Genomic DNA, 115,343 nt, shown 5'->3' on the forward strand with positions numbered 1-115,343 from the left:
CCTCTAAAGCGGACATAACCCTCAGAGATTCGCGGACAAGGGCTGGTAAATCCCGCGCCCTACCGCACTCCGAAGCGCGCCGCGATGCGCGTCCGGTAGGTCTCCCCGGCGCCGAGCACCACGCTCGGGAATTGCGGCTTGTTCGGGGAATCCGGGAAGTGCTGCGGTTCGAGGCAAATCCCGCCGTGCTGCACATAGGCCTTGCCGTTCTTGCCGACGAGCTTCCCGGTCAGGAAATTGCTCGTGTAGAGCTGCACGCCCGGCTGGTCGCTGTAGATCCCGAGGACGCGGCCGCTCTTGGGCTCGTAAACTTCGCCGTTGAGCTGGAAGCCCACGTCGTCCGGCAGCACGTAGTTGTGGTCGTAGCCGACCGGTTCGCCGCCGACTTCGTTGATCCGGGAGCGGATCGAGTGCGGCTTGCGGAAGTCGAGCGGGGTGCCCTCCACTTTCTTGAATTCGCCCGTGGGGATGAGCGTTGCATCCACCGGGGTGTAGTGAACGGCGGGGATCGTCAATTCGTGATCCAGGATGGTGCCGTTACCGGCTCCGGCGAGGTTGTAGTAGGTGTGGTTGGTGAAGTTGACGATGGTTTTCTTGTCCGAAACGGCTTCGAAATCCATCGTCAGCTCGTTTTCGTCGCTCAGGGCGTAGGTCACGCTCACATCCATGGCCCCGGGGAAGCCCTGGTCGCCGTCCGGGCTGTGGAGCGAGAACCGCACGGAGGGTGTCTTGCCTTCGAGGATCTCTGATTTCCAGACCCGCGTATCAAAGCCCTCGGTGCCGCCGTGCAGGCTGTGGAGACCGTCGTTTTTCGGGAGTTCGTAGGTGACGCCGTCGAGCTTGAACTTTCCCCCGGCGATCCGGTTGGCGAAGCGGCCGATGCTGGCGCCAAAGTGGGGGTTCTCCGAGTGGTATTCCGGGGTGAAATAGGCCTCGATGGAGTCGAACCCGAGCGCGATGTTCTCGAAGTGGCCCTCGCGGTCCGGCGTCAGGATGCTAACGATGAGGGCCCCGTAATCGGTGATCGCAACGGTAATGCCGTGGGCATTGGCGAGGGTGTAGAGCGTGGCTTTTTCGCCTTTGGGCGTGGTGCCGAAGGGGGAGGTGTGGACGGAGGGTGCGGATGGCATGATGGGTAAAGGAATGGGGGAGGGTATTGGAAAGGCGTAAAAATAGCCCCGTGCCGTGGGCTGCGATCAATCTAAAAGTGCACAAAAAAAGGGCTCTCCGTTTCCAGAGAGCCCTCTTAATTTTAAAAACGCTCTAGCGGGCGTCGCGAACGTCGCTGGTCTTGGCCCCGCTGATGACGAGGCGGCGGCCCATGAACTCCTTGTCGTTGAGTTCCTCGACGGCGCGCTTGGCTTCCTCGATGCTGGCCATGGTCACGAAGGCGAAGCCCTTGGACTTCTGCGTTTCGCGGTGGCTGACGATTTCCGCGTTCTGCACGGAGCCGACTCCGGCGAAAAGCTCGAAAAGGTCGCTTTCCAGGGCGTCGAAGGAGAGGTTGCCGACGTAAACCTTGGGCGAGGTGACTTCCAGAAGCTCCGGTTTGCGGGCGGGCTTGGCGGTTTCGGCCGTTTTGGATTCCACGGCCACGCGAGCGCGGTCGGAGGAAGCGGCGCGGGCGGCCGGTTTGACTTGGGCGGGTTTCCCAGTGAAGAAGGCGACGAGCCGGGCAAAGAAGCCGAGCTTCTTGGCGGGGGCCTTGGTCGTGAATGTGGCGTTATCGCGGGGACCGCGGGAGGTGTGACGGCGTCCACCACGGCGGCGGCGGCCAGTCTGCTGACTTTCTGATCTCATGTTTAGGTCTGACTTTCCATTATCCCCGCACTCTTGAAAGGCGTGCGGGGGGCTTTCTATTAGGGGAAGCGCAGATCTGATGCCGATAAACCGGGTTTCCAGAGGGCGCGAGCGTTCTTCCCGGGGGTGTCTTGCGACAATCCCAAGGCTTCCTGCGGTGCCATCTTCATTCCCATCTTTATAAACTAAAAAAATCGGCGCTTCCTCGTGTCGGCGGAGCGCATTTGGAGATGCACGGGTCAGCCAATCGGGCGTCCACTGGTGTTTTTACAGGACGAAAACCGAAGTCTGACGGACTCCGCCGTATCATGCGAGGGTCATTAAACCGGTGCCCGGCAGCAGCATGAGTGCGGGCCAACCTTTGACTTGTGGCGAGCGAACCGGCTCACAAGCAAGGGCGGGAAACGCGGGCTTCGATTCGTTCCGGCTATCCGGGGGGCGAATCGGTGTCGATTTCCGCGAGCGCACAAAGCCGCAGGGCTGGGCACTTGGCTGACCCCACAACACCGAACCTTTAGCCCGGAATTTCCTCGGGTGCAAGGTGTTTTATTTTGTCCCGCAGGGGTTAACGGGCCGCGCAAGCGGGGGAAACGAGGCCTGGAGCAGAGTTTGCGCCCGGAGACGGGGCCGAAAATATTCCCGCGTGGATTGCCGATTGCGGAATCGGGCCGGGGCTGTTAGGCTACTTGTTCTTTTTCGATCCGATGAGCACGAACTATAAAGATACGCTGAACCTGCCTAAAACGGACTTCCCTATGAAGGCCGACTTGATTACCCGCGAACCGGCCCGGTTGGCGAAGTGGGAGGAAACGGCGCTCTACTCCCGCATTCAGGCGGCTCACAAGGACGACCCGCTCTTCGTGCTTCACGACGGCCCGCCGTTTGCCAATGGCGATGTCCACATGGGCACCGCTCTCAATAAGACGCTGAAGGATTTCATCGTCAAATCCAAGACGATGCTCGGGCACCGCGCCCCGTACATCCCCGGCTGGGATTGCCATGGCCTGCCCATCGAATTCAAGGTGGTCAAGGAATCGCGCGGCCTTTCGCCCCTGGAGATCCGCCGCAAATCCGAGGCCTATGCCCGCAAGTTCATCGACATCCAGCGCGGGCAGTTCCGCCGCCTGGGCGTTTTTGGCGACTGGGCGCACCCCTACCTGACGCTCGAACCGCAGTATGAATGTGAAATCCTGCGTGGATTTGCCACTTTTGTTGAAAAAGGGTACGTCTACCAGAGCAAAAAGCCGGTCTACTGGAGCACCGGGGCGCAGACGGCCTTGGCCGAGGCCGAAGTCGAGTACGCCGACCGGACCGACCCCGCCATCTTTGTTAAATTCGGCATCATGTCCGGCCCGCTTTCCGGCCAGGCCAGCATGGTCATCTGGACCACCACGCCCTGGACGCTCCCGGCCAACGTCGCCATCGCCGTCCACCCGCGCCACAAGTACGTGGCCCGCACCTTTAAGCATGAGGAGACCGGGGCGCGCGAAGTGCTCGTTGTCGCCGAGGCGCTCGTCGCCCAGTTCGGAGAGCTGACCGGCTGGAAACCCGTTGCGGGCGAGACCCACGAATTCACCGGCACTGAGCTGGAAGGCACGCAGACCCGCCACCCGTTCCTCGACCGCACCTCGCCCATCATCCTGGCCGATTTCGTCACGCTGGAGACCGGCACGGGCGGGGTCCACATCGCCCCCGGCCACGGCGCCGACGACTACATCGCCGGGGTCAAGTACGGCCTGCCTATTCTCTCCCCCGTGGACGAGAACGGCTGCTTTACCGAGGAAGCCGGGATGCCCCTCTGGACCGGCAAGTACGTCTTCGACACCAACGACGACGTGGTCAAAATGCTCGCCTCCATCGGCGCGCTCCTGGGTGTGCAGAAGTACACCCACTCCTACCCCCATTGCTGGCGCTCCAAGACGCCCGTGGTCTTCCGCGCCGTCGAGCAGTTCTTTATCCGCATCGACGCCCTGCGCCAGGCCGCCCTCACCGAAATCGACAAAGTGAAGTGGATCCCGCACTGGGGCCGCAACCGCATCTACGGCACCGTCGAGAGCCGTCCCGACTGGTGCATCTCGCGCCAGCGTTCCTGGGGCGTGCCGCTGCCGGTTTTCTATACCGCAGACGGCGAGCCGATCCTCGACGCCGCAGTCGTGCGCAAAGTAGCCGACCAGGTCGAGGCCCATGGCACGAACCTCTGGTTTGAAAAAGACGACGCCTGGTGGGCTGCAACCGTCGGCCTCCCCGCTGGAACCACTCGCCGCAACGACACCATCGACGTCTGGATCGACTCCGGCGTTTCGCACACGGCCGTCCTCAAGAAGCGCCCCGAGTTGCGCTTCCCGGCTGACGTCTACATCGAAGCCACCGACCAGCACCGGGGGTGGTTCCAGTCGTCGCTCATGACCAGCGTGGCCATGCACGAAGCGGCCCCGTACAAGACCGTCATCACCCACGGCTTCGTCGTCGATAAGGACGGCAAGAAAATCTCCAAATCGAGCAGCTACCAGAAGCCGATGGACGCCGGGCATTTCGTCGGCAAGTACGGCGCGGACGTCCTGCGCCTCTGGGTTTCCAGCGTGCAGTTCACCGACGAGGTGCCCTTCTCCGAGGAGGCCTTCACGCGGCTCGGCGAGGCCTACCGCCTCTTCCGTAATACCCTGCGCATTTTGCTCGCCAACCTCAACGGCTTCGACCCGGCCAAGGACGCCGCACCGCGCGAGTCGTGGACGCTCGTGGACCGCTGGGTGGCCTCCCGCCTCCAGGGCGTGATCGCCACCTGCCGCGAGGCCTACGACGCTTACGAATTCCGCCGCGTTTTCCAGACGCTCAACCAATTCTGCGCCGTCGATCTGAGCGCGCTCTACGTCGACATCACCAAGGACCGCATGTATTGCGACAAGGTCGATTCGCCGCGCCGCCGCGCCACGCAGACCGTCATGTACGCTGTGTTCGACGCCCTCACGCGCCTGCTGGCTCCGATCCTCGCCTTCACCGCCGACGAAGCCTGGGAATATGCGGGCCACGCCGCGGGCGATGTGCATTTGCAGACCTTCCCGGTCGCCGATGCCACGCTCGCCGACGCGAAGCTCGAAGCACTCTTCGATAAACTCCTCGCCCTGCGCGGCACCATCGCCCAGGCCGTTGAACCGGCCCGCAAAGAGAAGCTGATCGGCAATGCGCTGGAAGCCAGCGTCACGCTGACTATCGGCGACTGCGACCTGCTCGCCTCATTGAAGGGCCTGGAAAGCGAGCTGGAGGAATTCTTCATCTTGAGCCAGCTCACCTTGCAGGCAGGGGAGGAGACGAAAGCCGCTCTCGTCCGCACGAGCGACGCCAAGTGTGGCCGTTGCTGGCGGCATCGTCCCGAAGTCGGCTCCAACCCGGCTCACGTGGAACTGTGCGAACGTTGCGCGCAGGTCGTCGGGTAGGCCTCCGGTTACGGTGCTAAATCGCATGAAATTCCGCATTGCGCGACTGCTGCTCCTCCTGACCCTTCCGGCGTACCTGCTGGACCAGGCCACGAAATGGGCGGTGCTGCTCAACCTCGAATACGGGGCTGAAATTCCGGTCATCCCCGGCTTCTTCAGCCTCGTTCACTGGCGCAACACCGGCGCGGCCTTCAGCTTCATGAGCAACTCTAACGGGTTTTTCATTGGGCTTTCCGTCGTCGCGGTCGTCGTCATGGTGGTGCTGGCCGTGCTGGGGAAATTCAGCGGGCGGCTGAGCGGAATCGCCTGGGGCCTGCTCCTGGGCGGCATCCTCGGCAACCTGACCGACCGGATCTTGCACGGCTCCGTGGTCGATTTCCTGCTCTTCGACCTCCATGTCCGTTTCGCCGATCCGTGGCCCGCCTTCAACGTCGCCGACTCGTGCATCTTCATCGCCGCAGCGTTGTTTGTCTGGGAATCCTTTCGCGAACCGGAAGTGATCCGGTAATACCGCGTTTAGGAGTCAATGAGTTTCTAGAGAACACAGGCTCGGCAGTTTTAGACAGGATTGACAGGATTCCCTCGTTCCCAATCTCCAGATTGGGAACGTCTTTTGTCTGCGAATCTCTGATTCGTTCCGTACGGTTATGGAATCTGGAGATTCCCAGACACCGACGTTAACGAGGGCTTTTGAATACCCGGTCCGTTCCGGCTACGCCCGGCCGCTGGCGTGGATGAGCGCTTGGATGCGGGCCATTTTGGCCGCGCGCTCGGGGTCTTTACGCCACTCCTCGGGTGTGCCGCTGACGCGATTGCTCCAGTTGGAGTCGGCCACGGCACCGGGAACGTTGAAGCGTGTGGTCTCGCCGAAGACGTCGGTGATCATCACCACTGCCAGCCACGAGTTGCTTTGGAAAAGCCCGGCCAGGAGCGCTTCGTGGATCTGGTCTGTGAAGGGCTTGAGCCCGTCGAGGCCGAATCCCGCGAAACCGCAGAGCTGCTCCATTTCCCAGCGCTGGTGGCCGTCGCCTGCCTCGGCGGCACGGCGCATCTGCTCCCAAAAGGCCGCGAGCGGAAAGTGGTCGTGCGTGGCGTAGGTCGTTACCGAAAGGCGAGGGTAGTCGCGGCCCGCGACGAGGTGCCAGTCCTGGCGGCGTTCCCATTGCGGAATCTTAAACCCCGCGATGCCGAGCGCAGTCAGGTTGGGGCGAACGTAGTCGGGCACCACGCCCAGGTCCTCGGCGATGAGCCGGTTCTCGCCTACCTCCGAGAGCAGCGCGCGCAGGTACTCGTCGCCCTCGCGGCGGTTGGCCTCGCGGTTTTCCCAAGTCGAGTCGTCCCGCGGAATGAAGTGTGGCAGGTCGCCGCCGGTGCGGGCGCGCGCTTCATCGTGGGTGAGGGGAGCAAACTCGGCGTTAAGCTGCGGCCGCCAGGGGAAGCCATACATGCGGTAAAAACCGAGCACGTGGTCGATGCGGAACAGGTGGAAAATCTCCCGGACCCGCTGGACGCGTTGCCGCCACCAGGCGAAATTTTCCGCCCGGAGCGCTTCCCAGTTGTAGATCGGCACGCCCCAGTTCTGGCCCCATTTTTCGATGAACGGGTCGTCCTTGTAAGCCGGTTCGGGGGGCGCGCCGCCGCTCCATTTCAAATTGAAAATCCCCGGGTAACAGAAAACGTCGCTGCTGTAGTAGCTGACCCCGATGGGTACGTCGCCCATCAGCGCCACGCCGAGGGCATCGCATTCCGCCTTCAGCTCGCCCCATTGCGTAAAGGCGATCCACTGAACGTATTGGAAAAAGCGCGTCTTGCGCTCAAAGGTCTTGCGGAACGCTGCCTTCTGCTCCTCCAGCCAAGCCAGGGCCGTGGTGAGCGTCTGGTGCGCCTCGGGCCAGCGGTCCCACTGCTCCGTGCCGTGCTCGTCCATCAGCGCGCGGAAGAGGGCGTACCCCTCGATCCAGCCCGCCTGCTCCTTTAGCCAGGCGCGGAACTTCCGGGCGCGCGCTGTATTGTGCCGCCACTCTGCCTGCATGAACCCCTCGAACGCGTTTTCCAGGATGCGGCGCTTGAGTGCCTTTACCGCGCTGTACTTTACAGGACCCTCGCGCAGCGATGCGGGCGAAACCCCTTCCAGTGCCTGCGAAAAAGCGCGGGGCGTCAGGTCCGGCACCGTTCCCGGCGAAAGGTCGAGCGTGCACGGGTCGATCGCCACGGATGAAATCGCATTGTAGGGAGAGTTATCCGACCCCGTTTCGTTGACCGGCAAAAGCTGCACCAGCCGGAAGCCGTTCTCCGCCGCCCAGAGCACAAATTGCCGCAGGGACTGGGTGTCTCCGATGCCGAGGTCTTTTTCTGATCGAAGGGCGAAGAGAGGGGCGAGGATACCGGCGAGCGGCTTTTCTGGCGTCAGGTGCATGTCTAAAAAAAGAAAGGTTTGTGACGAAGCCGCCAAACATCGCCATATCCGGGCCGTTCGGCAAGCTCGTAGGAAACGATTCTACTCCCGAGGCTGGAGCTTAAGTTTATTTTCATGACCCCTCTTTTGCGAAAATTTTTTGGGATGAACTGGGTCCTCATCGTCACGATGCTCGGCCTGGCTGTTTTCGGCGTCGTCGCCATCTATAGCTGTACCTACATGCGCGATAACCTGGCCTACTCCCTGATGTGGAAAAAGCAGGCCGCCTGGGTGGGGATCAGCTTTGCCGTATTTCTGGTCATCAGCCTCATCCCGTACCGCTGGGTTCGCTGGGGAGCCCTGCCGCTTTATTGCATCTCCATGGTCTTCCTGGTCATGACGCTCGCCATGGGCGTCTCCAAGGACGGCGCCCGCTGCTGGCTGCGCCTCGGGCCGCTCCTCTTCCAGCCCGCACAACTGGCCGTCCTCTCGGGCATCTTCATCATGGCCATCTTCCTGACCCAGTACGCCCGGCTCAAGCCGCTCTGGCAACTGGCGGCCTGCGGCCTTCTGGCGGGGGCCCCGGCGCTCCTCATCTTGATCCAGCCGGACATGGGGGAGTGCCTGATCTGGATTCCCGTCCTCTTTTTCATGCTTTTTCTGGCCAAGATCCCCGTCCGCTACCTCATTGTCCTGGTCCTCCTCGCCGCCACGGCCATGCCGGTGGCCTATTACTTTAAGCTCAAGCCCTACCAGCAGAAGCGCATCGTCGCCTTCATTGACCCCGAGATCGACTCCCAGGGCTCGGCCTGGGCCGTCAACCAGTGCCTCATCGCCATCGGCTCCGGCGGCTGGACCGGCAAGGGCTTCCTGGCCCGGGAGACACAGGTCGAAATGGGCTACGTCCCCGCCACCACCGTCCCGAACGACTACATTTTCTCGGCCATCGGCGAGCAATGGGGATTCGTCGGCGGCGTCGCACTCGTGGGGGCCTTCGGCATCCTCCTGGGGACCTGCCTTTGGGTGGCCGCCCATGCCCGGGACCGCCTGGGCGTCCTCCTTGCCGGGGGAATGACCGGCCTGCTTTTTGCCCATACCTACCAGAATATCGGCATGAATGTCTCCCTCATGCCCGTCACCGGCGTCCCCTTGCCGCTGATTAGCTACAGCGGCTCCTTTGTCTTCGTCATCGTTTTCGGGCTGGGCATCGTCAACAGCGTCTGGGTCCACCGCCGGAGCGATCGCGGCCCCGTGGCCCTGGATATCCCCGCGCGGCAAGGGGAATAGGCCCCCTTAGCCCGGTTTTGCGCCCCGGCCGCCCGTACTCCCGGAAGGTCCTGCTTCGGCGAAACCCGGATTTGTTCTTGGCAAGGCCGTTAGGCGTTGGCTAGGTTCTTCACTCTCCAAATGAAGAAATCTCTCCTGCTGCCAGCCTCTATCCTTCTGGGCATCCTCCTGGGCGCAGGCACCGCCCGGGCGCAGTTTGGGAGCTTCAACGACATCCCCATCGAGATCACCGCCGACGGCGAGTTTCGCTTCGTGGGCGGCGTCGCCATTGCGGAAAACAACGTCGTCATCCACTACGGAACCACCTCCATTTACGCCGATTACGTCCAGTACAACCCCGAGACCCGGGACGTCATGGCCATCGGCAATATCCGCGTCTACCGCGACGGCAGGCTCATCGAGGGCGACCGGGGCCTCTATAACCTCGAGACCAAGCTGCTTCGCACCAACGACTTTCGCACCGGCTCCTACCCCTTCCTGATCAAGGGCGAGACCGTCAACTCCCTGCTCAGCGGCAACGGCTACGTAGCCACCAACTCCACGCTGACCACCAGCGACTCCAGCAAGCCGGATTACCACGTCACCGCGAGCAAAGCCTACGTCCACCCCGGCGACTACGTCACCATGACCAACGTCACCGCCTACGTGGGCGAGACGCCGGTCTTCTGGTTCCCCGTCCTCTACCAGTCCCTTAAAGAGGACAGCGGCCTGGCCTTCATCCCCGGCTACGGCAATGACTACGGCGCCTACCTGCTCACCCGCTACGGCTTCCCGATCAGCGAAAGCACCCACGGCGCGCTGGAGTTCGACGTACGCAGCAAACGCGGCGTGGCCCTGGGGCTCGAAACCGTCAGCCACTACGGCGCAGAAAATAAGAGCTGGTCCAAATTCCGCGGCTACTACGCCCACGACACCGACACCGAAGTCAACAACACCGCGGAGGCCATCCTCCCCGTTTCCTCCGACCGCTACCGCGTCAGCTACGACACCCGTACCTACCTGACCGACGACCTCTACACCACGGCCACCTTCACCAAGCTCAGCGACTACCGCTTCCTGAAGGACTTCTACCCCAGCGAGTACCATAACAACCCGCAGCCCGACAACGTCTTCTCGCTGACCAAGTGGGACGAACGCTACACCATCGGCGGCGTCTGGCGCGCCCACGTCAACGAATTCTTCGACACCACCGAGCGCCTCGAAGCCGTCGTCAACATCACCCGGCAGCCGATCCTGCCCCTCCCCGGCGATACCTCCCTCTTTTACGAGAGCGACACCAGCGGCGGCCGCTACGCCCGGCGCTACGGCTCCCTCTCGAACACCGACGCCGTCAACCCCGTGCCCACCAGCACGCTTTTGCAGGACTACACCGCCGAACGCTTCACCTCGGGCCACCTGCTTTCCCTGCCGCAGACCTACTTCGGCTGGCTCTCCGTCGTCCCTCGCGTGGGCGTCCGCGCCTCCTACTACTCTCAGGGAGCCTCCAGCACCCTCATCAATTACGACCAGGTCTCCGGCCTCGATCTCCGGGACAGCGCTCAGACCCTCCTCCAGAAAGAAAGCGACGGCTCCGTCTTCCAGCCCGTCTTCCATGCCGGTGTGGAGACCTCCTTCAAGTTCTCCCGCGAATGGGAGGACCTCCAGAGCCGCACACTCGGCCTCGACGGCCTGCGTCACGTCGTTCAGCCTTATAGCAACTTTTCCTTCGTCCGGACCGGCCAGGATTCGAACAAAATTCTCCAGTTCGACCGCCTGAACCCCTCCACCGAGCTGGCCTCGCTGGATTTCACCCAGTTCACCGCCACCGACGCCCTGACCAACTGGACCATCTGGCGCTGGGGCGTGCGCAACTTCATCCAGACCCGCCGCGACGACCAGACCATCAACCTGCTTGAGCTGGATTCCTTCTTCAACATCAACCTGGAGAGCGCCGACTACCCCGGCCTCATCGAACAGGGCACCTTTTCGAACTTCTGTAACCGCCTGACCTACAACCCCGTCAACTGGGTCTCCCTGACGATGGACACCCAGGTCCCCATGGTCGCCAGCGGCTTCACCCAGGTCAACACCGACGCCCATTTCCTGGCCAGCCAGGACCTAAGCTTCACCGTCGGGCATCGCTACCTGGAGAACAACCCCTACTTCGACAACAGCAGCAACCTCCGGTTTGGCTCCTACTATCGCATCAACGATAACTGGGCGGTGAGCTTCGTCGATCAATACGAATTTTCCGACAGCACCTTGCAGCGGCAGGATTACGAAATCCATCGCGACCTATCGAGCTGGATCGTAACGCTCGCCGTCACCATCAAAGAGAGCCGCAACAGCACCACCAACGAAACCGTTCGCGACACCATCGTCTCCCTCGCCTTCACGCTGAAAGACCTGCCCTCTCTGCGGCTGCCCATATCCGCCCATCCCTCAGGGGAATAATTTCCTTCAAACAACCAACGACAAACCAAAAACAACACATGGATCTCTGCATCATCGGTTCCGGTTACGTCGGCCTCGTCAGCGGAGCCTGCTTCGCCGAAGTGGGCCACAGCGTAGTCTGCGTAGACAACGACCAGCGTAAAGTCGACTCCCTTCAGGCTGGGAAGATTCCCATTTACGAGCCCGGCCTCGAAGAACTCGTTCACCGCAACGTCGCTGCCAAGCGCCTCCGGTTTACCAACAGCATTGAAGACGGAGTGGATCACTCCCAGATCGTTTTCATCGCCGTTCCGACGCCTCCCCAGGCCGATGGCAGCGTGGACCTGACTTACATCGAGCGCGTTGCCCGCGAAATCGCCGGCGTCCTCAAGCCCGGTGAATACCGCGTGGTCGTCGACAAGAGCACCGTTCCGGTCAAGACCGGCGAGAAGGTCACCGACACCATCAAGCGCTACAACGGCGGGGCCGATTTCGACGTCGTCAGCAACCCCGAATTCCTCCGTGAAGGCTGCGCCGTGCCCGATCTGCTCAAGCCTGACCGCATCGTTATCGGCGGCAACAGCGACCGCGCCCTGGCCCTCATGAAGAAAGTTTATGAGCCCTTCAACGCCCCGATCCTCGTCACCGACGTCGCCTCGGCTGAGCTCATCAAGCACGCCGCCAACTCGTTTTTGGCGCTCAAAATTTCCTACATCAACGCCGTTTCCGCGATTTGCGAAGCCAGCGGCGCCGACGTGGAGAAAGTCGCCGCCGGCATCGGAATGGATCGCCGCATCGGCCGCAACTTCCTGAACGCGGGCATCGGTTATGGTGGCTCATGTTTCCCCAAAGACATTGCCGCGTTCATCGCCATCAGCGATGACCTGGGCGTGCCCTTCACCCTGCTTAAGGAAGTTCAGCGCATCAACCGCGAACAGAAAGAGCGCTTCATCAAGGGCATCCGCGACGCCCTCTGGGTGCTGCGCGACAAGCGGATCGCCGTCTGGGGCCTGACCTTCAAGCCCGACACCGACGACGTTCGCAACTCCGTGCCGATCGAGCTCGTTAACGAACTCGTCGCCGAGGGAGCCATCGTCACCGCCTACGATCCGAAGGGGGCCGAAAAGGCCGAGGAATACAAACTCTGCCCCGGCGTCAAGCTGGTCTCGAGCCCGCTCGAAGCCGCCAAGGGAGCCGAAGCGCTCATCCTGGCCACCGAGTGGAAAGAGTTCGCCTCCGTGCCGCTCGAAGAAGTGAAGAAAGTCATGCACACCGCGCTGGTGTTCGACGGCCGCAACTTCTTTGACCCCGTCACCATGGCAGAGCTCGGCTTCACCTACCGCGCCATTGGCCGCCCCGTTCTCGAACCGAAGAAATAACCGGCGTTTAACCGAAATTTAAAAAGCCGCATGGGTTTCCGTGCGGCTTTTTTGTGCCCCGGCGTGCTGGCCGGGGCTCGGATATAATCTGATTTACACAAACAGAAGCCATTAAGCTCACGCAAAGACGCAAAGGCGCAAAGAAGGCAGGTGCGTCTCTTTCTTTGCGCCTTTGCGCCTTTGCGTCTTTGCGTGAGATATTTTTTGGGAGAGGCCCTTTAGTGGCGTTTGAGTACAAAAAAAGCGCGGCCAGGGAATTCCCAAGCCGCGCTTTGTTGAATGGAATGGCCTTTTGAGCCCTCTAGGGCCTACTCGCTGGCCTTGGCCGTGTTCTGCGTGTTTTGCAGGCGACGCAGGTCGATCAGGTCGGAGATAATGTTGAGCGTCTCCATCCGGGTGGCGTCCACCACCGGCGCATTCGAGTCGGTATCAGGCGTATCGTCCTCTGGATCTTCGGCAACATCTTCCGAGGCCGCTGGCGTCTTGGTCTTGGATCCCTTGCTCGCCTTCTTATCGGCCTTGGCGGGCGATTTCGCAGGCGTCGGGCTCGGAGTCGGCGTGGCGCTGGCTTCGGCTTTGGCTTCCGCCTTGGCCTTTTGCTTCGCTTCCGGCGTCGGCTCTACCCACTGATCCATTGAGTTGCGCTTCTTGCCGTCGTTGACCGCGGGCTGGAGCGGCTGGTTCACGTTGTCGAGCGTCAGCGCGTAGACCGTCAGCGGTTCGGATTTGCGCTTTTCGCGCTCCTGCTTGCGCTTCTCGATCTCCGTCTTGCGCTTGGCCATCTCGCTGCGGCGCGTCTGCTCGTTGAGCGAAATCTTGTTGCCGTCAAACGTCTCCTTCTGGCGGGCGATGTCCTCGTCGATGTACTTGAACTCCGGGTTGCCCGCCACACGGGCCGCCGAACGGGTCCTTAGCTCGTCCAGGAAGAGCGGCTGGCTGAAGGCGGCGGTTTTCCGGTAGTCGGCGGGCGGAACTTCGTCGTAAGGGAGCGGGTTCTTCAGCGCGGATTCGCCGATGATGTCGTCCCGGTCGAAGAGCGAGGGGAGCGCCACGTCCGAGGTCACGCCCCGGAACTGGGTGGAGCCACCGGCCACGCGGTAGAACTTTTGGATGGTCAGCTTGAGCGCGCCGCCTTCGCCGCCGCCGCCGCTCAGGAATTGCAGGAAGCGGTCCACGGGGATCAACTGCTGCACGGTTCCCTTGCCGAAAGTGTGGTGGTCGCCTACGATCACCGCCCGGCCGTAGTCCTGGAGCGCACCGGCGAAAATCTCGCTGGCTGAGGCGCTCAGCGTGCTGGTGAGGATCACTAGCGGGCCGTCGTAGGTCGCGTCATTTTCGTCAGCCGAGAGGACGTCGATTTTCCCGTTGGCGTCTTTTACCTGGACCACCGGGCCTTTTTTAATAAAGAGCCCCGTCAGGCGCGTGGCCTCCGTCAGATAGCCGCCGCCGTTGCGCCGGATGTCGATGACCAGGCCCGAGATGCCTTCTTTTTTCAGGCGCTTTAGGAGAATCCGGACGTCGTCGGTCGTGCTCTTCGCGCCGCTATCGACGTCGCCGTAAAAGCTCGGAATCGTAATCCAGCCGATCTTCTCTGGCTTGCCGTTCGCGTCGGGGCGTTCGATGAGGTAGGCCTTGGCTTCCTGGTCCTTCATCTCCACCTTGTCGCGGGTAATCTCGACGATCTTGCGCGTGCTTGGGTCGGCATGGGTGGGGATCACCAGCAGCCGCACTTTGGTGCCTTTTTTGCCGCGGATCAGCGAAACCACCTTGTCGATCTTCATATCGACGACCTCTACCCATTCGCCGTCGCCCTGGGCCACGGCTACGATGCGGTCGCCCACTTTGAGGTGGCCTTCCTTATCCGCCGGGCCGCCGACCACGAGTTCCATGATCTTGGTGTAGCCGTCGTCGTTCTTTTTCAGCACGGCACCGATGCCCACCAGCGAGAGCTTCATCATGACCAGGAAGTTCTGGTACTCCTCCTTGCTCATGTACTCGGAGTGCGGGTCGTAGGTCTGGGCGAGGGCCGAGAGGAATTGGTTGACCGCGTCGCGGTTGGTCTGTTCGTGCAGATTGCGCAGGAGGTTGTCGTAGCGGCGGTTGAGGACCTTGAGGGGGGGCTCGGTGGCTTTTTCCGCGAGCTTGAGCGTCAGGTACTCGCCCTCCACCTGGTCGTGCCAGAGTTGCTCCGCCTCGGCTTCGTCTTTGGGCCAGGGGGCCTTCTGGCGGTTGATGAGCAGGGTGTGGTCGCTCTTAAAGGTGAATTTCTCATCCGCCAGCCATTGCTTGACCTTGGCAATGCGGCTTTCCATCCGCTTGCGATAGAGGTCGAAGATCTCGTAGGCCGGGGTCGGGTTGCCGAGCAGGATGTCGTCGTCGAGCGCGTCGCCGTATTTGGCCACGAACGCGTCAATGTCCTGCTGGGTAAAGACCATGTGGGCGTAATCGAGCGTGTCGATATAACGCAGGAGCGTCTTTTTGGAGAACTCCTGGTCCAGCTTGTGGCGGCTGTAGTGGAATTGCTCCATCACCCGGCCAATAGAACTGGTGATCTGGCCGGGATCGGCATCCGCTCCAGCCCTCGTGACGGTGGCGGCGAGCAAGGCAAAGGTCGAGGCGAGGGCGAGTAGGGTGCGCAGTCGTTTCATGAAAGATTAGTCAGTGTAAATCAATGCCTTAATGGATGGGTTCGCAATCCTTTTTGCCACCAAAACCCAACTTCGCCGCAAATCTGGCTTGCGTCGAGAATCAAATTGCCGTCACCTCCACCTCAGCAATGCAAATAGACACCTACACCGGCGGGGCGTTCGAAACCAATAGCTATTTTATTCCGACCCAGGAGGGGGGAGTGCTGATTGATGCCGCTGAAGGCGTGTGCGATTGGCTCCAGTCGCGGGGCCAGCGCGTCAGCACGCTGCTGATTACGCACGGGCACTTTGACCACGTGCCGGACGCGGCTCTGGTGAAGAAGACCTTCAACTGCCAGGTCGGCTACCACCGGGATGGCATCGCGATGCTCACCGAGCGCCATTTCTTCCGCCGCCTCGGCATCCCTTACGATACCGAGCCGATTGCCGCCGATTTCTACGTGGACGAAACGCCCTCTGTAAGCCTCGGCGGCCTGGACTTCGCCGTCCAGCACGTTCCCGGCCACTGCCCCGGCTCGCTTTGCTTCCTTTTGAAAGGCGAGCGGCTTCTGTTCTGTGGCGACGTGCTTTTCGCGGGTGGCATCGGGCGCTGGGACCTCCCCGGCGGCGACCGCCACCTCTTAATTGACGGCATTACCGGCAAGCTCCTGACTCTGGGCGACGACGTCCGGGTCCTCCCTGGCCACGGCCCGGGCTCCACCATCGGCCGCGAGCGGGCGAGTAACCCCTTTTTGACCAGGCCTTGATGAAGAAGACCCTGGAGAGGGGGAGCAACCGCTACGGGCTTGCCATCCCCCTGGTCTCCGTGTCTTCCCCATTTCTTCTTAAGCACAACGGTGCGTTGCCATTTTTCCCAACACTCACTACACTCCCTCCCCTCTAAAACTCATGAATAACCTGTCTGAACGCATTCAGGCCGCCGTGGCGGGCGGTCAACTTCCCGAATCCAGCGCCCGGAACATTCTTCAACTGCTTTCCCGCAGCAGCTCGCCGGTGGACGAAAAGAGCATCACCGAACTGGTCGATGCCGGAGCTTGGGGCGAACTCAATGACCGCTTTTTCCGCACCCTGGCCTTTGGCACCGGCGGTCTCCGTGGCCGCACCATTGGGAAAATCGTGACCCAGGCAGAGCGGGGGACCCCGCAGACGCTCGACCGCCCGGAATACCCGTGCGTGGGCACCAACGCCATGAACTACTTCAACATCTCCCGGGCCACGCAGGGCCTCGTGGCTTACTTGAAGGAGTGGTTCGCCAAAAATCACCTCCCGGGCCGCCCGAAAATCGCCATCGCCCACGACACCCGGCACTTCTCCCGCGACTTCGCCGAGCTGACCGCCAAAGTGGCCGCCGAAAACGGGGCCGACGTCTTCCTCTTCACCCTCCCGCGTTCCACGCCCGAGCTTTCCTTCGCCGTTCGCTACACCCATTCCACGGCGGGCATCGTCATTACCGCGAGCCATAACCCGCCCCACGACAACGGCTACAAAGCCTATTTCTGCGACGGCGGCCAGGTCATCGCCCCGCACGACACCGGCATCATCAACAAAGTCAACGCCATCGAGAGCGACACCTACACCCCGCTGCCCAAAGACCAGCAGGGGACCATTACCGATGTTGCCGAGGAAATCGACAACGCCTACATGGCCCGGCTCGAAACCCTCGTCCTCGACCGCTCGCTCATCGACAAAGCGCGCGATCTCAAGATCGTCTTCACCCCCATCCATGGCACCGGCGGCGAGATCAGCTGCCCCATGCTCGCCCGGCTCGGCTTCCAGTTCAGCGTCGTCCCGCAGCAGGCAGGCTTCGATGGCCGTTTCCCGACCGTCAAGAGCCCCAACCCGGAGAACTCCGAGGCCCTCACGCTCGCCATCGAACTGGCCAACGCCCAGGGCGCGGACCTCGTCTTGGCCACCGACCCCGACTGCGACCGCATGGGCGTGGCCCTGCGCAACGCCAAGGGGGAAATGGAGCTTATCACCGGCAACCAGATTGGCTCGCTGCTCGCCTGGTACCGCACCACGACGCTGCTCCGCCAGGGCGTCATCAACGAGAAGAACCTCAAAAACTGCGTCATCATCAAGACCTTCGTCACGACCGATCTCCAGAAGGTCATCGCAGAGAAATACGGCGTGCGCTGCGTCGAGACCCTCACCGGCTTCAAGTACATCGGCGCGAAGCTGACCAAGTACGAGCGCGCTCTGCCGAAAGAAGTGCAGGAAAACTACGTCAACCTCTCCGAACTCGAAACGCGCGCCCTGCGGCTTGATAAATCGAGCTACTACGTCTTCGGTGGCGAGGAGAGCTACGGCTACAGCGGGTCGGATTTCGTCCGCGACAAAGACGCCAACAGCGCCACCGTCATGTTCTGCGAAGTCGCCGCCTACGCCAAGACCCGCGGCATCACCCTCGACGTCCTGCTCGACGAAATCTACGCCGAGTTCGGCTACTTCCTGGAAAAAGGCACCAACCTCGTCTTCGAAGGCGCGGAAGGCGCGGCCAAGATCAAAGCCCTGGCCAAATCCTACGCCGAGAACCCGCCCAAGACCATCGACGGTTCCGCTGTCACCTGCGTTACCAACTTTGGCACTCAGGACATCCGCGACGTGGAAGGCGACCTCATCCCGAAGGAAGCCATGCTGATCCTCACCCTGGCCGATGGCCGCCGCGTGGCCATCCGCCCCTCGGGCACCGAGCCGAAGATCAAGTACTACCTCTTCGGTCGCCGCAACCCGAGCCCCGAGCGCCCCTTCACCCGCGAAGAGCTCGCCGCCATCAAAGTCGAGGTGAAAGCCTCCCTGGAGCGCCTCTGGACGGAGCTTAAAGCCGACGCCGAGAAGCGCGCCGCGTAAAGAGGCTTTACCCGAGGCCCCGCGTGGCCTCAAAAAGCCCCCTCGGGCTTGTCCGCGAAACCCATTCTGGCCCGAATCCGCCTGCCCAAAGGTGGATTCGGGCCTGTTTTTTGCTGATTCCCTCCCGCAACAAAGGGTGCGGGGCTGCCAAATGTCGTGTGGAGAAATGATCCACCTCGTTCTATTAATTAGACAGCGGTTTCATGGAGACGGGGTGTATACCCGCGCGTAATCCGATTTCCGCCTCGAACACCATTCCGATAACCATTTTAAACAGAACGGATTGAAATGCCCACGTCAACCCTAGGTGCAGCTTACCGCAACCGGCCCCGCGAATTTCTCGGTAACCGTTTCGTCTACGCGGTGATCAGTTCCCGCGCCCGGGGGCTCACCATTGGTGTTAACATGAACCCCAACCAGGCGTGTAACTACGGCTGTCCGTACTGCGAAGTTGTGCGCACCGGGGAAATGGCTGACGCCAAGATCGACCTGAAGGTCCTCACGCGGGAGCTCATCCACGTCGTCGCCCTTGCCCAGTGCGGGCGCATCAAAGAGCTGAAGCAATTCGCCGCCTGTCCCGACGAACTCCTGACCCTCAAAAACGTCGCCCTGAGCGGCGACGGCGAGCCGAGCCTCGTCTCCAATTTCGACGAAATCGTCAAAGAAGTCCTCGTCATCCGCCACCTGCTTTCGCATTTCAAAGTCGTCGTCATCACCAACGGCTCCGGCTTGCACCGCCCCAGCGTCCAGCGGGGGATCGACCGCCTCGGGCCCGAGGACGAAGTCTGGATCAAGCTCGACGCCGGGACCCAGGCCGCCACCACCCGCATCAACGGCCCCCAGGCGAACCTCGAAACGACGCTGAAAAACATCCTCGCCATCGCTCAGAAGCGCCCCGTCGTCATCCAGAGCCTCTTCTTCATCCATCAGGACATCGCCCCGTCTGAGGAGGAGATCACCGCCTATATCGCCCGGCTCAACGAGCTGAAAGCCGCGGGCGCGCAGATTTCCTCCGTCCAGGTCTACTCGGCCTGCCGTCCCTCCGCCAAGCCGGGCTGCAAACACCTCCCCCTGGCCCAGATCTCCGGTATCGCCCGGCGCGTCCGGGAGGAAACCGGCATCAACGCCGAGGTCTTCTAGGCCGCCCCCGCAGAAAAAGCCTCTAGCTTTCCAGAAACGCGAGCAGATCGGCGTTGAACTGCTCCCGGTGCGTGGTGCTCAGCCCATGCGGCGCTCCGGGGTAGATTTTCAGCTTCGCATCGCGGACCAGTTGCGCCGTTTTCCGGGCCGAAGCGTCGATGGGCACGATCTGGTCATCATCGCCGTGCAGGATCAGCGTCGGCACGTCAATGCGCTTGAGATCCTCCGTGAAGTCCGTCTCGGAAAACGCCTTGATGCAATCCAGCGCCCCCTTCAAGCCCACCTGCATCGACCAAAGCCAGAACGCATCCCGCACCCCCTCCGAGACCTTCGCCCCCGGCCGGTTGTATCCGTAAAAAGGCAGACTCAGGTCTTTGTAAAACTGCGAGCGGTCGGCGGCCACCCCCGCGCGGATCGCGTCAAACACCGCGAGCGGCAGCCCGCCGGGATTCGCCTCCGTCTGGAGCATCAGCGGAGGCACCGCCCCCAGCAGCACCACCTTGGCCACGCGCCCCGTGCCATGGCGGCCGAGATAGCGGGCCACCTCGCCCCCGCCCGTCGAATGCCCCACCAGCGTCACGTCCTTCAAGTCCAGCGTTTCGATCAGCGTCCCGAGATCATCCGCATAAGTATCCATATCATTGCCGCTCCACGGCTGGCTGGAGCGCCCATGGCCCCGGCGGTCGTGCGCGATGCCCCGGTACCCCCGCGAGGCCAGGAAAACGAGCTGATCATCCCAGACATCCGCATTCAGCGGCCAGCCGTGGGAGAAAACCACCGGGTGGCCCGAGCCCCAGTCCTTGTAAAAAAGCTCAATGGGACGGGAATTCTCCTCGCCGACCGTGATGAAAGACGTAGTGGGTTTCATAAAGTTTCTGCTCCTCGGGGAGAAATCGATTTTGGAGCGCGGCCCGTCCCCAGCAAAAAAAGCGGCTCCGTCTTTCAACGGAGCCGCTCTCCTTCTTCTTAACCGCCCGGAATTGTTACTTAACCGCCGCCGCGTAGAGCCCCTCCACGACCGGCCAGTTCACCACATTCCACCAAGCCTTGAGGTAATCAGGGCGGCGGTTTTGGTATTTGAGATAGTAAGCGTGCTCCCAGACGTCCACCCCGAGAATCGGAGTGCCCGTCTCCTCAGCCACCCCCTTCATCAGCGGATTATCCTGATTCGGAGTCGAGGAGATAAAAAGTGACTTGTCCGGCTTTACCGCGAGCCAGGCCCAGCCGCTGCCAAAGCGAGTCGTCGCCGCGGCTTGGAACTTCTCCTGGAACGCCTCAAAGCTCCCAAACGTGGCATCAATCGCCGCCGCCAGCGCCCCCGAGGGCTTGCCCCCCGCGTTGGGCCCCATAATGGTCCAAAAAAACGAGTGATTCCAATGTCCCCCGCCATTATTGCGAACCGCCGTGCGGATTCCCTCAGGAACCGCCGCGAGATCCGTGATCAGCTCCTCCACGGACTTCGCCTGCTCCGGCTTGTCCTTCACGGCATTGTTGAGATTCGCCACATAAGCCGCGTGATGCTTATCGTGGTGAATTTCCATTGTCAGCGCATCCACATAAGGTTCGAGTGCGTCGTTGGAATACGGAAGTGCGGGTAATTGATAAGCCATAACAGGTATTGGATAAACTTTACATTAGCGATGCTGTGGGAAGAGGCGAGGGAAGTCAACTACAAAAATGCGAATGAGTCTCATTTTCATAATCGAAGAACGGGGCTGGTTTGGCGGTGAAGAAAGAGCCGAAAGGGGGAGCTTGCAAAGTGAGCGAAGGGAGGTAGATTAAGGGGACTTCGCAAAAATGGGGGCGTACTGGTTTCGACTCCAAGTTTGAGACGTATGTTGCATGTCGAGGATGGTTCGTTGGCCTCGTAAATAACCGAACCAAACAAATAAATGCTGAGACTGAAGAACTCGCTCTCGCGGCTTAATTAGACCGTGACGCTTTCACCGGACGCCTGCTGCGGATGGAAGCGACGACAGCAGGCTGGCTCTAGGGTGGGGTGACCGCGCCCGAGAGTGAGATTCATTTCGTGGCCGCTCGAAAGCCGGACGCGCGTTGGTTCGCAGCCGTCGTTCTAAATTAAAAGCCAAATACACATGTAGTGACAGACGGCTTTGATTTGAAGGACAGGGGTTCAACTCCCCTCGCCTCCACTTTTCAAAATGATCGCGAAACGATCTTAAGTGGGTGTCTTACAAGGGGTTGTAGCGCGGTCGGCAAAACCCATTAAGTCGGGTGCAGGGGTGTTTCGGGTGGCCTATTTGTGCATAAAGTGCATATTGGAACCATGGCAGCCAAGCGCCCTGGAGTCCCCCTCCAATTTCCAATCACCGTCGAAAAGAACGGACGGATCGGCCACGTCTCGCTTTGGAAGTCGGGGGTGTATGGGACCTATTTCCGCTTTGGGGGAAAAGCCCGGCGCAACAGTTTCGCCACCCTTGAGGGGGCAACGGCATTCCTCGAATCCGAGTTCACGAGGCTAGACAACAACCAGGCCAACAGCACCACGCTCCACCCCGCGCGGCACGAGCTAAGGGTATACCACGAACTGGAGGAGCTTTTGCGAGAACGCTCCAACGGGGCAACCCTCCATGACGCGGTCGACTACTACCTGATGAACCATGAGCAGAACAGGCTCAAGCCCCGCTCGGTTGATGAATGCGTTCAGAAGCTCATCGAGGCCCAGGAGGCACGCAATCTAAGCCCTGGGTACATTGAGACGCTCAAGAAGCATCTCAGAAAATTCCGCTCCCACTTCAAGGGGGACATCCACCGGATTTCGCCAGAGGAACTCGAGAAGTGGCTCGCCACGACATACCCGGGGCCGAAGACGCGCAAAAATGTTAGGGGCTCCCTAGTCACGTTGTTCAAATATGCCCGAGATACCCTCAACGCCATCCCTCCGGGAAATACGGCGCCCGAGAAATTCAAAGCGCCCGTGACCGACAAGCAGAAAGAGGAGGATGTCGAGATCTATCTGGTCGAGGAATACCAAAGGCTGCTTTGTGGGGCCATCGAACACGACGTCCTCCTTATTCCCGCCCTGGCGACCGGCGGCTTCGGGGGGCTCCGGCCCGCCGAGATCCATGGGGAGAAGGCCCGCTACGAGCCGATCCACTGGGATGCGTTCAAGTGGAACACCCCAACGCCCACGCCCACCCGAAAAAAGGGGTTTAAGACCCAGGGGACCCTGGACGTCAAAAACCAAAAGGTGCGGAATATCAAGACCCGCCATTTGCCCATATATGCGGTGTTGTCTGCCTGGCTGGAACCCTTCAAGTGCATGGAGGGGAGAGTCTGGCCGCTGGGGGCTTCCTACAACCACAGGCTCCGGCGACTGGTCGACAAGCTCAACAAGGAGGCTAGCGATACACAGAGGCCGCTGAAGGTCGTGGCTGACGGCCTCAGGCACAGTTACGCTAGCTACAGGATCCGGCACCTGAAAAACGATCTCAATTTGCTGGCCGCAGAAATGGGGAACAGCCCCGAGGAGATCATAGGGCACTACAAAAAAGACGTGACCGACCAGGATGCGGATCGATGGTTTTCGCTGATGCCGCCGCCGGATTACGCGGAAAAAATTGCGGCGGCCCTGAAGCTACGGCTGCTCGCGTGATTTCGTCTCGTAAAGACGGACCCATAAATCGAGTTCCGACCTTTTGAAGAGGAGCTTCGGCATGTAAGGAAGCTCTATGCCAAACCGGATGTCTTTCCCCTTGGTAATAAGTTGCGACGCGGGAAAATACGGGTTAACGACAGCCCCGGCAGATGTTTCCGCCGTCACCCGCATAATTCCAGAAGCGGTGCAGCCAATCACATAGTCCGTGTCCGCCTGCGCAATTGGCGAATAGGAACCCAATTCGAATTCCCGGAGGATCATCGAACCCTTCCTCTTTCAGCTTCGGAATGACGATCTTGTCGACAAAATAGCGAATCATCGAAGCGCAATTCAGAGCATCAATTACTCCGTTTTCGGGTGGACGGTCCACTCCTCCAAAATAGGCCATTACCGAATCCCCCTGCAGACGATGGACGTGGCCGTCGAAAGCCTGCGCGATTTCGATATCCAAGCGATGGCTTTCCGCAGATTGGAAAACTTACCGTTAAGCCCAACCGCCAGTGCGTGGGCTTGGTGAGCCAGGTCTTCCGTCCGGGATTCGGCGTTGGACTGGTTCAAACATGTAATGAAGTTTTCTGGGGAGTCGTGTTCCGCGACGTGACCAAAAAAGACGGTCGAATGATAGATTCCGGGGTGCTTCGGAGAACTGAGAAACGGGTTGACCACCCGGAATGTCAGCCACGTCGAAACAATGCATCCGGCGGCAAGCAATACGAGGGCGAAGCCTGCAATCCATGCAGGCCAGGAATTCTGGTCCAGTGGGCTTGTAATATCTCTCCACTTCAGAAGTCCTCCTCCAAGCAGCGCCGAATTAAAAGCGATGAGGAATGCGGCTTTCGCATTGGTTGAGCCAATGTAGAAGTCAAACCTCTGAATCGTTCTCCACAGATGGTCGGAAAGCCCGGCCTCTCGGTCACCAAGCTCTTGACCATGATTCTGCCGTTCGGTTTCTTCAAGTGCGGATTGCTTTGGTACGGGCAATTTGCTCACGGCTGGTTAATTAGGCGATAATCTGGCAGGAGCCGTTGCATTCAGCCAACGAGAGAAGGTTATTGTTCCACTTTCCATCCGCGTGCGTACGGAGGAATGGGACCTTTCCGGCTTCCCGAACTACTGCGACATAAGCCCTTTTCCCGGTGACTCGATCCATCGTGAAAAACCGCTCCTCCTTCGAGTCGATTCGGGCAATTACGCTCTCCCGAGTCAGCATCCATTTACCGGCGATGTTGCCGAGATGGGTGATATGTTCGTGGGGGCTGAAACGGTCGGGCTTCACAACGCAGGTAATCTCAAATTCTTTCATGGCTGGTCTTCTGTTTGGGTTCGGGTGCGATAATCCCAAAAGAACTGAGTTGTTGCTATGGCGAAGACTGCAGGATACTGTACTAACCAGTCATGTTTGAAGACCTCTTTTCCAAGGCAGGATTGTCTCTTGATCGGCTGCGGATGCTGTGCGAGGTGGCCGAGGCTGGCGGTATTTCGCGAGCGGCGCCTGGCGACCCCACTCGACAGAGCCAGATCAGTCGCCAATTGAAGGAACTGGAAGACTTCTTCGAAACTGAATTAACCCGACGACGGGGTAAGGGGATGGAACTTACGGAAGCTGGCGAGGATCTCGCACGGCATGCAAGAGAGACACTCCTTGGCCTGCAAGATTTTCGACTCCGATGGACTGACCGGCCCCAGATGTTTTCAATTGGGGCGGGGGATAGCCTCCTGGAGTGGCTGGTCGTCCCGAATATTGCTGGAGTTGGTCTCAACGCGACCTTCAGGCTCCGAAACCTCCGAACGCGCGCGATTGTTTCGAGCTTGCAGGATTTGAGCCTTGATTTTGGGCTTATCCGAAAAAACTCGGAGAGGTCCCCGTTGAAATACCATCCGCTTGGGACCCTTGAATACGCCCTCTACTGCCCAAAGGCGATTTATAATAAGTGCGGCAAGACCGACCTGCTGCAAGTCCTTCAAACGGCGCCACTGGCATTACTGGACAGCGATGGAGATTTCATGCGTGACTTTAACGCTTGGATACAGAAGAACCGGGCTCTGCTTTCGGTCAAACTGGCGTGTGACTCCTTGCCAAAAGCCCTATGCGCTCTCAAGACGGGACGCTATGCCGCCGTTTTGCCGACGATTGCCGCCCACGAGCTTCCTTCCAGTGAGTATGCAAAGGTTGCGCTGCCATCAAAGATAGGGTCTCGAGTGATTTGTTTGGCTTGGAATCCACGTACTTTGCGGCTCCGCAGCCTGGCGCCCAAGGTTGCCGATTTTCTTACTGAGAAGCTCAGATTCTAGGGGCGATATCAGTGTTTTCTATGATCTGGGCGCGTCTTCCCGCGACAGAGCCTGAATTTCGGAAGCCCGGTTTCGGCCCTCAAACCGCCCCGTCTCAGATTCCGGCAGATCCAAGCATCGAGGCGTTGTTACATGTTCGACAAAGGACCCGCCACAAATTGTCAGGTCCGAAATTCGGAGAGGAACTCGGTCTCGGTGATGTCGCGGCGCAGGGCAGACTTGAAACTCCAATCACAACCGGTAAGGCAGGTTCTAACCCCCTGCGCCTGGATGAAAGAGGAGATTCTTGACGTATCGTTTCGGCCAGCAGACTTGCTTGGCATGTTGTTTTTTTCATATTCGTATGCTCGGATGTGCGCGGGCCGACCGCTTAGCGAGTCGTTTCGCGGAGCGCGGCGAGCACGGATTCCACGCTGAGAGCCTTTCGCAATTCCAGGAGGCGGACTCCCAGCCCCAGGAAATGGCTGGCATTCCTTGCGCGCACGGCGAGGATGATCTCCCTGTCGGCGAACAGTTCCAAGGTCTTGCGCTTCTGCTTGAAATAGGCTTGCGTCCAGAAACCGGCGATTTCTAGGAATACGCGCCGTCCGCTTTGGTGAAGGAGCACAAAATCAGGAAAGAAGCAGTGCTGCCCGGAGTGAAGCACCTCCGACTCCCAGACGAAGCGGCTTGCGTCTGCCCCGGATTTGCTGCCAAACCGATGGTAAGCGCGAAGCCATTTCTTCTTGTGGGGCGCTTGTCCTGCGACAGGATGGCCAGCTATCTTGCGCTCTATGGAAACTCGGCGGCTTTGATTCCACTGGTCCAGTTATCCGAGGCAACGTTACTGCTCGCAACATCGTTCTCGTGGCTGCAAGTTATTTTGGCGCAAACTCTTGCCGCTATACCATACCTTTACGCCTGCATCTTTTCATACCATCTCATTAACACGTTTCCATACCATCATTGTTTGTGCGGGAGGAAATGGAGGTTGATTGGAAGAACCCGCAGGGCGGCAAAGGGAACTTGTCCTGATCTCTTCCCCCTGTTGAGCAAACGAAGAACGATCCTTGCTTATGCACTATTCTCCCCTTGCCCTAAAAATCGGCTAAATTATGATGACCGCCATGGCAGCGGCGCGAAATTCCTGTTCCTGGCCAAGTGGCCCGCCGGATTTGCCTGCCCTCGATGTAAGAACGGCGAATATCATGGCAAGAGCCGAGGACGTTTTGCGTGCAAGGTGTGCAAGCACGAAACCACCATTCAATGTGGCACCTTGTTTGAGGGCACTAACAAGCCGCTCAGGTGGTGGTTGCACACACTTTGGTGCCTTACGGGGCAGAAGAATGGAGTAAGCGCCTTCGGCCTATACAGGATTATGGGCTTTGGCCGACTGCTAGAATTATGCCTGCTAGAGTCCGGTCTTTCCTACAAGACGATCAGGGACAGGAAGCGAAATACTAAGCAATCCACAGCCACAGAACCAAAATTGGACGGCAAAATCCGCTCACTCATCCCATTCATAAATATCCGTCGTGCCCTTCTTGACGGCGAGGCCAGACTTGAATGATCCGTCATCCAGTTTGGCCCAATTGAGTCTGGATATCATAAACCACCCTTCATACTCCGTGCATGCCCGAGGACCGTGACCGGCAATGGATATGTTCTGCCAAATAAGCCGTTGCGCATCCTCCATTGTCTGAACAGGGTTTCCCCCGGTGACAGTTTTGGCAATCTTCATTTTCTTGATCGCCTGACTGCAAGTGTCCTTGATGTCATCAGTTATCTTGGCAGTCCGAAAGTTGCCGCCGATATTTGCAACCCACTTCTGAGGCGGGGTGTCCGACGGACTCGATATTTCGACGACCGGCTTCCCCTTGCCAATCCAAGGGGCAAGGCAACAGAGAAAGACAATGCCGGTGAGAAGTAAATGGTGCATTTTCATCATTTGGAAAAGATTATCGAGGACCTTGGGGCACAGAGGACGCCGTTGCTACGCGGCTACCAAGCCTGGATGTTTGGGGCTGTAGGTGTCAAGCATCGCGCATCCGATTTCTCCCTCATAAATGTGGTTGGGGAGAATAGTGCATAAGCAAGGAACGATCATGATCAGAGGAAACAGCGACAAGCTTCTTGAGGCCGCGGTGAAATTGGGTGAAAAACAATCTCTATCGGTGGGAACGTAATCGGCGACTTCTCAATCGTATTGCGTCGCCAAAGCTCCTGCGCATCAGTAAGGGAATGCGTCTTGGGGAGCGAATCTGGTTCTTCGGGCGAATTCCGTGGAATCACATCACCGTGACACCTGCCAGCCAGTTCGAGTCCGGTTTTCTGAAAACGATATGGCACTCGGACCATTGTGACCGGGCCGCGACACAACCGAAGTGGCCTTTCATAAAGTCCAATTAGGCGCTGAATTGGACGTTTCTAAAGTCCTCGATCCTTTTCACCTCATCTTCTCCACGGATTCCTTCCGTGGTTGGCAGGGGAGAGTAGCGTCAATGGAAGGTTATTTCCCGGCATCTTTCTCGTGCCATACCACGATTTTTCCGGCGCGGTTTATGTATCCCCAGCTATTCTGGAGCCAGACTTGTTCCCCGTAGGGCTGATAGCCCTCAGCGAGCGCCACCGGAGCGAGATCCCCGTAAAACGTAGGGCATCGGTTGTCTGTGTATTTTTCTCCCGAGCCCCAGACCCAACCAGCGCTGACGTATTTGAGTTCGGATATTTCGCGGGCGCTCGGGTCGATCAGCCCCCATCCTTCGTGCTGATATGGCCCGCGATGGTCGGTCCAACGGTGGGTTGCCCATCCGACGCCCCCATGGAAGTCGCTGATCGTGGTGTAGGTGTCGTATGCGAGAATCTTGCCTTCCTCCGCAATAAGAGCCGTGGCGAATGTCACATTCCCTTTGTCGTCCCTCCCTCTGCTATCCACTGCAACTGCCACCCCATCGTGGAATTCGTTGATCCGGTTAAACATCGGCTCGACGAGGATTTTACCATCGATATCCGCAAGGCCGTTGAGAAAATCTCCCTTGCAGATAACCGCAAGATTCCCGCGCCAGCGCGCTTTCTGCAAAAACTCGGCATCACTGTATTTCCGGGGGGGAGATGCGTCCCAATCATACTCGGAGATAGTGTGTCTTTTCTCAGGCGGAACGTAGGCATAATCCGTCAGCACCTTTCCGGTCCGGTCTATCATCGCCCAGTAATGGTCTTGGGGATTGCACCCGGCCTTTAAGACCCATGCGCGATCCCGGCAAAATGGCGTGGTCCAGCCAAACTGCGGTGGAATGACCAGGGTTCCAGTTTTGTCTACGTAGCCCCATTGGTAATCATAATAATAGCCCGAGGTGCGCCCTTTGATCTTTTCACTGACCGCTCCCAATCCATCAGAGAAGGGTTCCGTTCGAGAAAACTGCTCAGGTATTACGAGCGTGCCGGTGTGATCGATGTAACCGGCACAGCGGTCAGAGGTTGAGGTGCGGGTCCCTTCCGGAGAGTTATTCCAGACCGGCGCAAGCCCATCCGAAAAGGGAGCAAGCTGGACTTGACCGCCGCCCGACACGCCTGGGCCAGCATATATGCCTGGTTCAACAATGACTTTGGCGTGTTCGTCGATGTATCCGTAAATCCACCAAGTATCAGTTTCGCCGTTTGGCTTTTTCCGATTCTTTTGTTCCACGATCACGGCCAATCCCTCACTTGGCCGCGTGATTTCGGTGAAACGAGCAGCGAGCGCGATCTCGCCGTCTTTGGAGATCAGACCTTGTTTGCCCTCGTTGCTTATAAAGATATAGAAATCCTCCGTCCATGGACGCACCCCTTGGAAGGGCTGTCGAACGAGCACCTTGCCCTCGGCCGTAATGAGCCTGTATTCCTTGCCGACGGTTACCCACGCCCGACCATTTTTGAAATCCAGCCCTTCTGGATGGTTCCAGTCTTCGGACTCCTTTCTTCCCATGACGTGCTCCGCGAACTGTGGCTCAAAGAGCACTTTGCCGTCTCGGGAGAAAAGCCCCCACTTGTTGCCAAGTTTGAACCACGAAACGCCATCCTCGGTTGGAATTGGCATCTCTCGACCTTGGGGCCATTTAATCGAGGGCTTTAGAATCCACCGACCGTTGAACCCGAAGAGGCCAAGCTTTTCACCATCGCGCACCCATGCCCTATCCCCCAGAAGTTCCACAGCGTCGTATTTCGGCGGGAGAAGCACGGTGCCGGAGTGCTCCAAAATGCCCTGCTTTTTTCCCAAGCTGACAACCTCAAACGGTTGATTGAAACCCAGAATAGGGGAGGTGAATTGGGGTTTGACGATCCACTGGCCAGAGCGGTCGATATAACCCCATCGTTCACCCTCGCTGACACTGACGCGGTCCCCCTCGAAGAGTTGACGGCAATGTTGAAAACGGGGTTCGATGACCCATGCCCCGGTCCCGTCAATGTATCCCCATTTGCCGTCACGGACGAAGGGGTAAAGGATGGGGAGTTTCGCTGGTTCTTCGGCGGGCAATGCCGGAGCGAAGACCGAGAGCATCAAAGAAAGCCAGACGCACTTGATTCCATCAAGATTCATCAGAACCTCATACCAAGGCAAATCTCCCGGGGGAAGATAAATGCGAGCCCGTAGCCCCGTGTTGAATTACGACAAATTGGCGGTACCCTTATGTGAAGGGGAGGGGATGTGGATCAGTATAAGGAGACACCCCAAAGGTATGGTGTGAGGCGGCTCAAATATGCATACGGCGTGCATAATTTGCGCGAAAAGGCCGCCATTCAGAGCAAACAGGGCGTGTGGGTGCGGGTTCAACTCCCCTCGCCTACATCGGTGTGTATCCTTACGAGGTATTTATATAAAATTACCGATTCCGTTCGCTTGTGTTTTCGGCTCCCGATTTCTAACATGGAACTATGATGCGGGCGATTCTCGTTAGCGGATTCACTTGGGCATTGTGGCTGTTTTTATTGATGGTGCTGACAATGGCCCTCCCGATGGCTTCGATTGCTCAGGAACCGGCAGATTGGAAAGAAAAGCAGACTGTGTCAGCGGCGGATCAATCGGAGCAGGTAACCACGGCCAAAGAGCTGCTGCGTAAAACTCTTGCGACTGTGGTTCCTCCGAAAGGGGAAAATGAACGAAGCTTAATGGCAGATGGGCGTTATGTTCTTTGTGTAGATTTGTGTGGAAAACGCATCGCTTTGGTTGACTTGGCTCAATCTGCTTCTGGCGAAACTGAAGATGGTGATCAGATAGGCCTAGGGTTCTCTGTATGGAATGGAAAAACGTGGGACCCCAAGGGGTTTTGGAGAATCGGCCCTGTATGGAGGCCGGGAGGTTGGAGAGAATCCGAAACCGATAGACTTCCTGCAACGCCATCTGTCCGGCCTTTCTGGATCGAAAAAGTTCACGGTTCGCCTATAATCATCGTTGCGGGAGCGTTGGATCGCTGGGGACAGGCATTTTATGTCTTGGATTTTGATCGGCGGGTGGGGGAGCTAAGAGTTTTGGCTCGAAGTGACAGAAAACCTGAAACGGTAGACGGCTACTTAAGGCTGCTTCGGGCTTCTGGCCGCAAAGCAGATTGGGCGGAATGGGCGTATTGGGGGGCAAAAGGGAAGTCTCTCGGGCCCTTCGGAACTTGGAAAACAGACGTGAGTGATTGTGAAAATCCGAAATGGACAGCAACCGCTTACGACGAACAAAATAGACCGACCGTATACCTAATCGAGACGAATCAGCCGGATTGCAGGTTTAAAATCAGCCGGGACGATGAACCATACGCTAAAGTAAAGATCCATAGGCCGAATGCCCCGAATATCGGCGTCGAATCCGAGGAGGCCTATTTGTTTGAAAAACTTACAAACATGCCACGCAGGTTCTACCCACCGGATTATTCAGGGGCAAAACCAAAGCGTCTCGAAGCCATTGCATCGATCACTGTGATTGGCAGCTCTGAAGCGATTAAGGTACTCTCTCCCGGAAAGGCCCAATAGCGGCCTGATCACAAGAACAACGAGATAGGATGAACCATAGCCCGCAACTGAAATTCGGTCTGGAGAAAATTTCGAGTATTGTGTGGTATGGCAAGCGGCTTTTGGCTCTTGGGTTTGCATGGTCTGTTGTGAACGGAAATGTTTCTGCCGTTGAATTCACTAAAGAGGAGATTGCAGGTAAAAGCGTAACGGTTTGTCGTGTGGATGTTCGGAAGGAGCGGCTCCAGTTGTTTTACCGGGATGAAGCGGGGCAGCCGTTTCGGCGTTTTGACCGGCTTGCCAGTTGGCTCCAGTCGCACGGCAAGAAGCTAGTGTTTGCAATGAATGCGGGGATGTACCACGGGGATTTGTCTGCTGTGGGACTCGCTGTTGTTGATGGGCAACAACGGTCACCGCTCAATACGGCCAACGGACAGGGGAACTTTTTCCTAAAACCGAATGGTGTTTTTTCAATTACGGAGAGCGGAGCGCAGATTGTCGAATCGTCTGAGTATCCCAAGCTGCGGGAAAGAAGCGTTCTCGCAACGCAGTCTGGCCCTATTCTTGTTTGGAACGGGCGGATTCACCCGGCCTTTAGTCCCAATTCGGAGTCCCGGCTATTTCGGAATGGGGTAGGGGTGCCCTCGCCCGGGATTGCGATTTTTGTAATCAGCGATGTTCCGGTGAATTTTTATGAGTTTGCCGAGCTGTTCCGGGACAAGCTTCATTGCCGCAATGCGCTTTTTTTGGACGGTACTGTTTCGAGCCTTTATGCCGAGGAGTTGAAGCGGAATGATTTTCGGATGGATTTGGGGCCGATAATTGGATTGGCTAATTGAGAAGCTTCTGTGAATGAAAAAGCCCTTTTGGATCTTGATTGTTTTTCTGCTTGTTTTTGCAGGAGTGGCAGAGCTGTTTTTTTAAGTCTCCGCTTGCTGGGCGATTCGCCGAATCAGGCCGCTGAAGATCAGGCTGTGCATCGGATACAGGGCATACCAATAAAGCAGGCCAAGTAAACCCTTTGGCTCAAAGAACGCCGTCTGCAAGAGGAGCGTCTGCCCATTGGCCTCGGGGCGCGCCTCAAACTCCAGCCAGGCCCGGCCAGGAACTTTCATTTCAGCCCGCAAGCGGATGAGCTGGCCCGGCTCCACCCTTTCCACACGCCAAAAATCAAGAGCGTCGCCCACATGTAAATCCTCAGGATCGCGTCGCCCACGGCGCATCCCGACCCCGCCGAAAATACGATCCAGTATTCCGCGCGCCTTCCATGCCCAATCCATATAAAGCCATCCCCGCGCGCCGCCCAGCCGCGCAAAACTCCGGTAGACCGCATGGGGCGAGGCGGGGACCGTCCGCTGCCGCCGCTCAATGATCATCCCCTCCCGCGTGGTCAATTCCCGGGGCGTCCGGTGGCCCTGGCTGGAGGTCAGCGCGTCACTCCACGCCGTTTCCACCCCATGCCTTTGCACCCGGTCCAGCGCGAGACGCACGGCGGTCTCGTAGTCCATCGGATCAATGTCGGGGAAGAGCATGCGGGCGGTGTGGTCGCGCACAATCACTTCGTTGCCCAGGCCTTTGATCAAGGGTTGGGCGATGTTGGCGGGAATGGGCGTGACCAGGTGGACCCAGTAGGAGGAGAGCCGAGGGGTCAACACGGGCACGGCGATCAACCGCCGTTTAAGCCCCCTGGCCCGCGAGTAACCCGTCATCATGTCGGCATAGGGCAGGACATCCTTGCCTCCGATTTCAAGGATCTGGGCCGCGCTTTCCGGGCACGCGAGCGCGGCGACCAGGTAGTCGAGCACATTGCGGATCGCGATTGGCTGGACCCGGGTGAAGACCCACTTGGGGCAGATCATCACCGGCAGACGCTCGGTCAGGTAGCGGATTAACTCAAACGACAGACTGCCCGAGCCGACGATGACCGCGGCGCGGAACTCCGTTACCGGCACGCCCGCTTCGCGCAAGGCGTCGCCGGTTCGCTGCCGGGAGCGCAAGTGGGGCGAAAGGTCCGATGCCGGGTCGCCCAAACCGCCGAGGTAAATGATGCGCTCCACGCCCGCCGTCCGGGCCGCTTGGGCACAGTTGCGCGCGGCCGCCACATCCCGTTCTGCAAAATCGCTCCCGCCGCCCAGGCTGTGTACTAAGTAATACAAAACCTTAACATTGCGCATCGCCGCGATCAGCGAATCGGGCTGCATCATGTCGCCTTGGGCCAGGTCCACTTGGTCGCTCCAGGGCCGTCCCTTCAGCCGCGCCCGGTCGCGCGACAGGCAACGCACTCGGTAACCCGAAGAAAGCAGGCGGGGCACCAGCCGTCCGCCCACATAGCCCGTCGCTCCAGTTACCAAAATGAGGTCCGCGCTCATAGGATGGCATTCAGGTATCTTGTGAGCGGGGGGCAAGAGACGCGGAGGAAATCCCGAGGTCCTCCAAGACCAGCCGCGAGGTGATGCGGGAGGATTCGAAAATCACCGGCAACCCGCTCCCGGGATGGGTGCCGCCGCCGACTAGGTACGTTCCGGGGATGTCTTCAAAGCGGTTTCGCGGGCGCAAATGCAGCATCTGGCCGAGATTGTGGGCGAGGTTAAAGGTGGCCCCGCGGTAGATGGGCCCCTGCGATTCCCAGTCGGCAGGCGTGGTGATTTTTTCAAAGCGGATGCGGCTTTCGAGGTTCGTGATCCCGAGTTGGGCCAGCTTGGAGATTGCCAGGGCGCGAAAGCGATCCCGTTCGCAGCTCCAGTCGATATTCGGGTGCATGTGGCTGACGGGCACAAGAACGTACAGCGTGCTGTGCCCCGGAGGTGCCAGGGACGGGTCGGTGACGCAGGCGTTCTGGACGTAGAACGACGGATCTGCGGAGAGTACGTGCCGTTTCTCGATCTCTTCCAGGTTCCGGGGATAGTCCCGGGAAATGTAGATGCTGTGGTGGGGCAGATCGCAGCATCCCTCGATGCCGAGGTAGAGCATGAAGGTGGAGCAGGAGTATTTGCTGCGGGCGATTTTGGCATCGGTCCAGCGATGGCGCGCGCTGGCAGGGACGTGGCGCGTCATGAAATCGGCGAAGTCAGCGTTGACGATGACGGCGTCCGCGCGGGTTTCCCCCGAGGCGGTGCGAATCCCCACAGCGCGCCCCCCTTCGAGCCGTAATTCCTCAACCGGTTCGTTGAGCCGGAACTCGACACCGAGACGCCGCGCAACCCGGGCCATTGCGGCGGTGATGGCATTGCAGCCGCCGATCGGATGATAGACGCCGTATTCGTATTCGATGAACGAGAGGATGGAAAACAGACTCGGGCAGCGGTAGGGCGACATGCCGAGGTATTTGGACTGGAAAGAGAAAGCAAGCCGGACGCGCGGATCGCTGAAATAGCGGCCCAGTTCGTCGTTGAGCGAGCGCCAGGGAGCCAGGAACGGGAGGAGCCGCAGGATGCGCGGGGTGACGACGTCGCGCCAGCTCAAGAACGGGTTCTCCATGCAGGGGCGAAAGCGGGCGAGTTTTTCCCGGTTGTCGGTCATGAACCGGCGCAGCGCTCCCGCGTCCGCCGGAGCCAGAGCGGCCACGGCGCGTTCCATTTGTTCGAGGTCGGGGGTGCAAAGAAGATCGCCGCCCGCGCCAAAGGTGATGCGGTATTGAGGATCGAGCTTCACCATCTCGACTTCCCGGTGCAGATCGTGCCCCGTGGCGGCAAAGATCTCCTCCAGGACGCGCGGATACATAAAGAAGGTCGGGCCGACATCAAACCGATAGCCGCCCCCTTCAATCGCCGAGGTGCGCCCGCCAATGCGTTCCCTTTGCTCGACGACCGTGACGCGCACCCCTGCCTTGGCCAGCAGCATTGCGGCTCCCAGCCCGCCCGGTCCCGCACCGACAATCAATACGGTTCGCGCCATACGGTGATCCCTTCCTGATTGTAAACGCAGGGTGCCGCCGGATGAGGGGTAGCGAACTTCAAGCCCGCCGCAGCCCTACCGCCCCAGCATCCATTGGTAAACCCGCTTGAAGCTTCCAAAAGCGCGCCGGAAAGGCGGGTAACGCCATCCGGGATCGCCCCACAGGGAGCGCTCTACCACAGGTTTGGAATGCGTAAAACACGCGAAACTCGCCCGCCCGTGGTAGGCGCCCATGCCGCTTTCGCCCACACCCCCGAAAGGGAGGTCTTTGCCGAGCAGGTGCACCACGGTGTCGTTCACGCAGATTCCGCCGGAGCGCGTTTCGGCTGCCAGGCGTTGCCGCGTCCGCTGGTCTTTGGTGAAAAGGTAGAGCGCGAGAGGCGAGGGGCGGTCGCGCAGAAAGGCCAGGGTTTCCTCGAAATCCGTGAAGTCGATCACCGGCAGAATGGGGCCGAAAATTTCCTCCTCCATTACCGGGGCCGTCAACGGAACGTCGGTAAGGATCGTCGGCTCAATATAAAGCTCGCTGGCGGAAGTGCGCCCGCCGTGGGCGATGTGGCCCTGGGGCAGATACGCCGCCAGCCGGTCGAAATGCCACCGGTTGACGATGCGCCCGTAATCGGGGCTGGAGAGCGGATCGGGGCCGTAAAACGCGCCGATAGCCCGCGCCATTGCGGCAACTAGCGGGGCGCGGATACTGCGATCCACGAGCAGATAATCCGGCGCGACGCACGTCTGCCCCGCGTTCATAGTCTTGCCCCAGACGATGCGGCGCGCGGTGATTTCCAGGGGGCTATCGTCGCAAACGATGCACGGAGATTTGCCCCCCAGCTCCAGCGTCACCGGCGTCAGATGCTTGGCCGCCGCCGCCATGACCGAACGCCCGACGCCAGGGCTGCCGGTGAAAAAGAGCGTATCGAAGCGTTGTTCCAGCAGCGCTTCCGCTGCCTCCCGGCCCCCTTCCACCACGGCAATATATTCCTCGGAAAACGTTGCGCGGATGAGCTTGGCCGCGACTGCCGAAGTGTGCGGGGCGAGTTCCGACGGCTTCAGGCAAGCGCAGTTCCCCGCGGCGATGCAGCCCACCAGGGGCGTGAAAAGCAACTGGAATGGGTAATTCCACGGACCCACAATCAGGGCCACGCCGTAGGGGTCGGGCTGAACGGAGGCGCGCCCCGGCAAGGTGAGCAGGGGCAGGTGGCCGCGTCGAGGCTTCATCCAGTTTGGCAGGCACCGCACCGTATGGCGGATTTCTCCCAAAACCATGCCAAGCTCGCTGGCATAAGCCTCCTGGGGCGGCTTGTGGAGATCGGCCTGCAATGCCTCCAGCAGCTCCCTCTCGCGGGTTTCAATGGCCGCCTGGAGTTCACGCAACCGCGCGCGCCGGAATTCCAGGGGCCGGGTTGCATGAGACCGAAAATAGGCCCGCTGACGTTCCACAAGGGCGGCGCAATTCATAGAGGCGTTGAGGGTTTCCTCCGAATCGCAGCTCACCGCCGGAACGAGGGGAGTGTCGATGGACCAGCAACCAAAAAAAGTGATCGTCATCGGAGCCGGGCTCGGCGGGATCTCGGCGGCGATTTCGTTGGCCCAAGAGGGGTACGCGGTTTCCGTGTACGAGAAGAATGACAAGATCGGGGGCAAGCTCAACGTCTTAAAACAGGACGGCTATACCTTTGACCTCGGGCCTTCCATTCTCACGCTGCCGCATCTGTTCGAGCGGTTGTTCGAGCGCTCGCACCGCAAGCTTGCCGACTATATTTCGATCCGCCCGTTGCGTCCGCATTGGCGTAATTTTTTTGAAGACGGCACGACCATCGACTTATTTCCCGAGCCCGACCGGATGGCGGCGGAGGCCCGGAAAGTGGGCGAGTCTCCCGAAGCTGTCCGGCGTTACCTCGAATACTCCGCCCGCCTTTACGACCTCGTCGACCGGGGGTACTTTCAGCAGGGCTTGGACAACGCCCGGGACTTCGCGCGTTTCTACAGCCTTGGGGACTGCCTGCGGTTTGATGTCTTCCGCACGATGCACGGCGGCGTTGCCCGCTATTTGCGTACCCGGTATTACCGAGACATCTTCGACTACTTCATCAAATACGTTGGCTCCTCGGCCTACCGCGCCCCGGCCTTCATGAACTGCCTGCCGACGATCCAGTTTCGCTACGATCTCTGGTACGTGGACGGCGGGCTTTATGGGATCGCGCTCGGGCTCGGGCGCTTGATGCAGGAGCTGGGCATCGCGGTTCATCTCCAGAGCGAGGTGGTGGAGATCCTCACCGAGGGCGAGCGCGTCACGGGCATCGCGTGCAAAGGGGGCAGGGTTGAACCGGCAGACATCGTGGTGTCGAACATGGAGGTGATCCCGGCCTACCGGGACTTGCTCAAAGAGGATGCGAAGTTCATGCGCACTTTGGAGAAATTCGCGCCCGCCTGTTCCGGCTTGATCCTGGATCTCGGCCTGGACATCCAGTACCCGCAGCTCGCGCATCACAATTTTTTCTTTTCGAGCGACCAGCGCCGCCACTTCCGCACCGTCTTTGAAAAAGGCCAATTACCGGACGACCCGACGATCTACCTCGTCGCGGCCTCCAAGACCGATCCGACAGTGGCCCCCGCCGGTTGCGACTGCCTCAAAATCCTGCCGCACATCCCGTGCATCGACCCGCGGCATCCCTTCAGTCGCGCCGACTACCTCGCGCTCAAAGACCGGATCATCGACCGGCTGGAAGCCATGGGCCTGGCGGATCTGCGCAAGCACATTGTCTTCGAACACGTTTGGACGCCGCTGGATATCCAGGCTCAATATTACTCCAACCAAGGCTCCATCTACGGCGTGGTATCCGACCGGTTCAAGAATTTCGCCTTCAAAGCCCCCAAGCAGAGCAGCCGTTACGCGAATCTGTTTTTCGTCGGAGGTTCGGTGAACCCGGGCGGTGGGATGCCGATGGTGGTGCTCTGCGGACAGAACGTCTGCCGGAAAATCGTGGAATGGGATCGGGGATGATTTTCTTTGCGATAACGCTGGGGCTCTGGCTCGTCGGGTTCGGGGTGTTTTGGCGGCTGCCGGTTCCACAGGGCGCACCCCGCCCGGCACCGTACCCATCGCTTTCCATCATAATCCCCGCGCGCAACGAGGAAGCGAATCTCCCCACGCTGTTGCGCTCGATGGCTTTGCAAACCGCGCAACCCCGCGAAGTGATAGTGGTCAACGATGGCTCGACGGATCGCACCGCTGCCGTGGCGCGCGAACTGGGGGCCACGGTGCTGGAGGCTCCGCCGCTCCCCGACGGCTGGCGCGGCAAACCGTGGGCCTGTCATCAAGGCGCGGCGCTCGCAAGCGGCGATCTCTTGCTGTTTTTGGATGCCGATACCTGGTTCGAGCCCGGGGGCTTGCGCAAAATCCTCGATGCTTACCTTGCCGGTGGAGGCGTGCTCTCGGTCGGCCCCTATCATGCCGTCCAGCGGCCTTACGAAGAGCTTTCCGCATTCTTCAACCTTGCCATGACGGCGGGCATGGGCGCTTTCACCCTGCGCGGCTCCGCCCTCTTTCCGCGCGGTTTGTTTGGGCAGATGCTGATGGTCAACCGCGCGGCCTACTTCCGCGTGAAAGGCCACGAAGCGGTCAAAGATCGGATCTTGGAAAACTTCGCCCTCGCCCGGCATTTTCAAGCCGCCGGGGTGCCTCTGCACTGTTACGGGGGCAAGGGCGTGCTCGCCTTTCGCATGTATCCGCATGGGCTAAAGGAACTCGTGGAAGGCTGGACGAAAGCCTTTGCCTCCGGGGCTGGCGGCACGGCGCGCCCCTTGCTGGCCTTGATCGTCGCCTGGATGTGCGGAATGTTTTTTGCGTTGAATCTCCTGGTCTGGCAGCCCTCGACGGCCTCGCTGGGCCTCTACCTGCTGTTTGCGCTCCAGCTTTATGCCATGCTCCGGCGCATCGGGGCGTTCCGCTGGGTCACGGCATTGCTTTACCCCGTGCCGCTGATTTTTTTCTGTGCGGTGTTTGCCTGGTCCGCAACCCGCTCCCAAGGGCCAGTCAAATGGAAAGGGCGTATCGTTAATGCTGATTGAACTTCCCGTTGCCTGGTTAGTTGCAATCAATGTCCTTGGCTGGCCCGTGATCCACCTCGCCGTGTCTTGGGGCGTCACTCAACTTCCTCCCAATACATTCAACCCGCAAAGCTGGCTTTTCCGACCGCGAAGCTGGGAGCATGGCGGAGAGATTTACAAGCGTCTCTTTGCCATCCAACAATGGAAAGCGTTCCTGCCTGACGCCGCATCTTGGTTTCGCAAGGGCTTCCCCAAACGGAAGCTGACTGCGTTCGCCCCGGACTATTTGGAGCGTTTTATTCAGGAAACTTGCCGGGGCGAGGCGGCGCATTGGGTGACGATGGCCGCGGCGCCGGTCTTTTTTCTGTGGAATCCCTGGTGGGTGGATTTGATCATGGTCGCCTACGCGATCCTGGCGAATCTTCCGTGCATTTTAACCCAACGATACAACCGCCTCCGGCTCACCCGGCTGCGAGGGGACCGCAAGCGCCGCCCGCGATGAATGGCGCGCGCCAGCCTAGAAAACGCAGGCTGATAGCAGGACCATCGCGACGCCCGCGAGGATCATGACGATGCTGGAGACGACGCCTTCGTCGGTGTGCCGATGCTGCGCTTTGACGGTGCCGAAGGCGTGGGCGGCGGCTCCCCACATGGCTCCGCGCGCGAGCCGCGAACGGGATGAGACGCACCCGAGCACGGTTTCGCCGATGATGATGCCGCAAAGGCCCGTCAGGATGACGACCAGCGAGGTGACCCCCTGCGAGGCACCCGCCAGCCCGGCGGCTTCGAGGGCAAAGGGGGTGGAGACGGACCGCAGGACCATGCAGCGCTCCACGTCCGGCGACAGGCTGAAGAGGCGCGAGATCGCCCACGAACCGCCCGCCCCGAGGACGATGCACGAGAGGACGCCGACGCAGATCGAGATAGGGTAGCGGCGCAGGATGGCGCGTTGCTGGTAGATGGGCAGGGCGAAGGCTACCGTGGCCGGGCCCAGCAGCCAGACCAGCCAGTGGCTGTATTGGTTATAAACGGCAAAGGGAATCCGCAGCCAGACGAGCAATAGAACCAGGATCGTCGGGACCATCAACGCGGGCATGGTCCAGATGGCGGGCCGCCAGAGGTGAAGGCGTTTGGCGAGGGCGTAAATTCCGAGGGTGATCAGCAAACATAAAAGCGCCATGGCCTTTAGCTCTCGCTTTCCGGCGCGGGCGCGGCATTGGCGGCTTGGCTCTCCCAGCGGAACACTTTGTCCACGGTCCAGACGGTTCCGGCCATGACGACAGCCGTTCCGAGCCCGATGGCGCCCAGCAGCCGCAGCCCTTGGGCGGCGAGCAGGTGGGAGTAGTTCATGATGGCCACCACGGCGGGGATGAAAAACAGGAGCATCTCGCCGTGGAGCCGGTGCGCGCCGTCGTGCAGGAACTTGGGCTTGAGAATGCCCGAAAAGAGCAGGGCCAGGACGGCGATCATGCCCAGGACGCTGGCCGGCATGCGGCATCCGAATTTATGACCGAGAAAATTGGCCGCGATCCACACGAGGGTGAAAAAAGCGATTTGAAGCGACGCGGCGAGAGCAGGCCGAAGGTGTTGACGTGCTTGGAATTTCATTGGGCGAACAGGAATACCAAATCGCCGGTCATTTGAAAAATAGATTGTAAGTATGGCTACCATTTGAAATACGTATGGTGCAAATGGAACTCCGATCTCTGCAAGTCTTCGTCGAAGTGATCCGCCAGGGTGGGTTCACCGCGGCGGGTAAACACGTTCTGCTCACCCAGCCCTCGGTGAGCCGCCAGATCAAGCTCCTGGAGGATGAGCTGGGCCAGGTGCTGATTGTGCGGGATCGGAACGCGATTTCCCTGACCGATGCGGGGAAGATCGTCTACCAGCGCGCGCTCTCGCTGCTGGGCGAGACGGCCCGGCTGCGTGCGGAGCTTGATGAGCTGGCCGGGTTGCGCCGGGGCGAGCTGAGCCTCGGGGTGCCGCCGCTGGCGGGGATGCTTTTTGTGCCGCTCATCCGGGCATTTAAGGAGCTGTATCCGGCGGTGGAGTTGCGGCTTTTTGAGAGCGGTTCGGATACGATCGAGGGGGCGCTGACGTCCGGGGAGGTGGAGATCGGCATGCTCTTGCAGCCGGTGACGGAGGAGCGTTTTGAATCCGCGCCGATTTTCCAGGACAGCCTCGCGCTGGTGGTGCCGCCGGATTCCCCCTGGGCCTTTAAGCGCTCGGTGCCGCTGGCCGCGTTGAAGGATGTGCCGCTGATTCTCTTTCCCGAGGGGTTTACGCTCAACGACCGGATCGCGGGGGTGTGCCGCCGGGCGGGGTTCGCGCCGCAGATCACGGGCCGCAGCGGCCAGCCGCAGTTTATCGCCGCGCTGGTGGGCAGCGGGGCGGGCGTGGCGCTGCTGCCGCATTTCGTCATCCGGGATACGCCGGGGGTGGCGGTGGTGGAGATCGAGGATGCGGTGATCGACTGGAGCCCCGCGCTGGCGTGGCCGCGGGGGCAGTATCTCTCGTGCGCGGGCCGCGCGCTGGTCGAGCTGGCGAAAAAGGAGGAGACGTGGCGAGACGCGCGGACGGCTCTCGGGCAATAGCGTTTTTTTCGCTGCCGGTTAGCCGAGGGCGTTTTCCAGCCGGTCCAGGAACGGAATCAAAGCCGGGTTGAGCTTTTCCCGGGCGGTGGCCAGGGTGGCAAAGGCGGCCCGGTCGATTTCCGGGAACTCCCGGATCTGCCCGGACCTCGGCGGCCATTCCAGAGAAAAGGTGTTGCTGTGGAGTTGCTCCGGGTCGATCTCGTCTCCGGAGCGGTCAAGAGCCCAGGCGTGAACGGTTTTGCCGCTTTTCATCCGGACCTCGCCGAGCGGGATGAGCGGGCCGAGGGCTTCGATGCCCAGTTCCTCCTGGAATTCGCGCCGCGCCGTCGCCTCCAGGTCCTCGCCAGGCTCCGTCTCTCCCTTGGGGATCGACCAGGCTCCGGCGTCTTTTTTTGCAAAGAACGGGCCCCCGGGATGGACGATCAGGACCTCGATTCCCCCGGTCGTCTGCCGGAAAAGCACGATGCCCGCACTGATTTTGTTCATGGCTGTTTTTCCTGTTTTCGGCTCCGGGGCGGGTCGCACGGGTTGGCCAGCGGGAGCGTGAACCAGAAGGTGCTGCCGTGGCCGGGGTCGCTCTCCAGGCCGATTTTGCCGCCTTGCGCCTCCACGGCGAGCTTGCAGAACGTCAGCCCGAGCCCGCTGGAATGCAGCTGGCGCATGCCCGCCACTTGGCCGAATTTTTCGAAGATCATCGCGTGCGCCTCCTTGGCGATGCCGGGGCCGGAGTCGGTGACGGAGACGAGGGCCTGCCCTCTTTTCAGCGTGACGCGCACTTTCACGGCGGTTTTCTCGGGCGAAAACTTGAGCGCGTTTCCCACCAGGTTGGTGACGACCCGCGCGGTGACGCCGGTATCGCAGCGGATGGGGATGGGGATTTCCCCAAACTCCAGGATTAGCCGGGATGCGCCGACCAGGGCGACTTGCTTTTTCAGCGCGTCATGGATGACGCGGTTCAAGTCCGCTTTGGCGAGGGTGATCGGCATTTTGCCCGATTCCAGGCGGCTGATGTCCAGCAGCGAGGTCACCATTTCGTTGAGCTGCCGGGTGCCGTCGTGGGCGTTCTGGAGGGCCTCCATTTCCATTTCGTTGAGCCGTTCAACGGCGGTTTGCTCGACGATTTCCAGAAACCCCATGATAAACGAGAGCGGCGCGCGCAGATCGTGGATGATCATGTGGGTGAGGTTGTCGCGCAGGGTCTCCATTTCCTTGAGCTGCTCGTAGTTGGCGCTCAGTTCGTCGATGGATTTCTTGCGCTCGGTGACGTCGTACCCGATGCCCACGTAGGTTTGCACTTGGCCCTTTTCGTCAAAGACCGGGGTGATGTGGATGTCGTTCCAGAAGGGCTCGCCTGTTTTCCGGTAATGCAGCAGGGTGGTCTTGTAGGGTTGTTGCTTGGCCATGGCCGCCGTCATTTCGTGGTAGGCGGCGGGGTCGGTTTTTTCGCCCTGCAGGATGCCGATGGGCTGCCCGATGACTTCCTCCTGCGGGTAGCCGGTAATTTCCGAGAATGCGGGGTTGCAGAAGACAATGGGGTGATGCGGCTGGTGGCAGTCGATGACCACGATCTGCGTGGCGATGTGCGCGATGGCGGTGGCCAGGCGGTTTTTTTCCAGGGTTTCCCGGCGCAGGCGAAGTTCCGAGGTGGTAATATGCGCCAGTTCTTTCAGGAGTTCCTTCTGCTTGGCGGTGAATTTCCGGGGGGCCCGGTCGATGGCGCAGAGTACGCCGATATTGCTGCCGTCGTGGGCCTTCAGCGGCATCCCGGCGTAGAAACGGACGCCGAGCGGACCGGTGACGAGGGGGTTATCGGCAAAGCGCGGGTCCTGGGTAGCATCAGGGACGATCATCATCTCATCCGAAAGGATGGCGTGTGCGCAAAAGGCAATGTTGCGCGGGGTCTCCCGGGTTTCGAGGCCGCAGGAGGCTTTGAACCACTGACGGTTTTTGTCTACGAGGGTGACGGTTGCTATGGGGACCTTCAGGATGCGGCTGACGAGCCGGGTGATTCGGTCAAAATTCTCCTCGCGGGGTGTGTCCAGGATAGCGTAGCTATCCAGTGTTTTCAGCCGCTGACTCTCGTTCGCGGGAAGAGGTGCTTCGATAGGCATCGTGGCTTGTTGAGCCCCCTAAATAATACAAAAGAGCCTTGCGTCAAAGCAAATAAACAGGCTGCCACCTCGCGGCAGGGTGCGCTACAGTACCCCTATGCCGGGCTCTTCCAGGGCCACGACGTCCACGGCTACGGAGAGGGTGGGGCATTCGCCGCCGCTGACGACGCCGCGCACGGGGCAGACGTCGCCGTAGTCGCGTCCCCAGGCGAGCGTGACATGGCTCATGGAGGGGACGAGGTTGTTGGTGGGGTCCATGTCGATCCAGCCGATGCCGGGGCAGTAGACGGAGATCCAGGCGTGCGAGGCATCGGCGCCGGTCAGCTTGGGGCAGCCGGGCGGCGGCACGGTCTCCAGGTAGCCGCTGACGTAGCGGGCGGGCAGGCCCAGGGAGCGCAGGCAGGCGATCTGGAAATGGGCGAAGTCCTGGCAAACGCCCCGGCGGTTGGCGAGTACCTCCTCCAGCGGCGTGGCGACGGTGGTGGCCGTGGGGTCGAAGGTGAAGTCGTGAAAGATGCGTTCAGTAAGATCGAGTACCGCCTCCAGGATCGGCCGCCGCGGGGTGAATGACGGCGTGGCGTAGTTGGCGAACCCGGGCCCGATGGGGACTTGCGGGGAGGCGAAGAGGAACTCGGCGGCTTCCAGCGCGGGACGGCTCCGGTCGCTGATGCAGTAGGCGCCCACGGTTTCCCACGCCGGGGTTTCGGACGAATCGGGCATGTAGGGCGGGCTGACGGTGACTTTGCTGCGGGAGGTGATGCAAAGCTCCTGGTGGGGCAGGGCGAGGCTGGCGAAGGTGACTTCGTTGCCGAAGTAATCCGTATGGACGCTTTGCGCGCCGGGCGTGGGGGTGATCTCGATGGTGTGGGCGAGGCACTTCTGGCGCTCGTCGCGCCGGGGCGTCAGGCGCATCAGGTTATAGGAGGAGAGCACCGGTGAGTGGTACCGGTAGAGCGTGGTGTGGGTGATCTCGAAAAGCTGCGCTTTCATCCTGGTTTACGGCGGGGGGAGAGTGGCTAGTTGACCCTGGGGATGCTGTGGCTGAAGTAGGTCTGTGTGAGCAATTCGGAGACCTTCCGCAGCTGGCCTGTAAAGCCCAGGAGCGTCTCTCGCAGCGGTTTGCCATCGACGACGGGGCCGCCTGCTCCGGTTTCCAGGCGGGTCGTGTGGACCTTGGCGGCCAGGGCGGTGATCTGCCAGCGGATCTGCTCCACGCCGGTCTGGTTGGTTTCCTCGGGCAGCATTCCGGCCGAGCGCTCCAGGGCTTCGATCTGGAAGGCGAGGGAGCGCGGGTTGTCGCGGTGGAAGAGGAGGAGATCGAGCGCGTCGACGAGCCGGATGGCCGTGAAGTAGCGGCGGCGGAAGGTGATCACGCTGTCGCAGATTTCCAGCATCGGCTCGTAGAGCAGGTCGGTGCCCGCCGGGGCGTCGGTGACGGACTGGACGAGGGAAAGCAGGTTGGCCGAGCGCTCCATGCGCCGTCCGATGTCCAGGAAGAGCCAGCCGTGGCCGCGCGTCATGTTCTCCATTTCCATGCCGCTGAAGGCCGCCAGGTCGAGGACCAGGGTGTTGAGCAGCTCCAGGGCGTCGAGGGGGGCGGAGGGGATGCACTCGGCGCGGGTGGGCAGGCGGTTGAGGAGCCGCCAGGTGTCGGCCGAAAGGCGGTCGCGCACGGCAAAGGCGGCGAGGTGAATCCGGCCAATCAGATCCCGCAGGGCGGTGTGGCCGGGCAGCTCGATCCCCATGCGCCAGGACATGGCGTTGAGGGCGTCGAGCCGTGGGGCGCCCCCGGCTTCGAGGCTCCAGCCGAGCAGGCAGCGGTGGATACGGGCGGTGGCTTCGAGGCGCTCGGCGTAGCGGCCCAGCCAGAAGAAGTTATCGGCCACGCGGCTGGGCAGGTCGATGGGGGTGCGGGTGCTAGCCGTTTCCACGACGATCTGGGGCACGGCGGGGGCCTCGGCGTTTTCCGAGGGGACCCAGACGTCCTTGCTCCGTTGGGCCAGCGGAAAGAGGCCGGAGGTGAGCGATTCGCGCCCGGGCAAGCGCACCAGGCCGCCCGGGAGGAGCTGGTAATTGGTGCCGTCGCCCGTCAAGAAGACGCGCATGAAGAAGGGCTCCATGCTCCGCGTGCCGTCGGGCCGGAAGGCCGGGATGCGCGATAGGAGGACCTCCTCCTGGCCGACGTACTCGTGCGGAGCGGCCAAGAGACGCATTTCGAGCGGTCCGCCGCCGCGTTCGGAGACGCCCGAGAGGGACCACGCCGAGCGCACGGCCAGGCGCTGAAGCTGCGAGCGCACTTCGCGCAGCTCCCTGCCGCCGCCGCACCACCAGGTGGCCACCGAGGGAAGGGCGAGGTCTTCGTCGAGCAGTAGTCGGCAGAGGCCGGGCAGAAAGGCCAGGAAGGCGGGGGATTCGACAAGCCCGCTTCCGAGGGCATTGGCCAGGGCGACGTTCCCGGCCCGGACGGCTTCGAGCAGCCCGGGAACGCCCAGGAGCGAGTCGCCCCGGAACTCCAGCGGATCGCAGTAGGCGTCGTTAACGCGGCGCAGGATGACGTCCACGGGGCGCAGGCCGTCCAGGGTTTTCAGGTAAACGCGGCGGTCGCGCACCGTGAGGTCGGCCCCCTCGGCCAGCGTGCAACAGAGCTTGCGGGCGAGAAAGGTGTGTTCGAAGTAGGCTTCGTTGCGCGGCCCGGGGGTGAGGACGACGACGGTGCTGCCGCCGTTGGTGGAGGGCGAGAGCCGCTGGAGCCGCTCGCGCAGGAGCGGCAGCGCGCCGTCGAGCGAACGGGGGCGGGCGGCCTGCAACGCCTCCGGCAGCACCCGAGAGACGAGCGCCCGGTTCTCCAGCATGAAGCCGAGCCCGGCCGGGTTCTGCGTGCGGTCGGCCAGGACCCACCAGCGGCCGTCCTGTGAACGGGCGAGATCGACGGCGTAGAAGGGGAGGTAGTTCCCGTCCGGCACCCGCACGGCCTGGCAGGCGCGGAGGTAGTTCGGGTTGGCGTAGATGAGCGGCGCGGGCAGCCAACCGTCGCGCAGGGTGTGCTGGGTGCCGTGGAGATCGGCCAGCAGGCGGTTCAGGAGGCGGGCGCGCTGGAGCAAGCCGACTTCGAGCGTTTTCCACTCCGCCGGGGCGATGACCAGCGGCAGGACGTCGAGCTCCCAGGGGCGGTCGATCCCCTGTTCCGGTGCGCTGCCCGAGACATGGCAGGCCACGCCCTGCTCGCGCAAGGCCCGGCGCGCCGTGGCCATGCGGGAGGTCATTTCGTAGGGCCCGAGGCCGTCGATGCACCGGATGAGCGGTGCCCACTCGGCGCTCATCGGCTCTTCAGAAAACCCCGCGAAGGTTAGCTGGGGATTGGTTGGCTCAAACATTCGGTTGGGTTAGGGGGTTAGCGTAGAAGCCCCCCTGGGCTCACGGCAATCTTTTCCGGGAACTTAAGGCCCCAAATTACTGCATGGTGGCGTTCTGGAAACCGTTGGTCGTGCTCTGCGGAGCCCGGCGAACAAAGAAAGTTTCGTGGATGCCGCTACCCACCTGGTTGAGTTTGGTCTGAAGCTGGTCGATGAATTCGTGGAGGCCGTTATTAACCACCTCGTCTACGGACTGGTAGGCCAGCTCGGAGCAGAGCTGCCCCAGGAGCCGCTCCGGGTTGGTCCGGAACTGCCCCAGCGGAGTGCCGGAGACTGCGTGGAGCGACTGCCGGGCGGCGCCCAGCGAGTAGCGGACGGCGCGCGGAAATTCGAGGTTGAAGAGCAGGAAATCGACGATGCCGTTGGGCGAAATGCGCGCATTCTGCTTGCGGTACATCTCGAACGCGCTGGCCGAGCGGAGCACCGCCGCCCACTGGATTTCGTCCACGGGGGTGCCGATCTGCTGCGAGGAAGGGAGCAGGATGAAGTACTTCACGTCGAGAATACGCGAGGTCTTGTCTGCCCGCTCGATCATGCGGCCCATGTTCAGGAAGTGCCAGGCTTCGCCGTGCGTCATCGTGGCGTCGGTGATGCCGTTGAAGGTGTGGCTGCCCTCTTTGATCTTGGTGAAAAATTCGTGCAGGCTGTCGATGCGCGCACCGTGCCGGGCGGCGTCGGCGACGAATAGATAAAACGTGTTGAGCTGCTCCCACATCTCGGAGGAGGTCACCTCGCGGGTGGACCGGGCGTTTTCGCGCGCGGCCCGCAGGCACGAGATGATGGAGTTCGGGTTCTCTTCCTCGAAGGTGAGGAACTGGATGACGTTCTCCTGGGTGGCCTTGCCGTAGCGTTTGGTAAAGAGCTTTTCATCGCCCGTGGTTGCGACGATCGGCATCCACTGCTGCTGGCTGAAGGGCGTTTCCAGCATCAGGTTCAAGTTCACGTCCACGAAGCGCGCCACGTTCTCGGCGCGTTCCACGTAACGGCTCATCCAGAAGATATCCTCGGCGGTGCGGCTTAACATGCGGCTTCCTCCTCTTGAGAGTCTTCGGAGAGGACCCAGGTGTCCTTGGTGCCTCCACCTTGGGATGAATTGACGACCAGCGAGCCTTTGCGCAGGGCCACGCGGGTCAGCCCGCCCGGCTGCACGAAGATTTCCTTGCCGTAGAGAATGTAGGGTCGCAGATCGACGTGGCGGCCTTCGATGGAGCCGTCGCAGAGCGTGGGGACCCGAGACAACGAGAGCGTGGGCTGGGCGATGTAGTTGCGCGGATTGGCCTTGATGCGGTCGGCGAAATCCGCCTGCTCGGCCTTGGTGGAGGCCGGGCCGACGAGCATGCCGTAGCCGCCGGATTCATTGGCGGCCTTGACTACCAGCTCCCCGATGTGTTCGAGCACGTAGGCGAGCTCCTTTTCCTCGGAGCAGAGGTAGGTGGGGACGTTCGGGATGATCGGCTCTTCATCCAGGTAATATTTAATGACCTTCGGTACATAGACGTAGACGGCCTTGTCATCGGCCACGCCGGTTCCGGGGGCGTTGACCAGGGCGACGTTGCCCGCGCGGTAGGCCCGCATCAGGCCGGGGACGCCGAGGAGCGAATCGGGCCGGAAGGCCTCCGGGTCGAGGAAATCGTCGTCGAGGCGGCGGTAGATGACATCCACGCGCTCGAATCCGGCGGTGGTGCGCATCCAGACGCGGTTGTCGTCGGAGACCACCAGGTCACTCCCTTCCACAAGCTCAACGCCCATCTGGCGGGCCAGGAACGAGTGCTCGAAGTAGGCCGAGTTATAGCGGCCCGGCGTGAGCACGACCGCGCGCGGCTTGGTGGTGCCGTCCGGGGCGAGGTATTCCAGCAAATCGCGCAGGCGGCTCGGGTAGTTCGTCACGGGCCGGATGGGCGAGACGTTGAAGATTTCCGGGAAAAGGCTCTTCATCAGCCGCCGGTTCTCCAGCACGTAGGAGACGCCTGAGGGGCATCGGAGGTTGTCCTCCAGGACGTAGATCTCGCCGTCGCCGTGGCGCACGAGGTCGGTTCCCGAGATGTGGCACCAGATGCCGCGCGGAGGATTGAGCCCCACGCACTTGGGCTGGAAGCCCTGGGAGGAGGCGATGACCTCGCGCGGAATCACGCCGTCCTTGAGGATTTTCTGGTCGTGGTAAAGGTCGTCGATGAAGAGGTTGAGCGCCGTGATGCGCTGCTTCAAGCCCTTTTCCAGCCGGGACCACTCAGTGGCCGGGACGATCCGGGGGATTAGGTCAAAAGGAAGCGTTTTTTCCACCCCTCGGTTGTCGCTGTAGACGTTGAACGTGATACCGGATTGGATGAGGGCTCGGTCGGCAGCCTGCTGGCGTTGTTCCAGCTCGCCCTGAGGCAAGCAGGCCAGGCTTTTTACCAAATGCAACGCGCCGGGACGCGGGGACCCGTCGGATTGCAACATTTCATCGAAAAATCCGTCGACATTATAGTTGGCCAGGTTCATGACGTGGTTTGAATCCAGTTCGAGCCATTAGCATAGCACATGCCAGCTATTGAAGCACTTCTGGATTCAGGAGAAATACGCAGACGGGGCCGGAACCGGGTGGCAAAAAAACTGGTGATTGCTGACCAGGGTGTAAAATCCGCGACACCACGGCTTTAGCTGCGGGCTGGTGGGCCCACTCCTCACGTTCCTGATGAATCCTCAAGGAAGATAAGCGCCCCGGGCCCGCAGGCGCTCGCGCAGAGCGGCCACGTTGACGGCGCGCACATCCCCCTCATGCTCCGAGGCCGCGCGCTGGGCAGCGATCCCGGCAGCCTCGCCCATGGCCAGGCAGACCGGCATCACCCGCACACTCCCCTGGACGATCCGCTCGCAGGAGATCGACCGCCCGACCACCAGGACGTTGCGCAGCCCCCGGGGGAGCAGGCAGCGATAGGGGAGCCCGTGAGATTCCCCGGGGCCGTAGCGGAAGGTGCGCGTCTCGTGGCTCGCCGAGCCCTGGGTGTCGCGGGCGGCCTGCGCCTTGGCAGAGTGGACGTCGATGTAGTAGGCGTTACGGCAGATCTCGTCCTCGAACGAGCGGCGCTCCAGGTAGTCGTCGAAGGAAAGCACGTAGTCGCCCACCACGCGGCGGGATTCCCTGATGCCCATCATCCCCGCCGTCTCCACCAGGAAGGCATTGGCAAAGGCGCGGGGGCAGAACTCGGCGAGCGCGTCGCGAATCTGCGCCGCCATCGCCCTCCCGAGCACCAGCGCCCGGCTGACGCTCTCCGGATCGGTGTTATCGACCTCCCAGAGATGCCCGGCATTGAAGCCGACCAGCCCGGGGCCCACCAGCGTGGTGCAGAAATGGGCGTCGGTGATGAGTGGGTATTTGCCGGAGGCGAGGATTTGGTAAATGGGGCTGCCGGGGTTATTGGGGTGGAGTACCCAGCCACCGCCATAGAGCGTCCGGTAGGCGTACTCATCCACGTTACCGAGGAGGAAGCAGTGGGTGGCGGGCATCAGCTCGCCGTCGTCGTCGCCTTTATGGAACTCCGCTCCGGCCCAGGCGCATAAATCGGCGTCGCCCGTGCCGTCGATGTAGACCTTGGCGTGCAGGGCCGTGAGCCCGGCCTTGTTATTGACCACGAGCGCGAGGCTGCCGTCGGCCTCCCGCGTCACGGCAGCCAGCGAGGTCTGGAAAAGCAGGTGCACCCCGGCCTCGGTGGCCAGGTCATCGTAAATGCGCTTGAGCAGCTCGGCGTCGATGGGCACCCAGTCGAGCGTTTTCGGATCGACATGCGGCTCCCCGGCCTTACAGCGGTTGAGCACCTCCTCGGCCAACCCCCGGTAGATGATCTTCTCCTTATCCGAGAACGGGCACCAGGTCGGGACGAGCCCGCCCGTGCCATTGCCGCCGAGCGCGCCGGTGGATTCCAGCAGCAGCGTCCTGGCCCCCTCTCGGGCCGCCGCAATGGCCGCGGCGCATCCGGCTGGGCCGCCGCCCACGACAATCACATCCCAGAGTTCGCCGCCATCGTTGCAGGGGAGGGCGCGTGTTTTCATTGGACCGGTTTGCAGAGCGCCAGCAGATCATCCACGTGGGCCGTGGCCAGGCATTCGACGGTATCGGCCGCGCCGTAGTAGATTTTCACTTCGCCCGAGTCTTCCAGGATCATGCCGCCGGGGAAAATCACGTCATTGCGGAAGCCGTTGCGCTCGTAGGGCGCTTCCGTGTCGATCAGCGGCTGGTCGCTGATGGCGACGACCTTGGAGGGGTTTTCGAGATCGAGCAGCATCAGGCCCGCCATGTACTTCTTGCTCCACTTCGGCTCCCAGCCGCCGTAGTTGGCCTCCGGGTCGCGCCAGACGGCATGGAAGGTCGTCAGCCAGCCCCGGGCCGTTTTGATGGGCGGGGCCGCCGGGCCGATTTTGTCATTGGCGAAGGGGACATTCTCCACGGCCAAGACCAGCTCGTTATCGCCCCAGTAGCGGAGATCCGGCGAGCGGGACGACCAGAGATCAAAACGGTCGCAGCCCCGGCTGTAGACCGTGAAGGGCCGCTCCAGGCGGAAATACTTGCCGCCGACGCGCTCGGGGAAGAGGACCATGTTGCGGTTATCGGGCGAGCTGACCGTGAGGATTTCGAACGCAGAGAAGTCTTCCGTTTTGGCCACGCCGCCGCGAATGCCGTGGCGCGTATCCATGGCAAAGCAGACGTAGGCCACGCCGTCGATGACCGTCAGGCGCGGATCGTAGACGCGCAGAATCTCGTCGGTCTTAAGTTTCCAGCACGGCTTGGGAGCCACGTCCCAAGAAATGCCGTCGCGGCTGGTGGCGATGCCGATGGAGGTCTCGAAGCCGGGGCTCGTCGTGCGCCGCCCCGCGCGGAGATCGGCCCAGGCGGCCTCGCCCTCCGCGCAGTAGTCGTTGCGGAAAATCATGACGTATTGCCCCTGGTACTTAGCCACGCCCGCGTTGAAAATGAGCGAGCCGGGGTAGGGGATCTTTGAAGCGTCGAGGATCGGGTTGGATGGGTGACGGGTGAGAATCATAGATGTTTATTTTGAGCCGAGGTGAGGCAGTTCGATGGGCTTGCGGGACCAGTAAAGCAGGACCGATCCGGCGAACACGACGCCGAGCCCCACGAGGGTCATCAGGCCGGGCACGAACCAGGTGCTAAAGAGCGTTGGGAACGAGACCAGCTCCGGCCGCGCCGGGTGGTAGTGAACGGGGAGCGTGGTAGGCAGGCCGTCCTCGTCGATGAGCGGGGCGAGCGGCTTGAGCTGGCTGCCGACAGTCGAGCGGACGTTGACCTCGCGCCCCTGGGCGTCGGTGAAGCGGAACTCATTCCAGAATGTGCTGTCGCGGTCGCGCGTTTCCAGGTGCGCGTGGATTTCCAGGTCGGTGCGGAACACCTGGTCGCGCATCCCGGGCGTGGTTTTGACGACCTGCGTGGCCTCCGCCGTGGCCCGCCCGCCGATGGCGAGGAGCTGGAGCGGAATCCACATTTGCGAGACCCCGGCGGCAGCGATCAGCGCGCCGAGGACGATGGCGAGCAGCTTCATCCGCGCATAGCCTGGCGTGTAAGTCGCCGCGATTTGTTCCCCGGCGTGCCCGGGCGTAATGGGTGCGTTCATGATACTTGCGCCTCCTCCATGCCGCGTTTGCGAATGAGCCCTTTGCGTTCGAGTTTCTGGAACTGGAACGTCAGCCCCAGGCCGATGAAGCCGAGGACGAACATGCAGATGTAGCCCGCCATGTAGTCGTACTTCATCGGCGCGTAAGCCGTGCGCACAAAGGGCCGGGCGACGGTGATCTGCTTGGCTGCTCCGGCAGTGACCACGCGGTCGTAGAAGGCCCTCACCTGCGGCGCCAGCGCCGGGGCTTCACCTGCAAGGAGGTCTCGCAAGCGGTTGGCGATGGGATCATCCAGGTTTTGCGCACTCGGGGCTTGGGCCGCATTGGGCTTCATGAGTGCGATGACGGAAATGGTCTTGGAGCCGTCCGGGCCGGGGTAGACCCGCACGTGATCGGTCTCCTCGGGGAGCCGCAGAACGCGCGCGATGGCCGAGAGCCGCCGCTCGGGACGCGGCGCGGCGTCGAACCACCGCAGAACGCCGTTGGCCACCTTCATGATGGGCGAAACACGGCGGTCGAGCGGTTCCTCGATTACCATCAAATCCATGGCGAGCGCCCGTTCGTGGCGCAGCGCGGTGGGCGCGGCGTCAGCGGGAAAAAGGGCGCGTTTCGCGGCGAGCCGCCGGAGCGTGGCCAGGACGTCTCGGGCGAGCTGCGGATCGTCGGAACCCGCGTTGACGAGCAAGCTGACGGCGAGGCCGTAGCCTTCCTCACGCTTGATCGGGCGCAGGTCGATGACGTCGCCCCGCTCCTCACGCAGTTCGGTGAGGAGTTTTTCGAGATACGCCCCCTGGGGCCGCTCGGTGACGGGGAATTCGGCCACCAGTGCATCGGTAAATTTCGCCCCGAGGATCTGGCCGCCGTCGGAGAGGATGCGCTCGCCGAAGAGTTGGGCCGCCTGGGCTTGTAGCCCCTGGGCACGGGTGGCCAGCTCTTCATTGACGCGCTGGATTTCCCCCGCGAGCGACTCGATGCGGGTCTTGTGTCCGTCGGCTTCCTGGCGCTTAGCCTCGGCGACGGCGGAGTCGGCGGAAGGCGCACTGGCCAGCGAATTGCGCAGCACGTTTTCCTTCACGCCGATCGCGGCGATTTCCTTGTTGATCCGCTCCTTGCTGGCCGCCAGCTCCTCGCTGCTCTTATCGCGCAGGCGGATTTCCCAGCAATGCCCGGCGGGAAGATCGACGCCGTTGGCCATCCAGGATTTAACGTGCAGATTGTCGGCGGAAATGGCCGCCCCGGTTTGCGGATCGGTCCACGCGTGGGAGGCCACCAGCGAGCGCACCTCGGCTTGCGCCGCTTCGTCTTTCAGTACCACGCAGGCCATCTCACCCGCCGGGGGCTGAAACATCAGCGCGTAGCCCCAGACGAATAGGCCGATACCATTGAGGGTGATCAGATAGGTGATCTTGCCAAGCATCCCCGCGCCCGCCGCGTAGGTGCCCATTTTGTTGCGCGTCACGTAGTCGTAGACCAGCGGCGTGTAGATCATGCCGGTGAGGATGCCGACGATGGAAAGCGTTTCGCCAAAAACCACCAGCTCCACCAGCGAGGGCCGGTGATCGGGCAGGATGTAGTTGATATAGCCGAAGTAGGCCGCCTTGATAAAGAGCGCGATGCAGATGAGCACTTGGTAGGCGCGCATCCGGTTGAGCTTGTCGGCGATCATCGCGAGGAACACGATCACGAACATGTTGATGAGCCCGCCGATGACCACGTTGACGCCCATCTCCTGCTTGGTGTAGTTCCACTGGTCGGTGTAGAGCAGATTGCCGAGCGAGCCGAGGCTGGAGTTGAGCATCGTCACGCTGAAGACAAGCAGAAACACGGGCCACAAATCGCGGTCGAAAATGCCGGAGAAAAAGTTGCGGATATTCAGGCGCTCGCCCCGGAGGCGGCTCTTCTGGTCCATTTCCTTAATGCCCAGCGAGACGCAGATAAACAGCGCCGCGACAATGAGCGCCGCGCTCCAGTAGATCGCCTTTTCGCCGGAAATCGGCAGGCCCGCCATGTAGCGCACATCATCAAAGCGCCCGAGCGCGAAGAAGAAAAAGACCATCGTCGTCAGGTTGCCCAGCCACTGGTTCATGCCCGTGCCCCGGCCCCGCTGCGAGGGCGGCACGACCTCCTGGCAAAGCGGGTCCATCGGGCCCGTGGGGCCGCAGATGTCGTTGAAAAGATGGTAGAGGAAATAGACCGCCAGCAGGCCCCAGAAATTCGGCATCAGCGGCATGAGCGCCAGCGCCGTGGCCGTGCCGACCCACGCCCCGAGCACGAAGGGCTTTCGCCGCCCGAAGCGCGTCCAAATGCGGTCGGAGGTGAAGTTGACCACCGGCACGACGAGGATCGAGATGAACCCCGGCAGGCTGATGATGAACGTCAACCCCGCCGGGTTCTCCACAAACTTCTTGAGCGAAAACAAGAACGCCACGCTCATCGTCTGGTTGTTGAAAGCGTAGGAGATCCACGGCAAGACGGTGAAGAAGATCCAGCGGAACGGGACCTCTTTCTTACAAGTGATGATCATGACGAGCGGAGGCGGGTCACGCGGAGGCGAGTAGGGTAAGGATCTGGCGCGGCTGAACGGTGGCGGTGGGTTCGCTGACGGGTTCCGGGTTTTCGCCACGGAAATTCACGACGCTCCAGGCCCTTGCTCCCGAGAGCTGGACAGTCTGCGGCTCGTCCGAGGGATTGAAGACGCGCAACGTCCATTGATCCGGCGCGGAAAGCTGGCAGGCCGTGAGCACCACGGGGCCTTCGGCGCGCGGACGCAAGGCGCTCTTGGTGGTGATGGGCGCGAGGTGGCGCAGGTCGGGCAGCTCGGTCGTGACGGTGCGAACCGGAGCCGCGATGGCCTGGGCGAGCTGGAAAAGATCGGTCGCGGGAACCTCCCCCGAGAAGGGTTTCAGCGCGAGGCGGAAGCGGTGCGTCCCCTGGATCTGGCCGCCGTCGTTGCCATCGGTGAAAACAGCGCGGCGGAAGGAGCGCAGCAGCGTGACGCAGAGCGGGCGGTCCGGCTGGTCGAGCACAGCGCTTTCGTATTGCCCGGGAGCCAGAAGAGCCAAACCTTGGGTATGATCCGATAGGGCGACCCAGTTTTGCTGCGGCGTCATTTCGACCTGGATTTCCCGCTGCGTGTGCGTATCGCCAAGCGCGATGGGGCGCTCCACGGCGTCAAAAGGCGTATCGGCCCAGAACGTGTCAGCGGCAGCGAGGCCGGTTGGGCAGAGGAGGCGCAAGCGGTGATCCCGCACGGTGTTGGCAACGGTCGTCTCCACCTCGGCGTGGTCCGCCCCCTTGCGCAGCGTCACGACGTGCTCGACGACTAGCGGCGCGTAACTGCTGCCGCGAACGTTGGCGTGAAAATCGAACTCTGCCGGGACCTGCCATTCCACGCGGATCTGCAAGCGTGCCAGCAGCGGTCCGTTCTCGATGACGCCAAAGCTGACGTTGCCGCCGGTCGAGAGGCAGGGCCGATCCTGGAGAGCGATACCGTGGAACCAGCCGTCGCCGATATCCGCCGTGTCCTCCATGGCGAGCAGGCCCGGGTAGGCGCGGCCCGTGGCGAGGTCGGTGATCGTCAGCGTGCCGTCGGGTTGCGCGCTGACTACCAGGCGTTTGTTGCGCAGCGTGGCGCGGCCGATCCCGATGCGGCTTTGGCTGGCGTTGCGCGTGGGACCCTCTGCGCGCTTGAGGATGAAGTGGCGGACTTCGCCGGGCGTGACGATGGTCTCCAGCGCGAGGCGGATGCCCTGGCGGTCCTCGGCGCACGGGAAGTGCATCGGTGGCATGCGGAGATGCGCGCTGGAGGGCGTCACTTGCAGCAGCTGGTAGGCGACGTCGCGGCCCTCGGTGTCGACGATGCGCAGGGAAGGCTTGGTTTCGAAGCCGAAGAATTCGCTGAATTGCGGCCAGTCTTTTGGCAGCCGGACTTGCGCCTCCGGGGCGCTCTGCGGCAGGCCTGCGGCGGGCGCGAAGAGGCTCAGGCCGATCTCTCCCGGCGAGAGCTGGTCGTGCAGCGCGGCGGCGGCGACAGCGTTGAGCGCGGCGTCGAGATGGAATTCGGCGATCTGGCGGCTTTGCTCGAAGCGGTAGGGCATCGCATCATGAGTCGCGTCCGGGCTGCACCCGCAGATGCTGTCGTGCGGATGATTTTTAAGCAAATACTCCCAGGCCAGCTCTAGCGCGCGGAACGGGTACTCGGCCCCGAGGGTTTGCCGGGCTGTGGCGCACCACGGTTCAGCCCAAAGCGTGAGGAGCGTCTCGCTCGCATGGTTGGCCTGCTTGAGCGGGATGCGGCTGCTGCCGACGCCGGGGATGAGCCAGCCGAAGGTCTCCATCGTAGCCGTGCGGCGCTGTTCGCCCCGGATGACGGGCGTTTCCAGCTTCTCCAGGCGCAGCGCGGCGAGGTAAGCGTCCAGCGTGGAGACCTTGAAAACTTCGCGCCCCGCTTGTTGGTTGAGCCGCTCCAGCAGTTCGACGATCACCGGGTTAAACTCCATGTGATCCGCGCCGTCGAACATCAGCAAATCGTTCGCGGTGCTGCTCCCGGCGAGCTTTTCAAAATGCTTGAGCGCGTTGCAGACCATCTCTTCCATGGTCGGGATCTCGTCGGCTTTGTTGGCCTTGCGAACGTCGAAGGCGAAATCGGTGTAGCCGTTTTCCGGGAAGCGGTGGGCCAGGATTTGCGTGCCGTCGGCCCCTTCCCAGCGCAGCGGGCTCTTGATGGACGGGTCCACGCCGCGCCAGAGGATGGCATTGTCGATGCCGAGCTGCGCTAGGATCTGCGGCATCTGGCTGTTGTGGCCGAAAATGTCGCACAGCCAGCCGACTTTGGCGGTTTGGCCAAAGGCTTCCGCGCGCTGCATCCCGAGCTGGAAGTTGCGAATGATCGACTCCCCGCTCACCAGAAAAACGTCTGGCAGATCGTACCACGGGCCCACTTTGAAGCGGCCCTCCGCGATGAGGCGGCGGATGAGCGCTTCCTTTTCAGGGCGGATTTGCAGGTAATCCTCCACCGGGATGAACTGGCCATCCATCTGGTAGGCAGCGAGGCGGCCGCTTTCGAGCTCGTCGAAAATCCGGTCGAGCATGGCGACGAGTTTTCCCCGGAATTTCTGGAACGGCAAATACCATTCGCGGTCCCAGTGAGAACTAAAGACGACGTGAACGGTTCCAGAGAAGGTGGCTAGGTTTGGCATGGGCGCAAAAAAGGTTTTTGCCGGGGTAAGCAGGATGTTGACTACGGGTTGAGGGCAGGGGAAAAGGTTACGGAGCCGAGAGGTGGGGGGTGGTTTTCTCGATGTGATTGAGCATCGCTTTGCCTGCGGCGGCGAATTCGGCGGGCATCGTCAGCGTGGCCGGGGGCGCGGGCGAAATGGTGTAGCGGCGGATCTCGTTGAGGAACCGATAGCCCACCGGGAGCCGTTTCTCGGCGTCGATGAACGCCACGGCCATTCCGAGGGAACCGTGGAACTCGGTGAAGCGTTCTTCCTGGAAGACCAGGCACTTCCGGTCGCCCTCGGTGCGGACGCCGACGAAGTTTTTGGCCGAGACCCAGTCGAGTTCCGGGAAGTCGGGCACGGCGTCTCCGGCCACGACGCGGGTGAGCAGCCGGGGCTGGTTGGAGCGGCTTTCCACTTCCATGTAGCCGGTTCTCCAGACGTCGCCTTTGAGGCCGCTTTCGTAGACTTTTTCCACATGCCGGAGGACGGCGGATTTGGTGATGACGACGCGCTTGGGGCGGAGCGGTTCGTTGGGAGCCGCTGGGGAGGTGTAGCTAAAGTCGATGCTCCACTGGGCGAGCTCGGGCAGGGCGCGAACGCACGCGGGGCCCTCCGCGAGGAGTTGCTGATCTTCGGGGCTAACCGCCTGTGCTGGCGCGGCGAGCGCGGTCAGCGTCCATGCGGCGAGGATGAGCCAGAGCTTCATTTTCATTTCACGACTTCCAATTGACTGTCCAGGACGGTTCCGGTGAAGCGGTCGATGGCGACGTGCAGCCAGTAGCGTTTTTCGCCGTCGACCACGAAATTGGAAAGGTTCGAGCTGTTCGCCGGGAAGCGGCCGCTCTGCGCCACGACGTCCACCAGCAGGTTCCACGTGCGCGTGTTTCCGGCGTCGGCCAGGGCGCGGATGACCGCTTCGCGCTGCCTCGGGATGAGCGAGATGGGGAGGTTGGCGGATTGACCAGTCACACTGGATACCGTCCCGATGTCGTAGGAGAAGCCGGTATGGTAGTTATCGGGATTTGGGCCGCCGGTGGTCGCGGTCGGGTCGGTGCCGGTGAGGGCGGTCTTGGCTGCGGCCGGGCTGGCGCCGGAGTAGACCCAGCGGCCAACGAGATCCGCGCGGTTGATTAGCGGGGTGCTGTTGGTGGTGCGGTTGACGAGCTTGGCCGCCAGCTCTGCGGCGACGGGGCCGCTCAGGAGCGGATTGGAGGCGTCGTCTTTGTCCCGCAGGGCGTTGGCGATGAGCGCCTGAAGCACGGGGGCCTGGCGCGTATTGAGGTTGACCCGGCCCGCCACGAGGGCGCTGGACTCGGTGTTTTCGTTGATGCAGAAAACGTCGAGCAGCGCGGAGTCGCCGCTTTCGGGGAAGGAGAAATTCAGGTTCGCCCACGGCGTGTCGCGGAAGACGTAGCCAAGCTCCGCCACGGAGCGGAAGGGCCTGTGCAGCAGCGTGGGGCGGCTGGTGTAGTTGCCCGCCTCCATGGGCAGGCCCGTGCCGGTGAGCTGTGCGGTGGCGGCGGTGCCCCCGTTGGTGGTATCGGTAACGTATCCGCTCATACCGCGCCGGACCACGCCGTCGGGGTCCCGCACGTAGCGGTAGGAGCTGCCGTCGAGCTGGTAGGTTTGGCGGACGCTGTTCTCCTGCACGTAGGGGAGCTGCATGCCGCGGCCTTGTTTCCCGTAGGAACCGTATAGGTACCAGCCAATGTCGCGTGCGCGGCCGAGGTGGGCTCCTGTTAGCGTGACGGAGCTGGAGGTGGTGCTGTTATAGCGCATGGGCGACCAGGTATTATTGGCGCTGTCCACCACCGCCCGCGAATAGGCGTACTGATAATACTGGGCGACCCAGCGCGATGTCCGGGGATCAGTCCGGGTGGCGCTAAAATATTCGGCGTTGCTCCCGGTCACCTTGGACTGGTAGTCGGTATAGCTGGCGATCCATTTAACGCTCGTGCCAGCCGCGCCTTGTTGGTATTCGAATACCTGATCATCATAAGTAATCCAGCTGTTGCTGGCATCTTTGTAGTCGAGGTAAATGTGGATGGACGAAGCGTAGTTGGACGAATCCGTGGAGATGCAGATCTTCTCAAGGACATCCGTGCGCGGCAGCGTGCCCGTGTTGTTCCCCGATGCGACGGTGGCATAGTAAGTCCAAGGTGTGGTGGCCAGGAGAATGCCGGTGTCTGCCGTTTTGGTGTTGATGTCGTTAAAGACGGTATTGGCGAAGTCCGACGAGTCCAGGCGGGCGGCGGCTGGCTTGGAGGTGACGCCAAGCAGCGTCGGTTCCCTGAAATCCCAGTACCCGGCGGCGCTGCCGGAGTTGAAAACGAGCGGTCGCGGGTTCGCGCCGCCCGAGGAAGCCGAGAGGAAATTGCTCCCGTTTAACGAGACCGTCCCCGAGATGTCGAGGGTATCGTAGTTGGTCTTTTTGTCCGTGCCCGTGTAGGCGTAGAAGGCGGAAAGCGTGATGATCGGAGATGTGGTCGCCGTGGAGGAGGGGTCCGGCTCAACGCGAACGCGGAAGGTGGTGGGAGAGGATTCGGTGACGCCGCGCGGTGCGTGCGGGTTCCACAGTTCGGGCTGCATCCAAATGGCCGCCATGGTGCCGCTGGTGCCGAGGTATTGCGTTACCCAGTTGCGGAAGCCGTAGAAGTAGGGGAGGTCCTGGACGCCGCGGACTTCGTTCTTGGGGACGGTCGTGTCCCCGGAGTACTGAATGCGCGTTGGGTAATTATCGCTCTTGGCCTGGTCGATAATGTTCGCGCCGATTTGCAGAAGCTGGAGCTGGGTCAGCGTGTCCTTGGCTTGTTGCAGGTAGCCGGAGGTGCCGGGCGTGAGAAAGCTGGAGGCGTTGACGTTGCTGTAGTCGTAGGCCGAGCCTTTCCCGAGGCTGCCGACGTTGATCGCGGCCTTGAGCAGTTCGAAGAAATCGGGCTCGCGGCCGGGGCTCAGCGCTGCCACGTCGGAGAGGCGCAGGATGCCGGTGCTGTTGCCGTGGTCGTACATCCAGGGCTTGGTGGCGTCGGAGCGGTAGAGGCCGAAGTTGCGGTAGATCGCGTCGCTCTGGCTCTTGGAGGCCGTGGCGGACGAGGTCAAGAGCGAGAGGCGCGAGAGCGGGAAGCGTTTGGCAAGGAGCGGATCGCCCACCTTGGCTGTCGTTCCATCGGGCCGGGTGAAGCTGGTTCCCACGCGCACGTTGAGCAACGGCGGGTTGATGTCCATGGCGGAATCGCTGTTGCGGTCGGCTCCGTAGGCGTCGTTGCCGGTGCCGAAGACGTTGATGTTGTTGTTGGCCGAGGCTTGGACTTGGGGCCGGTTGGGGTTGGGGTAATAGGAGGGCGCTTCGAGATCGCGCGAGAAGGTGCCCAGGTACTGGTAGACGTTCTGGCTCAGGCCGATGCCCCGGCCCAGCGCGATGAGCTGCTGGCGGGTCAGCATGGCTTGGTCGGAGCGGTTGTTGTAGGTGCTCCCGGAGATGGTGATGAAGCCGTTGGTGTTGCCGGTGACGTAGCTCAGGTAGCGGCTGGCCGCGTTGGCGTCGATGGTGAAGCTGGGGTAGACGCCGGTGGGCTGGACGGTGGCGTAGTTGCGCCAGCCGACGAGCTGATCGACGACGCTCTGCGCGAGGGTGCCGGCTTCCGTGGGGAGCTGGGTCAGGTCGGCCAGGGCTGCGGAGCCTTTCCGCCCGAGGTCCGCTGCGCTTCCCGTCGCGGGGCAACCAGCGACGTTGATATCCAGGAGCCCGCCTTCGTCGTAAATGGCGTAGGCGTAGCGGCCCACGACGAAGTCCGAGTTGGTGGCCTCGGGGTTGGAAATCGTGGTGCCGGGGGTGGTGAGGACGACGCGCCCGTTGCGGTTTACAAAGACCCAGTCCGGCGCGGTGTAGGCGTCAATGGGGGTGGTGTCGATGGCGGTGCTGGTGCCGTTGAGCCGGGGAATGAGGTAGTGCGCATTCCAGCGGGCGGGGCTCACAGAGCGGCCGTTGGCGGAAACGTCACTCGCGGAGTTCACCGCCGAGGCGCTGCTGGAAACGCTCAGCCCATCGGAGCGCAGGCTTTGCCGGATGAGGTTCGCAATGCCGGTGCTCGTTCCCGTGCGGGCGGGCATCATGGCGGAGGCGCTCTTGGGGGTGTAGAGGGTGACGGTGTTAGTGCCGGAGCCGACGGTCGTGGCGCTGGAGGTGAGGATGATTTCCTGTTTGAGATCGGAGACGACGAGCCCCAGGGCGGAACGCGCCAGGAGATCGGCCTTGAGCGTCCCTGCGTCGCTGTTGGCCACGGTGCGTTCGTTGCTAACGCGCGAGAAGAACGCCATCACCATCCCCGCCAGCAGGACGATGACCGCCAGGACGATGACGATGGCCACGCCCCGCTTCGATGCTGTTGGAATGCGCGCGTTCATGGGGTGCTTAGAAATAAAAATACCGCTGGTAAATCCGGACGGCGGAGGCTGTGGAGGCGGGCAGCCCGGCCTTTTTGGCGAACGTGGTCTGGCTGACGACGCTTTGCCACGCGGCGCTCATGAGGACGGGGTTAGCGGGGTCGAAATCCGGCAGGAGCGTGGTGAGCTTGGCCAGGGCGGTTTTGTCGGCGACGATGCGGCTGCCGCCGTCGATCACGGCCAGGCCGACGATCACCGCGCTGATGTCCTGGATGCCCAGCGGGCCCCAGACGGCGCTCCCGGAGGTGGCCGCTTTGCAGATGTAGCCGACTTTGTTGGTCTCGTCGTACCAACGCGAGCCGATGCTATAGCCGCTGCCGGAGTCGTCCGTGGCCAGGGGAGCGGTGGTGGCGGTGTGGTAGGGGGCGATGACCGGGATGACCGAGAAGGTCCCGTCTTTCAAGAGCAGGCAGTACTCCATCCGGGCCACCTGGTCGCCCACGACGTCCCATTGCGGCACGGTGGCGGTGGCGGTGGAGGTGGGGTAGAGGTTGGACGAGTTGTTGTAGGTGTCGGCCAGCGGGGTGGCGAAGTTGACGGCGATGGTCGCGGGAAGGTAGCAGACGGCGGTGGAATCGCCCGAGCCGGGAGCGTAGTCAAACCAGTGGAGCCCCCGGCCCAGCCGCTCCAGCTCGACGCGAGCGCCGCCGCTGATCTTGTCGTTCATTCGGTAGCCGATGAGCGAAAGGGTGTTGCGGGCCGTGGAGCCGACGCCGTAGGGATCGCTTTCCGCGAAGTGCCCCGTGGCTTCGCTGAAGAAGTAGAAGGCGTCGTTGCCGCTCTGGCTTTGGAGCAGGAAGTTGATGTCGCCGCGGTGGGCCATGCCCTCGAAGTCGCGGGCCATGCGGTTAAAGACCAGCCGCGCCTGCGCGTCGGCATCCATGCGGCGCTCGGCTTGTTTGATGGTGCTGGTGGTGCTGCGGACCATTTGCGAAACAATGAGGGCCATCATCCCCAGGATCGTCATGACGATCAGCGTTTCCAGCAGGCTGAATGCGCCGTGCTTCGATACGGCTCGCCCGGAGCCACCCCGGAAGGCGGCCGTGATGGAAGGCGGGGGAATCATGGGTCAGTTGAGATCCAAAGCGAGAATACTTTCAGCCATGCCCACGTTATTGCCAGAGGCGCGCGCGGGCCATGTCACCACGACTTTTTGCATGGTAGGGCTTCCCGTCGAGCCGGAGACAGCCGAGACCGTTTTGACTTCCACGCGGTAGCGGGCATTGGGCAGCTTCTGCAAATCAGTGGTGTACTGGCCGCCGTCATCCACGTAGAGCGTCTTTCCAGTGGTGTCGGGGATGGTGATCTTAAAATAAGGGGAGGCGGTGCCGGTGGTGGAGACTTCGCGCAGATCGGCGGCGATGGCGCTGATGAGGCTGACGGCTCCGGTTTGCGAGGAGGCGTTTTGGGCGACGTTCAGGCCGACGGGGATGAGCCCCAAAATCGAGATCAGGCAGAACCCGGCGATGCCGATGGCCAGGGCCACTTCGACGAGCGAGAACCCGGAGGATTGGGAGGGAAAGCGTTTCATGGGCGATAGAGGGTTGCCAAGCCGGTGAGACCGTTGATGCCGATAGCCGCCACGTTGGTCCCCTGGTCGGGCTTGGTGCCGTGGGTGGCCTGGATGGCGATTTCTTTACAAGGGGCGACGCCCGGCTGCGGTCCGGCGTCGGAGGTGGCCTCGCCCTGTGGGTTGAACATCACGATGCCGCTGGGGACGGGTTGGCCGCCGGTGGCGGTGGGGGCGGGCCGGATGCCGAAGGTGTACTGTGCGGTGCCGCCCAGTGGGTATTGGAATTGAAAAAGGAGCGGGCTGCTCGCGGGGCTCAGGCCGACGCGGTCTTTGGCGGCGATGGCCGCTCCGGGCCGCTTGGCGAAGGTGGGGGTGACCGCCGTGGGGGTGCAGACGTGCACGTTTTCAATTTTGACCAGCTTGCCGATTTGCACAAGCCGCGAGGCCGTCAGCGTCTGGACCGCCGGGGTGGCGGTGCCGGTGGTCTCTGCCGCGGCTTCGCTAAAGATGGAGGTGCCGTCGCGCGAGGCCACCACCGAGATGATCAGCCGCCCGACGCCGGAGGTTGCGGGCGAGGTGCTGGTCTTCGAGCTGTCTTCCTCGAAGATCCCGACCCAGGTGTAGGTGTGGTTGGCCACCGCGTAGCCCCGGGCCAGCTCCAGTACGTTGGCGATTTGATACCCGGCGTTGGTGATGTTGGCCGTCCGGTTGCGCGTGAGCGCGGAGATCGAGAGGCCCATGAGCACGACGAAGATGGCAATCACGGCCATCAGTTCCAACAGGCTGAAGCCACGCACGTTGTGGCGGGAGGAGTCCTGATGCGCTCTCGATGAAATGGGGGGGAGGATGGGCATCTTGGTTAATTCAACTTAACTTGATACCTGGATAATGCAATGGAGGTGCGTGCTATGCAAGCACTTTATTTTTTTGTAAAGCATATTGCCGATTTGCCCTGATAAATGCGCTGGCGCGGTGCTATAGCAATTCTATTCTGATGGCCAATTCGAGAGAATTGGAGGGGGGTTCCGGTGCCAGAATGAGCCGGAATGCTTGATCGTCTTTCCGTCGTGATTGCGAAAGCGCAGCGTCCCGACGCGAACGGCCCGGAGGCCCGGGGCGGGGAGGATGGCCAGCGTGAGGCCGCCCGCCGCGACGGTGGCCTGGCCCTCGGCGATGGAAAAGGGGTGGGGGCTGATCAGCGCGGTCTCAAAGGCGTCGGCGCGGCTTAGGTTAAAAGTGTCTGCAATTACCAGACACCCTGCCGATTTATCGAACTCGAAGCGGGCCAACGAGCCCAACGGCGGGAGGAGCGGACTCCCGGGGTGCCCGGCCAGGATGGCTGTGGTTTGATCGGTCTCCAGGCCGCTGTTCAGAAAGGGGATAAGGACGGGGTTCATGGAACGCAGGCACGGAAACCGGGCGATCCGGTTTCCGTACTAGACTAAAATGGGGAGGCGCTTAGCTCGCCAGGATCGCCTGAGGAAACTCGGGGGTGTGGCCGTTTTCGTCAACCGTAATGTCGATATCCGGAAGCTGGCTGCGCAGTTCGTCGTTGATCTTTTCGCGGCCGCCGCACGTGGAGCGCACGAGCATGATGGGGCGCGGATTTTCCGGCGACTGGCAGGTCTCCCCCTGCGCCAGAGAGAGCGCGCTTTTGAGGAGCCAGGTGCCGATGTGGTCGAAATTCTGGTGGATCGTGCTCAGGGGCGGGTCGCTGTAGCGGCTGCCTTCCGTGTCGTTGTAGCCGATGATCGTGTAATCTTCCGGCGCGCTCAGGCCCAGCTTATGCATGGCCGTCATGAAGCGCAGCGCATGCTCGTCGTCGTAGCTGATGATGGCGAGATCGCCCTGGTAGCCCTTCCAGCGCTCCGCGAGCTGATCCATCGCCTGCGCCCCGGGGGCGACGAGCCCGCAAAGGCTGACGAGGTTCTCCCGCGAAGTGAAGCAGGCATAGGCGCTCAGGCGCTTTTGCAGCAGGACGTCGCTGGCGGAATCGGGCCCGATGAGGGCGATCCGCTGGTGCCCCAGCAGGCTGAAATAGTTGCAGAGGCTCTCAATGGCCTCGCTCGTGCTCGTGCCGAAGGTGTCCGGGCGGGTAAAGCAATTGCGCTCCAGGCCCGGGATGAGCATGGCGATGCTCACCGGAAGCGGGCAGCGCTGGACGAAATCGCGCACTTCCTCGGTCTTTTCATGCGGGAACCATGGCAGCGTGAGGGCCACGCAGCCGTCTTTTTGAAATTGCTGCGCCTGGGCGAGCGCTTCGTCGGAGAAATCGCGAACCCATCCCGACTTGAGGTCCACGCCCTGTTCCTGGCCCGCCTGGGCCACGGCCTGGATGACGCGGAAGGCGTAGGCGTTGCTTTCATTGCCCACCAGCATTCCGACCGCCTTGCCGCCCCTGCCTGCCGGGAGCGCCTCGGCGGTCCTGGCGACAAACGTGCCGCTGCCCACGCGGCGAACGATGCTGCCGTCGTCGACCATCTGCTTGAGCGCCTTCCGCACCGTGAGGAAATTACAGTTATAGCTTTCCGCCATATCCCGTTCGGCAGGAAGCTTGGCTCCCACGGGGAGGGTTTGCACCAATCGCCGGATCTCGGCTTCGACTCGCTGGTGTTTCAATTGGGTGCGAGCAATTTTCATTGGATGTGGAGGGTTCAAAACAGGTAATAGCAGTCCGCTTGAGAGGACAATATAGCAATCGCGTCACTTTTGTCAGCATAAAACTATAAAAAATGTTCAACAATGTGAAAAAATTGCCGACATTTCTCTTCAGTTACCTCTGTTGATGCTGGATTTTGCTGCTTCCCTGGTCGCGGCCCAGAAGGGAGCGGTTGCTTTGTTGTGCTAAAGCAATCTGGCTAAGATCAAGGGAATCAGGAGCTTTTGGAGGCGAAATAGGGCAAAATCATGGATTGATGCGCTCTGGAAAGGCATTGATCGAAATAAAAAATAAAGTCCTTGCATAGCTATATGGCTTGCGGTAGATAGGGGGCAGCTCACAGAGCGCCTGGTCGTTCTGCTCACCCTGTTGCAAACCCCGATTAATAGAGCACTTTCCTCTTAACCCCATTATGAAAACCTCCTCCCCTCTTCAGCACAAATCCACCGCCTCTGTGCGCGGCCATATTCTGGTTCTGTCTTCGCTGCTATTTGCCTGTCAGGCCGTTCATGCGGCCTCGGTTACATGGAATAGCACGGTAACGAGCGGCAGTTGGGATTCGACGGCTAACTGGTTTACAACCACAGTCCCGACCGTTTCTTCCACGGCGTATTTTCTCAATACCGCAAGCGCCGCGACGATCACTCTGAGCGGATCTTCCGCAGCGCAGGGGGTAGTGGTGAACAACACCTCCGCGACTGCGTTTTCTTCCGGGACGTTGACCTTGGGGAGCGGAGGGCTGACGGTTAGCAGCGGTGCGGGAGCCGTGACGCTGGGGTCGACGATTGCGCTTGCTTCGTCCCAAACGTGGACCAGCGGCACCTCCGTGGTATACAATGCCGTGACGACGGGATCGAACCTGGGGGCCGTTACATTGACCTTCTCGGGCGGCGCTTATTCCGCCCAGTACAACACCACCTCTTATTTCTCCGAGGGAAGCGGCTCCTCCCTCTCTATTTTAGTGGACGGAGGGTCTTCCATAACCAGCACCAAGACGGGCGTGAATGTATTCAGTGGAGGGCTGTGGGTTAAGAATGGTTCGATCTCCTTCTATAACGGCAGTTTTGGCTCGGGCACGATTACCCTGGGCGACACCTCGACTTCCTCGGGAACGGCGTCAATCGCCGTTAACAACACCACCACCATTGCCAACAACATCGTGGTGCAGGGTGGGGGAACTTCAATCATCCGGGAGGGGGATTCGAGCGGTACCCACGTTCAGACCTACACTGGCACGATCACTTTGAATAACACCGCCGCACTTCAGCTTCAGGGGCCATCAACCAGCTCCGGGAGTATTGTCTTCAGCGGCCCGATCGTTGGCTCCGGTGGCCTTGCCGTCAATGTCCGGTTGAATGCCACGCTTTCTGGCATCAACACCTTTTCTGGCGGAGTAAGCGTTACCTCCGGTTTGCTGAACATCGGCAGCGCCTGGGCCTTGGGTTCGGGGACGTTGACCCTGAACAGCGGCTCCATCGACAACAAGACCGGCTCCTCCTTGACGCTAGCCACCGACAACGTCCAGGCATGGAATGGCGGCTTCACGTTTGTGGGTACCAACGATTTGAATCTGGGCACCGGGGCGGTCTCCCTCGGTTCCGCATCAAGGACGGTTACCGTTACTGCCAATACGCTGGCCGTGGGCGGGGCGATCTCCGGTGGGGCTGCTAGCGCGGGCTTGACGAAGTCCGGCGCGGGCACGCTGCTCCTGGCCGGGGCCAATACCTACACCGGTGTCACCACCATCAACACCGGCACCTTGCAATTAGGCAATGGCTCCACCGGTTCGCTGACCAGCGGCACGGTTTCAGTGGCCTCGGGAGCGGCCTTTGTGCTCAACCAAGGAGACGGCGGAAGCTATGCCGGTACGGTTTCCAATAACGGCACGGTTTATGCCGCTTCAGCCAAGAGGAACACCTTTGCGGGAGTGGTTGCGGGTGCTGGCGCTTTCAATCAAGTCGGCTCGGGAACGACCATCCTTACCGCCGCCAACACCTACACCGGGGCGACCACCATTTCCGCCGGTGAACTCGACGTCAACGGCTCCACCCACGCATCGAGCGCGGTCAGCATTCTCTCGGGCGGCGCTCTGGGCGGCACGGGCACGGTCAACGGCACCGTGACCGGCGTTGACGCCACCGTCAAGGGCTCCGGCCTGAAGATCGCGGGAGCGGCCTCCTTCAGCGGCAACAGCACGCTGAGCGGCACCAACACCTTTTCCGCTGGCGTGACGGCCTCCTCCGGCATCCTTTCGGTTACAGGCCTGACCACCACCAACAATTCAGCCTTGTCAGTATCCGCCGCGGCCACCTTGGTCAACAGCGGCACCGTCAAGGGCGATGTGGACGTGCTGGGAACCTACCGGGGGTCCGGCACGGTCAACGGCGCGTTGACGATTGAAAGCGGGGCCACCTTCACGGTAGGCGCTAGCACCGTCAGCAGCCTGAGCGTGAAATCCGGAGCGCTGGTCTCCCTCACGCTGGATTCCCTCGCATCCTATAATCACATCACCGCTACCAACTCCGTGACCCTCAGCGGCGGAACCCTCGACTTGACGCTGGGAACCACGCTCGGCACCTACGTTCTGATTGATAACGAGGGAGCTTCCTTGATTTCCGGGACCTTCGGAACGGTAACGCTGGGCGGTTCGACAGTGACCATCGCCGACAGCACCAGCACCTCCACCACCTTTACCTACGGCAGCCTGATCTACGAACTCAACTACACGGGCGGCACCGGGAACGACCTTACGTTGACCGTCGTGCCCGAGCCGGGAACCTGGGCTATGGTCCTCTCCGGGTTCGGCTGCCTGGTCGGCCTGCAACACCTGCGCCGTAAGAACGCATAGAGCTATATTCACGCTACTTCCATTGAGAGCAAGGCGGGCCCGGGAGCCGGCTTCCGGGTCCGCCAATCCATTTCCTTATTTATGAAACTCCCCCAGATTCCTTCGATCCTTGCCGCGTTGGCCTGTTTATCCCTCGTTGCCGGTCCGGCGAAGGCGCAGACCGTCGGCTCCGCCTTGATCCCCAATAGCGACTTCTCCGCCGACTCCAAGGGCGCGGGCTGGCCCGATGGCTGGGGCAGGGGAGAGGGCATCACCTGGGAGACCGAAAGCGGCACCCAGTTCCTGCGGCTCGCCTCCCAGCGGCCCGGGCAGATGCTCATGCTCTACCGCGAGATCCCCGTCACTGCCGACGTCAAGGCCGCCGAGCTGACCGTTCGTTATCGCTCCGCCGGGATCAAGAAAGGCGAGAAGCCGTGGTTCGACGCCCGCGTCATCGTCAACTTCATGGACGCCGAACGCAAGGCGGTGAAGCCCGACGCCAGCCCGCTGGTATTAAAGCCCGAAGTCGCCGACTGGACCACCGTGACCAAGCGCTTCCTCCTGCCCGAGGGGACGCGTAAGATCAAGTTCATGCCCTCGCTCTTCCAGGTGGCGGAAGGCCGCGTCGATTTTGCCGAAATCAAGCTGGTCGTCATCGATCCCTCGTCCGTTCAGTAAGCTTGCCCTGTGCCCCATCCCGCTTTTGCTCCACTTGCTATGATAATCCCCCATATCCCTTCCTCTCGCCGCGTTCTGGCCGCGCTGGCCTGCATTTCGCTCTTGGCGAGCCCGGCGCTCCTGCGCGCGCAGAACTCCACCGACACCGCCCCCGGCGGCGTAGGGGCCACGCTCTCGGGCGCGACGCCCACGCCACCCCCCGCTCCGGTGGTCCTCGCCGAAGGGCGCGCGCTCATCGCCAATAGCGACTTCTCCAAAGACTCCAAGAACGTCGGCTGGCCCGACGGCTGGGGCAAAGCCTCCGGAATCACCTGGAAGGAGGAAAACGGCCAGCACTTCCTGCGCCTGGTCTCCCAGAAGCCCGGACAGATGCTCATGGCCTACCGCGAAGTCCCCATCCCCGCTGGAGTCCGGGCTGTGGAACTGGCCATCCGCTACCGCACCGCCGGGATCAAGAAGGGCGAAAAACCGTGGTTCGACGCCCGCACCATCATCCACGCCCTCGACTCCCAGCGCAAATCCATCCAGCCCGACCCGGGAACGCTCGGCTTCAACCCCAAAGCGACCGAATGGACCACCGCCGTAAAGCGCTTCCTCATCCCCCCGGGAACGGATAAAATCCAGCTCATGCCCGCCCTCTTCCAAGTGGCCGAGGGGAGCATCGACTTTGCCGAGATCCGCATGGTAGCGCTCGACTCGCAGGACGCCAGTTCCCTGGCCGCCGACGTCGCCGCCGCCGCGAAAAAGAAGGCCGACCAGCAAGCCGTCGTCGAGCGCGAACTGCCCAAACCGGCCAAAGCCGTCGAGCTGAAAGTCTCCGGCAACCAGATCCTCGACCCGGACGGCAAACCGGTCTGGCTCCAGGGCGTTAACATCGACAGCCTTGAATGGAACGCCGCGGGCGATGCCAATATCCTCTATTCCTCCTGGGTGGCGCTGACCGACTGGAACGCCAACGTCCTGCGCGTCCCCGTCAACGACGACATCTGGTTCGGACGCGGCAAGAACGGCATCCCGAACAAAGCCGAGGATTACCAGCTCCTGGTGGATAAAATCATCAAGCTCGCCGCGGGCCGTGGCGCCCACGTCATCCTCGATCTGCACCGCTTCCTGGCCCCCACCGACGCGAACCTCGCCTTCTGGGCCGACGCCGCCAACCGTTATAAGAACAACCCTGCGGTCATCTTCGAGCTGTTCAACGAACCGCACGACATCTCCTGGGAACTCTGGAAAAACGGCGGCATGGTCGAGGAAAAAAACAAAGCCCCGTGGCACACCCCCGGCATGCAGGCGCTCCTGGATACCATTCGCCAGACAGGAGCCCGGAACATCGTGCTCGTCGGCGGCCTGGCCTACTCCTTCGACCTCACCGGCATCGCCAACGGCTACGAACTCGACGACCGAGGCGGCAACGGCCTCATCTACGGCGCGCATTTCTACAACTGGCATAAGGACTGGCAGAAACACTTCCTCTTCCTTGCCGAGAAGCACCCGATCCTCGTGGGCGAATGCGGCGCTGACATTAAGAAGATGAACTTCATCCCGCTCGACCTCCAGGAAGACCCGTACACCTGGGTGCCCGATGCCCTCGGCATGATCCAGAAATACAAGCTCCACTGGACGGCCTTCTCCTTCCACACCCGCTCCACGCCGGTCCTCCTGGCCGACTGGGACTACACGCCCTCGCCCTTCTGGGGTGCGTTCGCCAAGGACGCCCTCAACGGCAAGCAGTTCGGCATCAAGCGCATGCGCTAGCCCCTGTTCCCATGAACCACTTCCTCCCTTCCTTGCCGGGCCGTTGGTTAACGGCGGCCCTCTCCCTTGCCCTGGCGTTTGCAGCCCTCCCGCTGCGGGCGCAGACCCCGGCGAACCTAGTCATCAATGGCGACTTCGCCCAGGTCTCCCCGCAGGACCCCGTGTGGGCCGCCGGTTGGGACAAAGATAACCCGGGCCTCGTCACCCGGGAGCAGGAGGAGGGCAAGCCCTTCGCCCGCCTGGTTTCCCAGCAGCCCGATGAACTCGTGCGCATCATCCAGTCCATCCCCGTGGGGCCCGAGCTCAAGGGCCTCGACTTCACCGCACAGTTCCGCGCCAACGGCGTGAAATTTGGCAAGTCCTTCCAAAACGACGCCCGGGCTCGTTTCAGCTTCCTCAACGAACAAGGCCAGCCGGTAAAGCCCTCGCCCAGCGACGCCATCTTCGATTCCCACGCCAAGACCTGGACCGGCATCGACCGGCACTTCCTCGTCCCGGAAGGAGCCTCCCGCCTCCTCGTAACCCTCTGCCTTAACCGGGCCGCCTCCGGCACCCTCGACGTCACCCAAGTCCAGCTCACGCCCATGAGCGAGGCCGACGTCACCGCGCTCGTCATGGCCCCCGTCCTTGCCGCGCAAAAGAAAGCCGAGGACGAGGCCGAGGTGCAGCGGATGCTCGGCCTGCCGCCCAAAACCGAAGAACTCAAGGTCTCCGGCAACCGGCTCGTCACCGCCAAAGGGACGCGCGTCTGGCTCCAAGGCGTCAACGTCCCCAGCCTGGAATGGTCCGCCAAGGGCGAGAACATCCTGCAATCCATGAAAGTCTCCCTTGTCGACTGGAAGGCCAACGCCGTGCGCCTGCCGGTGCACCCCGGCTTCTGGTTCGGGCAGGGCAAGCCGCCGCAATCCACCGCCAACGACGCCGAAGCCTACCGCAAAATCGTCGACGACGCCGTGGCCATGGCCGCCGGGCAGGGAGCCTACCTCATCCTCGATCTGCACCGCTTTGGCGCGCCGCAGGACCTCGACGCCGAGTTCTGGAAAGACGCGGCGCTCCGGTACAAGAACAACCCGGCCGTCCTCTTCGATATTTTCAACGAACCGGGCGGCCTCGCCTGGGACATCTGGCGCAACGGCGGCGAAATCAAGAACAAGCCGAAGAAAGGCGAGGAACAGCGCCTCCTCTTTGTCTCCTGCGGCATGCAGGGCCTCGTCAACCTCGTGCGCGAAGCCGGAGCCCACAACATCATCATCGCAGGCGGCGTCGGCAGCGCCTACTCCCTTGAAGGCATCCTCCAGGGCTTCGCCCTCGACGACAAAGGCGGCAACGGCATCATGTACGCCACGCATTTCTACAACTGGCACGGCAACTGGCAGAAACACTTCCTCGCCCTCGTCGACAAATACCCGATCTTCGTCGGCGAAACCGGCGCGGACATCAAAAAAATGCCCTTCGTCGCCGCCAACAAACAAGAAGACCCGTACACCTGGGTCCCCGACGCCCTCGGCATGATCCAGAAGTATCAGCTCAACTGGACCGCCTTCTGCCTCCACCCCAAGAGCACCCCCATTCTCATCAAGAACTGGAACTACGAGCCGACCCCATTTTGGGGCGACTTCGTCAAGCGCGCCCTCGCCGGGGAGCACTTCGAGTCCAAAAAGCTCCGGTAAAGCACGTACTAAAGACCATTTATTGGCACGAGCTGTACGAAAAATAGGTGAATCTCGCCTCGGAGTGGGATAAACCCTTGTCAAATCGCGGTTCTCCCGCAAAATTGGCGGGCCCAATGCGAAAAGGATGTTCGAATAGCTTACTCAGAGGAGGGTAGGGTATCTCGACTCCTGCTAAGGGTCCTGAATGATCGACCTAACCCATACCCGGTTCCAGACCGCCTCCAAACCAAGGCTGCTGCTCATCGAAGATGAGCACTCCGTTGTGGAGTCGCTGTCTCTTTTGCTGAAGGCGGATTACGACGTCTCCTCCGAGTCCACCGTGGCCGGGGGGATCAGCCAGTTCCAGCAAATGAACCCGGCCCTGGTCATCCTCGATCTGCGACTGCCCGACGGCAACGGCCTCGAAGTCCTGCGGGAAATCCGCCGCGGCGACCTGCAAACCCCCGTCATCGTCCTTACCGGCTACTCCTCCATGCGCACCGCCGAAGAAGCCCTCCGGCTCGGCGCCTCCGACTACCTTCACAAACCCTTCGACGGCTTCTCCCTGAAAGGCCGCATCGAGGAACTCCTCCAGGCCCACGGCGCAGGCAAATCCAGAGAGCGCCAAGTCCAGCGCAAGCTCGACAAAGCCCAGCGCCAGATCGCCGCCTTGAAGCTCAAGGCCGACGCCGCCGACATCTTTTTGCACGACGCCGCCAGCCCCGTCATCACCGTCCTCACCGCCGTCCACTACCTTTGTGACCTCGTCGAGACCCGGCATGGCTCCGACAAAGACGCCAAGGCCATGGCCGACCTCCTCATGAACTCCGTCGGGTTCATCTCCTCCCTTTTCGAGCAGAACAGCTACATCGAAAGCCTTGGCCGCCTGCCCTCCTCCGAGATCGAGCTCCACAAAGTGGCCCACCTCGCCCTCTCCCTGGCCAAGCAAAAAGCCGAGACACACGAAATCGCCGTCGGCCTGCACCTCCAGAACCCCGAGGCCACCATCGCCGTCAACCGGTTTGCGCTCGCCCGGGTGCTCCTGAACCTCCTTCACAACGCCATCGAGGCAGTTCCAGCCGAAACAGGCCGGGTCACACTAAAGGTCGCCGCCGTAGATGGTTTTGCAGAATTTTCCGTCATCGACAATGGCCCCGGCATCCCCGAAACCCTCCGCGAACGGATCTTCGACTGCCGCTTTTCCACCAAGACCGACGGGTCCGGTTTAGGATTATATATCTCGAAACACTTGATGTCCGGCATGGGGGGCGATATCACACTCCATAGTGAGCTCGGGCATGGCAGCCGCTTTTCCATTAAAATACCCCTTCTTCTATGACTGATTCGATCCAGACGACGACTGAGAACGATAGTATTATTGTTTGTGAAAATAGTCAGGGTACCCCTGTCCGGGGCACGCTGTTGCGGATGACCCGCTACAGCGTCAGCTTCGAGGTGTACAACCCTTACAGCATCCTCCAGCTATCAGAGGTGCTGAGCGACTTCCGCATCCTGGTCAGCGGCAAGATCCTGTATTCAGGCCGCGCGATCGTTAGCAACATGGTCAACACGGGCATCGTGCTCGTTTGCGAGGCCATCCTGGATGAGGAAAACTGGCTTGAAATCGACTTCCTCTCCCCCTCGGGGCAGGTAGAGCGCCTGGCCGACGACTTCCAGCGCCTCCTGGGCGAATGGGAAAAAGTCGAGCAGATCACGCCCAAGCTCAAAGTCATCGTATCCGACATGCAGACCCTGCTCTCGGATATGCGCCGCTGGCTTGAGCAGGTCGAGCTCGCCGTCCGCTCCTCGCCGCCGCCCGACCGGACCAAGATCGAGCTGAGCATCATCGAGAAGCTCAACGCACTCATCATGCCCGTCACCCAGGATCTTTTCGAGCGCTTCGAATCCATCGCCGACGGCGTCAAAGAGGAAGTCGTAGCCGTTCACCGCGCCTACGCCCGCCGCCAGCTCCACCCGCTCATCCAGTGCTCCCCGATCCTTCACCGGACCTACCACAAGCCGCTGGGCTACGCCGGAGACTACGAAATGGTGAACATGATCCTGCGCAACCCGATCGAGGGAGCCTCGCTCTTTGCCAAAATGCTCAACTGCCACTTCGCCGGACTGCCCACCGCCGAAGCGCACCGCAACCGCGTCAAATACCTCACCTCGCTGCTCAGCCAGGAGACCCGGCGGCGGGCCAAGCAGGGCCTGGGCACCCGCATCTTTAACCTCGGCTGCGGCCCCGCCATGGAAGTCCAGCGCTTCCTCGCCTACGACGACATCAGCGACCGCGCCGACCTGGCGCTGCTCGACTTCAACGACGAGACCCTCCAGCAAACCGAGCGCATCCTCACCGACATCAAGATGAAACACAGCCGCACCACCCGGCTCCACCTCATCAAGCGTTCCGTCCACCAAATCCTCAAAGAAGGAGCGCGCATCGGCGAGACCGACACCGGCACCCAGTACGACCTGGTCTACTGCGCGGGCCTCTTTGACTACCTCTCCGACCGGATCTGCGCGCGCCTGCTGGAAATCTTCTACGACATGCTCGCCCCCGGCGGGACGCTCGTAGCCACCAACGTCGAAGCCTCCAACCCGAACCGGATGATCATGGAGTACCTCATGGACTGGCACCTCATCTACCGCGATGCCGCGCAGTTTGAAACACTGATCCCGCAATCGGCCGCCGGAGCAGAGTCCCACGTTCGGGCCGACGAAACCGGGTTCAATATCTTCTTGGAAATCAAGAAGCCCCTCTAGGCGGAAGCCCGATTCGCTCCGCATGGATATTGCTCAAGAGCAGGAAATCAGAGCCGCGTTCCTCGAATACAACCGCGATTTGCGCATCGCGTGTTCGAAGATCGCCTACCTGCTCGTCGTGATTTTCATGCCCGTGGGAGCGTCGCTGGACTACTTCATCTACCCGGAGGAGTTCGGCTTCTTTCTCACCCTGCGGCTCGCCTGCTCCGCCCTGGCCCTGGTGCTCTGGGGCGTCAACACCTCGCCCTTCGGTCGGCGGCACTACCAGATCATCGGCATGGGGTGGTTCATGCTCCCCATCCTCTTCATGTGCCTGATGATCTACTATACGGAGGGAGCGCGCTCTCCGTATTACGCCGGGCTCAACCTGGTCTTGATCGCGGGTACCTTCGTGGCGCTGGCGGATTTCTGGGAATGCCTCGTGGCCGTCGGCCTCACCGTCCTGAGCTACCTCGCCGCCTGCGTCGCCCACGGCGGGGGGACCGCCGCCGAGTATTTCAATAACTTCTACTTCATCGCGCTCACCGGCGTCGTGGCCGTCAGCGGCAGCTTCCTGATCTACCGCCTGCGCTACCGGGAGTATTCAGTGCGGGCCGAGCTCGACATCAACCGCCGCCAGCTTCAGGAAAACAACGCCAAACTGGTAGAGCTCGACCGCGCAAAATCGACCTTCTTTGCCAACGTCAGCCACGAACTGCGCACCCCGCTCACCCTCTTACTCGGCCCGCTGGAGCGGCTTCGCAACACCCCCAGCGACTCCCATGAATCCGTCGAGATGCTCGACATCATGTACAACAACTCGATGCGGCTCCTGCGCCTCATCAACGACCTGCTCGACTTAGTCCGGCTCGATTCCGGGACCATCCGGGTGAAGCGCAAAGAGACCGACTTAGTCCCGTTCATGGAAGGGATCGTCAATTCCGTCGCCCCGATGGCCAAGCAGCGCAACCTCAATTTCCAGGGCCACCTGGACGCGGAGCCCGGCACCAATGTCTACATCGACCGGGACAAAGTGGAGAAAATCATCCTCAATCTTCTCTTCAACTCCTTCAAATTCACCGCCGAAAACGGCAGCGTCTCCCTGCGCATCTCCATGCAGGGTAAAATGCTCAAAGCCGTCGTCACCGACACCGGCAAGGGCATTGCCTGCGATGAACTGTCCCGTATTTTCGACCGTTTCTGGCAAGCCGAAGCCGCCGCCACCCGCCGCTACCAGGGCGTGGGCATCGGCCTCGCGCTCGTGAAAGAAATGACCGAAGCCCACGGCGGCCGGGTCGACGTAGAGAGCGAACTAGGCAAAGGGACCGCCTTTACCGTCCTCGTCGACGCCGAGGGGAAACCGGAACCCGAAGTGGACAGCGTGCCCGATATTCCCAGAGCCTCCGAACCGGCCGGAGAGGAGCCGGAATGGATGGATGAGCTCTACCGGCGGGCCGAGCTTTTCCCCTCGCACATCGCAGGCATCAACGAGCCCGCCGCCTTGGTGGACAACCCAGACTCAAGCAAACCGCGCATCCTGATCGCCGACGACGAGCCCGAGATGCGCCGCTTCCTCCACTCCCAGCTCAGAGAGATCTACTCCGTCCACGAAGCCCGCAACGGCAGCGAGGCCCTGGAAATGGCTCGGGCCTTGGATTTTTCGCTCATCCTGCTCGACCTAATGATGCCCGGCATCGACGGCATCACCCTAACCCGCCAACTGCGCGAAGAGCCCCGGACCGCGTCTGTGCCAATTATCATCCTGACTGCGCGCGCCGACGAAGGCTCAAAAATGCAGGCCCTCGAAGCAGGCGTCACCGATTTCCTCACCAAGCCCTTCGTCTCAAGCGAACTCATGGTGCGCTGCCACAACCTCTATCAGCAACGCCAATTACAGGAGAACCTGCTGCGCAAATCCGCCGAACTCGAAGAAACCCTCATCCAGCTCAAAGCCACCGAATCCCAGATGGTACACCAGGCGAAAATGGCCTCCATGGGGCAGCTGAGCAGCGGGCTCATGCACGAGATCAACAACCCGCTCAACTTCGCCAACACCGCCTCATTCCTCCTCCAGAAGCGCCTACTGAACATCCCCGAGGAATACACCGAACCACTCAAAGCCCCCCTTGCCGACTTACAGGCAGGCATCCGCCGCGTAGCCGACATCATCTCCAGCCTGCGCTCCTTCCTGCACCCCGACACCAGCAACTTCAGCCAAGTCTCCCTGCTGGAAATCGTGCAAACCTCCATCCGCTTCGTCCAGATCCCCGCGGGCGAAATCTCCCTTGAGGTGAATATTCCGCAAGACCTGACCGTATGGGGCAACCGCAACCAGCTTATCCACTTAATGATCAACCTGCTTCAAAACGCCGCCGACAGCCTGCGCGATAAAGGAGCCCCGGAAAAGAAAATCAAAATTGAAGCAGGCTTGCAAAACGGCCGGATTCTGATGACATGTGAAGACAATGGCAAAGGAATCAATGCATCGGACAAAGAAAAAATCTTCGATGCCTTCTTCACGACGAAACCAGTGGGCTCTGGCATGGGGCTGGGCCTGAACATCAGCTACCGGATCGTCCAGAACCATAAGGGCGAGCTAAACGTAGAGAGCCAGGAAAATGAATTTTGCAGATTTCTCGTAACCCTCAATCCAAAGAAACCATGAATTCCAACTTCGAATACCGCAAATTCGCCATCATGTACGTGGACGATGAAGCGCAAACCATCTCGAACTTCAAGGCGTACTTCTCAGACACATTCGACGTGGTAGTCGCGAGCAGCGGCGAAGAGGCATGGCAGCTCTTTTCCGCGAACCAAGACCGCTTCGCCGTCGTCATGACTGACCAGCGGATGCCCAGCAGCTCCGGCGTGGAACTGCTCGAAAAAGTCCGTGCCGCTCGTCCCCGCGTCATCCGCATCCTGGCCACCGCCTACTCGGACCTCGATGCCGCCATCGCCGCCGTCAACGAAGGAGCCATCTACAAATACGTCCCGAAACCGTGGGACCCGCCCATTCTGGAAATGCTCCTCAAGCGCGCCATGGAGTTCTTCCTCGTGCAGCGCGAGCTCGATTCCCTGATGCGCGAGAAAATGGCCGCCATGCAGCGCCTAATGATGACCGACCGGCTCCTGAGCCTCGGCATTTTCGCCGCCGGCCTCAACCACCACATCCGCAACTCGCTGACCGCGATCAAGACCTTCCTCGACCTGGCCCCCTTCCAGCTCCAGCAAGAGAACGTCAACATCGAGCAACTGCGTAACCCGAACTACTGGCGCGACTTCTACGAGACCGTCCAGTCCCAGATGGGCAAAATCGTCACCCTGCTGGGCGACATCAACGAAATCCCCGAGCCCGCCGGAGTCTCACTTGGTGACACCGTCGTCGTGGACGATGTGATCGTCAACGCCAGCGAGACCAACCGCGGCGCATTCATCGCCAAGGGCATCAAGCTCGACTTTGTTTCCGGGAAAGTCCCCGCCATCTGCGGCAACCGCGCCCTGCTCGACAAAGGCCTCAACCTCCTGCTCGCCGACGAACTGGCCAACGTCCCCGAAGGCGGCAAGATCACCGTCAAAACCAGCCTGGCCAAGGACGCCACCGGGGAAGACGGCATCAAAATCGAAGTCGTCGACAACGGCCCGGGCCTTTCCGCCGACAACGTCAACTGCATCTTCGATCCCTTCTTCGTCCGGCGCGACAACCCGGCCGAATACGGGCTCAACCTCCTCACCTGCTTCTTCATCGTCTACCATCACAGCGGCTCGATGTCCGTGAGCCAGAGCGCGGAAGGAGGAGCGCACTTCGAAATCTTCCTGCCCTTCCAGCCCAACCGGCAGAACCCGAAGCAAGCCCAGGCCTACCTGGACCGTATCTTCGAACTAGAGAAAGCCTGGGAGAAGATGCTTGTCGGGTACTGATCGGCCGCAAATGATCCGCTCGCACGGCGTGGGCGGGCACCTCATGCAACGCCCGGAGATCACGAATATGTCGGATGAGCGCCTCCAAGAGTGGCTCGGGAGCCTCCCGGCCGCCGCATATACCTGCGACTGCGAAGGGCGGATCACCGCCTTCAACAGTCGCGCCTTGGAGCTGTGGGGAAGCACCCCGCAGCTCAAGAGCGAGGCCCACCGCTATTTCGGCCCCTGCGAAGTGCTCTTCGAGAACGGCGCGGTGCTCACCCCGGAGGAGGGCTTCATGGCCCGCGTCCTCCGGTCCGGCAACGACTGCGCCGAGTGCGAGATCACCTTCCGGAAAGCCGGAGGCGAGATGGTGCATGCACTTGTCAACGCCAGCCCGCTGCGGGACGGCATGGGCCAGGTCGAGGGCGGCATCGGCATCGTTTTCGACATGGGCAAGCAGCATGCGACCCGCGTCCGGCTGGAGGAAGAGATCGACGTTTGCCGGAAGACGGAAAGCTTGATCCACGAATCCAACGACAAGCACGATCACCTCCTCATGCACTTCCTCCACGAGGACATCGCGCAGCAGCTTACCGGCATCGCACTCCTGGGCGGCATCTTGCAGAAAAACCTGACCCTGGAGGCCCACCCACTTTCCGTCAAGGCGGCGGAACTCTCCAGGCTCACCTCAGAGTGCATGATCACGGCCTCAAGCCTGGCAAAAGGCGTTTACCCGCTGGATATCGAAGTCGGCGGGCTCATCACAGCCCTCGAAGCGCTAGCCTTGCGGACCGAGTCGCACCTAAAAATTTCTTGCCGGGTAGAGAGCGACAGCGGCTTCCATTTCGTGGAGCAGGACGCCATCCACATCTACCGGATCGTCGAAATCGGCATCCTGCGGGCCGTCCAGAACTTTGGCTCCAAGCGGGTCGTCGTGGCCTGCCTCGGCTCCGGGGACGGTTCCCGGATCGAGATCTCCCATTGCTTAACGGGCCAGAAGCGCATCCCGTGGTCCAACTCCTGGGTGGGGATCAACCTCCTCAATTCGCGCGCCCGGCTCATCGGCGCCTCCATCGAACTGCTGGAAGAGCCCGGCAAATGCAGTTCGCTGGTCTGCCGCCTGCGGGAAAACTGCTGAAGCGCTTTCCCGCGCTCAAATCCGATCCCCACGGCGGTCGGCATCGCCCCCGCCACCCTGGTCCGGCGGGTCGTTGTCCTGATGTTCCTGGTTTCCCTCGTGGCCGGGCTGCTCCTGCGCGGGCGCGGTACCGAGGCGGAGTCCAAATAACCCTGCTTAAAAAAACAGCCGCCCCATGGCAAGAAACGGCTTGCCACGGGGACGGCGATGCATGCTGCCTGTCTGTCTACTAACTAAAAGGTCACGCCGATCTGGGCTCCGAGCACCACGGCATTCTGGATGCGGTGGGCTCCCGCCGGGTTCATGACGAGCTGAACGTCCGGCTGGATATAGGCGAACTTCGTCAGCGCGATTCGGTGGCCCGTTTCGAGGATCGCCTCGTATTGAGGCCACCCGCCGCCCGTTGCCGCGACGCTCTCGGCATAGACGCTGCTATAGCGCCCGTAGGAAGCGTGCAGCATCGTGTGGTCGTCATCGCGGCCGGGGATGAGGCCCTTATAGTTGAACCCCAGCGTGGCCTGCCACGGCATGATGGAAATTTCCTTTTGCGGATAAAGGCACCCTGCGGTAAAGACCGTCAGGCCTTGATCGCTGCCGGGGCCCTCCTGGTAGACCATCTGGTCGGCGTGGGCGTAGACGCCGTAGGAGTTGGTGCCTTTTTCCGTCGCGGAGTTGAACTTCGGGTACTCATAGGAGGAGTACGATGCGCCTACCCAGTAGTGGCCGGGGAGGCCTTTCATCTCGGCCGGTTTCCCCTCGCCGGTGCCGGTGCCGGGGACGGCCTGTTTGTTGAACTCCGGGGTCCAGCCGACCTGGCCGATCACAAACGCGCTGTCGCTGCTGGTGATGTCCCAGTTCACGCCGTTCAAGCGCGGGTTAAAGAGGCGGTCGCCGCCCTGGAATACGCCGAGTTGCGCGTAGGTTTCGTCGGTCGGCTTTACTTTGATGCTGGTCGCCCAGGTCGAGTAGGGGTAGGCGGAGAACTGCGTATCAAATAACACCGCACGGATGTCGCCGTTGAGCGCGTTGTTGAGCGAATAGCCGTAGAGCGGCGAGCAGTTGAAGTCGTCGCTGGCGCTGAAACGGCCCAGCTTGAAGGTTACTTTGCCGTCGGCGATTTTCTGCTCCAGGAAAACACCGTAGAGGAATACATTCTGGCCGCCGTAGCACTGTTGGGCGTCGAAGCGGCTCCCGATGTAGTTGTTGGTCAGGCTCAGGCCGTCGCGGTTGATGCCGCTCACGGTGAATTTGCCGCCACTCCAGCCGACGAGTTTTTCGAGGTCCAGGTTGACGCCGAAATACCAGTCGTCAACGTAGGTTGCGCCCCGGCGCATCCCGCCGCTGACAACCCCCGCAGGGATGCTCGTGTAGTAGCCGAAGAACTGGACGCCGTCGGCTTCGAGGCGGTCGCGCAGACCGCCCCAGTTTCCAGTGGCGTACTTGCCATTGAGCCATTCATCCCAGCCGTTGGGAGTGGTGCTTGCCGTTGCGGTGGCAGGATCGGCACAGGCCATGACGCCCGAAAGGGCGAGGGCGCCGGCAATCGTGGATGCAATGCGTGATTTCATGGGGGAGTGTTGTGATGATGGGGGTTGTTGATCGATGGGTTGTGATTGTTGGGAAGGTGCGGGCTTAGGAAAGTCTGATTTGCCGCCGGGTGTTGGCGACGGCGGCGGAAAAATCGGCGCAGGGCTTGAGCTGGCGGGTGAGGGCCTGGACGGAAAATGCCGTGCCAAGCTCGGCGCAGGCGTCCAGCGGAAGGCCCTGAAGCTGCGCGGAAATGATGCCCGCCACCATGGCGTCTCCCGCGCCGACGGTGCTGCGGACTTCGATGTCTGGCGGCCGGGCGACGACGGCGTCGTCTTTCGTCACAAAGCAGGCGCCTTTTTTGCCCATGGAGACGACGACCATTTCGATGCCGCTCTCCACGAGCGTCCGTCCGGCCTTGATGACTGCGGCTTCGTCGGGCAGCGAAATGCCGAGCAGCGCTTCCAGTTCGTGGATGTTCGGCTTGATGATCGTGGGCGCGGCCTCCAGGGCCAGCCGCAGCGGTTCGTCACTGGTGTCCACGAGGACCTTGCGCCCGAGTTCCTTCAGGAAGCTGATGATGTCCCGGTAAATGGAGGGCCTCACTTCTGGGGGAACGCTGCCGCCCAGGACGAACCAGGGGGCTTTGAGCGCTTCCATTTTGATGCAAAGCGTCTGGATGTCGCCGGGCTCGGGGGCGATGCCGGGGAAGTTGATGTCGGTAGTGGAGGAGTCCTCCGGGTCGGTGATCTTGATGCCGATGCGGGTCTCGCCTTCGATGCGTACGAAGCGGTCGGTGATTTTCTTGGAGGCGAAGAGGCGCTCGAAAATCGTGGCATTCTCGCGGCCCAGGAAGCCGGTCACGGCCACGTTGCTGCCAGCGTCGGCCAGGGACGCCGCGACGTTGACTCCTTTGCCGCCCGCTGTGTTGCAGACGGACTCAACGCGGTTGACGGCCCCGGGTTTGAACCCGGAGATGGAGACGGTGCGGTCGATCGCGGGGTTGAGCGTGACGGTGACGGCGTCGAAGGAGAGAGGTGCGGTGGTGGACATATTCGATAAGACTAAGGGATAATAAGATCGCGAACTTCCGCTGCGGATTGGCAACTGAGCGCCTTGGCGGCAATCGTCCGGGCCTGGGCCAGGGAGATCTTGCGCAGCCGGGCTTTGATGGCGGCGACACTCGGCAGGCTCATGCTTAGCTCGGTGACGCCGAGGCCCGCCAGGATGATCGCGCCGCGCGGATCGCCCGCGATGCCGCCGCATACGCCGACCCATTTCCCGGCGGCGGCCGCGGCGCGCGTGGTCATTTCGATCATCCTCAGTACCGCCGGGTGGAGCGCATCGACCTGCTTGGTCAGCACGGGGTGCATGCGGTCCATGGCGTAGACGTACTGCGCCAGGTCGTTGGTGCCGATGGAGAAAAAGTCGGCTTCGCGGGCCAGCTCCGGGGCCATTAGCGCCGCCGAGGGGACCTCAACCATGATGCCGATCTCCACCGGAGCGACGCCCAGCTCCTTGCGAACCCGCTCCGCGGTGGCCTTTGCCTCGCGCAGCTCCTCCAGCGTGGCGACCATCGGGAACATGATCTTGATGGGGCCGGTCGCCGAGGCGCGGTAGATGGCGCGCAGCTGAGGGATGAAAAGCTCCGGCTGGCGCAGGCAGAGGCGGATGCCGCGCGTGCCGAGGAACGGGTTGTCCTCGTGCGGCAGCGAGAGGTAGGGGACGGCTTTGTCACCGCCGATATCCAGGGTGCGGATGATGAGCGGCAGGCCGTTGAGCGCGGAGGTCATGGCGCTGTAGGACTCGAACTGCTCCTCCTCGGTCGGCGGGGTGTCGCGCGAGAGGAAGAGGAACTCCGTTCGCATGAGCCCCACGCCTTCCGCTCCGGCTTCCACGGCCAGGGCGGCCTCGGAGGGCTTGCTGATGTTGGCGACGACTTCGATGCGGTGATCGTCGGTCAGGATAGCCGGTTGGTAGCGGGTCTGGTACTCGACGTCGCGGCGGTGTTGCAGGTCGATCTGGAAATTCTCCGCCGAACGCAGGTCGGCTTCGCTGGGCGCTACGTAGAGGCTGCCCGCGCTGCCGTCCAGGATGCAGAGGACGCCGTCGGTCTGCTCCAGCAAGGCCGGACCGGCGCCGACCATTGCGGGCAGATCGAGCGAGCGGGCGATGATGGCCGTGTGCGAGGTCGCCCCGCCCAGGGCCGTGCAGAGGCCCAGGATGCGCTTGGGGTCGAGCCGGGCGGTGTGCGAGGGCGTTAGGTCCTCGGCGACCAGGATGACGGGGTGATCCGGCAGGGTGATGGCGCCCTGCTCGGAGGGAGCCAGGATGCGCAGCACGCGTTGGCCCACGTCGTGAAGATCGACGGCGCGACCAGAGAGGCGCTCGTTGCTAACCTGGGCGACCTCGGCCACCCGCTGGTTGATGACTTGCTGCCAGCTCCAGGCGGCCCCATGGCCTACTTCAATCAGCTCCAGGACGGCGTTGAGGAGATCGGGGTCTGTGAGAAATGCCTGGTGGGCGCGGAAAATCGCGGCCTCTTGTTTGCCGCAACGGTCTTTGACCGCGTCGTAAATATCGGAGAGCTGATCGTGGGCGGTTTGTAGCGCGCTGCGGATATCGGTCTCGGCGGCCTCCTGGGTTTGCAACGTATCTTCCACGATGATCCGGCTGGTCTGGAGATGGAAGAGCGGCCCGATGGCGATGCCCGGCGAGGCGGAGATGCCGCTCACGCGCGGGCTCAGCTCGGAGGCCGGGCTCCACATGACCTCGTCGACGTGGGTCTTGACTTCCTCGGTCTCGCCGAGCCCGTTTTCCACGGCGGTTTTGAGCGCCGCGAGCGCGGCTTCGGCGTCCGCGCCGCTGGCGATGATGCGCAGCGTTGAGCCGCCGTCGATGCCGAGTTTCAGCAGCGAGGCCATCGACTTGCCGTTGGCCGTCTTGCCGTTGAACTCCACCCGGATCTCGGACTGGAACTGGGCCGCTTCGTCAACAAACACCGTCGCGGGCCGGGCGTGCAAGCCCGCGCCGGGCAGCAGGGAGACGTCCACGCTCACCGCGCCTGCGAGTTGCTCCGGCTGGGCGCTTTCCCCGGCGGGGTGGCGGCGTAGCGCGGCGATGATAATCTGCGGGTCCTCGGCCTCGGCCAGGCGGCGGGAAAGCTCGGGGTTGTCCAGCACGTCCGTGAGCGCGGCGAGGACGCCCAGGTGCTCGTCGGAGCGGGCGGCGATCCCGACTACGAGGCGCACGACCTGGTTGGAGTTCCACACGACGCCGTCGCGCACCTGCACGATGGCGATGGCCGTGTGGTGGATGAGTTCCCGGTCGGCCTGCATTCCGTGGGGGATCGCGATGCCGTTGCCGAGAAACGTATTGGCCTGCTTCTCGCGGCCCAGCATGCTCTCGATGTAGCCGGGCGCGATGGCTCCGCTCTTGACGAGGAGCTTGCCCACCTCGCGAATGGCTTCTTCCTTGGTGGTGGCGCGGGACCGTAGCGCGATGTCCTTGGGCGTAAGCTGGATCATAATGAAATGTGCGTTAGTGGTTGGGGGTGGCAGCGGCGGCGGCTGGGACTGCTGCGGGAACATCGGTGTTCACCGGTTTTTTCAAGACAAAGAGGGCGGCGGTCGTGAGGAGCGTTCCGGCCACGACGGAGACGAGAAAGGGGATGAGTGGCGTGACGGCTCCAGGGATCAGCGCGGCAAAGATGCCACCGTGCGGGACGAGGAATTGCACGCCAGCCGACATCGAGATGGCCCCCGCCAGGGCGGAGCCGATCATGGTCGCGGGGATCACCCGGAAGGGGTCCTTGGCGGCGAAGGGAATGGCCCCTTCCGTGATGAAGGAGAGGCCGAGCACCAGGGCCGGGCCGCCCGCTTCGCGTTCTTCGGTGTCGAAGCGGTTTTTAAACAGGAACACGGCGAGCGCCAGGCCGAGCGGCGGCGTCATTCCGGCGGCGATGACTGCGGCCATGGGCGTGTAGACTTTGCTGGCGAGCAGGCCGACGGCGAAGGTGTAGGCGGCTTTGTTAACGGGCCCGCCCATGTCAAAGGCCATCATCGAGCCGAGGATAATCCCGAGGAGTACCGCATTGGCGCCGCGCATGGTGTTGAGCCAGTGGGTCATGGTGTCGAGCACCACCTGGACGGGCGGGGCGATGACGTAAATCATGAGCAGCCCCACGATGATCGTCGATAGGAAGGGCAAAATCAGCACCGGCTTGAGCCCCTCCAGCGTCGAAGGCAGCTTGATTTTATTGGCCAGGAAAAGGGTCAGGTACCCAGCGAGGAAGCCGGAAACAATGCCGCCGAGGAACCCCGCGCCGAGATTCTGGGCGAGCATGCCGCCGACGAGCCCCGGGGCGATGCCTGGCCGGTCGGCGATCGAGAAGGCGATGAACGCGGAGAGCACAGCGACGAAGAGATGGAAGGCCGTGCCGCCGCCGATCATGGAAAGCGCCGCGCCGAGTGTCCCCTTGGCTTCCCCGGCATAGATGCCGCCGATGGCGAAGGCGAGCGCGATGGCGAGTCCCCCCGCGATGACCACGGGAAGCATGTAGGAGACCCCCGTCATGAGGTGCTTGTAGGGGCCGGTGCGCGAGCGGGAGCGTTCCGCCTTGGCGGCCTCGACCGCCTCGACGAGGTTCGTGCCCGCGGCGGGAATCGGCAGGGCGAGCGCGGCTTTGATGACTTCCTGCCCGTTGCGCATGGCCTCGCTGGTGGAGGTCATGTAGAGCCGCTTGCCGGTGAAGCGCGAGGCGTCGACCTTGGTATCAGCGGCGATCACCACCGCGTCGGCTGCCGCGATTTCCTCGGGTGTCAGCCCGTTCTTGGCGCCGACCGAGCCCTGGGTTTCAATCTTGATCTGGTAGCCGAGGGCGCGGGCGGCTTTGTTGAGGGCCTCGGCGGCCATGAAGGTGTGGGCGATGCCGGTGGGGCATGAGGTAATGCCGACGAGCTTTTTCACTTCCTGCGCGGCCGGTTCCGGCTTGGCCGGGGCCACGGGAGCCGGGGTCGGTTGCGGAGCGGGTTCGGCAGGCAGCTTGGCCAGCGCCGTGGTGATGACTGCCTTGGTGTTGCGGATGGCTTCGCTCGTGGCAACCTGGTAGATCGGCTTTCCGGCAAAGCGCGCGGTGTCGATGTTGATATCCGTGGCGAGGATAATCACATCGGCTTCGGCGATCTCGCGTTCGGAGAGGGGATTCTTGGTGCCAATGGAACCCTGGGTCTCGACTTTGATCCAATGGCCCATCACTTCGGCTGCCTTTTTGAGGGCTTCCGCAGCGAGAAGAGTGTGTGCAATGCCGGTCGGGCAGGAGGTAATAGCGATGATGCGTTTCATACCAGAGGGGGGAGGTGAACGAGTGAAAAAGTTTTCGGATATTCGGTTCCGAAGATGATCGAAAGTTAACAAAATGCTCCGGAAAATCAATAAATTTCTTTCATATACTTTCGAAAACTTTCGTTATGGAAGAAAATACCTTGCCTAAGCTTTCGAAGTATGCTCTCTTTAGAAATAGATTCCCCCTTCCATGAACGAAACCTTCAAAGATTCGTCGAAAGCTCCTATGATCCTGGAACGTCGCGGGCAGATTGCCGAGATGGTGCGTCGTAACGGGTCCGTCCGCGTTGGCGAACTGGCCGAGCGCTTCCATGTCTCGGAGGTTACCATCCGGCTCGACCTGGTTGCGCTCGAAAAAGAGGGCGAGCTGATGCGGGACCGGGGCGGCGCCATCGCGCAGCGGTTGCTGGTGCCGGTGCAGTCGCTCATGGGGATGGAACTTCGCAGCCAGCTTAACAACGACTCCAAAAAGCGGATCGGCCAGGCCGCGGCGCAATTCGTCCAGCCCGGCGATACGATCATACTCGATGCCGGGACAACCGTGGTCGAAATGGTGCCCTTCCTCGCCGGGATTGAGCGCCTGACGGTCGTTACCAACGCGCTCAACGTGGCCCTTGCGCTCAACGAAAAGACCACCGCCAAGGTACTGCTCCTGGGCGGAAACTTGAGCCGTGAATCGTGCAGCACCCTGGGGCCCATCGGCGAGCGCACGCTGGCGGACATGGTAGTTCAGAAGACCTTCCTCGGGGCGCAGGCGCTCGACATGCGCCACGGGATCACCGACAGCACGCCGGAGATCGCGCAGAGCAAGCGGGCGATGATCCACGCCGCGCGGAAAGTCGTACTGTTGGTCGACTCCAGCAAATGGGGCCGGGGCGCATTCATCAAAGTTGCCCCCGTCGGGGCCGTGCACACACTCATTAGCGATGCTGGCCTGCCCGGCGAAGCGCGCACTTCGCTGGAGCAAAGCGGCGTCGAGCTGATCATGGCGTAAACGGGGTGGTTGTTTGGGAAACGAAAAACCCGTGCCGGCTGAAGGCGCGGCACGGATCACGGAATCGGTTCGGTTGTTTCTAGAATCTTTTCCCTTCAGGGCGATCGGATTCAGTATGATGCTGATCTTCGGGGACGGCGGATTCCGAGGCGATCGAGATATCCTCCGCATTGAATTCCTTAAGCACCCCCGTCGCACGGTCGATGCCGCCGGAATCTTCTGTGTGGACCGAGACGAGGATTTTCCCATCCTTGACTTTTGACTCGTAGCGGCGGGCTTCAAACTCCGGAATGCCCATCCCGACCAGCGCCCCAACCACTCCCCCCACAGCCGTGCCAACCGCGGCTCCGCTCAAAGCAGCCATGATGGGGCCTGCTGCGATAAACGGCCCAAGGCCGGGAATAGCCAGAGCGCCGATGCCAGCAAGCCAGCCCAGGACGCCCCCTGCGACAAAGCCCGTGGTGCCGCCCGTCGTCGTTCCTTCGGGGGCCTTGGTCTCGTGTTCAATGGCGAAGTCTTCGCTTCCCGCAGTGTCGGCAAAGAGCATCGAGATATCCTTGGGATAAAATCCCGAGGTCTTGAGGCGCTCCACCACATTCTCGGCCTGCTGCCGGTTGTTCAGAATTGCGAATACGGATTTTTTCATATGGCTTATGCTATTTCTTAATTTCAAGGTGATTGGCTACTTTGTCTTTCCCCGCGGCTTTTTCCGCGATGGTAGCGATCGCCGTTTTTTCCTGTTCTGAGTGAACCGGACCACGGAGAGTCACCTTCCCATCGATGGTGATCACCTTGATGTTCTTTGCTGTCGCCGAGAGAGAGTCGTTTTTTACAATCTCGCGACGAATGTTCTTGGTTATTTCTCGATCTGATGCCGACTCGCCCTGCTCTTCGGCGGTTAATTGTTCGGTAGCGTTTTTCTTCGTATTGTCCGGCTTAACCGGTTGTTGATCTTGTGCCTGTGCAAACGCAGCCGAGGCAATCAGGAGGACGATTAGGATATTTTTCATGCCTTGATTAAACGAAGCGCATAATTTTCTTGGCTGTCGCCTAATGACCGGGCCGCATGCCGTGCGAGATCCGAAGCAACAGGACATGAACAAACTCACCTTCAAAGGCCAATGGAATGAAGTCAAAGGGAAGCTCAAACAGAAATATGGCAACCTGACGGACGACGACCTGACCTATTCAGAGGGGAAGGATGAGGAGTTCCTCGGGCGCTTGCAGAAGAAACTTGGGAAAACCCAGGACGAGATCCGCAAACTTATTGCTAACTTATAGAACTCTTTTCCTATGTTACACTATGCCGTTGTATTTTTGATCATCGCGATCATCGCCGCGATCTTTGGTTTCGGCGGTGTCGCGGGCACCGCCTCTTGGATCGCCCAGGTCCTCTTCGTGGTGTTTCTCGTCCTGTTCATTATTTCCTTCATCACAGGGCGTAGGCCTAAGATCTAGACTAGGCAAAAGAGTGCTGCTGGCTCTGCTAGGCTCCGTTTTTCAGCCTCAGTCGGAACGCCGTGGCGCTCTCGCCGAAATGGCTTCGGAAGCAGCGGGCAAAATGTTTCGGCTCCGGCCAGCCGACTTCGGTGCCGATTTCGCCGATGCTCAAATCAGAAGCGAGGAGCAGCTGGGCCGCTTTGTGGGCCCGTTCCTGGGAAAGAAACTTCATGGGTGGGCTGCCGGTGGCCTGGCGGAACAGGCGCACGAGGTAGCTTGGGTCGATGTGCAGCTCCCTGGCCAGTTCGGGGAGCGTCCATGCGCGGGCGGTCTCGGCTCGCAACCGCTCCGCGGCGCGGCGCACGGCGGAATGGACGGGAAGCAGTTCGCCAGGGGTTGCGGGAGCGCCCTCATGGGCCACGTAGTCGATCAACCGGAGCAGGTCGGCTACCAGGATGCCCTTCCGCAGAATGCGGCCCCTCTTGTATGTTTTTAACAAAACGGCCGCTAGTTTCCGCACCCCGGGGATCGCTCTTTCGGCAAGCCGCCATTCCAATACATGGGAACCCCATTTCCATGGGGCCGGGGTCATTAGCGGGCCCATTGCCGGGTCCTGGCAGACCCATGCCAGCGGACCGCCGAGCAGCTCCGGCGAGAAGAGGCAGTTGTAGAGTTCGAACTGGCGGCATTGGGTATAGGAATGCCAGACGCCTGGGGGAATCATAAATACCTGACCCGCCTTGCAGAGCGCTTCTCCAGAGGTGGTCCGGTGCATCGCCTTCCCATGGACGACGATGGCCATCTCCAGCCATTCATGGTAATGGGCCCCGGTGTTGTTCTGCCGGGCCATGTGGTTCATGTAAAAGAACTTTTCGGGCGCAATAATCCACGGGGAGCCGTCGTTCTGGGGCGTTGGGTCTGGCACGGGAAGGGATTGGATGTCAATAAATGGGAAATAGCAAGCGCCCTTTTGGGTAACACCTATTTTCCCGGACAGTTAAGTTAACGTCCATCATATGAAGCCCGAAACCCTTCGCTGCGAGACGCTTGATTCCCCCCTCGGCCTGGATGTTCCCACCCCCCGTTTAAGCTGGATGTTGCCCGCTCTGCCGAGGCGGGACGTTCGCCAAAGCGCCTGGCGCGTGCTTGCTGCCTCGACTTCTGCCCGCCTCGCCGCCGATGACGGCGACCTATGGGACAGCGGCCGCGTCGAAGGGGATGAGTCCGTATACATTTCCTACGGCGGAGCGCCGCTGGCTTCGCGAACCACGGTCCATTGGAAGGTCCGGGTGTGGGACGAGGCCGGGAGCGCTTCGGAGTGGTCGGACCCCGCTTTTTGGGAAATGGGGCTGCTCTCGGACGCCGACTGGAAAGCGCAGTGGATCGCCTCGCCGCTCGCGGGGGGGGCCCGCTCGGTGGTTCCCGCACCGTACTTGCGCCGGGAGTTTACGCTGGATCGCGAGGTTGCCTCGGCCCGGCTTTATGTCACCGCCCGGGGGTTGTACGAGTTTTCGCTCAATGGAAAGCGGGTGGGGGAGGACCTCTTCACGCCCGGCGACACGGACTATTCAAAGCGGATTCAGTATCAGGTTTACGATGTTAGCGGGCTGGTGCGAAAGGGCGTTAACGCTGCCGGGGCGATCCTGGGCGACGGCTGGTATTGCGGCTACCTCAGCTGGCGCGACCGGCAGTATTACGGAGAGCGCCCGTCGCTTTTGGCGCAGCTCGAAATCACGTTCGCCGACGGCTCTCGGGCGAGCATCTCCACCGACGGCGCTTGGAAAACCACGGTCGGCCCGATCCTCGAAGCCGACTTTCTCCAGGGCGAGATCTACGATGCCCGCCGCGAGCTGCCGGGCTGGGATGAGGCCGGGTTTGACGACCGATCCTGGTGGAGCGTGATGCTGCTTGCTGACGCGGGAGCGAAGCGCGTCGGGATGCGCGGGCCGACGGTGCGTCGCGTGAAGGAGCTCGTTCCCGTGGCGCTGACCCGCACGGATACAGGGTTGCCGATCTTTGACCTGGGGCAGAACATGGTCGGCTGGGTGCGCCTGAAAGTGACGGCTCCGGCGGGGAAGACGCTCCGGATTCGCTTCGGGGAAACGCTGGAGCGCGACGGCACGCTCTACACGGCGAACCTCCGTTCGGCCCGTGCTACGGAGTATTACACCTGCAAGGGCGGCGGGGAGGAGACTTGGGAGCCGCGCTTTACCTTCCACGGCTTCCGCTATGTCGAGATCCAGGGCCTCCCGGGCAAGGCGGAGCCGGGCATGGTGACGGGTATCGTGCTGCATTCGGACATCCGGCCCACGGGCGATTTCGAATGCTCGGACCCGCTCGTCACCCAGCTTCAGAAGAATATCCAGTGGGGGCAGCGCGGCAATTTTGTCGATATCCCCACCGACTGTCCGCAGCGCGACGAGCGTCTCGGGTGGATGGGCGACGCGCAGGTGTTCATCCGCACGGCCGCGTTCAACTTCGACGTGGCTGGGTTTTTCAGCAAATGGATGAATGACGTTTCGGACGCGCAGGGGGCCGATGGCGATCTCCCGGCGGTGGCTCCCGACATTCTTCGCGAGTTCGGCGAAACCAAGGCGAACTCGGGCGGCCCGGCGTGGGCGGAGGCGGGCATTATCTGCCCCTGGACGGTTTATCTCTGCTACGGCGACTCGGGGATTTTGGCCGAGCATTACGAGATGATGCAGCGCTTTCTGGAGTCGCTCAAGGCCTCGGCGAAGGATTTCATTCGCTGCCTGCCGGGGTGCGGTTACTGGGAAGGTTTTGGCGACTGGCTGGCGCTGGACGGTTCGCGCGGAAACCGAGGCGGCACGCCTCTGGATTTGATCGGAACGGCGTTCTTTGCCTACTCGGCGCGGCTGATGAACCGCATCGCCACGGTGCTCGGCAAGGCGGCGGACTCGGCGGAGTACGAGGCGCTCTTCCTGGCGATCCGCAAGGCCTACCAAGCCCGCTACCTTACCTCAGAGGGGATCGTCGCTGGCGGGACGCAGACCGCCCTGGTCCTGACGCTTCATTTCGACCTCGCGCCGGAGGCCCTTCGCCCGGCGATTGTTAGCGAACTGGTTCGCAACATCGAGGCCAACGGCAACCTCTTAAGCACGGGCTTTGTCGGCACCTCTTATCTTCCGCTCGTGCTGACGAAGGGGGGCCGCGCGGATGTGGCCTTCCGCCTGCTGCATCAGAAGAAATGGCCGTCTTGGCTTTACGCTGTGACGCAGGGCGGCACCACGATCTGGGAGCGCTGGAACGGCTGGACGGAAGAAAACGGCTTCGAGACGATCACGATGAATTCCTTCAACCACTACGCCTACGGGGCGATTGGCGAATGGCTCTACGCGTCGGTGGCGGGGCTGGAGATCGACCCGTCGCGGCCCGGGTTCAAACATGCGATCGTGAAGCCGCTTCCGGGCGGCGAATTGACCTGGGCCGCCGCGTCATTGCACACGCCGCATGGGCTCCTGGCCAACCGCTGGGAGCTTAAAGACGGGAAGTTTGAGATGACGCTCACCGTCCCGTCCAACACGACCGCCACGGTGCACCTTCAGGCGGCCGAGGGCCGGACGGTTTTGGAAAGCGGTCAGCTTGCCCGGGAAGCCGTGCGCTACGTTGGGCGCGAGGCGGGGGCAGAAATCTTCGAGGTTGGCTCGGGCACCTACCGCTTCGAGGTTTGCTAAACGGCGGCTAAGTCCCCGACGCGGGCGGGTTAAGGACGTTCCGTGCCTGGTTTAGAAATCCCAGAATGAAGATCGTGAGCCCGATGGCCCACTCTAGCGACGGGGCGAGCACCACGGCGTCGCAGACCAGCATTGCGCCGGTCGCGGCAGTGATCCAGATGATTGCCCAGTCAAAGAGCACCGTGGCCAGCGCCGCCGCGATGATGGCTCCCACGATCACCGCGACCCAGAAAAACGGGTCTGGCCACCCAAGCTCCATGACGAGGCGACCCGCCAGCGCGCCTCCTGCCGCGGCTCCCGCGATAGCCACGGCCACGCGCTGGAACAGGATGGCGAGGATCGCACCGAGAATTCCCATGAAGAGGCCGCTGCCCAGGATGACCCACTGCGGATGGGCCGTTATGAGGATCGGTGCGAGCCGCACTCCTGCGTAAAAGCCGACCGTCGCCACGAAAATCCAGAACAGCCTCCGTCCGAAAAAGGCCAGCAGTAGCCCGACGAGAATGGAGAGGCCTGTGGTGAGCGGTGCGGTGATCATGCAAAGGGGACCTGCGATGGGAATCGCGCGGAGGGGTCCCCTTTTACGCCGCAATTTTTTCCGGGTGCCTCGCCTCCGGCGGCGGCGTCAGGCGAAAGCCCTCGGCCAAGCGGATAAAGCGGCTCGGGTGATAGGCGAAAAACGGTGCGCTGGCCGCGAAGTAGAGCGTCGAGAAGACCGGGTGAATCTGCTCCGGCTTCAGGCCGAAAAAGAGCGCGGGATTGGCGGTGACGAGCTCCGGCAGGATGAACTGCCCCACGAAAAGCCCGAAGAGCAGGATCGCCCCGCCGATGGTCAGCCGCAGCGAGGCCAGCAGCGCCACGGCCAGGAAGGATTGCGCGGCGGTGAGCAGCACCTCATGCATTTGCAGCGAACCCATCGGGAGCGGATGCTCCAACGTGCCGTGCGAGATGGCAAAAACCGCCGGGATCATCCCCACCAGCAGCGTCCACTGGTTGAGCTTCGCCGAGAGGAGGCTGCCGAGGGCCATGCCCGCCTGTCCCCGCCAGGCGAAGACCAGGGCTACGATGAATTCTGGTGCTTCCGAGGCGATCGGCGCGAGCCATTGCACCAGGATGAACTGGTTGATGCCGAAATGCGTGCCGGTGCCGATGAGCCCTTCGCAGAACGGCCCCGCGTTGAGCAAAATTACCCCGCCTGCGAAGAGGAAAAGCGCCAGCGTGGCCAGGCGTCGCTGGGCCTTGGGCAGCGCGACGAGCACCTCTGCCGGGCCCTCTGCCTCCAGTTCACCGCAGGGCCGCCTGCTCGCCACCACGATGTACCAGACGTAGATCCCCAGCAGCACCAGGCCGTCGTACCATTCCAGCGTTCCCTTGAAGGGAATCACTAGCGCGTAGATCGTCGAGATCCCCAGGAAAAAAAGCTCCGTGCGCCGCTCCCGCTCGATGCGCACCGGCTTGCGAAAGCGCACCCAGCAGATCAGCGCGATCAACCCCCAGGCCACGCCGATTAAGAGCCGGTTGGCCCCCGTCATATTGGCAATCGCGTAGTGAGCGTAGCCGCTATCGGGGTTTTTCCCGGCCATCCAGGTGAAGTACATATCCACCGAGTACTCGGGCAGCACGGCGATGAGCGCCACCACGGCCAGGGCGAGCGCCTGGGAGATATCGGCCTGCGCGGCGTCGCACGCCCAGAGCAAAAGAAACGAGGACCCGAGAATGGCGGCCCCGGCCGTCAGCGCCACGAGCGGGGAGCCCCACGGCAGGCCGCTCAGGCGCAAGGCGATGCCCGGCAGGGTCATCAAGGCGGCGAAAAGAATCGGGAGTAGTTTTCTATTCATGGCAAAATCGCGCCCAAGGGCAGGGGAACGGCGCATCGCCTCAGAAGCGACCCACCTCACCCTGCCTCTGGTAAAGTAAAAGGGGGAAAAATTATCCCGGATCGGCTTTGCCCGCGCAAGTAAATGCAAATTTGGGTGTGGAATGGCCAAATCACAGCCACCAGGGGAACCGATTCCCAGAAGGGGAGGCCTCCAGGATGGCAAATGGCGAGGTTGAGATACTAGAAAGTGCGAGCCGGATTGACCCGGCCCTTTGGCGGGGCGCCTTCTCCGGGGAGGGCCTCGACGGGCGCTATTACGAACTGCTGGAGGCCTCGCAGGGCGAGCAGTTTGAGTTCCGCTACGCTGTTTTGAACGAGGCCGTGCAGCCGTTTTTCCTGGTGAACCTCGACATCGCCTCCGGCCTGCCCCGGCGGGTGCGCCTGGCGCTTTCCCACACCGTCCCCGGCTGGACGCGGCTGACCCGCTTTTGCGTCCTGGTGGCCGGGTGCGCGGCGGGCGAGGGGCACCTGGCTACGAAGGACCGAGCTGAGCTTGCGGCCTTGGAAGAAGCGCTTACCCGTTACGCCCGGGGCGAGGGGGCCCGCCTCGTGGTCTTTAAAGACCTCCCCGCAAGCTGCCGGGAACCGATGGCGGCGCTTCGGGGGTACCGGCGGATCGCCAGCATGCCCTCCACGCGGCTCGATCTCAATTTCGCCACCTTCGAGGAATACCTGCAAACCCGCCTCAGCGGGAACATTCGCGGCAATCTTCGCCGGAAGATCCGGGACACCGCGCGGGCGAACCTGACGCTCGAAGTGACCGCTGACGCCTCTGCTGTCTTGAGCGAACTCCACGCCCTCTATCTCCAGACCTACTGGCGCTCCCCGTACCGCTTCGAATGCCTTACCTCGCGTTATTTCTCCGGCCTGGGCGAGCGCTTCCCGGGGAGCGCCCGCTTTTTCCTCTGGCGGCGCGAGGGGCGGTTATTGGCGTTCGCTGCGGGGCTGATCCACGGGAAGGACTTTCGCTATCTCAATATCGGAATGGCCTATCCCGAGGCGTTGGAGCTGCACCTCTATTTCTGGGCCTGGCGCGGGCTGGTCTCTTGGGCGCTGGAGCAGGGGCTCGAATCCATCGAGGCGGGGCAGCTCAACTACGAGCCGAAGTTCCGCCTCGGGCTTCGCTTGGTGCCGCTGGATCTCTACGTCAAGCCGCTGAGCCCGCGGCTCCGCGCCGGGCTGGCGTTGGTCTGGCCGCTCCTTTCCCCCGTGCGCTACGATCCGGCCCTGCGGAAGTTCGCTAACTTCGGCGATCTTTAGGGCTCCCATCCGGGGTGCGGTTCTATTTCTCCAGCGCCGCTTTTTTCGCGCAGGCAAGAAACCGCTGCCCCGCCGGGGAGAGCCCGCTCTCGGACCACACGGCCGCGATCACCAGCGGCTTTGGCTCGGGCGAGATGCGCAGCAGCTTGAGGCGCGTCCCCACGACGCACGCGAGTGAGTCTGTTACCAGCGCCACGCCGCTGCCCGCCTCCACCGCCGCGATGAGGCTCGCCACGCTGTCGTGCTCCTCGCCGATGTGCGGCGTTACCTTCGCCGGGGAAAAGGTGTCGTTGATCACGTCGCCGTAGTCGGGGTATTCCGTAGGATTGAAGGATACCAGCTGAAACTCTGCTGCTTCGGCCAGCGTCACGCTTTTCTTTTCGGAAAGCGGATGCCGGGGGGCCACCGCCAGGCGGATCGGCTGCCGCGAAAGGTCCTCTGAGTGGAGCCCTCTCAGGATGGCTGCGTGCGCGTGCACCATGATGGCCATGTCCAGGTGGCCTTCGCGCAGGCCGACGAGCATCTCTTCCGTGGAGAGATCGTGCAGTTTTACCTTTAGGTTGGGCAGCTCGTCCTGAAAGGCTCGCAGCGCCTTTGGCAAGATCCGCACCGTGGGCGACATGGCGTAGCCGACGTGGATCTCCCCGGCCGCGCCCTCCGCTGCGGAGCGCGCTTTTGCAACGGCCTCCTCCACCCGTTCGATGACCGCCTGCGCCTCGGCAAGAAAGACCCGCCCCGCTTCGGTAAGCTTTACGGATTTCGCGCTCCGCTCCAGAAGCGGGAAGCCGAGCTCCTCCTCCAGGTCGCGCACCTGGCGGCTCAGGGCGGGTTGGGAGACGTGCAGATTCAACGCGGCCCGAGAGACGTTCTCCTCTTCGGCGACGGCGATGAAGTAGCGAAGGTGGCGCAGTTCCATAGGTCGCCCCCGAGTATGCACGAAAGTTATGCTTAGGCAAGAAACACGGTCTTTCACAAACCGGGGGCAACCGTGGCATGGTTCGATCATGATCATTCGGAAAGCAAAAGAACGCGGGCAGTCGAGCCTCGGTTGGCTGGACTCCTATCACACCTTCAGCTTTGCGGATTACTATGATCCCCGCTGGAGGGGGTTCCGGAGCCTGCGGGTCGTCAACGATGACTTGGTGATGCCGGGAAAAGGTTTTGGCACTCATCCGCATCAGGACATGGAAATTGTGACCTACGTCTTGAGCGGTCTGCTGGAGCATAAGGACTCCATGGGCAATGGCCGGATCATCCGGACGGGGGAAGTGCAGTATATGAGCGCCGGGAGCGGCGTTCGGCACAGCGAATGGAACCCGTCGGCGGACGAAGCCGTGCATTTTCTGCAAATCTGGATCGAACCGGAGGAGCGGGGGTTCGCTCCCGAGTACGCCGACTGGCGCCCTGAGGATGCCGAGGCCGCCAAGCTGCTCCTGGTTTCGCGCGATGGCCGGGCCGGATCGCTCAAAATCCGCCAGGACGCCGACGTCTACCGCGTCCGGCTTGCCCCCGGGCAGACCGTGACGCACGAACTCAAAGCCGGGCGCGGCGCTTGGGTGCAGATCGCCACCGGGGAGGCCCGCCTCAACGGTGCCGCGCTGGCCACGGGCGACGGAGCCAGCACCGAGCAGCCCGGCGAACTGCTCCTTAAAGCGGTCCACCGGACCGAAGCCATTCTCTTTGATTTAAAATAACACCAACCAAGTAACTCGATCAACCTATGAGCAAAATCCTCGTTCTCTATTATTCCAGCTACGGTCACGTAGAAACCCTCGCCCATGCCGTTGCGGAAGGCGCGCGTTCGGTGGAAGGCTCGGAAGTCACCCTCAAGCGCGTGCCGGAGACGATCTCCCCGGACGTTGCCAAACAGATCGGCATCAAGCTCGATCAGGCTGCTCCGGTTGCCACGCCGCAGGAGCTTTCCGAATACGACGCGATCATCTTCGGTAGCCCGACCCGCTTTGGCAACATGACGGCGCAAATGCGCAACTTTCTCGACCAGACCGGCGGCCTCTGGGCCAAGGGAGCGCTCATCGGCAAGGTGGGCAGCGTCTTTACCAGCACCGGCACCGGTGGCGGCAACGAAAGCACGATTATCAGCTTCGTTACCACGCTGATCCACCAAGGGATGGTCTACGTCGGCCTGCCCTACTCCTGCCCCGAGCTGGCGGATACGAGCGAAGTCAAAGGCGGCTCGCCCTGGGGCGCGGCCACCATCGCCGGACCCGACGGTTCCCGCCATCCGAGCGAAAAGGAGCTGGCGCAAGCCCGCTTCCAAGGCCGCCATGTGGCCTCCATCGCGGCAAAATTATCCAAATAATCTCACAACGTTTTGATCCAACCCAATCCACCACACCATGAAAGCACTCGAACTACTCTTTAAAACCACTCCGTCCTTTGCCCCGCTTTTTGCCCGGCTCGCGCTTGGCATCGTCATGTTCCCTCACGGGGCCCAGAAGGTCCTCGGTTGGTTTGGCGGCCACGGGTTCACCGGCACCATGGGGTTCTTCACCGGCGTGCTGCACATTCCTGCGTTCTTCGCGTTCCTCGCTATTCTGGCGGAGTTTGCCGGTTCGCTCGGCCTGATCTTCGGCTTCCTGAGCCGGGTGGCGGCCTTCGGCATCGGTGTCGTCATGATCGTGGCGATCAACAGTGGCCATGCGGCGAACGGGTTCTTTATGAACTGGGACGGCTCGCAAAAAGGGGAGGGATTCGAGTATCACCTGCTTGCGCTCGGCCTGGCCCTGGTCGTATTAGTAGCGGGGGCTGGTAAAGCCTCCATCGACGGCCTCATCGCGAAGCATTTAAAAGACTAGTCTGACCTGAGAAAAAACCAACCACCGGCCCAGTGGGCCACTCCCTTGCCACAAATCTTATGGAAAAGAACCTTACTGCCCCCGACTGGGGGCCCACACCCGGAATCGGACACATCCATCTTAAAGTTGCCGATCTGGAGCGCTCGATAGCCTTCTACCGCGACGTGCTTGGGTTCGAACTGACCCAGCGCTTCGGGCGGCAGGCGGCGTTCCTTTCCTTCGGCGGCTACCATCATCACCTCGGCCTCAATACCTGGCAGAGTGCCGACGGCAGCTCTCCCACGCCGGGGACCACGGGGCTCTATCACTTCGCCATCGTCTACCCCACGCGGGTGGCGCTGGCGCGGGCCGCGGCCCGGCTCGTCAAATCCGGCGTGACGCTGGATGGCGCGGCGGATCACGGCGTGAGCCAGGCCGTCTACTTCCGCGATCCGGACAACAACGGCGTGGAGCTTTACTGGGACAAGCCGCGCGAGGAATGGCCCCGCAACGAGGAGGGCGAGCTTTCGATGTCCACGGATTACCTGGACCTGGAGAGCCTGCTCGCCGAGGCGGAGGCCGTTGAACCGGAGCCGGTCTCGAGCTAGCCGCCGGTTAGCCGAGCAGCTCGTTCACCTTTTCCGGCGGGCGTGCCACGAAAGCGCGCTTGCCGGAAACCACCAGCGGACGCTGGAGGAGAATGGGGTGCTGGGCGATGGCGGCAAAAAGTTCGTCATCCGTCTTGGCGGGATCGCCGAGCTGGAGCGCCGCGTATTCGTCCTCGTCCTCGCGGAGGATCTCCCGGGGAGGCAGCCCCAGCGAGCGGAGCTTCTCCACGCTGAGCGGCTCCTTGAGGTACTCTATAATTGTCGGCTCGCAGCCGTGCTCGCGCAGGATTTCCAGGGCCTTGCGGCTCTTTGAACAACGCGGGTTATGATAAATGAGAATATCGGCGGGCATACGGGGGCGCAGCGTACTATAGAGGGCCCTTTCTGCCCACTGGATTTTCGCCCCGGGCGGCGTCGCCGAAAATGGAGGCCGCCTCGGCTTTCATCAGCTCGACAAACCGCCGCAGTCGGGCCGGGTAAAACCGCGCGTAGGGGAAGACCAGGCTCACCGGCAACGGAGCGGCGCGCCACCGGGGAGCCAGGCGCACCAGCCGCCCCTGGGTCAGGTCATCCGCCAGCACCCAGGCCGAGCCGACGCACACCCCGAGCCCCTGTACCGCTGCGTTGCGCAGAGCGTAAAGGCTGTCGGTGGCGAACCGGGGCGTGATCGGAATCCGGCGGCGTTTGCCGGTTTCCTCGTGGGTGAGGGTCACTTCGTTGCGGTAAAACGTGCGCAGCGCCAGCCAGGGGAGCCCGGCCAGCTCGGATGCCTCCTGGGGGATAGCCGCGCCGCCAAGCAGCTCCGGCGCGGCGACGACGATGCGGTGGACTTCCGAGAGGCGGATCGCCACGAGGCCCGGGTCGGTGATCTCGCCCACCTGGATGGCGCAGTCGATCCCGGCGGCGATGTAGTCCTGAATGGCCCGGTCATCGTGCAGAAGCCATTCGACGCTCATGCGCGGGTGGCGGTGCAGATACTCCGCCAGCGGCCCGATTAAGCGTTCCTGGCCGAAGGCATGGGGCACGACCACGCGCAACACGCCCTCCGGCTCCTCGCCCGCGCCGCGCAGCTCGGATTCGAACGACGCCCAGCTTAAGAGCAGCTCCTTGGCCCGCTCGTAGCAGCGCTCGCCATCAAGGGTCAGGCGCATGGTGTGCGTCGTGCGTTGCAAGAGCCGCAGCCCGAGGGATTTCTCCAGCGTTTGCAGGCGGCGGCTGACGGTCGGCTGCGTCGTCCCCATCTGCGCAGCGGCGGCGGAGAGGCTCCCTGCTTCGACGATCCGGACGAAAGTCTGCATCAACTCGATGCGGTCTCCGGTGGTCGCCGGGGAGGGATCAGGGGTTGGTTTCATGCGTTCAACGTATAGCAAATGTTCCATGAGTGCTACTACAAGCTTTGTGGCGCATGGGGTAGGATCAACCCATAGAAAAACCAATCTCGTGAACACAGCTACATCCTTTATTCCAACGACACATGAAAGCAACCCGCGCTCTGGCGAATTGCCGGGTTCTCTTGTGCTCCTGCTGGCCACCGGCGCGGGCCTTTCGGTGGCCACGCTTTACTACAGCCAGCCGATGCTGGGCATTCTGGGGGAGCATATCGGGGCCTCCGAGCGCGCGGTCGGCTTGATCCCGACCCTGACGCAGCTCGGCTACGCCCTGGGCATTCTGCTCCTGGCCCCCCTGGGCGACCGTTTTGACCGGCGCGGCATTATTCTCCTCAAGGCGGCCCTGCTGACGGCGGCGCTGCTGCTGGCGGGCCTCGCCGGTTCGCTCTCCGCGCTGCTCGCCGCAAGCCTGGCCATCGGCCTGGCCGCCACCCTGGCCCAGGACATCGTTCCCGCCGCCGCCGCGCTCGCGCCCGCCGCCCAGCGGGGCAAGGTGGTCGGTACGGTGATGACCGGCCTGCTGCTGGGGATTCTCTTGTCGCGGGTGGTGAGCGGGGTGGTGGCCGAGCAGTTGAGCTGGCGGGCCATGTTCATCGGAGCCGCCGCCAGCATTGCGCTCATCGGCGTGGCGGCGTGGCGGCGTCTTCCCCGGTTCCAGCCGAGCACGGATCTTTCCTACGCCGCGCTTTTGACCTCCCTCTTCACCCTCTGGCGGCAGTACCCCGCGCTGCGGCGGGCCGCCTGGGCGCAGGGGTTGCTCTCCCTGGGGTTTAGCGCCTTCTGGTCGACCCTTGCGGTAATGCTCCACGGCGCTCCGTTTCACCTGGGAAGCGCCGTGGCCGGAGCCTTTGGCCTGGCCGGGGCGGCTGGGGCGCTCGCGGCTCCGCTCGCCGGGCACTTGGCCGACCGGCGCGGCCCGGAGCTGGTAACAAAGATCGGCGCGGCTCTGACGGCCTTCTCCTTTGCAGCGCTCTCCTTTTCCCCGCTGCTTTCGGTGAGTCATCAGCTCTGGCTGCTTGGGGCGGCCACGGTCGGATTCGACCTCGGGGTGCAGTCTTCGCTGATCGCCCACCAGACGGTGATCTACCGGCTCGATCCCGGCGCGCGGAGCCGCCTCAACGCCGTGCTCTTCGTCTGCATGTTTGCGGGAATGGCGGGCGGCGCGGTGCTCGGGAGCCTCTTGCTGGCCCAGTGGGGGTGGATGGCTGTGACTGCCATGGCCACGCTTACTTCGCTCGGCGCGCTGGCCGTTCGGATGAGGGCCTAAGCGGCGAATTTTGCGCGGCCGCCGGGAGGCCGGGAGGCGTTTTAGTGCCAGACCATCGCCCTCATTATGAAAACAAAACGCTTTGTTTCCCTGGCCCTTGGCGCGCTGCTTGCGTGCGCCGCCTCCTCCCCGGCTTGCACCGGGATCACCATCAAACCCCAGGACGGCACGGTCATTCGTGCCCGCACGCTGGAGTTTGGCGATAAGCTCAACTCCGACCTCGTCGTTGTTCCGCGCGGATTCCATTTCACCGGCGCGGAAGGCAGCGACAAAACCGGATTGAAATGGACCGGCAAATACGGCTTTGTGGGAGCCAACGTCTTGGGCCACCCGATCTTTGCCGACGGGCTCAACGAAAAAGGCCTTAGCGTGGGGCTGTTCTATTTTCCCACGTTCGCCAGCTTTGCCAAAGCCACCCCGGACCAAGCAAGCAAGCTGCTCGCCCCGTGGGATCTCGGCACCTATTTTTTAAGCACCAGCGCCAGCGTGGAAGAGGCGCTTGACGCTTTAAAGCGCGTCGTGGTCGGCGACGTGATTTTCAAAGACTGGGGCATCGTGCCGCCCGTCCACTACGTTGTTGCCGACGCCTCCGGACGGAGTGTCGTCATCGAGTTCACCGACGGCAAAGCTCGGGTCTACGATGACCCGCTGGGCGTTATTACCAACTCGCCCACCTTCGACTGGCACCTGACCAACCTGCGCAACTACCTCAGCCTTTCCGCATTCAACGCGCTGCCCGAAAAGCTGCCCGGCCTGACGCTCTCGCCGCTGGGCCAGGGCGGGGGAATGCACGGGCTACCGGGGGATTTCACGCCGCCCTCGCGGTTTGTGCGTGCGGTGGCCTTTACCCAGACGGCGCTCCCCTCCGCCACGGCTTATGACGGCCTATTGCAGGCTTTTCATATCCTCAACCAGTTTGACATTCCCAAGGGCTCGGTGCGGGAAAAGGACAAGGGGCAGGTGTTCTCCGAATACACGGAATGGACCAGTGCGGCCGACACAACCCACCGCCGCTACTACATCCGCACCTTTATCAACAGCCGCATCCGCGAAGTCGATCTCGACCGCTGCAACCTGAACGCAAAGGAGCCGGTCACCCTCAAGCTGGACACGAAAGAGACCTTCGAAGAGATCACCCCGGTGGCCGCCGCCGCGAAGTAGGCTTGGGTGGGGATTACAGCGTGAGGGCGGGGCGCTCCTCTGGGAGAGGCTCGGCCAGGATGCGCTTCAGCTCGGAAATGGTTTCCGGCAGATTGTACGCGCTGTGCGGCCCGGGCACGATGCGCTCGGAGCGGGCTCCCTCCAGGTGGGAGCTCCAGTAGGGCACCACGCCATCGGTGCTATTGGGGGTGTTGCCTTTGCCCCGGTCTCCGATGATGGAGTAATACGGCGCGTTGATGGGCAGCTTATCCATGGCGATCAGGGTGTGGTTCTTGGGCGAGAGGCCACTGATGCTGTTGGGCAGGATGATCTGCCCGGTGGAGGTCTTTAGGATATTGAAGACGGACTGGTGCATCGTGGTGACGATGGTCGAGGGCAGGGAAATCAAACGGCGGCCGAGGGCCCCGAGCGAGCCCATGGCCAGCTGGCTGCCCCGGTGGGGCACGCAGATGAAGACGACTTTTTTGACCTGCGGATTGGCCTTGAAGATGAGCGATTGTTTGACGGGGTGGGTCGCCGGTAGCCGGGCATTGAGGCGAGCGGCTTTTTCCCGGAAATTCGCATTCCAAAGGGCCCGGCCCGTAGTGGTGACCTGCATGCGCGATACCAGGCCGCCCATGCTGTGGCCGACGAGGATGCAGCCGCGGGTAAGCGGGTAATTTTTTTGGACCCGGGCCAGCTCCTGGCGCAGCATCAGGGCGGAGTAGACCGGTGCGTTGCCGGTGGGGTAAGAGAAGACCCAAAACTGGTAGCGCCCGCGGATGAGGGGATCGGCCTCCAGCTCGTTGATGACATTTTTCCACATATGCGGGGTGGAGATGAGGCCGTGGACGAGGATCACCGGGATGCGGTTCGGGTCGTAGGGCTGGAGCATGTAGAGGCCCGAGAAGGCCATGGATTTATCCACGTTGATGAGGCCCAAGAGGCCATACCATAACTCCGGGATTTGCGGGTAATAGGCGAAGGGCGCGGTGAAATCGGCGGCGAGCGGCTCCGGCTTGCCCTGGAGGCGGACGGTATCGGCCAGCGCCGGATCGCGCAGCGTCAAAGAAGCGTCGCGGCCGTGAAAATCGAGCGTAGCGGTGACGGGCGCGGTGATGCCGGTCCGGGGTTCGAATTGCGGGCGCCGCCCGAGCATGAGGAATGAGGGGGCTTTACGAATGCCGACGAGCGTGCCGCCCACGCCCTCCTGGCGGAAATGATGGCGGAAGTGGCGGCAGGAAATGCTACCCGCTGGCTTGAAGTCGGTGAAGGTGTTCGGCGACCAGATGCCCGGCTGGGTTTTGGGCGTGATGCGCAGCGTATATTTCGTGCCGTTGGCCGAGAGCACCATCGGGCGATTCCAGAGCTTGCCGCCGTCGGCTTCCTGGAGGAGATCGGTCAGTTCGGCAGCAGCGCTGTTGTAAATGGAGCGGGCCGCGGGGGCGGCTGTGTCGAGCTGGGGCTGAGCCAGGGCCGCCGCCTCCAGGTAGAGAGCGGCCCGGTTTTCCGTGGGAAGGGTGCGGTGCCGGGCTGTTCTTAAATCCGCCGCCGCCTGGACCAGGGGAGGCGCCGGGCGGCGATGTTGCGGTACGGTGGAGCATCCGGCTGAGAGCAGCGCGGAGGCGATGAGAAGGAGAAGGCGACTTCGTGAATTCATACCAGACCGAAAGGCTCATTCTTTAGGGGTTTTGGTATTATTCAAGCCTGGACCTTTTCCCATTGGATCAAGGGCAACCGTCTGGCACGGGCGACGGTGGTTCCGAGCAGGTGCGCCGCAGCTTCTGGCTGAAGTATCTACGGTTCGTTTTCCCCTCAGAGTCCCCAAGGGGTTGGCGTAAGGGGCGATTGAAACGGGTGGATCCCTTTTACTTTCACCTTTCGCGCAAAAATCTTGTCGCTTGAAGCGGCGTAGAGGACGTCAAAGTCGGCACCGCCAAAAGCAAGGTTCAGGACTCTGCCGGAGGGTATCGGCAACAGACATTGATTGTGGCCCGTTAAGTCGGAGGTTTGGATGCCCATGCGCGTGGCTGCATACAGGGCGCCACGCCGGTCAATGGCCAGACCTTCAACGCCACTGTCGTCTGCTGAGTCTGGTACGTGTAACCAATGGAACGGTTGGCGATGGCGCAAGGTGCCGTCAGCTTCGATCTGGTAGCTATAGACCCAGTGGGAGCCTCCATCCGCCACATAGAGAAAATGCTCGTCTGGTGAAATCGCAAGACCTGTGGCCTCTTTGATGCCGGTGTCGACGATGCTTTTTTCTCCCGTAGGGGCGATGTACCAGACGTTACTTCCCGACAAACTGTTGGGACTCTGGCCGGTCACGTAAACACCACCGCTCCGGGTTGCCGCGAGGGCGTGCCCCGGGGTATCCCGAGCCAGCACGCGGATGGTTTGGTCCGCAGCAATGGCGATCAGCTGCCCGGTGGTTGAGGATACGGCCAGGAGTTGTCCATGTGCACTGGTCGCCAAGCCTGAGGAATGCCGGGCGTCTGCAAGAAACAGGTTTATCTTTCCGTCGATTCCTATTTTAAAGATTTGGTTAGCCTGGGCGTCGCAGAAAAAAACTTCGCCATTCGGGGTTACCGCCAACCCTCGCACGTCGTGGTAGCCTTCGCCGATCAGGTGCCATGCCTCGTCGCGCAATAGGATATCTTGAATTCGGGGGGAACCGCTTCCGCTGATGACGGGCGCAGGCCAGCCCCGCCAGAGCCAAGCCATGGCTTCCGGGAAAATATCGGTGTAGCGATCTCCGTGTGTTCCGTTGCTGGAACGGAATTGATAGTCATAGCCGGAGAATTTGAGAGCTTGCTCCATTTCCTGGTTGGCTAGGTACCAGTTGCCGCCGGTATTTTCCATGTCATTGGAGGCGACGTGCAGGAAAACGCGCAACGGCTTCGGTTCACATTTACGAATGAGAATGGGGAGAGCGCTGCCGCCGCGGAAGGAAACGAAGCTGCCACTGATCGAGTAAACACGGCGAAAGGCGTCCGGGCGCTCCCATGCAGCGTTGAAGGCGCAGATTCCTCCGCTGGAACAACCTCCGATGCACCGGTCGTTGCCATCGCTAGAGAGGTTGAGCTGATGGGTCTGGGCGACATAAGGCAGCATTTCTTCCAGAAGAAAGCGAGCGTATCGATCACCCATGCTATCGTATTCAAAGCATCGGTTGGCGCGCCCGGCCTTTTCATGGGAGGAGGCTGCTGACAACTGGCCGGGTTGAATGAAGATGCCGACCATGGCGGGAATTTGATGGTTGAAGATGAGCCGGTTGAGCGCCGATGTGAAGCGGCGATCGAGGCCGTCTTGCCCTACATAGACGCACGCCGGTTTGGTAGGGTCATATTGTGGGGGAATGTACACCCAATATTTTCGGGTCGTGCCGGGAAAAATGGCGCTTTTGTCAAAGATCCCCTCGATTATTTTTCCGCGCGGTGTGGGGCTCCATTTGATGCCGCTCGTGGTGGTGCTCGGTTCCAGACGGATTGCGCCTAGGAAAAATTCCGGAGCGGTCTCCAAGGCCAACCGAAAGTCTGCCGCATCGCACCGGTTGTCAAAACGTGCATCTGTGACCGCGAACGTGACGCTCTTCCATGTTTTGGTGTTACTTAAGATGATCGAGCCCGCCCGCTTGAAGGCACCTGGAATGGGGCGCTCCTCCAATGAGTCGTATTCGAGGCCGACGACGCCCGTGCCTTGATCGTAGTAATCCACTTTGAATACGACGGAGGGGCGGGCGCCGTCCTTGGCGTTCTCGTCGGTAACTGTGAAATAGAGCCGTTTCTCCATAGCTTGGCTGCCCCGAAGAGGCCAGGCCTTCCGGGCATCCAAGGCAATGGGGATGTATTGTTCCTGATATTTCCCTTGGGTTAGCTCCATGCCTTGGGCGGTGTCGGGCGTGACGGAAAGTTCCGCAGCGCCGCAGGGGAGCGACGCAAGGCCTAAAACAAGGGACATAATCAGAAAATATTTTGCCATGTTGCCGAACTGAAGAAGAAGGGGCTAAACCGTGTAAGCCAGGGGAGCTTGATCGCGTCCCCATCCAAAATTCATCATAAAATCGCCACGGATGGCGAAGATCTCGGCATCGTGCAACTCCACTTCGATGTGCAGGTTCTCAAGCGCGGCAAACTCGGCGGCGCCGAGGCCCGACTTCCATACGGGCGACCAAAAGAGGTCGTCTCCCGTGAATGGCACGCAATCCTCAAAAGAGAACCCTTGGAAGGGAGCGCCAAGCTCGTCGGTGAGCTGCACGCGGACCCTTCCATAAGGAGCGCGCACATTGAGCCGGAGGTCGGGCCCGGTGAATTTTAAGAGGCGCGTCATGATGCGACCGCGCACCACACTTTCCAGGCTGAAGAAGCCGTCAAGCCGCAAGGTGTGAAGCATCAAGGCCGCATCGGTGAGTTCCTGGTCGACGAAGTGCTCCGCCTTGGAGCCGCCGGAGTAAAAGCGCACTTCGCGCCCATTGGCGACCACCATGGCCCCCGTGTAGACACAGCCGCCGCCGTGTTCGCCGCGCGGATTGCGTTCGATAAATGCCTGGTGCGTGGCGCGGTTAAACCGCCAGCCGTCGAGGCTGTAGGCCAGGGCACAGTCGATGCCGCCGCTCATGCCCTTGTGGCGGATCTCTTCCGTCGGGTGGCAATGCAGCCGCCAAAGCAAGCCGAGATACATTTCCTCGTAGCGGTAGACGGGCATCCCATAGAACTGGATCAGTTGAGGGTCCTCGGGATCGGGATGGATGATGAGTTCCCGATTGAGGATTTTTTGCCAGTCCCTGGTTTCGAAAAAGACGATCCGGCGGTCGCCGTTATGGGGGCGGCGGGAAATGCAGTAGGTCTGGCGGTGGTGGTTGTAAAAGGCGGTGATGGGGCTGTCGAGGCTGTAGTCGCCAATCTCCACGGAGGGATCGATTTTCCAGCGCACCGCGTCGGGGCTCACCGCCATGCCTTGTTTGCCGTCGCGGCTAAAGAGGTATTTGAAGCGGCGATCCGGATCGGGGTCGATGGGGTCCCTTAAAATGGGAGCGCCGTCGATATGCCCTTCAACGCCGAAAACTTGATTGGGCGCGTGCTGCCGGAATCCCTTCTCGATTTGCCCGGAAACGTCCGGCTTGGTCCAATGAATGCCGTCTTCGCTTTCAGCCAGCATCAGTGCTTGGGAACGGGGCAGAAACCCCATGGCATGCCGGGGGCCATTGGGAATGGCGGCGCAGTAAACGGCTTTCCATTTTCCGGTGGCCTCGTCCTGCCAGATAAAAGGAAAGTTCCAGGTTCCCTCGGTGAGGGGATCTTCCAGCGTGGCTTCGGGAATATAGCGGGGTTTGCCCATGACGCGTCGGACGTTTTCCATTACGCAAAGGGGCCAGTCGTCAAAGAATAGGAGGGTTGCCATAATGAGGATCAGGACGGGATGAGGTCTGCAGTTGGGGTGGAGACGGTTAGTTGAACGTTAGAGGGGAGGGGGTTTTCCACAATGCCAAATTGTTGGCCGTTTCGCCGGAGGCGCAGGCTATGCAACGCGTTGCTTTCCGGCAGGTAGACAAGGGCTTGCGCTTCGTCCGTTTTGGCGGCGAACACTTTGATTTCCAATGCCCTCCAGTTGATTTCCGCAGTGCTTTGCGCCACGGCAGCCTGCGGTAGGGCGGCTCCATCGCGGACAAGCAAAACGAGCGGGATTTCTCCGGCGGCGATTGGATGCCACTGGCCGCCGGGGTAGACTCTGCCGCTCTGGTAGTCGATCCAATGGCCCGGGGGAAGGTAGACGCGGCGGACGTTGGTTTCTTCAAAAAGCGGGGCCACCAGCAAGTCGCTGCCAAAGAGGTATTCGTCCTCGATGAGCCACGAGCCGGGATCGTCTGGGTATTCCAGGAACAGCGCGCGCATCATCGGCAGACCTTGCTCGCTGCTGGCCTTGGCCTGAGCGATAATATAAGGTAGGAGCTGGTATTTAAGCTTCGCGCATCGACGGAAGGCCTCCGTGAACGCTTCGCCGTAGGCCCACGGTTCCTTGGGGGGAGCTCCATGGCATCGGCTGTGGCTGGAGAGCATGCCAAAGGGGAGCCAACGGCGGTAGATGGCTTCCGGGCTTTGGTGAACGAAGCCGCCGATATCGTGGCTCCAAAAGGAGAATCCGCACAGCCCGAGCGAAAGGCCGCCGCGCAGTGTGGCCGCCATGGCGGAATTCGTATTTTCGGCATCGCCGCCCCAATGGATCGGATAGCGTTGAGACCCGGCCCACGCGCTGCGCGCCCAGATGATGGAGTCTCCCGTCACTTCGCGCGTGATTTCCGCAACGGCTTGATTATAGCGCAGGGGGTAGAGGTTGTGTTCAAAGAAGCCGCTTTGGCCGGAATGGTAACGCCCCAACAGCGGAGCCCCTTCGCCAAAATCCGCTTTAATGGCGGATACGCCCATTTTGAGGAGGTTCACCAGGAGTTGCTGATACCAGCGCACGGCATCGGGATTGGAGAAATCGAGCACCGCGTCTTCTGTCGGCAAGTGGTTGTGGAGGGAGCTTTGGACGGCATATCCCTTCTCGACGGCTTCACGGTAGAGCGGATTGGCCGGGGTAAAATAGGGAAGCTGCCAAAGGCTGATTCGGAAACCCGCCTTGCGCAGATCCGCGATCATTTGGGCCGGGTTGTCAAAGCGCGTGGTGGAAAATTGGTAGTCACACAGCCAGTCGGTTTCAAACCATCCGGTATCGAGGTGGATCACGTCGCAAGGGATGCGGTGTTCGCGGAGGTCCGAGGCGACTTGCCGCACTTCCTGTTCGGATTTGTAGGTGATGCGGCTCATCCAAAGGCCAAAAGACCACGTCGGAGGCATCGGACTGCGGCCGGTCAATGCGGTGTATTCGGCCAGCACTTCCTTTGGGGTGCCGATAAAGAAAAAGAGATCCAACGAGTCGTCGCCCAGGAACATCGTCGTGGTGGCATCGTGGGTGTGCCCGAAGTCGAACGTCATGGGCGCCGTCGTATGGACGAACATGCCGTAACCCCGGCTGCTCATAAAAAACGGCACCGGCTTGTACATGAGCTGGTGCTGCACGCCATGGGCATCGAAACTCCAAAGGGGGATCTTCTGTCCCCGCTTGTTGAGGCGTGTGAAGGATTCGCCGCATCCGAAGATTTTTTCGTCGGGTGCGAGGCTGAAGCTTGCCGCCACATGGCGGGCGAGGTCCGCCCCTCGGCGCACAAAGGAGAATGGCGTGGGTTGACGGTTGAGCAGTCCCGCACAGTCCCCGGGATGAACGGAAGCCGTTAGCGTTTGTCGCTGGGCATCGCGGAATTCAACCCGCCACGGGGACGGTCGGACAGTGATCACCCCGAAAGGGCCTCGGTATTCAAACGCGCCGTCCCTGGCCTTCATGGTCCATCCCAAATCCGTTGCAGGCGGATGGGCCAGCATGAGGGAAGGGGAGTCGGTTAATGGGCCGGGACTGGTGCCGATGCGCAAGCGGACGGTTCGCGGCGTGATAAAGCTGAGCGAAAAGGGAGACTCGGCCTCTTCGCCGTAGACCGGGGGAAACTCCCAGGAGGGCGACTTTTCGTAGGGGACCACCATTTGTCCGAAGGCCATTCTCGACTTCAGCCCGTAGCGGAGCCACCGCAAGGTGCCCTTGGTGCTTGCGGGATCAAAAGTGGGAGCCTCGCTGACTTGGAAGAAAGTATTCTCCAGCCCTTCAAAATCGCGGCTGATATCGGGGGGCTGATTAAGTAAAGAATCGCCGGAAATGCTCATGCTGGAGAGTTGAATATCAGGTCTTGATAGAATTACAAACTATTAGATCGATCAAAATTACCCTTTGGAAAGCTGGAATTCTCGCGGAAAACTCAAATTTTCAAAAAAGAGATTGCGGAAATTTAATCGATCATATAAACACAAACTATCGGAGTTTCTCAGTCAAATCCTCCCTTGCGGTCATCTGCTTTCCTAACCCCAAAGCTTCCCATGAAAAAATCCCCTTCGTTTCGTCATGTCTCCGCGCAACCCCTGCTTGGAGCGGTCACAGCCACCCTCTTAACTCTCGCGGTCCCTCTGCAAGCGGCTTCGAGTTCGTGGAGCAGCACCACCGCTGGAACCTGGAGCAACGCCGCGAATTGGACCGGCGGTAATGTGGCCGACGGCTCAGGCTCCACGGCGGATTTTAGCAACGTTAATATCACCGCGGACCCCACGGTGATCCACCTCGATTCCGCCCGGACGATTGGAAATCTAATTTTTGGCGATACCGACACCTCCAGCGCGGCGGGTTGGCTCTTGGATAACAATGGCACTGTGGCCAATATTCTGACGTTGGCGGGTGGCACGCCCTCTATTACAGTGAACACTTTGGGCGCGTCCAAGGCGGCCACCATCAGCGCGGTTATTGCCGGCACCTCCGGATTTACCAAGGCGGGGGCAGGACAGTTGACACTCACCGGCTCCAATACCTATACCGGCGTGACGACGATCAACGCGGGAACGCTTTCGGTTTCAGGCGGCAGCGCGATTGCCGATACCAGTGCGGTAGTGCTGGCCAATGTGGCGGGAGCGAGCTTCCAGGTCAGCGGAGCTGAAACCATCGGCTCTTTGGCGGGAGGCGGCAGCATCGGTGGCAACGTGAATATCGTCTCCGGCACGCTGACAACCGGGGCCGACAATACCAGCACCACATTTGCGGGCAATATTACCGGCACCGGCGGGTTCATTAAAAACGGTACGGGAACCATGATGCTCACGGGGACCAATAGCTATACCGGGTTGACCCAGGTGACCGGCGGTGTTCTCGATGTAGGAACCATCAGTGCCGGCAGCTTGACTAGCAACGGCGGCATTCTTCTGGGCAACGGCGGTATTATTCAAGGGAATGGTACGCTCACCCGCACCTTAAGCTATAACGGCACGCCTACTTCCAGCCAGATAGCCTCGGCGAGCGGCACTTCTTCTTCTGGCGGTTTCGCCGCGCGGGGCGGTCAGCTTACCGTCAACTTGAGTGGTGAGCTTCAGTTTACCGGTAACTATGCGTTTGGAACGGGCTTGGTTTTTGGCTCTTCGACTTCCGATAGCAAAGTCGTCTTCACCTCCGGTATCAATTTGGACACCTCCATTGGCAACACCCGCACGATTACGGTGAACTCTGGGGTCAATACGCTTGGCAGTACGGCGGAGATCACCGGGACCATTCGCTCAGGGGTAACCAATACGCTGGGGGTGGATGCCGGGTTGACCAAGGCCGGTACCGGCATCTTGCTCTTGAGCGCCTCCAATACCTACTCCGGGGCGACCATCGTCAATGCGGGATCGGTTCAACTTGGTAACGCCGCTGGCCTTGGCAGCGGCGGCGTTACCGCTTCCTCGGGTGCGGGTGGTGTCACCACCGGCGTTAACGGGGTTGGCGCCACGTTTGTTAACAACGGTACAACGCTGGACTTAAATGGCCAGACGAACGTCAACGAGGTGATTCAGATTATCGGCAGTGGCGTTGGGGGGAATGGTGCGCTGGTTAACAATAGCACCACTGCGGCCAGCATCGGCAATGGCGTGGCCGTCGTGACAATCTCGGCTGGTGCCAATAGCTCGCTGCCGACCATCACACTCAGTGGCGGTGGCGGATCGGGCGCGACGGTTGCTGCGGCCAGTTTTGGCGTAAGCTCCCAAAGTTTTACCATTGACGGGGGCAGCACCACTTATTCCGTGGCTCCGACGGTGACCATTTCCGGCGGCGGCGCCACCAGCACGGCCACGGGGGTGGCGGTGCTCGATGCCAATGGCAAGGTAATCGGGGTTACGATCACTTACCGGGGCACGGGTTATACGAGCGCCCCGACGTTGACATTCTCTGGGGGCACGGTTCTTTCTGCCGGTACGAACCCTTCCGCCACGGGCAATACAAGTTACTTCGTGGTGGATCCGCAACTTTTGAGTTCCGGTAGCGGTTATACCAGCGCCCCGACAGTGAGCTTCAGCAGCGGTACCGGGAACGTAGGCACGGCGACGCTGACCCAGGTTCTCTTGGGCGGCAATGCCTCCATTGGCGGCAGCGGGGATATGACGATCAATGCCGTGGTTTCCAGCACTTCGAGTTCCTATGGGCTGACCAAAGTGGGCGCGGGGACGGTGACACTCACCGGCTCCAACACCTACGCGGGCTCGACCACCATCAGCGGAGGCACGCTGGCGATCTCGGGCGGCAATGCGATTGCCGACGTGGGCGCGGTCATCTTGTCCAATTCGACCGGAGCTGCCCTCCTGCTCAATGGCAGTGAGACCATTGGTTCGCTGAGTGGCGGCGGCGCGGTTGGCGGCAACGTGGTTTTGGGCGGCAACACGCTCACGGTGAGCGGCACCACCAACACCACCTATAGCGGAAATATTTCAGGTGGCGGCGGGTTGACCAAAAATGGCACAGGCACCCTGACCCTCAGCGGTTCTAACAGCTATGATGGGGTGACCACGGTGAGCGGTTCCGGCAGCGTCTTGATCATCACCAACGGCAATGCATTGGGTAGCACCTTGGGTAATACCGTCATCTCGGGTACATCAACCAACTCGGCGCAGTTGCAGCTCAGCGGAAACATCAATGTTGCCGAAGCGCTGACCGTGAGTGGGGAA

At 61.6% G+C, this 115,343-nt stretch carries 89 protein-coding genes and 1 other RNA gene (1 of these 90 running past the window's edge); 39 read left to right on the plus strand and 51 right to left on the minus strand.

What is annotated here, in order from left to right; genetic code table 11:
• Positions 1–59 precede the first annotated feature (59 nt).
• Positions 60–1,130 (minus strand): aldose epimerase family protein, encoded by a 1,071-nt coding sequence (locus B2828_RS11970; protein WP_479633980.1) that lies wholly within the window; start codon positions 1,128–1,130, stop codon positions 60–62.
• Positions 1,131–1,263: 133 nt separating this feature from the next.
• A complete protein-coding gene (locus B2828_RS11975) occupies positions 1,264–1,800 on the minus strand; it encodes an RNA recognition motif domain-containing protein (protein ID WP_479633981.1) in 537 nt (178 codons plus the stop codon).
• Between the two features lie 704 nt (positions 1,801–2,504).
• Between B2828_RS11975 and ileS the strand changes: the two genes are divergently transcribed.
• Entirely contained in the window at positions 2,505–5,231 is a 2,727-nt protein-coding gene (gene ileS / locus B2828_RS11980; protein ID WP_479633982.1) for an isoleucine--tRNA ligase, read from the plus strand.
• Between the two features lie 25 nt (positions 5,232–5,256).
• Positions 5,257–5,739, plus strand: a complete 483-nt coding sequence (gene lspA, locus B2828_RS11985) for a signal peptidase II (RefSeq protein ID WP_479633983.1) — start codon at positions 5,257–5,259, stop codon at positions 5,737–5,739.
• Positions 5,740–5,943: 204 nt separating this feature from the next.
• Here the strand turns inward: lspA and B2828_RS11990 are convergent, their stop codons facing one another.
• Positions 5,944–7,647 carry a 4-alpha-glucanotransferase gene (locus tag B2828_RS11990; protein ID WP_479633984.1) on the minus strand — a complete coding sequence of 568 codons (1,704 nt, stop codon included), beginning with the start codon at positions 7,645–7,647 and terminating at the stop codon, positions 5,944–5,946.
• A 144-nt stretch (positions 7,648–7,791) separates the two neighbouring features.
• Between B2828_RS11990 and B2828_RS11995 the strand changes: the two genes are divergently transcribed.
• The 3 genes from B2828_RS11995 to B2828_RS12005 all read left to right on the plus strand — a co-directional run bounded on the left by B2828_RS11995 (position 7,792) and on the right by B2828_RS12005 (position 12,704).
• Positions 7,792–8,913 (plus strand): FtsW/RodA/SpoVE family cell cycle protein, encoded by a 1,122-nt coding sequence (locus B2828_RS11995; protein ID WP_479633985.1) that lies wholly within the window; start codon positions 7,792–7,794, stop codon positions 8,911–8,913.
• 120 nt (positions 8,914–9,033) lie between these two features.
• Entirely contained in the window at positions 9,034–11,346 is a 2,313-nt protein-coding gene (locus B2828_RS12000) for an LPS-assembly protein LptD (protein WP_479633986.1), read from the plus strand.
• 38 nt (positions 11,347–11,384) lie between these two features.
• Complete coding sequence (locus tag B2828_RS12005) at positions 11,385–12,704, plus strand: UDP-glucose dehydrogenase family protein (RefSeq protein ID WP_479633987.1); 1,320 nt, start codon at positions 11,385–11,387, stop codon at positions 12,702–12,704.
• A 308-nt stretch (positions 12,705–13,012) separates the two neighbouring features.
• Here B2828_RS12005 and B2828_RS12010 read toward each other — a convergent pair whose 3' ends face one another.
• Positions 13,013–15,352, minus strand: coding sequence for a carboxy terminal-processing peptidase (locus B2828_RS12010; protein ID WP_479633988.1), 2,340 nt, complete (start codon positions 15,350–15,352; stop codon positions 13,013–13,015).
• Between the two features lie 128 nt (positions 15,353–15,480).
• On the opposite strand from B2828_RS12010, the gene B2828_RS12015 reads away from it, so the two are divergent.
• From B2828_RS12015 to B2828_RS12025, 3 genes are all read left to right on the plus strand, one after another.
• The gene (locus B2828_RS12015; RefSeq protein ID WP_479633989.1) at positions 15,481–16,098 is read left to right on the plus strand and encodes an MBL fold metallo-hydrolase; all 618 of its coding nucleotides are present in this window, start codon (positions 15,481–15,483) and stop codon (positions 16,096–16,098) included.
• Between the two features lie 142 nt (positions 16,099–16,240).
• Complete coding sequence (locus B2828_RS12020; protein WP_479633990.1) at positions 16,241–18,202, plus strand: phospho-sugar mutase; 1,962 nt, start codon at positions 16,241–16,243, stop codon at positions 18,200–18,202.
• Between the two features lie 288 nt (positions 18,203–18,490).
• Entirely contained in the window at positions 18,491–19,342 is an 852-nt protein-coding gene (locus B2828_RS12025) for a radical SAM protein (protein ID WP_479633991.1), read from the plus strand.
• A 22-nt stretch (positions 19,343–19,364) separates the two neighbouring features.
• Here B2828_RS12025 and B2828_RS12030 read toward each other — a convergent pair whose 3' ends face one another.
• Complete coding sequence (locus B2828_RS12030) at positions 19,365–20,210, minus strand: alpha/beta fold hydrolase (protein WP_479633992.1); 846 nt, start codon at positions 20,208–20,210, stop codon at positions 19,365–19,367.
• A gap of 115 nt (positions 20,211–20,325) precedes the next feature.
• Positions 20,326–20,952 carry a superoxide dismutase gene (locus B2828_RS12035; protein ID WP_479633993.1) on the minus strand — a complete coding sequence of 209 codons (627 nt, stop codon included), beginning with the start codon at positions 20,950–20,952 and terminating at the stop codon, positions 20,326–20,328.
• 189 nt (positions 20,953–21,141) lie between these two features.
• Between B2828_RS12035 and ssrA the strand changes: the two genes are divergently transcribed.
• Positions 21,142–21,498: a transfer-messenger RNA gene (ssrA, locus tag B2828_RS12040) on the plus strand.
• 131 nt (positions 21,499–21,629) lie between these two features.
• Entirely contained in the window at positions 21,630–22,958 is a 1,329-nt protein-coding gene (locus B2828_RS12045; RefSeq protein WP_479633994.1) for a hypothetical protein, read from the plus strand.
• Here B2828_RS12045 and B2828_RS12050 read toward each other — a convergent pair.
• The 3 genes from B2828_RS12050 to B2828_RS12060 all read right to left on the minus strand — a co-directional run bounded on the left by B2828_RS12050 (position 22,941) and on the right by B2828_RS12060 (position 24,264).
• Positions 22,941–23,222, minus strand: a complete 282-nt coding sequence (locus B2828_RS12050) for a hypothetical protein (RefSeq protein WP_479633995.1) — start codon at positions 23,220–23,222, stop codon at positions 22,941–22,943. The genes B2828_RS12045 and B2828_RS12050 overlap by 18 nt on opposite strands.
• Positions 23,223–23,348: 126 nt before the next feature.
• A complete protein-coding gene (locus B2828_RS12055; protein ID WP_479633996.1) occupies positions 23,349–23,951 on the minus strand; it encodes a Pycsar system effector family protein in 603 nt (200 codons plus the stop codon).
• 10 nt (positions 23,952–23,961) lie between these two features.
• Entirely contained in the window at positions 23,962–24,264 is a 303-nt protein-coding gene (locus B2828_RS12060) for a DUF3892 domain-containing protein (protein ID WP_479633997.1), read from the minus strand.
• 92 nt (positions 24,265–24,356) lie between these two features.
• Here B2828_RS12060 and B2828_RS12065 point away from each other — a divergent pair, with 92 nt between their 5' ends.
• Positions 24,357–25,253 carry a LysR family transcriptional regulator gene (locus B2828_RS12065; RefSeq protein ID WP_479633998.1) on the plus strand — a complete coding sequence of 299 codons (897 nt, stop codon included), beginning with the start codon at positions 24,357–24,359 and terminating at the stop codon, positions 25,251–25,253.
• Between the two features lie 370 nt (positions 25,254–25,623).
• Here the strand turns inward: B2828_RS12065 and B2828_RS12070 are convergent, their stop codons facing one another.
• Positions 25,624–26,061 carry a DUF790 family protein gene (locus B2828_RS12070; protein WP_479634090.1) on the minus strand — a complete coding sequence of 146 codons (438 nt, stop codon included), beginning with the start codon at positions 26,059–26,061 and terminating at the stop codon, positions 25,624–25,626.
• Between B2828_RS12070 and B2828_RS12075 the strand changes: the two genes are divergently transcribed.
• Positions 26,005–26,802 (plus strand): transposase, encoded by a 798-nt coding sequence (locus B2828_RS12075; protein WP_479633999.1) that lies wholly within the window; start codon positions 26,005–26,007, stop codon positions 26,800–26,802. The two genes, B2828_RS12070 and B2828_RS12075, sit on opposite strands and share 57 nt — an antisense overlap.
• On the opposite strand, the gene B2828_RS12080 is transcribed toward B2828_RS12075, so the two are convergent.
• Entirely contained in the window at positions 26,740–27,180 is a 441-nt protein-coding gene (locus B2828_RS12080; protein ID WP_479634000.1) for a hypothetical protein, read from the minus strand. The two genes, B2828_RS12075 and B2828_RS12080, sit on opposite strands and share 63 nt — an antisense overlap.
• A gap of 561 nt (positions 27,181–27,741) precedes the next feature.
• On the minus strand, positions 27,742–29,808 hold the full coding sequence (locus B2828_RS12085) for a WG repeat-containing protein (RefSeq protein WP_479634001.1): 2,067 nt from the start codon (positions 29,806–29,808) through the stop codon (positions 27,742–27,744).
• A 335-nt stretch (positions 29,809–30,143) separates the two neighbouring features.
• Here B2828_RS12085 and B2828_RS12090 point away from each other — a divergent pair, with 335 nt between their 5' ends.
• Both B2828_RS12090 and B2828_RS12095 read left to right on the plus strand, forming a co-directional pair.
• Positions 30,144–31,226, plus strand: coding sequence for a hypothetical protein (locus B2828_RS12090; RefSeq protein WP_479634002.1), 1,083 nt, complete (start codon positions 30,144–30,146; stop codon positions 31,224–31,226).
• Between the two features lie 29 nt (positions 31,227–31,255).
• The gene (locus tag B2828_RS12095; RefSeq protein WP_479634003.1) at positions 31,256–32,044 is read left to right on the plus strand and encodes a phosphodiester glycosidase family protein; all 789 of its coding nucleotides are present in this window, start codon (positions 31,256–31,258) and stop codon (positions 32,042–32,044) included.
• Positions 32,045–32,125: 81 nt separating this feature from the next.
• Here B2828_RS12095 and B2828_RS12100 read toward each other — a convergent pair whose 3' ends face one another.
• The 3 genes from B2828_RS12100 to B2828_RS12110 form a co-directional block, all read right to left on the minus strand.
• On the minus strand, positions 32,126–33,574 hold the full coding sequence (locus tag B2828_RS12100) for an SDR family oxidoreductase (RefSeq protein WP_479634004.1): 1,449 nt from the start codon (positions 33,572–33,574) through the stop codon (positions 32,126–32,128).
• A gap of 10 nt (positions 33,575–33,584) precedes the next feature.
• Positions 33,585–35,099 carry a phytoene desaturase family protein gene (gene crtI / locus B2828_RS12105; protein ID WP_479634005.1) on the minus strand — a complete coding sequence of 505 codons (1,515 nt, stop codon included), beginning with the start codon at positions 35,097–35,099 and terminating at the stop codon, positions 33,585–33,587.
• Between the two features lie 75 nt (positions 35,100–35,174).
• The gene (locus B2828_RS12110; protein WP_479634006.1) at positions 35,175–36,647 is read right to left on the minus strand and encodes an aldehyde dehydrogenase family protein; all 1,473 of its coding nucleotides are present in this window, start codon (positions 36,645–36,647) and stop codon (positions 35,175–35,177) included.
• On the opposite strand from B2828_RS12110, the gene B2828_RS12115 reads away from it, so the two are divergent.
• The 3 genes from B2828_RS12115 to B2828_RS12125 are packed head-to-tail and all read left to right on the plus strand — an operon-like array spanning position 36,616 to position 39,651.
• Positions 36,616–38,103 carry a phytoene desaturase family protein gene (locus tag B2828_RS12115; protein WP_479634007.1) on the plus strand — a complete coding sequence of 496 codons (1,488 nt, stop codon included), beginning with the start codon at positions 36,616–36,618 and terminating at the stop codon, positions 38,101–38,103. The two genes, B2828_RS12110 and B2828_RS12115, sit on opposite strands and share 32 nt — an antisense overlap.
• Entirely contained in the window at positions 38,100–39,170 is a 1,071-nt protein-coding gene (locus B2828_RS12120) for a glycosyltransferase family 2 protein (protein WP_479634008.1), read from the plus strand. The genes B2828_RS12115 and B2828_RS12120 overlap by 4 nt, the downstream gene beginning before the upstream one ends.
• On the plus strand, positions 39,160–39,651 hold the full coding sequence (locus B2828_RS12125) for a glycosyl-4,4'-diaponeurosporenoate acyltransferase CrtO family protein (protein WP_479634009.1): 492 nt from the start codon (positions 39,160–39,162) through the stop codon (positions 39,649–39,651). The genes B2828_RS12120 and B2828_RS12125 overlap by 11 nt, the downstream gene beginning before the upstream one ends.
• A gap of 15 nt (positions 39,652–39,666) precedes the next feature.
• Here B2828_RS12125 and B2828_RS12130 read toward each other — a convergent pair whose 3' ends face one another.
• Both B2828_RS12130 and B2828_RS12135 read right to left on the minus strand, forming a co-directional pair.
• The gene (locus tag B2828_RS12130; protein WP_479634010.1) at positions 39,667–40,329 is read right to left on the minus strand and encodes an LrgB family protein; all 663 of its coding nucleotides are present in this window, start codon (positions 40,327–40,329) and stop codon (positions 39,667–39,669) included.
• Between the two features lie 5 nt (positions 40,330–40,334).
• On the minus strand, positions 40,335–40,757 hold the full coding sequence (locus B2828_RS12135) for a CidA/LrgA family protein (RefSeq protein ID WP_479634011.1): 423 nt from the start codon (positions 40,755–40,757) through the stop codon (positions 40,335–40,337).
• An 83-nt stretch (positions 40,758–40,840) separates the two neighbouring features.
• On the opposite strand from B2828_RS12135, the gene B2828_RS12140 reads away from it, so the two are divergent.
• On the plus strand, positions 40,841–41,743 hold the full coding sequence (locus B2828_RS12140; protein WP_479634012.1) for a LysR substrate-binding domain-containing protein: 903 nt from the start codon (positions 40,841–40,843) through the stop codon (positions 41,741–41,743).
• A gap of 18 nt (positions 41,744–41,761) precedes the next feature.
• Here B2828_RS12140 and B2828_RS12145 read toward each other — a convergent pair whose 3' ends face one another.
• The 18 genes from B2828_RS12145 to B2828_RS12230 form a co-directional block, all read right to left on the minus strand.
• Positions 41,762–42,229: an NUDIX hydrolase gene (locus tag B2828_RS12145; protein ID WP_479634013.1), complete on the minus strand. Its 468-nt coding sequence runs from the start codon at positions 42,227–42,229 to the stop codon at positions 41,762–41,764.
• On the minus strand, positions 42,226–43,854 hold the full coding sequence (locus B2828_RS12150; RefSeq protein WP_479634014.1) for an ATP-binding protein: 1,629 nt from the start codon (positions 43,852–43,854) through the stop codon (positions 42,226–42,228). The genes B2828_RS12145 and B2828_RS12150 overlap by 4 nt, the downstream gene beginning before the upstream one ends.
• A gap of 84 nt (positions 43,855–43,938) precedes the next feature.
• Complete coding sequence (locus B2828_RS12155) at positions 43,939–44,844, minus strand: transglutaminase family protein (protein ID WP_479634015.1); 906 nt, start codon at positions 44,842–44,844, stop codon at positions 43,939–43,941.
• Positions 44,845–44,870: 26 nt separating this feature from the next.
• Positions 44,871–47,228, minus strand: a complete 2,358-nt coding sequence (locus tag B2828_RS12160) for a circularly permuted type 2 ATP-grasp protein (RefSeq protein ID WP_479634016.1) — start codon at positions 47,226–47,228, stop codon at positions 44,871–44,873.
• 76 nt (positions 47,229–47,304) lie between these two features.
• Complete coding sequence (locus B2828_RS12165) at positions 47,305–48,291, minus strand: alpha-E domain-containing protein (RefSeq protein ID WP_479634017.1); 987 nt, start codon at positions 48,289–48,291, stop codon at positions 47,305–47,307.
• Positions 48,285–49,748 carry a circularly permuted type 2 ATP-grasp protein gene (locus B2828_RS12170; RefSeq protein ID WP_479634018.1) on the minus strand — a complete coding sequence of 488 codons (1,464 nt, stop codon included), beginning with the start codon at positions 49,746–49,748 and terminating at the stop codon, positions 48,285–48,287. The genes B2828_RS12165 and B2828_RS12170 overlap by 7 nt, the downstream gene beginning before the upstream one ends.
• Positions 49,749–49,949: 201 nt before the next feature.
• Positions 49,950–51,296, minus strand: a complete 1,347-nt coding sequence (locus tag B2828_RS12175) for an FAD-dependent oxidoreductase (protein WP_479634019.1) — start codon at positions 51,294–51,296, stop codon at positions 49,950–49,952.
• Entirely contained in the window at positions 51,293–52,285 is a 993-nt protein-coding gene (locus B2828_RS12180; RefSeq protein ID WP_479634020.1) for a glycoside hydrolase family 130 protein, read from the minus strand. The genes B2828_RS12175 and B2828_RS12180 overlap by 4 nt, the downstream gene beginning before the upstream one ends.
• A 6-nt stretch (positions 52,286–52,291) precedes the next feature.
• Positions 52,292–52,870, minus strand: coding sequence for a hypothetical protein (locus B2828_RS12185; protein ID WP_479634021.1), 579 nt, complete (start codon positions 52,868–52,870; stop codon positions 52,292–52,294).
• Positions 52,867–55,395, minus strand: a complete 2,529-nt coding sequence (locus B2828_RS12190) for an MFS transporter (RefSeq protein WP_479634022.1) — start codon at positions 55,393–55,395, stop codon at positions 52,867–52,869. Before B2828_RS12190 ends, B2828_RS12185 begins: the two co-directional genes overlap by 4 nt.
• A gap of 16 nt (positions 55,396–55,411) precedes the next feature.
• Positions 55,412–58,069 (minus strand): glycoside hydrolase family 38 N-terminal domain-containing protein, encoded by a 2,658-nt coding sequence (locus tag B2828_RS12195; protein WP_479634023.1) that lies wholly within the window; start codon positions 58,067–58,069, stop codon positions 55,412–55,414.
• 67 nt (positions 58,070–58,136) lie between these two features.
• Positions 58,137–58,799, minus strand: a complete 663-nt coding sequence (locus B2828_RS12200) for a hypothetical protein (RefSeq protein WP_479634024.1) — start codon at positions 58,797–58,799, stop codon at positions 58,137–58,139.
• 2 nt (positions 58,800–58,801) lie between these two features.
• Positions 58,802–62,497, minus strand: a complete 3,696-nt coding sequence (locus B2828_RS12205; RefSeq protein ID WP_479634025.1) for a hypothetical protein — start codon at positions 62,495–62,497, stop codon at positions 58,802–58,804.
• 7 nt (positions 62,498–62,504) lie between these two features.
• Positions 62,505–63,602, minus strand: a complete 1,098-nt coding sequence (locus B2828_RS12210) for a PulJ/GspJ family protein (protein ID WP_479634026.1) — start codon at positions 63,600–63,602, stop codon at positions 62,505–62,507.
• Between the two features lie 3 nt (positions 63,603–63,605).
• Complete coding sequence (vccB, locus tag B2828_RS12215; RefSeq protein WP_479634027.1) at positions 63,606–64,067, minus strand: Verru_Chthon cassette protein B; 462 nt, start codon at positions 64,065–64,067, stop codon at positions 63,606–63,608.
• The gene (locus B2828_RS12220) at positions 64,064–64,903 is read right to left on the minus strand and encodes a pilus assembly FimT family protein (protein ID WP_479634028.1); all 840 of its coding nucleotides are present in this window, start codon (positions 64,901–64,903) and stop codon (positions 64,064–64,066) included. Before B2828_RS12220 ends, vccB begins: the two co-directional genes overlap by 4 nt.
• Positions 64,904–65,035: 132 nt before the next feature.
• The gene (locus B2828_RS12225) at positions 65,036–65,446 is read right to left on the minus strand and encodes a hypothetical protein (RefSeq protein ID WP_479634029.1); all 411 of its coding nucleotides are present in this window, start codon (positions 65,444–65,446) and stop codon (positions 65,036–65,038) included.
• Between the two features lie 61 nt (positions 65,447–65,507).
• The gene (locus tag B2828_RS12230; protein ID WP_479634030.1) at positions 65,508–66,668 is read right to left on the minus strand and encodes a substrate-binding domain-containing protein; all 1,161 of its coding nucleotides are present in this window, start codon (positions 66,666–66,668) and stop codon (positions 65,508–65,510) included.
• A 452-nt stretch (positions 66,669–67,120) separates the two neighbouring features.
• Between B2828_RS12230 and B2828_RS12235 the strand changes: the two genes are divergently transcribed.
• The 9 genes from B2828_RS12235 to B2828_RS12275 all read left to right on the plus strand — a co-directional run bounded on the left by B2828_RS12235 (position 67,121) and on the right by B2828_RS12275 (position 81,403).
• Positions 67,121–69,556, plus strand: a complete 2,436-nt coding sequence (locus B2828_RS12235) for an autotransporter-associated beta strand repeat-containing protein (protein WP_479634031.1) — start codon at positions 67,121–67,123, stop codon at positions 69,554–69,556.
• An 81-nt stretch (positions 69,557–69,637) separates the two neighbouring features.
• A complete protein-coding gene (locus B2828_RS12240; protein ID WP_479634032.1) occupies positions 69,638–70,213 on the plus strand; it encodes a hypothetical protein in 576 nt (191 codons plus the stop codon).
• 39 nt (positions 70,214–70,252) lie between these two features.
• A complete protein-coding gene (locus B2828_RS12245) occupies positions 70,253–71,968 on the plus strand; it encodes a glycoside hydrolase family 5 protein (protein ID WP_479634033.1) in 1,716 nt (571 codons plus the stop codon).
• An 11-nt stretch (positions 71,969–71,979) separates the two neighbouring features.
• Positions 71,980–73,638, plus strand: coding sequence for a glycoside hydrolase family 5 protein (locus B2828_RS12250; protein WP_479634034.1), 1,659 nt, complete (start codon positions 71,980–71,982; stop codon positions 73,636–73,638).
• Positions 73,639–73,825: 187 nt separating this feature from the next.
• A complete protein-coding gene (locus tag B2828_RS12255; RefSeq protein ID WP_479634035.1) occupies positions 73,826–74,959 on the plus strand; it encodes a sensor histidine kinase in 1,134 nt (377 codons plus the stop codon).
• The gene (locus tag B2828_RS12260) at positions 74,956–76,386 is read left to right on the plus strand and encodes a class I SAM-dependent methyltransferase (RefSeq protein WP_479634036.1); all 1,431 of its coding nucleotides are present in this window, start codon (positions 74,956–74,958) and stop codon (positions 76,384–76,386) included. The genes B2828_RS12255 and B2828_RS12260 overlap by 4 nt, the downstream gene beginning before the upstream one ends.
• A gap of 22 nt (positions 76,387–76,408) precedes the next feature.
• On the plus strand, positions 76,409–79,030 hold the full coding sequence (locus B2828_RS12265; RefSeq protein ID WP_479634037.1) for an ATP-binding protein: 2,622 nt from the start codon (positions 76,409–76,411) through the stop codon (positions 79,028–79,030).
• Entirely contained in the window at positions 79,027–80,283 is a 1,257-nt protein-coding gene (locus tag B2828_RS12270) for a response regulator (RefSeq protein ID WP_479634038.1), read from the plus strand. Before B2828_RS12265 ends, B2828_RS12270 begins: the two co-directional genes overlap by 4 nt.
• Before the next feature lie 10 nt (positions 80,284–80,293).
• On the plus strand, positions 80,294–81,403 hold the full coding sequence (locus tag B2828_RS12275) for a PAS domain-containing protein (protein WP_479634039.1): 1,110 nt from the start codon (positions 80,294–80,296) through the stop codon (positions 81,401–81,403).
• 233 nt (positions 81,404–81,636) lie between these two features.
• On the opposite strand, the gene B2828_RS12280 is transcribed toward B2828_RS12275, so the two are convergent.
• The 4 genes from B2828_RS12280 to B2828_RS12295 all read right to left on the minus strand — a co-directional run bounded on the left by B2828_RS12280 (position 81,637) and on the right by B2828_RS12295 (position 88,273).
• Positions 81,637–82,971, minus strand: a complete 1,335-nt coding sequence (locus B2828_RS12280) for a carbohydrate porin (protein WP_479634040.1) — start codon at positions 82,969–82,971, stop codon at positions 81,637–81,639.
• Positions 82,972–83,035: 64 nt separating this feature from the next.
• Positions 83,036–83,983, minus strand: coding sequence for a 1-phosphofructokinase (gene pfkB / locus B2828_RS12285; protein ID WP_479634041.1), 948 nt, complete (start codon positions 83,981–83,983; stop codon positions 83,036–83,038).
• Positions 83,984–83,994: 11 nt separating this feature from the next.
• Entirely contained in the window at positions 83,995–86,457 is a 2,463-nt protein-coding gene (gene ptsP / locus B2828_RS12290) for a phosphoenolpyruvate--protein phosphotransferase (protein WP_479634042.1), read from the minus strand.
• A gap of 13 nt (positions 86,458–86,470) precedes the next feature.
• Entirely contained in the window at positions 86,471–88,273 is a 1,803-nt protein-coding gene (locus tag B2828_RS12295; protein WP_479634043.1) for a PTS fructose-like transporter subunit IIB, read from the minus strand.
• Positions 88,274–88,499: 226 nt separating this feature from the next.
• On the opposite strand from B2828_RS12295, the gene B2828_RS12300 reads away from it, so the two are divergent.
• The gene (locus B2828_RS12300; RefSeq protein ID WP_479634044.1) at positions 88,500–89,267 is read left to right on the plus strand and encodes a DeoR/GlpR family DNA-binding transcription regulator; all 768 of its coding nucleotides are present in this window, start codon (positions 88,500–88,502) and stop codon (positions 89,265–89,267) included.
• Between the two features lie 79 nt (positions 89,268–89,346).
• Here the strand turns inward: B2828_RS12300 and B2828_RS12305 are convergent, their stop codons facing one another.
• Both B2828_RS12305 and B2828_RS12310 read right to left on the minus strand, forming a co-directional pair.
• Positions 89,347–89,913 carry a hypothetical protein gene (locus B2828_RS12305; protein WP_479634045.1) on the minus strand — a complete coding sequence of 189 codons (567 nt, stop codon included), beginning with the start codon at positions 89,911–89,913 and terminating at the stop codon, positions 89,347–89,349.
• Between the two features lie 10 nt (positions 89,914–89,923).
• Positions 89,924–90,277, minus strand: coding sequence for a BON domain-containing protein (locus B2828_RS12310; protein ID WP_479634046.1), 354 nt, complete (start codon positions 90,275–90,277; stop codon positions 89,924–89,926).
• A gap of 85 nt (positions 90,278–90,362) precedes the next feature.
• On the opposite strand from B2828_RS12310, the gene B2828_RS12315 reads away from it, so the two are divergent.
• Together B2828_RS12315 and B2828_RS12320 are read left to right on the plus strand one after the other, a co-directional pair.
• Positions 90,363–90,548 (plus strand): CsbD family protein, encoded by a 186-nt coding sequence (locus B2828_RS12315; RefSeq protein WP_479634047.1) that lies wholly within the window; start codon positions 90,363–90,365, stop codon positions 90,546–90,548.
• Positions 90,549–90,560: 12 nt separating this feature from the next.
• Positions 90,561–90,725 carry a DUF1328 family protein gene (locus B2828_RS12320; protein ID WP_479634048.1) on the plus strand — a complete coding sequence of 55 codons (165 nt, stop codon included), beginning with the start codon at positions 90,561–90,563 and terminating at the stop codon, positions 90,723–90,725.
• Between the two features lie 28 nt (positions 90,726–90,753).
• Here the strand turns inward: B2828_RS12320 and B2828_RS12325 are convergent, their stop codons facing one another.
• Positions 90,754–91,566: an AraC family transcriptional regulator gene (locus tag B2828_RS12325; RefSeq protein ID WP_479634049.1), complete on the minus strand. Its 813-nt coding sequence runs from the start codon at positions 91,564–91,566 to the stop codon at positions 90,754–90,756.
• A 157-nt stretch (positions 91,567–91,723) separates the two neighbouring features.
• Between B2828_RS12325 and B2828_RS12330 the strand changes: the two genes are divergently transcribed.
• Positions 91,724–94,402 (plus strand): glycoside hydrolase family 78 protein, encoded by a 2,679-nt coding sequence (locus B2828_RS12330; RefSeq protein WP_479634050.1) that lies wholly within the window; start codon positions 91,724–91,726, stop codon positions 94,400–94,402.
• 7 nt (positions 94,403–94,409) lie between these two features.
• Here the strand turns inward: B2828_RS12330 and B2828_RS12335 are convergent, their stop codons facing one another.
• Both B2828_RS12335 and B2828_RS12340 read right to left on the minus strand, forming a co-directional pair.
• A complete protein-coding gene (locus tag B2828_RS12335) occupies positions 94,410–94,940 on the minus strand; it encodes a TM7S3/TM198-like domain-containing protein (RefSeq protein ID WP_479634051.1) in 531 nt (176 codons plus the stop codon).
• A gap of 43 nt (positions 94,941–94,983) precedes the next feature.
• Positions 94,984–96,240 (minus strand): sodium:calcium antiporter, encoded by a 1,257-nt coding sequence (locus B2828_RS12340; RefSeq protein ID WP_479634052.1) that lies wholly within the window; start codon positions 96,238–96,240, stop codon positions 94,984–94,986.
• Between the two features lie 197 nt (positions 96,241–96,437).
• Here B2828_RS12340 and B2828_RS12345 point away from each other — a divergent pair, with 197 nt between their 5' ends.
• A complete protein-coding gene (locus B2828_RS12345) occupies positions 96,438–97,541 on the plus strand; it encodes a GNAT family N-acetyltransferase (RefSeq protein WP_479634053.1) in 1,104 nt (367 codons plus the stop codon).
• Between the two features lie 22 nt (positions 97,542–97,563).
• Here the strand turns inward: B2828_RS12345 and B2828_RS12350 are convergent, their stop codons facing one another.
• The gene (locus B2828_RS12350; protein WP_479634054.1) at positions 97,564–98,457 is read right to left on the minus strand and encodes a LysR family transcriptional regulator; all 894 of its coding nucleotides are present in this window, start codon (positions 98,455–98,457) and stop codon (positions 97,564–97,566) included.
• Between the two features lie 88 nt (positions 98,458–98,545).
• On the opposite strand from B2828_RS12350, the gene B2828_RS12355 reads away from it, so the two are divergent.
• Genes B2828_RS12355 through B2828_RS12370 form a run of 4 tightly spaced genes read left to right on the plus strand, consistent with a single transcriptional unit; the run spans position 98,546 to position 100,944 of the window.
• Positions 98,546–99,235 carry a pirin family protein gene (locus tag B2828_RS12355; protein ID WP_479634055.1) on the plus strand — a complete coding sequence of 230 codons (690 nt, stop codon included), beginning with the start codon at positions 98,546–98,548 and terminating at the stop codon, positions 99,233–99,235.
• Positions 99,236–99,261: 26 nt separating this feature from the next.
• The gene (gene wrbA / locus B2828_RS12360) at positions 99,262–99,861 is read left to right on the plus strand and encodes an NAD(P)H:quinone oxidoreductase (RefSeq protein WP_479634056.1); all 600 of its coding nucleotides are present in this window, start codon (positions 99,262–99,264) and stop codon (positions 99,859–99,861) included.
• 37 nt (positions 99,862–99,898) lie between these two features.
• Positions 99,899–100,357, plus strand: coding sequence for a DoxX family protein (locus B2828_RS12365; protein ID WP_479634057.1), 459 nt, complete (start codon positions 99,899–99,901; stop codon positions 100,355–100,357).
• A gap of 59 nt (positions 100,358–100,416) precedes the next feature.
• Positions 100,417–100,944, plus strand: coding sequence for a VOC family protein (locus B2828_RS12370; RefSeq protein ID WP_479634058.1), 528 nt, complete (start codon positions 100,417–100,419; stop codon positions 100,942–100,944).
• 7 nt (positions 100,945–100,951) lie between these two features.
• On the opposite strand, the gene arsC is transcribed toward B2828_RS12370, so the two are convergent.
• On the minus strand, positions 100,952–101,296 hold the full coding sequence (gene arsC, locus B2828_RS12375) for an arsenate reductase (glutaredoxin) (RefSeq protein ID WP_479634059.1): 345 nt from the start codon (positions 101,294–101,296) through the stop codon (positions 100,952–100,954).
• A gap of 16 nt (positions 101,297–101,312) precedes the next feature.
• Positions 101,313–102,296: a LysR family transcriptional regulator gene (locus tag B2828_RS12380; RefSeq protein ID WP_479634060.1), complete on the minus strand. Its 984-nt coding sequence runs from the start codon at positions 102,294–102,296 to the stop codon at positions 101,313–101,315.
• Positions 102,297–102,384: 88 nt separating this feature from the next.
• On the opposite strand from B2828_RS12380, the gene B2828_RS12385 reads away from it, so the two are divergent.
• Positions 102,385–103,599: an MFS transporter gene (locus B2828_RS12385; protein ID WP_479634061.1), complete on the plus strand. Its 1,215-nt coding sequence runs from the start codon at positions 102,385–102,387 to the stop codon at positions 103,597–103,599.
• Between the two features lie 66 nt (positions 103,600–103,665).
• The gene (locus B2828_RS12390; RefSeq protein WP_479634062.1) at positions 103,666–104,760 is read left to right on the plus strand and encodes a linear amide C-N hydrolase; all 1,095 of its coding nucleotides are present in this window, start codon (positions 103,666–103,668) and stop codon (positions 104,758–104,760) included.
• A 13-nt stretch (positions 104,761–104,773) separates the two neighbouring features.
• Here B2828_RS12390 and B2828_RS12395 read toward each other — a convergent pair whose 3' ends face one another.
• The 4 genes from B2828_RS12395 to B2828_RS12410 form a co-directional block, all read right to left on the minus strand.
• Positions 104,774–106,399 carry an esterase/lipase family protein gene (locus B2828_RS12395; protein ID WP_479634063.1) on the minus strand — a complete coding sequence of 542 codons (1,626 nt, stop codon included), beginning with the start codon at positions 106,397–106,399 and terminating at the stop codon, positions 104,774–104,776.
• A gap of 155 nt (positions 106,400–106,554) precedes the next feature.
• Entirely contained in the window at positions 106,555–108,720 is a 2,166-nt protein-coding gene (locus B2828_RS12400; protein ID WP_479634064.1) for an alpha/beta hydrolase-fold protein, read from the minus strand.
• A gap of 24 nt (positions 108,721–108,744) precedes the next feature.
• On the minus strand, positions 108,745–110,139 hold the full coding sequence (locus tag B2828_RS12405) for a hypothetical protein (protein WP_479634065.1): 1,395 nt from the start codon (positions 110,137–110,139) through the stop codon (positions 108,745–108,747).
• Between the two features lie 8 nt (positions 110,140–110,147).
• Entirely contained in the window at positions 110,148–112,490 is a 2,343-nt protein-coding gene (locus tag B2828_RS12410) for a glycoside hydrolase family 31 protein (protein WP_479634066.1), read from the minus strand.
• A 210-nt stretch (positions 112,491–112,700) separates the two neighbouring features.
• Between B2828_RS12410 and B2828_RS12415 the strand changes: the two genes are divergently transcribed.
• Positions 112,701–115,343 carry the 5' portion of a beta strand repeat-containing protein gene (locus tag B2828_RS12415; protein ID WP_479634067.1) on the plus strand. Its footprint extends 2,262 nt past the window's final position, so 2,643 of the gene's 4,905 nt are visible here — the first part of the coding sequence; its start codon is at positions 112,701–112,703; its stop codon lies off the right edge, out of view.

The organism is Spartobacteria bacterium UBA695 (assembly GCA_002298145.1).
GTDB lineage: Bacteria > Verrucomicrobiota > Verrucomicrobiia > Chthoniobacterales > Chthoniobacteraceae > UBA695.

What these genes read in the sequence shown, in the direction of transcription:
- B2828_RS12160 (WP_479634016.1), bottom strand. Translation starts at nt 47,228, where the DNA reads ATGTTTGAGCCAACCAATCCCCAGCTAACCTTCGCGGGGTTTTCTGAA.
- B2828_RS12165 (WP_479634017.1), bottom strand. Translation starts at nt 48,291, where the DNA reads ATGTTAAGCCGCACCGCCGAGGATATCTTCTGGATGAGCCGTTACGTG.
- B2828_RS12370 (WP_479634058.1), top strand. Translation starts at nt 100,417, where the DNA reads ATGGAAAAGAACCTTACTGCCCCCGACTGGGGGCCCACACCCGGAATC.
- B2828_RS12065 (WP_479633998.1), top strand. Translation starts at nt 24,357, where the DNA reads ATGTTTGAAGACCTCTTTTCCAAGGCAGGATTGTCTCTTGATCGGCTG.
- B2828_RS12405 (WP_479634065.1), bottom strand. Translation starts at nt 110,139, where the DNA reads ATGGCAACCCTCCTATTCTTTGACGACTGGCCCCTTTGCGTAATGGAA.
- B2828_RS12235 (WP_479634031.1), top strand. Translation starts at nt 67,121, where the DNA reads ATGAAAACCTCCTCCCCTCTTCAGCACAAATCCACCGCCTCTGTGCGC.
- B2828_RS12060 (WP_479633997.1), bottom strand. Translation starts at nt 24,264, where the DNA reads ATGAAAGAATTTGAGATTACCTGCGTTGTGAAGCCCGACCGTTTCAGC.
- B2828_RS12030 (WP_479633992.1), bottom strand. Translation starts at nt 20,210, where the DNA reads ATGAAACCCACTACGTCTTTCATCACGGTCGGCGAGGAGAATTCCCGT.
- B2828_RS12350 (WP_479634054.1), bottom strand. Translation starts at nt 98,457, where the DNA reads ATGGAACTGCGCCACCTTCGCTACTTCATCGCCGTCGCCGAAGAGGAG.
- B2828_RS12250 (WP_479634034.1), top strand. Translation starts at nt 71,980, where the DNA reads ATGAACCACTTCCTCCCTTCCTTGCCGGGCCGTTGGTTAACGGCGGCC.
- B2828_RS12190 (WP_479634022.1), bottom strand. Translation starts at nt 55,395, where the DNA reads ATGATCATCACTTGTAAGAAAGAGGTCCCGTTCCGCTGGATCTTCTTC.
- B2828_RS12110 (WP_479634006.1), bottom strand. Translation starts at nt 36,647, where the DNA reads ATGACGATCACTTTTTTTGGTTGCTGGTCCATCGACACTCCCCTCGTT.
- B2828_RS12090 (WP_479634002.1), top strand. Translation starts at nt 30,144, where the DNA reads ATGATGCGGGCGATTCTCGTTAGCGGATTCACTTGGGCATTGTGGCTG.
- B2828_RS11995 (WP_479633985.1), top strand. Translation starts at nt 7,792, where the DNA reads ATGAACTGGGTCCTCATCGTCACGATGCTCGGCCTGGCTGTTTTCGGC.
- B2828_RS12015 (WP_479633989.1), top strand. Translation starts at nt 15,481, where the DNA reads ATGCAAATAGACACCTACACCGGCGGGGCGTTCGAAACCAATAGCTAT.
- vccB (WP_479634027.1), bottom strand. Translation starts at nt 64,067, where the DNA reads ATGAAACGCTTTCCCTCCCAATCCTCCGGGTTCTCGCTCGTCGAAGTG.
- B2828_RS12150 (WP_479634014.1), bottom strand. Translation starts at nt 43,854, where the DNA reads ATGCCTATCGAAGCACCTCTTCCCGCGAACGAGAGTCAGCGGCTGAAA.
- B2828_RS12355 (WP_479634055.1), top strand. Translation starts at nt 98,546, where the DNA reads ATGATCATTCGGAAAGCAAAAGAACGCGGGCAGTCGAGCCTCGGTTGG.
- B2828_RS12145 (WP_479634013.1), bottom strand. Translation starts at nt 42,229, where the DNA reads ATGAACAAAATCAGTGCGGGCATCGTGCTTTTCCGGCAGACGACCGGG.
- B2828_RS12125 (WP_479634009.1), top strand. Translation starts at nt 39,160, where the DNA reads ATGCTGATTGAACTTCCCGTTGCCTGGTTAGTTGCAATCAATGTCCTT.
- B2828_RS12245 (WP_479634033.1), top strand. Translation starts at nt 70,253, where the DNA reads ATGATAATCCCCCATATCCCTTCCTCTCGCCGCGTTCTGGCCGCGCTG.
- B2828_RS12270 (WP_479634038.1), top strand. Translation starts at nt 79,027, where the DNA reads ATGAATTCCAACTTCGAATACCGCAAATTCGCCATCATGTACGTGGAC.
- B2828_RS12035 (WP_479633993.1), bottom strand. Translation starts at nt 20,952, where the DNA reads ATGGCTTATCAATTACCCGCACTTCCGTATTCCAACGACGCACTCGAA.
- B2828_RS12275 (WP_479634039.1), top strand. Translation starts at nt 80,294, where the DNA reads ATGATCCGCTCGCACGGCGTGGGCGGGCACCTCATGCAACGCCCGGAG.
- B2828_RS12390 (WP_479634062.1), top strand. Translation starts at nt 103,666, where the DNA reads ATGAAAACAAAACGCTTTGTTTCCCTGGCCCTTGGCGCGCTGCTTGCG.
- B2828_RS12300 (WP_479634044.1), top strand. Translation starts at nt 88,500, where the DNA reads ATGATCCTGGAACGTCGCGGGCAGATTGCCGAGATGGTGCGTCGTAAC.
- B2828_RS12010 (WP_479633988.1), bottom strand. Translation starts at nt 15,352, where the DNA reads ATGAAACGACTGCGCACCCTACTCGCCCTCGCCTCGACCTTTGCCTTG.
- B2828_RS12325 (WP_479634049.1), bottom strand. Translation starts at nt 91,566, where the DNA reads ATGAACCACATGGCCCGGCAGAACAACACCGGGGCCCATTACCATGAA.
- B2828_RS11975 (WP_479633981.1), bottom strand. Translation starts at nt 1,800, where the DNA reads ATGAGATCAGAAAGTCAGCAGACTGGCCGCCGCCGCCGTGGTGGACGC.
- B2828_RS12210 (WP_479634026.1), bottom strand. Translation starts at nt 63,602, where the DNA reads ATGATTCCCCCGCCTTCCATCACGGCCGCCTTCCGGGGTGGCTCCGGG.
- B2828_RS12200 (WP_479634024.1), bottom strand. Translation starts at nt 58,799, where the DNA reads ATGAAGCTCTGGCTCATCCTCGCCGCATGGACGCTGACCGCGCTCGCC.
- B2828_RS12240 (WP_479634032.1), top strand. Translation starts at nt 69,638, where the DNA reads ATGAAACTCCCCCAGATTCCTTCGATCCTTGCCGCGTTGGCCTGTTTA.
- B2828_RS12020 (WP_479633990.1), top strand. Translation starts at nt 16,241, where the DNA reads ATGAATAACCTGTCTGAACGCATTCAGGCCGCCGTGGCGGGCGGTCAA.
- B2828_RS12095 (WP_479634003.1), top strand. Translation starts at nt 31,256, where the DNA reads ATGAACCATAGCCCGCAACTGAAATTCGGTCTGGAGAAAATTTCGAGT.
- B2828_RS12120 (WP_479634008.1), top strand. Translation starts at nt 38,100, where the DNA reads ATGATTTTCTTTGCGATAACGCTGGGGCTCTGGCTCGTCGGGTTCGGG.
- B2828_RS12410 (WP_479634066.1), bottom strand. Translation starts at nt 112,490, where the DNA reads ATGAGCATTTCCGGCGATTCTTTACTTAATCAGCCCCCCGATATCAGC.
- B2828_RS12185 (WP_479634021.1), bottom strand. Translation starts at nt 52,870, where the DNA reads ATGAACGCACCCATTACGCCCGGGCACGCCGGGGAACAAATCGCGGCG.
- B2828_RS12175 (WP_479634019.1), bottom strand. Translation starts at nt 51,296, where the DNA reads ATGAAAACACGCGCCCTCCCCTGCAACGATGGCGGCGAACTCTGGGAT.
- B2828_RS12045 (WP_479633994.1), top strand. Translation starts at nt 21,630, where the DNA reads ATGGCAGCCAAGCGCCCTGGAGTCCCCCTCCAATTTCCAATCACCGTC.
- B2828_RS12155 (WP_479634015.1), bottom strand. Translation starts at nt 44,844, where the DNA reads ATGAAAGCGCAGCTTTTCGAGATCACCCACACCACGCTCTACCGGTAC.
- B2828_RS12135 (WP_479634011.1), bottom strand. Translation starts at nt 40,757, where the DNA reads ATGAAATTCCAAGCACGTCAACACCTTCGGCCTGCTCTCGCCGCGTCG.
- ptsP (WP_479634042.1), bottom strand. Translation starts at nt 86,457, where the DNA reads ATGATCCAGCTTACGCCCAAGGACATCGCGCTACGGTCCCGCGCCACC.
- B2828_RS12310 (WP_479634046.1), bottom strand. Translation starts at nt 90,277, where the DNA reads ATGAAAAATATCCTAATCGTCCTCCTGATTGCCTCGGCTGCGTTTGCA.
- B2828_RS12380 (WP_479634060.1), bottom strand. Translation starts at nt 102,296, where the DNA reads ATGAAACCAACCCCTGATCCCTCCCCGGCGACCACCGGAGACCGCATC.
- B2828_RS12025 (WP_479633991.1), top strand. Translation starts at nt 18,491, where the DNA reads ATGCCCACGTCAACCCTAGGTGCAGCTTACCGCAACCGGCCCCGCGAA.
- B2828_RS12305 (WP_479634045.1), bottom strand. Translation starts at nt 89,913, where the DNA reads ATGAAAAAATCCGTATTCGCAATTCTGAACAACCGGCAGCAGGCCGAG.
- B2828_RS12220 (WP_479634028.1), bottom strand. Translation starts at nt 64,903, where the DNA reads ATGCCCATCCTCCCCCCCATTTCATCGAGAGCGCATCAGGACTCCTCC.
- B2828_RS12280 (WP_479634040.1), bottom strand. Translation starts at nt 82,971, where the DNA reads ATGAAATCACGCATTGCATCCACGATTGCCGGCGCCCTCGCCCTTTCG.
- B2828_RS12395 (WP_479634063.1), bottom strand. Translation starts at nt 106,399, where the DNA reads ATGAATTCACGAAGTCGCCTTCTCCTTCTCATCGCCTCCGCGCTGCTC.
- B2828_RS12260 (WP_479634036.1), top strand. Translation starts at nt 74,956, where the DNA reads ATGACTGATTCGATCCAGACGACGACTGAGAACGATAGTATTATTGTT.
- B2828_RS11990 (WP_479633984.1), bottom strand. Translation starts at nt 7,647, where the DNA reads ATGCACCTGACGCCAGAAAAGCCGCTCGCCGGTATCCTCGCCCCTCTC.
- B2828_RS12335 (WP_479634051.1), bottom strand. Translation starts at nt 94,940, where the DNA reads ATGATCACCGCACCGCTCACCACAGGCCTCTCCATTCTCGTCGGGCTA.
- wrbA (WP_479634056.1), top strand. Translation starts at nt 99,262, where the DNA reads ATGAGCAAAATCCTCGTTCTCTATTATTCCAGCTACGGTCACGTAGAA.
- B2828_RS12080 (WP_479634000.1), bottom strand. Translation starts at nt 27,180, where the DNA reads ATGATGAAAATGCACCATTTACTTCTCACCGGCATTGTCTTTCTCTGT.
- B2828_RS12005 (WP_479633987.1), top strand. Translation starts at nt 11,385, where the DNA reads ATGGATCTCTGCATCATCGGTTCCGGTTACGTCGGCCTCGTCAGCGGA.
- B2828_RS12400 (WP_479634064.1), bottom strand. Translation starts at nt 108,720, where the DNA reads ATGGCAAAATATTTTCTGATTATGTCCCTTGTTTTAGGCCTTGCGTCG.
- B2828_RS12050 (WP_479633995.1), bottom strand. Translation starts at nt 23,222, where the DNA reads ATGATCCTCCGGGAATTCGAATTGGGTTCCTATTCGCCAATTGCGCAG.
- B2828_RS11970 (WP_479633980.1), bottom strand. Translation starts at nt 1,130, where the DNA reads ATGCCATCCGCACCCTCCGTCCACACCTCCCCCTTCGGCACCACGCCC.
- B2828_RS12130 (WP_479634010.1), bottom strand. Translation starts at nt 40,329, where the DNA reads ATGGCGCTTTTATGTTTGCTGATCACCCTCGGAATTTACGCCCTCGCC.
- B2828_RS12320 (WP_479634048.1), top strand. Translation starts at nt 90,561, where the DNA reads ATGTTACACTATGCCGTTGTATTTTTGATCATCGCGATCATCGCCGCG.
- B2828_RS12170 (WP_479634018.1), bottom strand. Translation starts at nt 49,748, where the DNA reads ATGAACCTGGCCAACTATAATGTCGACGGATTTTTCGATGAAATGTTG.
- crtI (WP_479634005.1), bottom strand. Translation starts at nt 35,099, where the DNA reads ATGGCGCGAACCGTATTGATTGTCGGTGCGGGACCGGGCGGGCTGGGA.
- B2828_RS12180 (WP_479634020.1), bottom strand. Translation starts at nt 52,285, where the DNA reads ATGATTCTCACCCGTCACCCATCCAACCCGATCCTCGACGCTTCAAAG.
- B2828_RS12265 (WP_479634037.1), top strand. Translation starts at nt 76,409, where the DNA reads ATGGATATTGCTCAAGAGCAGGAAATCAGAGCCGCGTTCCTCGAATAC.
- B2828_RS12345 (WP_479634053.1), top strand. Translation starts at nt 96,438, where the DNA reads ATGGCAAATGGCGAGGTTGAGATACTAGAAAGTGCGAGCCGGATTGAC.
- B2828_RS12340 (WP_479634052.1), bottom strand. Translation starts at nt 96,240, where the DNA reads ATGAATAGAAAACTACTCCCGATTCTTTTCGCCGCCTTGATGACCCTG.
- B2828_RS12205 (WP_479634025.1), bottom strand. Translation starts at nt 62,497, where the DNA reads ATGAACGCGCGCATTCCAACAGCATCGAAGCGGGGCGTGGCCATCGTC.
- B2828_RS12075 (WP_479633999.1), top strand. Translation starts at nt 26,005, where the DNA reads ATGGCCAGCTATCTTGCGCTCTATGGAAACTCGGCGGCTTTGATTCCA.
- arsC (WP_479634059.1), bottom strand. Translation starts at nt 101,296, where the DNA reads ATGCCCGCCGATATTCTCATTTATCATAACCCGCGTTGTTCAAAGAGC.
- B2828_RS12100 (WP_479634004.1), bottom strand. Translation starts at nt 33,574, where the DNA reads ATGAGCGCGGACCTCATTTTGGTAACTGGAGCGACGGGCTATGTGGGC.
- B2828_RS12315 (WP_479634047.1), top strand. Translation starts at nt 90,363, where the DNA reads ATGAACAAACTCACCTTCAAAGGCCAATGGAATGAAGTCAAAGGGAAG.
- B2828_RS12295 (WP_479634043.1), bottom strand. Translation starts at nt 88,273, where the DNA reads ATGAAACGCATCATCGCTATTACCTCCTGCCCGACCGGCATTGCACAC.
- B2828_RS12330 (WP_479634050.1), top strand. Translation starts at nt 91,724, where the DNA reads ATGAAGCCCGAAACCCTTCGCTGCGAGACGCTTGATTCCCCCCTCGGC.
- B2828_RS12000 (WP_479633986.1), top strand. Translation starts at nt 9,034, where the DNA reads ATGAAGAAATCTCTCCTGCTGCCAGCCTCTATCCTTCTGGGCATCCTC.
- B2828_RS12140 (WP_479634012.1), top strand. Translation starts at nt 40,841, where the DNA reads ATGGAACTCCGATCTCTGCAAGTCTTCGTCGAAGTGATCCGCCAGGGT.
- B2828_RS12195 (WP_479634023.1), bottom strand. Translation starts at nt 58,069, where the DNA reads ATGCCAAACCTAGCCACCTTCTCTGGAACCGTTCACGTCGTCTTTAGT.
- B2828_RS12255 (WP_479634035.1), top strand. Translation starts at nt 73,826, where the DNA reads ATGATCGACCTAACCCATACCCGGTTCCAGACCGCCTCCAAACCAAGG.
- ileS (WP_479633982.1), top strand. Translation starts at nt 2,505, where the DNA reads ATGAGCACGAACTATAAAGATACGCTGAACCTGCCTAAAACGGACTTC.
- B2828_RS12115 (WP_479634007.1), top strand. Translation starts at nt 36,616, where the DNA reads ATGGACCAGCAACCAAAAAAAGTGATCGTCATCGGAGCCGGGCTCGGC.
- B2828_RS12085 (WP_479634001.1), bottom strand. Translation starts at nt 29,808, where the DNA reads ATGAATCTTGATGGAATCAAGTGCGTCTGGCTTTCTTTGATGCTCTCG.
- pfkB (WP_479634041.1), bottom strand. Translation starts at nt 83,983, where the DNA reads ATGTCCACCACCGCACCTCTCTCCTTCGACGCCGTCACCGTCACGCTC.
- lspA (WP_479633983.1), top strand. Translation starts at nt 5,257, where the DNA reads ATGAAATTCCGCATTGCGCGACTGCTGCTCCTCCTGACCCTTCCGGCG.
- B2828_RS12225 (WP_479634029.1), bottom strand. Translation starts at nt 65,446, where the DNA reads ATGAACCCCGTCCTTATCCCCTTTCTGAACAGCGGCCTGGAGACCGAT.
- B2828_RS12365 (WP_479634057.1), top strand. Translation starts at nt 99,899, where the DNA reads ATGAAAGCACTCGAACTACTCTTTAAAACCACTCCGTCCTTTGCCCCG.